The sequence below is a fragment of the Pseudomonas sp. B21-009 genome (genome assembly GCF_024749345.1).
Lineage (GTDB): Bacteria > Pseudomonadota > Gammaproteobacteria > Pseudomonadales > Pseudomonadaceae > Aquipseudomonas.
The window spans coordinates 238,289-352,360 of record NZ_CP087199.1 but is presented as its reverse complement, the minus strand read 5'-3'; the positions used below and the strand labels follow the sequence as shown (position 1 = coordinate 352,360).

Sequence of the window (114,072 nt, the reverse complement as noted above, 5' to 3'; positions counted from 1 at the left end):
TTGTTCCTTTAAACTCCGTTCTTCGCCTCTGCCTGTACGAATTTTCTGCCTATGTCCCTGCGCACGTTTTTAAGCGCAGCCCTGATCGGGCTGTGCCTGTCCTTCTCCCCGGTGTGGGCGGCGGAACCGCCGACCACGGCAGCGATCCAGAAAAGCCTGGACAAGATCGCCGAACGCAAGCTGCCCGAGGCTGAACAGAAAGCCCTGCAGCAGGTGCTCGAAAAGACCCTGGCCTTCCTCGGCAACAAAGAGGACAGCGAGAAGAAGCTCGCCGCGCTCAAGCACCAGCTCAACGACGCGCCGCGCCAGACCAGCGAAAACCAGCGCGAGCTGGCCAAGCTCAAGGACAGCAAGGTGATCCCGGTCACCCAGCGCTACGCTGCCTCCAGCGTGCCGCAACTGGAGCAATTGCTGGCCGAGCGCACCACCGAGCAGGGCGAGCTGCAAAAAGCGCTGTCCGAGGCCAACAGCCTGACCATCACCGCGCAGACCCGCCCCGAACGGGCCCAGGCAGAAATCAGCGCCAACCAGACCCGCACCCAGCAGATCAACACCAGCCTGAAGATCGGCAAGGACGGCGGCAAGCCGCTCAGCGCCGACCAGCGCAACCAGCTCAACGCCGAACTCGCCGCGCTCAACGCCCTGACCCTGCTGCGCCGCCAGGAACTGGCCGGCAACAGCCTGCTGCAAGACCTGGGCAACAGTCAGCATGACCTGTTGATCGAGCGCGCCGCGCGCCTGGAACAGGAGATCCAGGACCTGCAGACGCTGATCAACCAGAAGCGCCTGGCCCAGTCCCAGCAAACCGTCACCGAACAGTCGATCGAAGCCCAGAAAGCCGGCGGCAGCACCCTGCTGGCCACCGAAAGCGCCGCCAACCTCAAGCTCTCCGACTACCTGCTGCGCAGCACCGACAGCCTCAACGACCTGACCCAGCAGAACCTCAAGACCAAGCAGCAGCTGGACAGCCTGACCCAGAGCGACCAGGCCCTCGACGAGCAGATCAGCGTGCTCAAGGGCAGCCTGCTGCTGTCGAAGATCCTCTACAAGCAGAAGCAGGCGCTGCCGCACCTGAAGCTCGACCGCGACCTGGCCGACCAGATCGCCGACATCCGCCTGTATCAGTTCGAGATCAACCAGCAGCGCGAGCAGATCAGCAGCCCGAGCAGCTATGTCGACAAGCTGCTCACCGCGCAACCGCCCGAGACCGTCACCCCGCAACTGCGCAAGGCCTTGCTGGAAGTGGCGATCACTCGCAGCGACCTGCTCGAACGCCTGAACCGTGAACTGAGCGCGCTGCTCAACGAATCGATCACCTTGCAGTTGAACCAGAAACAACTGTTCAGCACCGCACAAAACCTGCGTGCAACCCTTGATGAGCAGATGTTCTGGATCCCCAGCAACAAGCCGCTGGACCTGGAATGGCTGCGCAGCGTGCCCGAGCGCCTGCAAAAACAGGTGGTCAGCCTGCCCTGGGGTTCAGGCCTGCGCGAGCTGACCGACGGCCTGGCCCAGCGCCCGTTGCTGTTCCTGCCCTTGCTGTTGCTGATTGGTGCCCTGCTGTGGCGGCGCAAATACCTGTATGCGCGCCTGACCAAGGTTCACCAGGATGTCGGTCACTTCAAGCGTGACAGCCAGTGGCACACGCCCCAGGCGATCCTGATCAACATCCTCCTGGCCATGCCCCTGAGCCTGGGCCTGGCCCTGTGCGGCTATGCCCTGCAGGTCGACGCCCGCGGGCAGAACGCCAACCTCGCCTCGGCGCTGTTCCAGGTGGCCCAGGCCTGGCTGGTGTTCTACACCGCCTACCGGATACTCGCCCCGGGCGGCGTGGCCGAGCTGCACTTTCGCTGGGAAAAGCCCCAGGTCGAATTCCTCCGTGGCTGGATCCGCCGCCTCGGCACCGTGGTCCTGGCCCTGGTCGGGGTGGTGGCGGTGGCCGAACATCAACCCTCGGCGCTGGCTGAAGACGTGCTCGGCATCGGCGTGGTGCTGACCTGCTATGCGCTGATGGCCTGGCTGCTCAGCCGCCTGCTGCTGAGCAGCCCCACCCACCGCAACACCTCGCTGTTTCGCAAGGCCGTGGGCGTGGCCTTTACCGCGTTGCCGGTGGCGCTGTTCATCGCCGTGTGCTTTGGCTATTACTACACCGCGCTCAAGCTCACCGACCGCCTGATCGATACCCTGTACCTGCTGATGTTCTGGCTGGTGATCGAAGCCGCCTTCGTCCGCGGCCTGGCCGTGGCTGCCCGGCGCCTGGCCTACCAGCGGGCGCTGAGCAAGCGCCAGGCGGCCAAGGAAGGCCTGGATGGCGAAGTGCTGGTCGAAGAGCCGACCCTGGACATCGAACAGGTCAACCAGCAGTCGCTGCGCCTGATTCGCCTGGCCCTGCTCGGCGGCTTCATCGCCGCCCTCTACTGGGTCTGGTCGGACCTGATCAGCGTGTTTGCCTACCTCGACAACATCACCCTGTACGAGTACACCAGCGGCACCGGCGCATCCATGAGCATGGTGCCGATCAGCCTGCGCGACCTGCTGGGTGCACTGGTGATCATCGGCATCACCATTGCCCTGGCTGGCAACCTGCCGGGCCTGCTCGAAGTACTGGTGCTGTCACGCCTGAACCTGGCCCAGGGCAGTGCCTACGCCACCACCACGTTGCTGTCCTACGTGATTGCCGGGGTCGGCTTTGTTTCCACCCTGTCAGCCCTGGGCGTCAGCTGGGACAAACTGCAATGGCTGGTGGCGGCACTGTCGGTGGGCCTGGGCTTCGGCATGCAGGAGATCTTCGCCAACTTCATCTCCGGGATCATGATCCTGTTCGAGCGCCCGGTGCGCATCGGCGACACCATCACCATCGGCAACCTCTCCGGCACGGTGAGCAAGATCCGCATCCGCGCCACCACCATCACCGACTTCGACCGCAAGGACATCATCGTCCCGAACAAGACCTTCATCACCGGGCAACTGATCAACTGGTCGCTGACCGACACCATCACCCGGGTAACCCTCAAGCTCGGCGTCGACTACGGCTCGGATCTGGACCTGGTGCGCACCCTGCTGCTCAAGGCCGCCAACGACAACCCGCGGGTACTCAAGGAGCCGGCGCCGATCGTCTACTTCCTCAACTTCGGCGAGAGCACCCTGGACCACGAACTGCGCATGCACGTGCGCGACCTGGGCGACCGCAACCCGGTGCTCGACGAGATCAACCGCTACATCAACAAAGAGTTCAAGAAACAGCACATCAACATCTCCTTCCGGCAGATGGAGATCTACCTGAAGAACATGCAGGGCCAGGAATACAAAATGGTCCCGGTGGAAAACCTCGACAAGACCGTGCTGCCGAACGCCAGCAATGGCGAGAAGCCCGGCGACGAGGCCAGCGGCAAACCGGCCTGACTGGACGCCAGCGGCCATACCCTTGCAGAATGCTCAGGTTTTCTCTAGGAGATGGCCGTTGAAAGCCCTCGACGAACTGACTTTCGATAACCGTTTCGCCCGCCTGGGCGATGCCTTCTCTACTTCGGTGCTGCCCGAGCCGATTGCCGAACCGCGCCTGGTGGTCGCCAGCGAGGCAGCCATGGCGCTGCTCGACCTTGAGCCCACCGAGGCCCATTCGCCGATATTTGCCGAACTGTTCAGCGGCCACAAGCTGTGGGCCGAGGCCGAACCGCGGGCGATGGTCTATTCCGGGCACCAGTTCGGCTCCTACAACCCGCGCCTGGGCGATGGCCGCGGGCTGTTGCTGGGCGAGGTGCGCAACGACGCCGGCCAGTCCTGGGACCTGCACCTCAAGGGCGCCGGGCAGACACCTTACTCGCGCATGGGCGATGGCCGCGCCGTGCTGCGCTCGTCGATCCGCGAGTTCCTTGCCAGCGAGGCCCTGCCGGCCCTGGGCATCGCCAGCAGCCGCGCGCTGTGCGTGATCGGCTCGAGCACGCCGGTATGGCGCGAAACCCAGGAGCGCGCCGCCATGCTGCTGCGCCTGGCGCCGAGCCATATCCGCTTCGGGCATTTCGAGTACTTCTACTACACCCGCCAGCCCGAGCAGCAGCGCATCCTCGCCGAGCACGTGCTCAACAGCCACTTTGCCGAGTGCAAGGACGAACCCGAGCCGTACCTGGCGATGTTCCGCACCATCGTCGAGCGCAATGCCGAGCTGATTGCCCGCTGGCAGGCCTATGGTTTTTGCCACGGCGTGATGAACACCGACAACATGTCGATCCTGGGCATCACCTTCGACTTCGGCCCCTACGCCTTCCTCGACGACTTCGACGCCAATTTCATCTGCAACCACTCCGATGACCAGGGCCGCTACAGCTACAGCAACCAGGTACCCATCGCCCACTGGAACCTCAGCGCCCTGGCCCAGGCCCTGACGCCGTTTATCAGCGTCGAAGCGCTTAAGGAAACCCTCGGGCTGTTCCTGCCGTTGTACGAGGCCCATTACCTGGACCTGATGCGCCGGCGCCTGGGCCTGACCCAGGCAGAAGACGACGACAAGCTGCTGATCGAGCGCCTGCTGCAACTGATGCAGCCCGGCGCGGTGGACTACACCCTGTTCTTCCGCCATCTCGGCGACCAGCCTGCCGAGCAGACCCTGCAGGTGGTGCGCGACGACTTCATCGATCTGGCCGGTTTTGACCTGTGGTCAGCCGATTACCTGGCGCGCCTGCAGCGCGAACCCGGCAACGCCGAGGGCCGGCGCGAGCGCATGCATGCGGTCAACCCGCTGTACATCCTGCGCAACTACCTGGCCCAGCGCGCCATCGAGGCGGCCGAGGGGGGTGACTACGAGGAAGTACGCCGCCTGCACCAAGTGCTGAGCAAACCGTTCGACGAGCAGCCGGGCATGCAGGCCTACGCCCAGCGGCCGCCGGAATGGGGCAAGCACCTGGAGATCAGTTGCTCGTCGTGAGGCTTACGCCTCAGCTGTCGAGCCACCAGTTGAGCAGGGTTTCATCCTCATCATCGTCCAGGTTGCGATAGATATTGGCGTAGTACCACTCGACACCGGTGCATTGGCGAAAGCGGTCGAACACTTCACGGATGGCTGCAAAACCGTTACACGAGGGGATGGCAAGAGTCAGGTTGCCCTTGTAGCGACCATCCAGAGTACCACCGAGCAGCGTCTGCACTTCGCCTTGCAGCGTGTCGACAGCCTCCTGGGGCAGGTCGTCGGCATAAATATGAATGCAGAAGTTGCCACCGCGCTGCAGCACTTCGGCACGCTGGTTCGGGTGGTTGATGCGGATGGTATCGCCACGAGCCAGGTCGAGTGCCAACCCTGGTGACGACAGCAGCTCAAAGGTATTGGCATCGATCTGACGGACCGGCACGCTCTCGAAAGCTGGTTCGCCATTGGATCGGAAATCGACAAAAATGCGGATATGCGCTGAATGCTGGCAATCCATCGGGCACTCCATGGCCGGTGTACAAGGCGCACATGCTAAACCATTGAACATAAAGGCGCGGGCTTGAACCGCGGACGACCGTAAACCGGTCGCAATTCCCGGAGCTGTCATGACTGACCCATTACTTATCCCCTGCCCCCACTGCAACGGCCTCAACCGCATCCCCGGCGAGCGCCTCGGCGACAGCCCTAAATGCGGCCGCTGCAAGAAACCGGTGCTGCTGAGCACGCCGTTCGATCTGCAACAGGGCGATTACGCCAGCCAGATCAAGGGCGACCTGCCGTTGCTGATCGATGTCTGGGCCGACTGGTGCGGGCCGTGCAAGTCGTTTGCGCCGATCTTTGCCCAGGCCGCCGCTCAGCTGAGCGGGCGCTGCCGCCTGGCCAAACTGGACAGCGAGGCCAACCAGCAACTGGCCGGGCAATTGGCGATTCGCTCGATCCCCAGCCTGATCCTGTTCAAAAACGGCCGGGAAGTGGCGCGCCAGAGCGGTGCATTCCCACTCCAGCAACTGCTGGAGTGGCTGCGCAGCCAGGGCGTCTAGGCGTTTTCTTCGAGCAGAGCGTGCAGCTCGACAAACTGCTGGGTCAGTTTATGCCGAGGCTCCAGGTGAATCAGCGGCAGGCTGGCCTGGTGTGATTCGCGCATCTTCACCGAGCTGTTGAGGTACACCGGCAGCACCGGCAGGCCCTCGGCGATCAACTCGTCGAGCATCTGCTGGGGCAGGCTGGCGCGGGCCTGGAACTGGTTGACGACGATGCCTTCGACCTGCAGCTCTTCGTTGTGATCGTCCTTTAGTTCTTCGATCTCGGCCAGCAGGCCATACAGGGCCTGGCGAGAGAAGCTGTCGCAATCGAAGGGGATCAGCACACGATCGGCAGCTATCAGCGCCGAAACCGCATAAAAATTCAGCGCTGGCGGAGTGTCCAGGTAGATCCGGTCATAGTCCTCGTCCAGCTCATCGAGCAGTTTGCGCAGCTTGTTGATCTTGTGCTTGGCCTCAAGCTTGGGCTGCAGGTCGGCAAGCTCGGCGGTGGCGGTCACCACATGCAGGTTGTCGAAGGGCGTTTCGTAGATATCGACCTTGTTCTTCTTGGCAAACGGCCCGGACGACAGGGTCTGCTTGAAGAAGTCGGCAATGCCCATGGGAATGTCCTCGCCGGTCAGCCCGGTGAGGTACTGGGTCGAATTGGCCTGGGCATCCAGGTCGATCAGCAGGGTCCGATAGCCTTCATTGGCACTCACCGCTGCCAGGTTGCAGGCAATGCTCGACTTGCCAACGCCACCTTTCTGATTGAATACCACGCGCCGCATGGAAAGACCTCCGTGTGTCTGGGGATGAGCGAGTATGTGCGGCCAATGACGGCTTGACCAGCCGCCAATGGCTCAAGTTTTCGGCGATCCGACCGAATAAACAACACCGCCATTGGTCGGGAAACCTCGGATCGGTCCGACGAATCTTCGGGACCGCTGTCTGTTGCAGACGACAATCCGTACAACCAATATTTGCTACACACCAACTCCACCGGGATAATGCGCGCCACTCGGCGATTGCGCCACACCCCTGTCAGGTCGTTGTTCCGAGTCACTCCCTCGGCAAGGAAGTCCCTCAGGGCGGGAAGTACAGCTAAGTGATCACATTCAATATCAGCCAGTGGCGCGCGTGGGCGCCAGGCCTGCAGACGGCTGCCGATTGGCAGGCCTGGAGCCAGGCACAGCACTGCCCGGCAGTGGCTGAACAGGCACCGGATGTGTCGTTTTTGCCGGCCATGCAGCGCCGGCGCCTGAGCCGACTGGCGCGCATGGCCTTTGCCGTGGGCTGGCCATTGGCCGAAGGAATGCAGGATTTGCCGCTGGTGTTCGTCTCCCGGCATGGCGAAACCCCACGCACCTTCGAGATACTCAGCGACCTGGCCAACGAGCAGCCGCTGTCGCCAACCCAGTTCAGCCTGTCGGTACACAACGCGGTGATCGGCCTGTGGTCGATCATGCGTGGCGAAACCAGCGAAATGACCGCCCTGGCCGCTGCCGGTGACGGTTTCGAACACGGCGTGATGGAAGCCGCCTGCCTGCTGCGCGAAGGCGCCCCGGCAGTGCTGCTGGTAATCACTGAAGAACAGCCGCCCGCGGCCTACGGCCCGTGGATCGATGACGTGCCATTTGCCTACGCCCTGGGCCTGCTGCTGACGCCTGGCGACGACTGGCAACTGACCCTGGGCGATAACAGCGCCGGCGCGGCTGCGAGCGAACCCCATGCCCTGAGCTGGTTGCGTTGCCTGCTCAAGGGCGAAAGCACCTGTACCCACACCTGGAAGAGTCGCACATGGAACTGGCAACGCAAGCCATAAGCAGACCACGCGACGCCTATTACTGGCGCCTGCTCGCCACCGCCGTCAGCTTCCTGCTGTTCGGTGTCGGCGGCCTGTGCCTGCGCCTGCTGGTGTTCCCGCTGCTGGCCTGCCTGCCCGGCGACGGCGCACGCCATCGCCAGCGCGCGCGGCACACCATCAGCTGGCTGTTCTGGCGTTTCATTCGTTTCATGGCCGCCAGCGGCGTGCTCACCTATGAGGTCAAGGGCGCGGAAAGACTCGGCCGCCCGGGGCAGATGATCATTGCCAACCACCCGTCGCTGATCGACGTGGTGTTCCTCATCGGCCTGGTACGCCAGGCCAACTGCGTGGTCAAGCAGAGCCTCTGGCACAACCCCTGCACCCGCGGCCCGGTGCGTTCGGCCGAATACATCAGCAACGACGGCAGCATGGACATGCTCGACAGCGCCGTCGGCGCCCTACAAGGCGGCCAGACCCTGATCATCTTCCCCGAAGGCACGCGCACCCAGCCGGGCCAACCGCCGGCCTTCCATCGCGGCGCAGCGGCCATCGCCCTGCGCGGTGCGCAGATCATTACCCCGGTAACCATCAAGGTCACCCCCAGCACCCTGACCAAGGCCGAACCCTGGTACCGCATACCCCAGCGCCGGGTGCATTTCAGCCTGCAGGTCGGTGCCGACATCGACCCGCAGGCCTTCGCCGCACAAGGCCCCGCCCCGCAGGCCTCGCGCAAACTCAACGACTATTTGCATCAGCACTTCACCAAGGAGCTCGCCGAAGATGAGCGATCCACAGAACACCCTTAACCACGACATCAAGCTGTTGATCATCGACGCCCTGGGCCTTGAAGACATCAGCGCCCAGGACATCGGCGACGAGCAGACCCTGTTCGGCGAAGGCCTGGGCCTGGATTCGGTGGACGCCCTCGAACTCGGCCTGGCGATCCAGAAGAAGTACGGCATCAAGATCGACGCCGACGCCAAGGACACCCGTAACCATTTCACCAGCGTGGCCAGCCTTGCGGCTTTCGTCACCGCCAAACAGGCAGCCTGAGACAGCACCATGCAAACCCGCGAAGACATCTTCAACACCCTGCGCGATGCCCTGGTCGAACTGTTCGAACTGGACCCGGCCAGCATCAGCCTGGAATCGAACCTGTATCAGGACCTGGAAATCGACAGCATCGACGCGGTCGACCTGATCGATCACATCAAGCGCCAGACCGGCAAAAAAATCGCCGCCGACGAGTTCAAGGCCGTACGTACGGTCAACGACGTGGTCGAGGCGGTCTACCGCCTGGTCAACAACGCGGCATGAAACGCCTGATCGGCCTCGGCCTGCTGCTGGCCGGTCTGCTGTACCCCTTTGCGGTGCATTTTGGCATGGCCCACTTTGCCCCCTGGCAGTTCGGCCTGTTGCTCGGCGGCCTGTGGCTGGCGCGCGCCTTGAGCGAACCGCGGCGCCCCGGCGGGCACTGGATGGCCGTGGCGGCGATTGCCTTCTGCGCGTTGCTGGCGCTGTTCAACAGCCCGCAGCTGCTGCGTTGGTACCCGGTGTTGATCAGCGCGTTCATGCTTGGCCTGTTCGGCCTGAGCCTGAAATTCGGCCCGCCGGTGGCCGAGCGCCTGGCGCGCCTGCGCGAGCCGCAACTGCCCGAGGTGGCGATCCACTACACACGCCAGGTGACCAAGGTCTGGAGCCTGTTCTTCCTGGCCAACGGCCTGGTCGCCGCCGCCCTGACCCTGTGGGCGCCGCTGAGCTGGTGGACCCTGTACAACGGCCTGATCGCCTACGGGCTGATGGGCCTGCTGTTTGCCATTGAATGGCTGATAAGACAACGCGTGCGAGGACGCTCATGAAATGGATTGCTCTTGAGCAACTGCTGCACCCGAGCGACGCGCCGCGCCCGGTAACCTTCGCCCCGGCGCTGGACCACGCGGGCCTGCGCCAGCAAGCCCTGCAACTGGCCGCTGGCCTTGAGCGCCGTGGTGTGAAGCGCATTGCCGTGCACCTGGAAGACGCCGCCGAGCTGGCCGTGGCCCTGCTCGGCGCCTGGCGCGCCGGCGTACAGGTGCTGCTGCCGGCCGACCTGCAAGTCCAGACCCGCCAGCGCTGGCAAGGCGAAGTCGAGCTGTGGCTGAGCGACCAGGCGCAAGACACTGCGCTGGATGCACTGCTGGAAACGCCCCTGGCCGCTGCCCAACTGGACCTGGACGCTTGCCTGCTGAGCCTGTGCACCTCCGGCTCCAGCGGCGAACCCAAGCGCATCGACAAGAGCCTGCGCCAGCTGGCCAATGAAGTGCAGGCCCTGGAACAGCTATGGGGCACAGAGCTGGGCGCTGCGTGCATCATCGGCAGCGTCGCCGCCCAGCACATCTACGGCCTGCTGTTTCGCGTGCTCTGGCCGCTGTGTGCCGGGCGCCCGTTCGTGCGTCGCCAGTTGCCCTTCCCCGAAGACCTGCAGCGCGCCAGCCGCGAGCACCCGGCCTTTGCCTGGGTGGCCAGCCCGGCGCTGCTCAAGCGCATGGGCGACAACCTCGACTGGCCCGCGTTAAGCGCGGTACGCCGGGTGTTTTCCTCCGGCGGCGAGCTGCCGGCCAGCGCCGCCCAGGCCTTGCACCAGCGCCTGCAACAATGGCCGAGCGAAATTCTCGGCAGCTCGGAAACCGGCGGCATTGCCTGGCGCCAGGGCGACAGCCTGTGGCAACCCTTTGCCGAGGTGCGCCTGAGCCAAAATGAACAGGGTGCGCTGCGTATCGAATCGACCTATTTGCCACCCGGCCATATCGAGCAAAGCGCCGATGCCGTCGAGTTCACCGCTGACGGGCGCTTCCGCCTGCTCGGGCGCCTGGACCGGATCGTCAAACTGGAAGAAAAACGCATCTCCCTACCAATGCTCGAACAGGCCCTGGTCGCCCACGATTGGGTCGAGGAAGCGCGCCTGGCGGTGATCCAGGAAAACCGCGCCAGCCTCGGCGCCCTGCTGGTGCTCAGCGCCGCAGGCCTGCACGCCCTGCGCAATCAGGGCCGACGCGCACTCACCGAAGGCCTGCGCCAGCACCTCAGCCAGCACTGCGAAGCCCTGGCCCTGCCCCGACGCTGGCGGCTGCTGCGGCAACTGCCCTTCAACGCCCAGGGCAAACTGCCCCAGGCCGAGCTCGAAGCCCTGCTGCTGGCACCACGGCCCAAAGGCCCGGAAGTGCTGAGCCAGGCCGAGGTCAATGGCGAACTGCAGTTGCAACTGGCGGTGTCGGCAGACCTTGCCTATTTCAACGGCCACTTCCCGCAGACGCCGGTACTGCCGGGGGTAGTCCAGGTCGACTGGGCGCTGGCCCTGGGGCAACAACTGCTCGACCGGCCACGCCAGTTCGCCGGCATGGAAGTGCTGAAGTTCCAGCAACTGGTGCGCCCCGGCGACCCGCTGCAACTGACCCTGCGCTTCGATGCCGAGCGCGGCAAGCTCTACTTTGCCTACAGCAATGCCGGGGCAGCCTGCTCCAGCGGCCGCATCGTGCTGGAGGCCATCGGTGAATAAACCCTGCGCGGTGATCCCGGTGTACAACCACGAACTGGCGGTGCCAGCGGTAGTTGCCGACCTGCTCGCAGCCGGCCTGCCTTGCGTACTGGTCGACGACGCCAGCAGCCCGGCCTGCGCCGCCGTGCTGCGCCAGATGGCCGAACAGCAGCAGGTTTATCTGGTGACATTGCAGGTCAACCAGGGCAAGGGCGGCGCGGTCATGACCGGCCTGCGCGAAGCGGCACGCCTGGGCTTCAGCCATGCCCTGCAGGTGGATGCCGACGGCCAGCACGACCTGGCCGATGTCAGCCGTTTTCTGCAGCAGTCGCAGGCTTATCCACAGGCGCTGATTTGCGGTTATCCACAGTACGACGCCAGTGTGCCCAAGGGCCGCCTGTACGCGCGCTACCTGACTCACGTGTGGGTGTGGATCAACAGCCTGTCGCTGCAGATTCCCGATTCGATGTGCGGCTTTCGCGTCTACCCGCTGCCGCCAACCCTGGCGCTGATCGACGCGGTCAAGCTCGGCAAACGCATGGACTTCGACCCGGAGATCCTCGTGCGCCTGGCCTGGCGCAACCAGCCGATGCGCTGGCTGCCGACCAAGGTGCATTATCCGGCCGATGGCCTCTCGCACTTTCGTCTGTTCCACGACAACGCCTTGATCTCGAAGATGCACACCAAGCTGTTCTTCGGCATGTTGCTGCGTGCCCCGGCGATCCTCTGGCGGCGGTGGCAGGCATGAGCAACGGCGAACAACACTGGGCCGACCACCAGGAGCGCGGCAGCTTCTGGCTGATGAAGCTGACCGCCTTCGGTATCAAACTGCTCGGCCGACGCCTGCTCAGCCCGGTGCTGTATGGCATCGTCCTGTACTTCTTCGTGTTTGGCCGCCGCGCCCGGCAGAGCATCTGGCAATACCAGCAGCGCCTGGCCGACTGGAGCGGGCAAGCCGGCCTGCGCCCCAGCCAGCGGCGGGTGTTCGGCCAGTTCATGGCCTTTGCCGAGGCCCTGCTGGACAAGCTCGACGTGTGGAACGGCAAGCTGCGCCTGGAGCAGATCGAAATCGTCGACCCGGCACAATTGCGCACTCAACTGCGCGCCGAGCGCGGGCAGATGCTGGTCGGCGCGCACCTGGGCAACCTTGAAGTCTGCCGCGCCCTGGCCGAGCTCGGCGAGCAAGTGACCATGAACGTGCTGGTGCACACCAAGCACGCCGAACGCTTCAATCGCCTGCTCGGTGAATCGGGGGCGAGCAACCTGCGCCTGATCCAGGTCAGCGAGCTGGACCCGGCGATCATGTTGCAACTGAGCCAGCGCCTGGACCGCGGTGAATGGCTGGCGATTGCCGGTGACCGCGTGCCACTGCATGGCGCACGCACGGTCGAGACGGATTTTCTCGGCCACCGCGCCGCCTTCCCGCAAGGCCCGTGGCTATTGGCCGGGCTGCTCAAGTGCCGACTCAACCTGTTCTTCTGCCTCAAGCAGCAAGGCCGCTACCAGGTGATTCTCGAACCCTTCGCCGAGGCCATCGAATGGCGCCGCAACCAGCGCGATCAGGTGATCGCCGACTGGGCCGGGCGCTATGCCGAGCGCCTGGGCCACTATTGCCTGCAAGCGCCGCAGCAATGGTTCAATTTCTACCCTTTCTGGAAGACCGATGACGATGCATCCGCATAAGCCCGTGACCTTCGGCGCGTTGCCGCTGGCAATCGAAGACGTCCTCGCCCTGGCCAATCGCCAGACCGAAACCCGCCTGCAGGATGACGCCGAGTACCGCGCGCGGATTGCCCGTGGCGCGCAGTTCCTCGACTCGCTGCTGGACAAGGAAGGGGTGATCTACGGCGTGACCACCGGCTACGGTGACTCGTGCGTGGTGGCGGTGCCGCTGGAGCATGTTGAAGCGCTGCCCAAGCACCTGTACACCTTCCACGGCTGTGGCCTCGGCCAATTGCTCGATGCACCGGCCACCCGCGCGGTGCTGGCCGCCCGCTTGCAGTCGCTGTGCCATGGCGTGTCCGGGGTGCGCGTCGAGCTGCTGGAGCGCCTGCAGGCGTTTCTTGCCCACGACATCCTGCCGCTGATTCCCCAGGAAGGCTCGGTGGGCGCCAGCGGCGACCTGACGCCGCTGTCCTACGTGGCCGCCACCCTGTCGGGCGAGCGCGAGGTCCTGTACCGGGGCGAGCGCCGCAGCGCCGCCGACGTCCATCGTGAACTGGGCTGGCAGCCGCTGGTGCTGCGGCCCAAGGAAGCCCTGGCGCTGATGAACGGCACCGCGGTGATGACCGGCCTGGCCTGCCTGGCCTTCGCCCGCGCCGATTACCTGCTCAAGCTGGCCACGCGCATCACCGCGCTGAACGTGGTCGCCCTGCAAGGCAACCCGGAGCACTTCGACGAGCGCCTGTTCGCCGCCAAGCCGCATCCGGGGCAAATGCAGGTGGCCGCCTGGTTGCGCCAGGATCTGGCCATCGACGCACCGACCGCGCCGCTGCACCGCCTGCAGGACCGCTACTCGCTGCGCTGCGCACCGCATGTGCTCGGTGTGCTGGCCGACAGCCTGGGCTGGCTGCGCGGTTTTATCGAGACCGAACTGAACAGCGCCAACGACAACCCGATCATCGACGCCGAAGCCGAACGCGTGCTGCACGGCGGGCATTTTTACGGCGGCCATATCGCCTTCGCCATGGACAGCCTGAAGAACCTGGTGGCCAATGTCGCCGACCTGCTCGACCGCCAGCTCGCGCTGCTGGTCGACAGCCGCTACAACCATGGCCTGCCGAGCAACCTGTCGGGCGCCAGCGCCGAGCGGGCGATGCTCAACCACGGCTTCAAGGCGGTGCAGATCGGCGCCAGTGCCTGGACCGCCGAAGCGTTGAAAAACACCATGCCGGCCAGCGTATTCTCGCGCTCCACCGAGTGCCACAACCAGGACAAAGTGAGCATGGGCACCATCGCCGCCCGCGATGCCTTGCGCACGCTCGAACTGACCGAGCAGGTTGCCGCCGCGACCTTGCTGGCGGCCAACCAGGGTGTCTGGCTGCGCGGCCGCGAAGCCGACGCCCGCGACCTGCCGCCAGCACTGGCCCAGATGCACGCCGCGCTGCTCGAAGACTTCGCCCCGGTCATCGAAGACCGTGCCCTGGAAGGCGACCTGCGCCTGTGCCTGAGCCGAATTGCCGAACAACACTGGAGGCTGCATGCGTAGTCAGGGAGTGTTGCACGTCGATAGCGAAGTGCTGGTGCCGTTCTTCGATGTCGACAGCATGCTGGTGGTCTGGCACGGCCACTACGTCAAATACCTCGAGGTGGCGCGCTGCGCGCTGCTCGACAGGCTCGAACACAACTACCTGCAGATGCAGGCCTCCGGCTTCGCCTGGCCGGTGATCGACCTGCAGCTGCGCTATGTGCGTGGCGCCACCTTCGGCCAGCGCCTGAACGTGCGCGCCAGCCTGGTGGAGTGGGAGAACCGCCTGAAGATCAACTACCTGATCAGCGATGCCGTCACTGGCGCACGCATGACCCGCGCCAGCTCGGTGCAGGTCGCGGTCGAGATCGCCAGCGGCGAGATGCAACTGGCCTCGCCGCAGGTGATGATCGACGCTGTGAACAAGGTGCTGCCATGAAGACGCTGTTGCGTGGCCTGCTGTGCCTTGGCCTGCTGGCCAGCTGCACCCTGGCCCACGCCTTTGGCCTCTATGACCTGAGCAAGCAACTGGGCGAACCTGCGGTCATCAAGGGCCCGTTCATCCAGGAAAAGCACCTGCGCGCCCTGCCACAGCCATTGGTCAGCAAAGGCCAGTTCGTGCTCGCCCGTGACCATGGCCTGCTGTGGCTGCTGCAAACGCCGCTCAAGCAGGACTACCGCCTCAACGCCCAGGGCATCGCCCGCCGCGACCCGTCCGGCTGGCAGATGCTGCCGGGCAAGAGCGCCGGCGCCGAGCAGAACCGCCTGTTCTTCGCCGTGCTGCAAGGCGACAGCAGCGGCCTGCAGCGTGACTTCGAGCTGAGCCTGCAAGGCGATGCCCAGCACTGGCAACTGCGCCTGACTCCGCGCTCGCTGCTGCTCAAGCAGGTGTTCAGCCAGATCGATATCGAGGGCGGGCGCTACGTCGAACGCATCCAGTTGCTGGAAACCCAGGGCGACAGCACGGTGCTACGCATGCCATCGAGCAGCAGCGCCAGCCTGACCGACACGGAGCGCCGCGATTTTGCCGAGTGAGCGCCTGTTGCCACGGCTGTTTTTGCTGTTGCTGATCGCTGTGCTGGCCCTCGCCGGCTGGCAATGGCACCGCGCCGCGCCGTTGTCTGCCGACCTGATGACGCTGGTGCCCGGCGCCACCCAGGACCCACTGGTGCAACGCGCCGAACAGCGCATGCAGGAGCCGCTGAACCGCGAGATGCTGGTGCTGGTCGGCCATCCCCAGCGTGACCAGGCCATCGCCCTGGCCCAGCGCCTGGCCGGGCAATGGCAGGCCAGCGGCCTGTTCGAGAAGGTCCAGTGGAGCCTGCAAACCGACCTGCAGGCACTGCGCGAGCAGTTGCTGCAAGGGCGCCTGGCGATGCTCTCGCGCGCCGACCGCAGCAGCCTGGTCGATAACCCGCAAGGCTTTATCGAGCAGCGCGTGCAGAGCCTCTACGATCCCTTTGCCGGCTTCAGCCTGGTGCCAAGCCAGGACGACTGGCTGGGCCTGACCGGGCGCATCCAGAACAGCCAGCCACGCCCTGCTGCGGTACAACTGGACACCGCCAGCGGCGCGCTGCTGGCCGAGGCCGACGGCCAGCACTGGGTGCTGCTGCGCGCGCGCACCCTGGGCAATGCGTTCGACCTGCAACTGCCGCTGCAGGTCGCCGACCTGCTCGCCGCCAGCCGGGTTGAAGCCGGGCAGCGCGGCGCCCGCCTGCTGGCCGCCAGCGGCTTGCTGTATGCCGCCAACGGCCAGCGCCAGGCCAGCCAGGAAATCACCTGGGTTGGCGGCGGCGCCACGGTCGGCATCCTCCTGCTGTTGCTGCTGGCGTTCCGGCGCCTGCGGGTGTTGCTGGCGTTCATGCCGGTGCTGGTCGGCATGCTGTTCGGTGCGGTGGCCTGCGTGGCGCTGTTCGGCCAGATGCACGTGATGACCCTGGTGCTCGGCTCAAGCCTGATCGGTGTCGCCGTCGACTACCCGCTGCACTACCTGTCCAAGAGCTGGAGCCTGCGCCCCTGGCGTGCCTGGCCGGCCTTGCGGCTGACCTTGCCGGGCCTGAGCCTGAGCCTGGCCACCAGTTGCATCGGCTACCTGGCCCTGGCCTTCACGCCGTTCCCGGCCCTGACCCAGATCGCCGTGTTTTCCGCCGCCGGCCTGGTCGGCGCCTACCTCAGCGCCGTGTGCCTGCTGCCGGCATTGCTCAAGGGTATCGAGCTGCAGCCGGCGCAATGGCCGCTGCGCATTGCCCAATGGTTGGTGGACCTGCGTCTGAAGCTACTGAACAAGGTGCCAAGCCCGGTGTTGCTCGGCCTGCTGATCCTGTTTTGCGCGGCGGGCCTGTGGCAGCTGGACAGCCGCAACGACATCCGCCAGTGGGTCGGCAGCCCGCCGCAACTGCTCGAAGAAGCCCAGGCCGTGGCACGCATCACCGGTTACCAGCCCACCAGCCAGTTCTACCTGGTTCGCGGCGCCGACCAGACGCAGTTGCTGGGTCGCCTGCAAGCGCTGAGCACGCGGCTCGATGAACTGGTCGAAACCGACAAGCTCAAGGGCTACATGGCCCTCAGCCAACTGGTCGCCAGCCCTGCCGAGCAGCAACAGGTACGCGATGCACTGGGCAGCCTGCCACTGCAGTCGCTGCTGGCCCTGGGCGTACCGCAAAGCGCGTTACAGGCGGAACTGGCAAAAGTGCAGGCCTTGCCTACCCTCGACATCGATCACGCCCTCAGCGGCCCGCTGGGCGAGCCCTGGCGCACCCTGTGGCTGGGCGCCGATGGCCAGGGCGTGGCCGCCATCGTCAGCCTCCAGGGCTTGAACGATCCGGCATTGCTGCGCCTGCAAGCCGACGACCTCGACGGCGTGCAACTGGTCGACCGCCTCGGCGACCTCAACCGGGTGTTTGCCGCCACCCAGGTCAGCGCCGCCGAGCTCAAGCTGTTGTCGTGCGCGCTGATCGTGGTGTTGCTGATCCTGCCGTTCGGCCTCGGCGGTGCCCTGCGCATCGTCGCCCTGCCGCTACTCGCCGCGTTGTGCAGCCTGGCCTGCCTGGGCTGGCTGGGCCAGCCGCTGACCCTGTTCAGCCTGTTCGGCCTGCTGCTGGTGACCGCCATCAGCGTCGACTACGCGATCCTCATGCATGAGCAGATCGGCGGCGCCGCCGTCAGCCTGCTCGGCACCCTGCTCGCGGCGACCACCACCTGGCTGTCGTTCGGCCTGCTGGCGGTGTCGAGCACCCCGGCGGTGAGCAACTTTGGCCTGGCGGTGAGCCTCGGCCTGGCCTTCAGTTTTGTCCTGGCGCCCTGGGCTGCCACCGGCCACAAGGAACAGGCGGCATGAGTATCGTGTTGTTCTGGGTCCTGGCCCTGGCACTGTTCTGGATCGCGAGCGAGCTGGGCCGGCGCCTGGGGCTGATCCCGATTGTCAGCCAGTTGTTGCTGGCGACCCTCGGCCTGCCGCTGCTGATGCTGTTCTGGGTCGAGCCGCACTGGCAGCTCAGTGGCGCTGCGCTGGTGGCGCCGTCCTGGCTGAAAACCCTGTATGGCCTGAGTTTCGCCCTGCTGCTGGGGCATATTCTGGCTGACGTGGTGGAACTGAAGTTCGACCGCCAGAGCCTGAAGATCGCCCTGCCGAGCTTCTTGGTGCCCTTTGCCTGTGGCCTGGCCTGCGGCGCCTTGCTGCTGCCGACGCAGCCCTGGCTGACCACCCTGGCGCTCGGGCTGGTGTTCGCCATCACCGCCATTCCGGTGCTCTACCTGTACCTGCGCAACATCGACTATCCGCCCGCAGCGACCCGCCGCCTGATGCAGTCGGCGATCCTCATCGACCTGACCTGCTGGCTGCTGTTTGGCCTGGGCAAGGGTAGCCTCGACCCCGTGAGCCTGCTGCTGCCCGTGCTGGGCGCCTGCCTGCCGCTGCCACTCTACGCCCTTGGCCTGCGCCGGCCGTGGGTCTACAGCCTGGGCTTTTTCGCCCTGCTGTTCGTTGCCGAGCACTACCGCCTCAATGCGTTAATCTTCGGTATCGGCTACCTGTGCTGCCTGGCCTGGCTCAAGCTGCCACTGCACATGCCGCTGTCGGCGCTGTGGATAAAACGCCTGCAGAACGGCATTGCGATCCCGCTGATCATGACCTTCGGCATCATCCAGATCGATATCCACAACGTGCTGCAGGGCTTCGATGCCATCCAGTTGAGTGCCTTGCTGCTGTTACCGATCGTCAGCAAGCTGCTCGGCAACTGGCTGGGCCTGTGCTGGGCGACGCCGTCGTTCGCCGGCGCGAGCAAATGGCGGGAAAGCCTGCTGCTCAATATTCGCGGCTTGAGCGAGATCGTCTTTCTCAACCTGCTGCTGCAACAACAGCTGATCAGCCCGGCGCTGTACTTCGCGCTGATGCTGATGAGCCTGGTCGCCACGCTGATGCCCGCGCTGGCCGGCCTGCACCGGATTCCATTGAAGACTGCCCAACCGGCAAGGAGGCCTTATGCCGAACACTGAACTGCAACAACGGCAGGTATTGATCATCGGCGCCGGTCCGTCCGGCGCCATCGCCGGGGCCTTGCTCAAGCGCAATGGCCACGACGTACTGATCATCGAGCGCCAGCGCTTCCCGCGCTTTTCCATCGGCGAGAGCCTGCTGTCGCACTGCATCGACTTCGTCGAGGAAGCCGGCATGCTCCCGGCCCTCGAAGCGGCAGGCTTCCAGCGCAAGAACGGCGCGGCCTTCGCCTGGGGCGAGGAATACAGCGCGTTTGATTTTGGCGACACCTTCAGCAACGGCAAGCCAAGCACCTTCCAGGTCCAGCGCGCCCAGTTCGACCAGTTGCTGGCCGACCAGGCCGCTGCCCAGGGCGTGGAAATCCGCTACGAAGAAGAGATCATCGCCGCCGACTTCGAGCGCGCCCGCCCGCAGCTGCGCGTGCGCCGCCTGGATGGCAGCGAGTACCGCGTCGAAGCTGAGTTTGTCCTCGATGCCAGCGGTTATGGCCGCGTCCTGCCGCGCCTGCTGGACCTCGAAGCGCCGTCGAGCTTTCCGGTGCGCCAGGCGGTGTTCACCCACATCGAAGACCGCATCGACCACCCGGCGTTCGACCGCGAAAAAATCCTCATCACCACCCATCCGCAGCACCGCGATATCTGGTTCTGGACCATTCCCTTCAGCAACGGCCGCTGCTCCCTGGGCGTGGTCGCCGCAGCCGAGCACTTTGCCGCCGCGCCGGCTGACCTGGATGCCTGCCTGAAAGACTTCGTCGCCCAGACCCCAAGCCTGGCCAAGGTGCTGGCCAACGCCGTGTGGGACACCCCGGCGCGGACCATCGGCGGCTACTCGGCCAACGTCAAGACCCTGCACGGCCCGGGCTTTGCCCTGCTCGGCAACGCCGCCGAATTCCTCGATCCGGTGTTTTCCTCCGGGGTAACCATCGCCATGCGCTCGGCGAGCATGGCCGCCGGCGTGCTGCACCGCCAGCTGCAAGGTGAAAACGTCGACTGGCAGAGCGAGTTCGCCGAGCCGCTCAAGCGCGGCGTCGATACCTTCCGCGCCTATGTCGAAGGCTGGTACAACGGCAGCTTCCAGGACGTCATCTACCACCCGGCCAGCTCGCCGGAAATCCGCGCGATGATCAGCTCGATCCTCGCCGGTTATGCCTGGGACCCGCGCAACCCGTTTGTGGCCGAGCCCAAGCGGCGCCTGCGCATGCTCGCCGAAGTCTGTGCAAGGACGGCAGCATGAGCCAACAACCCTTCCTCAGCGACAGCTACGTCGAGGAAACCCGCTTCGGCTTCTGGTTCCTGCGTAGCCATACCTGGCAGCATCACGTGCTGCGGGTGGCGATCAACGACCTGCGCCGGCTGTTCGACGCGCCGCTGCCGCAAGCACCGGTGCTGCTCGATGCCGGCTGCGGCCAGGGCAAGTCGTTCCAGTACCTGCAGCAGGTGTTCAGCCCCGGCCAGTTGCTGGGCACCGACGCCGACCCGCACAGCCTCGAACTGAGCCAGGCCGAAGCCCGGCGCCTGGGCCTGGAGGTCGAGCTGCGCGGCAGTGACTGCGCGGCCTTGCAGTTTGCCGACAACAGCGTCGACATGCTCTTTTGCCACCAGACCTTCCACCACCTGGTCGAGCAGGAAAAGGCCCTGGCCGAGTTCTACCGGGTGCTCAAGCCCGGCGGCTACCTGCTGTTCGCCGAGTCCACCGAAGCCTATATCGACACCTGGGTGATCCGCTGGCTGTTCCGTCACCCCATGCATGTACAGAAAAGCGCCGAACAGTACCTGCAGATGCTGCGCGATCAGGGCTTCGAATTCGGCGCGCAGAATGTCTCTTACCCGTACCTGTGGTGGAGCCGTTCCAGCGACTTCGGCCTGCTCGAACGCTTTGGCCTGCGCAAGCCGCCAGCGGTCGGCCAGCGCGAAGAAACCCTGGTCAACGTGGTTGCCCGTAAACCCTTGAAGCCAGCCGAGCCGAGTGCATGAAACGCCTGTTGCTGATCCTCGCCTTCGCCCTGCTGAGCGCCTGCGCCAGCCGGGCGCCGCTGCCCGCGCAAATGCCGGCGCTGACGCTGCCGATGCAGCTGCATATTCAGCGCCAACAGGCGGGGCAAAGCCAGGACTGGCTGCTGGTGATCCAGCGCGAAGACGCCAGCCTGCGCTGGTCATTGCTGGACTTGCTGGGCATTCCGCAGGCACGGCAGTTGCTCAACGACGGCCAGTGGCACGCCGATGGCCTGCTGCCACCCAACCCGGGTGCCCGTGAACTGTTCGCCGCCCTGCTGTTCGCCATGACCCCGGCCGAGCAGGTGCAAACGCTCTACCCCGGCGCCCGCCAGCAAGGCCAGCAACGCTGGCTGGGTGAGCGCTGGCATGTCGACTACCGACAAGCCGACGACTTCACCTTGAACCTGGGCCAGGGCCTGCGTTATCTAGTCAGCCCACTGCCCAGCGAGAACACGCCATGACCGCTTACCTCAATGCCCTGGGCCTGGTCTGCGCCCTCGGGCGCGGCCAGGCCGAAGTTGCCCGCAAACTGTTTGCCGGCGACTACTCGGGCATGCGCGTGGAGGAGGGCTGGGTAGCGCAGCGCAGCCTGCCGGTAGCAGCCGTGCACGGCGAACTGCCCGAGCTGCCTGCCGGCCTGCAGGCCCACCAAAGTCGCAACAACCAGTTGCTGCTGGAGGCCTGCCTGCAGATCAGCTCAGCGATCGAAGCGGCCATCGCCCGCTTTGGCCGCCAGCGCATCGGTATCGTCCTGGGCACCAGCACCTCGGGCATCAAGGAGGCCAGCGACGGCATCGCCCACTACCTGCGCGAGCAACAGTTTTCGCCCAGCTACGACTATGCCCAGCAGGAGCTCAGCGCCCCGGCCAATTTCCTTGCCGACTGGCTGCAATTGAGCGGCCCGGCCTATGTGATTTCCACCGCCTGCACTTCCAGCGCCCGGGCCTTGATGAGCGCCCGGCGCCTGCTCGACCTGGGGCTGTGCGATGCGGTGATCTGCGGCGGTGTCGACAGCCTGTGCAAGCTCACCCTCAACGGCTTCAGCGCCCTCGAGGCGGTGAGCGCCGAGCGCTGCAACCCGTTCTCGGTCAACCGCAATGGCATCAACATCGGCGAAGCGGCGGTACTGTTCCTGATGACTCGCGATGCCAACCACGAAGGCCCCGGCATTGCCCTGCTCGGTGCCGGTGCCAGCTCCGATGCGCACCATATCTCGGCGCCAGAGCCCGGCGGCAAGGGCGCCTTGCAGGCCATGCGCAAGGCGCTGGACAATGCCTGCCTGCAACCACAAGACATCGACTACCTGAACCTGCACGGCACCGCCACCCGGCACAACGACGCCATGGAAAGCCTGGCCGTGCATGAACTGTTTGGCAGCCAGCTGGCCTGCTCGTCGAGCAAGCCGATGACCGGCCACACCCTGGGCGCCGCCGGTGCACTGGAAGCGGCGTTCTGCTGGCTGAGCCTGGCCGCCGGCAATACCGAAGGGCGCCTGCCGCCGCATGTCTGGGATGGCGTCGATGACCCGCAGTTGCCAGCCCTGAACCTGGCCGATGCCAGCCAGCGCCTGCCGGCCAGCGGCCCGCGACGCCTGATGAGCAATTCGTTCGCCTTCGGTGGCAACAATGTCAGCCTGATTCTCGGAGACACCCCATGATCACCTGGCCACTGGCCGAACTGCTGCCGCACGCCGGCGACATGATCCTTATCGATCAGGTCGAGTCGTTCGATGAAGAGCAGATCCATACCCACCTGACCGTACGCCCCGGCGGCCTGTTCAACCGCGCCGACGGCAGCCTGCCGGCCTGGGTCGGCATCGAGCTGATGGCCCAGAGCGTGGCCGCCTATGCCGGTTGCCGCGCGCGCCAGCAAGGCCAGCCGGTGGAGCTGGGCTTTTTGCTCGGCACGCGTAAATTCGAATGCAATGTCGAACATTTCCCTGCCGGTGCCCACTTGCGCATCCATGCCCTGCGCTCGCTCGAAGACGACAACGGCATGGGCGTGTTCGAGTGTCACCTGCGCGGCCCGGGCATCCATGCCATGGCCCGTTTGAACGTTTTTCGCCCGCCGCAGGTGGCCAGCTACCTGGCCGAAGCGGGCCCTGAGGAGTCCCCCCATGACTGACACCATCCTGGTCACCGGTTCCAGCCGTGGCATTGGCCGGGCCATTGCCCTGCGCCTGGCGCACGCCGGTTTCGACCTGGTCCTGCATTGCCGAAACGGGCGCAGTGAAGCCGACGCCGTTGCCGCAGAAGTCCGGGGCCTGGGCCAGCAAGCCCGCGTGCTGCAGTTCGACGTCGCCGACCGCGCCGCCTGCGCGGCCATCCTCACTGATGACGTAGAAACCCACGGCGCCTACTACGGTGTGGTCTGCAACGCCGGCCTGACCCGCGACGGCGCCTTCCCGGCGCTGACCGAAGACGACTGGGACCAGGTGCTGCGCACCAACCTCGACGGTTTCTACAACGTCCTGCACCCACTGATGATGCCGATGATCCGCCGGCGCAAAGCCGGGCGTATCGTCTGCATCACCTCGGTGTCGGGCATGATCGGCAACCGTGGCCAGGTCAACTACAGCGCCTCCAAGGCCGGCGTCATCGGCGCCGCCAAGGCCCTGGCAATCGAGCTGGGCAAGCGCAAGATCACCGTCAACTGCGTTGCCCCGGGGTTGATCGATACCGCCATGCTCGACGAGCACGTACCGGTTGAAGAGCTGCTGAAGATGATCCCGGCACAACGCATGGGCACCCCGGAAGAAGTCGCCGGCGCGGTGAACTTCCTGATGTCGGCCGAAGCCGCCTACATCACCCGTCAGGTGCTGGCGGTCAACGGAGGCCTGTGCTGATGAAACGTGTGGTCGTCACCGGCATGGCCGGTATCACCTCGCTGGGCAGCGACTGGCAGACCATTGCCGGCAACTTCGCCAGCAACCGCAGCGGCATTCGCCGCATGGATGAATGGGACCGTTTCGAGGAGCTCAATACGCGCCTGGCCGGCCCCATCGACGATTTCAAGGTGCCGAGCGGCTGGACCCGCAAGCAGCTGCGCAGCATGGGTCGGGTCTCGCGCCTGGCCGTGGCGGCAGCGCAGAACGCCCTGCGCGACGCCGGCCTGCTCGACGACCCGTCGATCCGCGACGGGCGCATGGGCGTGGCCTGCGGCTCGTCCACCGGCAGTACCGACGAGATCAAGGCGTTCGGCAACATGCTGCTCAACTCGGTGGCCGAAGGCCTCAACGCCAACTCCTACGTGCGCATGATGCCGCACACCACCGCAGCCAATATCAGTATCTTCTTCGGCCTCACCGGGCGCCTGATCCCGACCTCCAGCGCCTGCACCAGCGGCAGCCAGGGCATCGGCTATGCCTATGAAGCGATCAAGTTCGGCCGCCTGCCGCTGATGCTCGCCGGCGGCGCCGAAGAGCTGTGCCCGACCGAGGCGATGGTCTTCGACGCGCTGTACGCCACCAGCCTCAAGAACGACACCCCGCACAAGAGCCCGAGCCCCTACGACAGCGGTCGCGATGGCCTGGTGATCGGCGAAGGCGGCGGCATGCTGGTGCTCGAAGAGCTCGAGCACGCCCTGGCCCGGGGCGCGCACATTTATGCCGAGATCGTCGGCTTTGGCAGCAACGCCGACGGCCAGCACACCACCCGCCCGGAGCAGGCGACCATGCGCCGGGCCATGGAGCTGGCGCTGGAAGACGCAAACCTCACGCCGGCTGCCATTGGCTACGTCAACGGCCACGGCACCGCCACCGAGCAGGGCGACATCGCCGAAACCCTGGCCACCAGCAGCCTGTTCGGCGCGCGCATGCCGATCAGCTCGCAAAAAAGCTTCCTCGGCCACACCCTCGGTGCTTGCGGCGCGCTGGAGTCCTGGTTCAGCATCGAGATGATGAACAGCGACCGCTATGTGCACACCCTCAACCTTGAGCACATCGACCCGCGCTGCGGCGAGCTGGACTACCTGTGCGGCGAGTTTCGCAGCATGAGTCACGATTACGTGATGAACAACAACTTCGCCTTTGGCGGGGTCAACACCTCGCTGATTTTCCGCCGCTGGACCTGACCTCAAACCTGCTGGAGAGAAAGGAATGTCTTCATTGATTCGCGCCGCTGTCCTCGGCCTGGCCCTGGCGGGCCTGGCTGGCTGTACCTCAAAGCCGGTACTGACCCCGCAAGAGCAACTTGTGGTCGGCCACAACTACAGCCACGAGCAAGTGCAGCAGGCCATCCTCAAGGCCGTCGCCGAGCGCGGCTGGACCGCACGCACGGTCAGCCCGAACCTGATCCAGGCCGACATCCTGGTGCGCAATACCTTCTATGCCGCCATCGACATCCGCTACAGCGTCAGCAACTTTCGCATCAACTACCGCGACAGCCGCGAGCTGGGTTACAAGAACGGCAAGATTCACCGTAATTACAACCGCTGGGTGAACAACCTCGACAAAAGCATCCTGCAAGAGCTGAACAGGATGGAAGCGCAAAACATGGTGCAACGCGCCATCAACGAACAACACTCGAACACTGTCAAATAATCAAGGAACGACACAATGCGTCTGAAAACCTGGACCGCCACCGCCACTTTGCTGCTCTGCGCCCTGCCCGGCCTGAGCCAGGCTCGCGACACCACTCACTACCTGCCGTTCGAGAAAGTCGTGGCGCAGATGACCGCCGAGAACAAGCTCGACGGTTCGGTGAAGTTCTACCTGGCCGGCGTGCAGCCAAAAGGCAAGGTCACCGTGGTCAGCCCGGCGGCGATCACCAACAAGAAGACCAACGCTTTCAACAAGTCTGATGAAGCGGCCTGCGAATGGGCCCTGCAATCGGCGCTGCTGACCATGCAGGACGCCGCGCGCAAGGTCGGCGCCAACGCCGTGACCAACATCAGCAGCTACTACAAGCGCAACGAGCGCAAGGACGCCACCACCTACGAATGCCACGCCGGCGCAGTCATGGCGGGCGTTGCACTGAAGGGCGACCTGGCCAAGGTCCAGTAACTCAGCTGCGTTACAGGGCTTGCCGGGTCAACAGCTCGGCAAACGCCCTGGCCATCGCCGACGGCGCAGCGCGGCGCTGCACCAGCCACACCGCCGTCACCGCGTCGTCGTCGAGCAAGGTCCGGTACACCACGCCATCGATACGCATGCGCTGGAACGAAGCCGGCAACACCGATACCCCCAACCCCGCAGCCACCAGGCCGATGATGGTCATCGCCTCCCCCGCCTCCTGGGCAAAATGCGGACTGAACCCGGCCTGACGCGCCAGGCTCAGCAGTTGCGCATGCAGGCCACTGCCGTAGCTACGCGGAAAAAACACAAAGGGTTCGTGGGCCAGCTCGGCCATGTGCACCCCGGCTTCGCTGCCCTCGGCCAACGGGTGAGCGGCATTGATCACCGCCACCAGCGGCTCGCGAAACAGCTCGACGGCATTCAGGCTCTCGGGCAACGCCAACGGCCGCATCAGGCCGACTTCGATCGACTCGTCGAGCAAGGCATCGGCCACGTCGCGGCTGCTCATTTCCTTGAGGTTCAGGTGCACGGCCGGGAAGCGCTGGCGAAAGGCGTGAATGGCCTTGGGGATGCTCGAATTGAACGGCGCCGACGAAGTGAAGCCGATCTTCATCTCGCCCAGCTCGCCCAATTGCGCGCGCCGGGCGACATCGGCGGCCTTGTCGACCTGCGCCAGTACCAGCCGTGCCTCTTCAAGGAATAGCCGCCCGGCCTCGCTGAGCTCGACCCGACGATTGGTACGCTCGAACAGGCGCGCCCCCAGCTCCTGCTCCAGGGCCTGGATTTGCTGGCTCAACGGTGGTTGGGAGATCCCCAGGTTCTGCGCCGCCCGGCCAAAATGCAGCTCTTCGGCGACGGCAATGAAGTAGCGCAGGTGACGCAGTTCCATGGCGGCTCCAATAGGTCGTAAAACCTCTTAAACAGGTCGAACAATATATTGGAAATGATCATTAGCCAGCTATATGCTTTTTTCACTGCCTGACAGGCCGTAGCGCCCCCGAGGTCACCCGTGAAAACTGCTGTTGCGCCACACGCCCACGAATTGCCGCCTGCTCCGCTCGACGAAATCGTCGCCACCCTTAACGAAAGCTGGATCGAAAAAGGCACCCCGGCCTTTTTACGCACCGTACTGGCGCTGTTCTGCGGCGGCTTTGCCACCTTTGCCCTGCTGTACTGCGTACAGCCAATGATGCCGCTGCTGTCACAAGAATTTTCCATCAGCGCCGCGCAGAGCAGCCTGATCCTCTCGGTGTCCACCGGTATGCTGGCCTTCGGGCTGCTGATCACCGGGCCGATTTCCGACCGCATCGGGCGCAAGCCAGTGATGGTCTTCGCCCTGTTCTGCGCCGCGCTGTGCACCATCGTCAGCGCCCTGATGCCCAGCTGGCACGGCGTGCTGCTGACCCGCGCGCTGCTCGGGTTGTCGCTCAGCGGCCTGGCGGCGGTAGCCATGACGTACCTGAGCGAAGAGATCCACCCCCAGCACATTGGCCTGGCCATGGGCCTGTACATCGGTGGCAATGCCATCGGCGGCATGAGCGGGCGGTTGATCACCGGGGTGCTGATCGACTTTGTCAGCTGGCACACGGCGATGTTGGTGATCGGTGGCCTGGCGCTGATTGCTGCGGCGGTGTTCTGGAAGATCCTCCCCGAATCGCGCAACTTCCGCCCGCGCTCGCTGCACCCACGCAGCCTGCTCGACGGCTTTACCCTGCACTTTCGCGATGCCGGCCTGCCGTGGCTGTTCCTTGAAGCCTTCCTGCTGATGGGCGCGTTCGTCACCCTGTTCAACTACATCGGCTATCGCCTGCTGGCCGAGCCCTATCACATGAGCCAGGCGCTGGTCGGGCTGCTGTCGGTGGTGTACCTGTCGGGCATCTACAGCTCGGCGCAGATCGGTGCCCTGGCCGACAAGCTAGGCCGGCGCAAGGTGTTCTGGGCAACCATTCTGCTGATGTTCAGCGGCTTGCTGATGACCCTGCTCAGCCCCTTGGCGCTGATTATCGTCGGCATGCTGGTGTTCACCTTCGGCTTTTTCGGCGCGCATTCGGTGGCCAGCAGCTGGATCGGCCGCCGGGCGACCAAGGCCAAGGGCCAGGCGTCGTCGTTGTACCTGTTCAGTTACTACGCGGGGTCGAGTGTGGCGGGTACAGCGGGCGGGGTGTTCTGGCATCAGGCGGGGTGGAACGGCATCGGCCTGTTCATTGGCAGCTTGCTGGTGGTGGCGTTGCTGGTGGCGGTGCACCTGAGCCGGTTGCCGGCCAAGGCTTGAGCTCAGGGCCGCTGCGCGGCCCATCGCCGGCAAGGCCGGCTCCCACAGGAGCTGGCCTGCCACTGGATCAGTTGATCACCTCAACCAGGTCGACATCCACTTCACGGCTCATCAGGTGCTTCTCGACTTCACCGGTCAGCTTGACCTTGGTCTTGTCGTTGAAGGCTACTGCCGGCAGGTCTTCGTCATCGATCTCGACGGTGATGGTGCCGGTGGTGTCCTTGAACTCGTACTTGTCATCGTTGTTCACTTTCTTGATGACGTAGCCTTGCAGCACAACCGGGGTGTCGTCAGCGGCGTCGTTAGCGGCGGCCACCGTGGTCACCGACTGGGCGCCAGGGCCGGTGTAGCCGGCGGCCAGGGCAGTGGTGCTGAACAACGGGGCAAGCAGCAGAGCGAGGTAACGGGTTTTCATGGTGAAGATCCTGTCTGGGTTTCGATGGAGCCAGATTACCCAGGCAGGCTGAATTGAACCTTAATGGCTGTGGGAGCGGGCTTGCCCCGCGATTGCGCTGGTTCAGTCAGGTCGCAATCGCGGGTCAAGCCCGCGCCTACTAGTGGTATTGCGCCGACAGCTCGTGCACAGCGTTGATGAACGCGCCGGCGTGCTCCGGATCAACCTCGGGGGTGATGCCGTGGCCAAGGTTGAACACATGACCGCTGCCCTTGCCGTAGCTGGCGAGGATGCGCCCGACTTCGGCACGAATGGCCTCTGGCTTGGCGTACAGCACGGTCGGGTCCATGTTGCCCTGCAGGGCAACCTTGCTGCCGACGCGCTGGCGCGCTTCGCCGATGTCGCAGGTCCAGTCCAGGCCCAGGGCATCAGCGCCGGCATCGGCGATGCTTTCCAGCCACAGGCCGCCGTTCTTGGTGAAGAGAATGACCGGCACCTTGCGCCCTTCGTGCTCGCGGATCAGGCCGCTGACGATCTTGCGCATGTAGGCCAGGGAGAACTCCTGGTAGGCCGCCGCCGACAGGTTGCCGCCCCAGGTGTCGAAGATCTGCACCGCTTGTGCGCCGGCGAGGATCTGCCCGTTGAGGTAGCTGATGACCGACTGCGCGAGTTTGTCGAGCAGCAGGTGCATGGCTTGCGGGTTGTCGTAGAGCATGGCCTTGGTCTTGCGGAAGTCTTTCGACGAGCCGCCTTCGACCATGTAGGTGGCCAGCGTCCAGGGGCTGCCGGAGAAGCCGATCAGCGGCACGCGGCCGTTGAGCTCGCGGCGGATGGTGCTGACCGCGTCCATGACGTAGCCCAGGTCCTTTTGCGGATCAGGGATCGGCAGCGCCTCGATATCGGCCAGGGTGCTGATGACCTTCTTGAAGCGCGGGCCTTCGCCGGTTTCGAAATACAGGCCCTGGCCCATGGCGTCGGGGATGGTGAGGATGTCCGAGAACAGGATCGCGGCGTCCAGCGGGTAGCGGTCCAGCGGCTGCAGGGTGACCTCGCAGGCAAACTGCGGGTTCATGCACAGGCTCATGAAGTCGCCGGCCTTGGCGCGGCTGGCGCGGTATTCCGGCAGGTAGCGGCCGGCCTGGCGCATCATCCACACCGGGGTGACGTCTACGGGTTGCTTGAGCAGGGCGCGCAGAAAACGATCGTTCTTCAAGGCAGTCATGTCGGCATCCGGAAAAAAAGTGGGGGCATTTTCTCAGAGCCCAACGTAAAAGGCACGGTATCAACCGTGCCTTTTGTCTATCGACTTGTGACAGGTCAATAGATTTTGTTGAATTCATCGCGGGTCAAGCCCGCTCCTACACAGGTTCTGTAGGAGCGGGCTTGTCCCGCGAAGCTGTTTCAGACGCCCAGGTAATCCAAGATCCCCTCGGCGGCATTGCGCCCCTCGAAGATCGCCGTCACCACCAGGTCGGAACCGCGGACCATGTCGCCACCGGCGAAGATCTTCGGGTTGCTGGTTTGATGCTTGTAGGTGTTCTTCTCCGGCGCCACCACGCGGCCCTGGCTGTCGGTCTGGATGCTGAACTGCTCGAACCACGGCGCCGGGCTCGGACGGAAACCGAAGGCGATGACCACGGCATCGGCCGGGATGATCTCTTCGGAACCCGGGATCGGCTCGGGGCTGCGGCGGCCACGGGCGTCCGGCTCGCCAAGACGGGTCTCGACCACCTTCACGCCTTCGACCTTGTCTTCACCGACAATCGCAATCGGCTGGCGGTTGTAGAGGAACTTCACCCCCTCTTCCTTGGCGTTCTTCACCTCTTTGCGCGAGCCGGGCATGTTCGCCTCGTCACGGCGGTAGGCACAGGTCACGGCCTTGGCGCCCTGGCGGATGGAGGTGCGGTTGCAGTCCATCGCCGTGTCGCCGCCACCGAGTACCACGACCTTCTTGCCCTTCATGTCGACGAAATCTTCCGGCGACTTTTCAAAGCCCAGGTTGCGGTTGACGTTGGCCACCAGAAAATCCAGGGCATCGTGCACGCCGGGCAGGTCTTCACCGGGGAAGCCGCCCTTCATGTAGGTGTAGGTGCCCATGCCCATGAACACCGCATCGTATTCCTCGAGCAGTTGCTCCATGCTGACATCCTTGCCCACCTCGGTGTTGAGGCGGAACTCGATGCCCATGCCGGTGAAGACTTCGCGGCGATTGCTCAGCACGGTCTTTTCCAGCTTGAACTCGGGGATGCCGAAGGTCAGCAAGCCGCCGATTTCCGGGTTGCGGTCGAACACCACCGGAGTCACCCCGCCGCGCACCAGCACGTCGGCGCAACCCAGGCCGGCCGGACCGGCGCCGATGATGGCGACGCGCTTGCCGGTCGGCTTGACCTTGGACATGTCCGGGCGCCAGCCCATGGCGAAGGCGGTGTCGGTGATGTACTTCTCCACCGAACCGATGGTCACCGCGCCGAAGCCGTCGTTAAGGGTGCAGGCACCCTCGCACAGGCGATCCTGCGGGCACACCCGGCCGCAGACTTCCGGCAAGGTGTTGGTCTGGTGCGACAGCTCCGCGGCGGCGAGGATGTTGCCTTCGGAAACCAGCTTCAACCAGTTGGGGATGAAGTTGTGCACCGGGCACTTCCACTCGCAGTACGGGTTGCCACAACCCAGGCAGCGGTGGGCCTGTTCGGCCGACTGCTGGGGTTTGAAGGGTTCGTAGATTTCCACGAACTCTTTCTTGCGTTGACGCAACAGTTTCTTCTTCGGATCCTTGCGCCCGACCTCGATGAACTGGAAGTCATTGCTGAGACGTTCAGCCATTTTCAATACCTCTTTACCGCAGTTGCTAGCTTCAAGCTGCAAGCTGCAAGACGATCACGTGGGCCGGCAAACCTCGTACTGCTTTGAACTTGCAGCTTGAGGCTTGCCGCTTGCCGCTACTGCGGGTTGGCACGGGTGCTGGACAGCAGGTTCTTCAGGTTGGCCGCCTTCGGCTTGACCAGCCAGAAGCGCCGCACGTAATCGTCCAGGTTTTCCCAGAGCTCACGACCCCATTCGCTGTTGGTTTCTTCGACGTATTCAGCCAGCACGCGCTGCAGGTGGCTGCGATAAGCCTCCATGGCCTCGCCGCTGATGCGCTGGATCTCGACCAGTTCGTGGTTGAGCTTGTCGACGAAGCTGTTGTCCATGTCCAGCACGTAGGCAAAACCACCGGTCATGCCCGAGCCGAAGTTGTAGCCGGTCTTGCCCAGAACGCAGACAAAGCCACCGGTCATGTACTCACAGCAGTGATCGCCCGTGCCCTCGACAATCGCGTGGGCACCGGAGTTGCGCACGGCAAAGCGCTCGCCCGCGGTACCGGCGGCGAACAGCTTGCCGCCCGTGGCACCATACAGGCAGGTGTTACCGATGATGGCGCTGTGCTGGGTGGCGAACGGGCTGCCCGCAGGCGGCACAATCACCAGCTTGCCACCGGTCATGCCTTTGCCGACGTAGTCGTTGGCATCGCCTTCGAGGTACATGTTCAGGCCACCGGCGTTCCACACCCCGAAGCTCTGCCCGGCAGTGCCCTTGAAGCGGAAAGTGATCGGTGCCTTGGCCATGCCCTGGTTGCCGTGCAGACGGGCGATTTCGCCGGAGATCCGCGCGCCGATGGAGCGGTCGCAGTTGCAGATGTCCAGCTCGAACTCGGCGCCCGACAGGTCGCGAATGGCCGGCAGGGCCATGTCGACCATCTTCTCGGCCAGCACGCCCTTGTCGAACGGCGGGTTGCGGTCGACTTCGCAGAACTGCGGCTTGTCGGCCGGCACGTGTGGGCTGCCCAGCAACGGGCTGAGGTCCAGGTGTTTCTGCTTCTCGGTTTCGCCGGGGAGCATTTCCAGCAGGTCGGTACGCCCGATCAGCTCGCCGAGGCTGCGCACGCCCAGCTTGGCCAGCCACTCGCGGGTTTCTTCGGCGACGTAGGTGAAGAAATTTACCACCATGTCGACGGTGCCGATGTAGTGATCCTTGCGCAGCTTGTCGTTCTGGGTGGCGACGCCGGTGGCGCAGTTGTTCAGGTGACAGATACGCAGGTATTTGCAGCCCAGGGCGATCATCGGCGCTGTACCGAAACCGAAGCTTTCGGCGCCGAGGATGGCCGCCTTGATCACGTCCAGGCCGGTTTTCAGGCCGCCGTCGGTCTGCACCCGGACCTTGCCGCGCAAGTCGTTGCCGCGCAGGGTCTGGTGGGTTTCGGCCAGGCCCAGTTCCCACGGCGCGCCGGCGTACTTGATCGAGGTCAGCGGCGAAGCGCCGGTGCCACCGTCATAGCCGGAGATGGTGATCAGATCGGCATAGGCCTTGGCCACGCCGGCGGCGATGGTGCCAACACCGGCTTCTGCCACCAGCTTGACCGAGACCAGCGCCTGCGGGTTGACCTGCTTGAGATCGAAGATCAGCTGCGAGAGGTCTTCGATCGAGTAGATGTCGTGGTGCGGCGGAGGCGAAATCAGGGTCACGCCAGGCACGGCGTAACGCAGCCGGGCGATCAGGCCGTTGACCTTGCCGCCTGGCAGTTGGCCGCCTTCACCCGGCTTGGCGCCCTGGGCAACCTTGATCTGCAACACTTCGGCGTTGACCAGGTACTCGGGAGTGACGCCAAAGCGGCCGGTGGCCACCTGCTTGATCTTCGAGCTCTTGATGGTGCCGTAGCGAGCCGGGTCTTCGCCGCCCTCACCGGAGTTGGAGCGCGCGCCCAGGCGGTTCATCGCCTCGGCCAAGGCTTCGTGAGCCTCCGGCGACAGCGCGCCGAGTGAGATACCGGCCGAGTCGAAGCGCTTGAGGATCGCTTCCAGCGGTTCGATCTCGCTCAGCTCCAGCGGCTGCTCCAGGGTTTTCACCTTGAGCAGGTCGCGGATCATCGACACCGGACGCTTGTCGACCAGTGCGGTGTATTCCTTGAACTTGGCGTAGTCGCCCTGCTGCACGGCGGCCTGCAGGGTGTTGACCACGTCCGGGTTGTAGGCGTGGTACTCGCCACCGTGGACGAACTTCAGCAGGCCACCCTGCTGGATCGGCTTGCGCGCGCTCCAGGCTTCGGCGGCGAGCAGCTTCTGCTCGTTCTCGATGTCGACGAAGCGTGCGCCCTTGAGGCGGCTGGCAACGCCACGGAAGCTCAGGTTGACCACTTCTTCCGAAAGGCCGACGGCTTCGAACAGCTGTGCACCCCGGTAGGAACCGACGGTGGAGATGCCCATCTTCGAGAGGATCTTCAACAGGCCCTTGGAGATGCCCTTGCGGTAGTACTTGAAGACTTCTTCAAGATCACCGAGCACTTCGCCGGTACGGATCAGGTCGGCCAGCACTTCGTAGGCCAGATACGGGTACACCGCCGAAGCGCCGAAGCCGATCAGCACGGCAAAGTGATGCGGGTCGCGGGCGGTGGCGGTTTCCACCAGGATGTTGCTGTCGCAGCGCAAGCCCAGTTCAGTCAGGCGGTGATGCACCGCACCGACGGCCAGCGAGGCATGCACCGGCAGTTTGCCCGGGGCGATATGGCGGTCGCTCAGCACCAGCTGGGTCTTGCCGCTGCGCACGGCTTCTTCGGCCTGATCGGCGATGTTGCGCACCGCCGCTTCCAGGCCCAGGCTCTCGACGTAGTTGAGGTCGATCAACTGACGCTCGAAGCCGGGGCGGTCGAGGTTCATCAGCGAGCGCCACTTGGCGGGCGAGATCACCGGCGAGCTGAGGATCACCCGCGAGGCATGCTCCGGGGATTCCTGGAAGATGTTGCGCTCGGCGCCCAGGCAGATCTCCAGCGACATGACGATCGCTTCACGCAGCGGATCGATCGGCGGGTTGGTGACCTGGGCGAATTGCTGGCGAAAGTAGTCGTAGGTCGAGCGCACGCGCTGCGAAAGAATCGCCATCGGCGTGTCGTCGCCCATCGAACCGACCGCTTCCTGGCCTTGTTCGCCGAGCGGACGCAGCACCTGGTCACGCTCTTCGAAGGTGACCTGGAACATCTTCATATACTGCTTGAGCTGGTCAGCATCGTAGCTGGCCACGCCCTGGTCATCGCTGAGGTCGGCCTGGATGCGCAGGGCATTCTGGCGCAGCCAGCGCTTGTACGGATGGCGCGACTTGAGGCGGTTGTCGATGGCGTCGGTGTCGAGGATCTGCCCGGTTTCGGTGTCCACGGCAAAGATCTGCCCCGGGCCGACCCGGCCCTTGGCGATCACGTCTTCAGGCTTGTAGTCCCACACGCCGATTTCCGACGCCAGGGTGATGTAGCCGTTCTTGGTGGTGACCCAGCGCGCCGGGCGCAGGCCGTTGCGGTCGAGCAGGCACACCGCATGGCGGCCTTCGGTCAGTACCACGCCGGCCGGGCCGTCCCATGCTTCCATGTGCATGGAGTTGTATTCGTAGAACGCGCGCAGGTCGGCGTCCATGGTCTCGACGTTCTGCCACGCCGGCGGAATGATCATGCGCACGCCGCGGAACAGGTCGATGCCGCCGGTGACCATCAGTTCGAGCATGTTGTCCATGCTCGAGGAGTCGGAACCGACGCGGTTGACCAGCGGGCCGAGTTCTTCGAGGTCCGGGATCAGGTCGTTGGCGAACTTGGTGCGCCGCGCCTGGGCCCAGTTGCGGTTACCGGTGATGGTGTTGATCTCACCGTTGTGGGCGAGGAAGCGGAACGGCTGCGCCAGCGGCCATTTCGGCAGGGTGTTGGTGGAGAAGCGCTGGTGGAACACGCAGATCGCGGTTTGCAGGCGCTCGTCGCTGAGGTCCGGATAGAAGGCGGCGAGGTCCGCCGGCATCATCAGGCCTTTGTAGATGATGGTTTTGTGCGAAAAGCTGCAGATGTAGTGGTCGGTGTCGGCGGCGTTGGCCACCGAAGAGCGACGACGGGAGCTGAACAGCTTGATCGCGAATTCCTGATCGCTCAGGCCTTCACCGCCAATGAACACCTGCTCGATCTGCGGCAGGCGCTCCAGGGCCAGGCGGCCGAGGACGCTGGTGTCGATCGGCACTTTGCGCCAGCCCACCAGTTGCAGGCCGGCCGCGAGGATCTCGCGGTTCATGTTGGCGCGCGCGGCTTCAGCCTTGGTGTTGTCCTGATTGAAGAACACCATGCCGACCGCATATTGCTTGGGCAGCTCAGTGGCGAACTGTTCGCGGGCCACGGCACGCAGGAACTGATCGGGCTTTTGCATGAGCAGACCGCAACCGTCGCCGGTCTTGCCGTCGGCGTTGATCCCACCGCGGTGGGTCATGCAGGTCAGGGCCTGGATGGCCGTTTGCAAAAGGTGGTGGCTGGGTTCGCCCGTCATATGGGCGATCAGGCCGAAACCACAGTTATCCTTGAATTCTTCGGGATGGTACAGACCTGTTTTCATAGACACTTTCTCACCAGGTTCGCCTCTCACCAAGGCAAATCTTTTTTTAGTACAACCACTTACCATCCACGCCGAACGAATGCCAGCTTTGCGGGGGCAATAGGGGAGCCATTGTTGCACAGCGACAGGGAAGCCCACAAATTTACGACGAATTGCCGTAAGTCCATGTCGCATTTTTGAATGTTTTTAAGCGTGCACCGTGGTAACGGCATGGCTTGAGTCTGAAGCGTTTCAGCCTGGACTGCAAGAACGGCTTGTGGCCGGCAGTCTGGGACAGAAAAGCCTGCCGCGCAGTACGCAGCAGGCTTGACCGATGTTCAGGAGTCGCTCAGCAGGTGGCGGGGGTAGTGCCACCAGGCTATATCAGCGGGTCGAGGCCAGTTCTTGTTGGACGCTGGCGACGGTACGAGGCCAAGGTTTACCAGCCTGGACCTTGGCTGGCAAGGCCTTGATTGCAGCCAGGGCGGCATCACGGCTGGCGAAGTTGCCGTAGGTGATGACGTACAGCGGCTTGCCCTGCAGGGTTTTCTTGAAGTAGCGATAGTCGCCACCCTGAGCCTTGACGTAGGCCTGGGCCGACGCTTCGGAGCTGGTGCCGAGGATTTGCACGACATAATTGCCCGGCTTCTGCCCGGCGTACCAGCTACCACCGGCTGCGGGCTTGGCGGCCGGCTTCTCGGCAGGCTTGGGCGCAGGCTTGGCGGTTGCAACCTGGGGTGGCGCAGGCTTGGCTGCAGGAGCAACCGGCTTGCTGGCAACAGGCGCTACCGGCTGCTGCACAGGTGCAACCGGTTGCGCCGGGGTTGGTGCGGGGCCAGCAGTGACACCTGCCGGTGGCGCGATAGTGGTGACGGTCGGCGGAGTAGACGGCTGCAGCGCGGTTTCGCCGGCTGGCGTCGACTCTTCGCCTTCACCCATGCCGGTAGACTCGGCCAGCGGGCCACGCATGACTGGTTGCGACTGACCTACCAGCGGCAGTGGCATCGGCTGCGAATTGCCGGCGAATTCGATCGCCGGGCCGCCGTTGTTCGATTGGGCATTGCCTGGCTGACCTTCGCCCAGCGGCAGTTGCGCCTGTTCGGCAGGGGCAGTTGGCGCCTGATCACCCTTCTTCGGCATCAGCACGGCGGCCGCGACGGCGACCACGACAACTGCAGACAGCGCCAGCACATGTTTCTTCGGCATATTGAACCCCATTGATGGTCGCTTCGCCGTGGTCCGGCTGGCGATCATGGCTTCGATCAAGGTATCGCGGGCAACCTGGTTGATAGTCCCGGGCCAGCCGTCAGAGTTTTGGTGAATATCAACGATCTGCTCACTGCTGAACACTTCGATGCCCCGCCCGGCACCTTCAAGGCGCTGCTCGAGGTATTCACGGGTTTCTTCTTCGCTGTAGGGCTCAAGCTCGATGACATGAAAGCGCTCCTGCTCGGCATTGAGCTCTTCCAGCCCGGCGATCAGTGACGGCTCGCCAAACAGGAAGACATGCGGACGCCCTTCCGGGGTACCCGCCGCCAACTCCAGCAAGGCTTGGAGTGCCGACTCGCCAAGTTGTTCCGCATCGTCCACCAGCAGATAGACTTCCTGCCCGGTCAGCGCCAGTTGTACCACCTGGGCAAGGATGTCCGGGACTTCAGCCTGGGCCACGCCCAATGACTGGGCCACCTGGCCGAGCAGGCTGGCGGCATCGCTGGCGCCACGGGCGGAAACCACCACGCTCTGCACCGATTGCTTGTTGGTGCTGGCCACCAGGGCCTGGCGCAGCAGGGTCTTGCCACTGCCTTGAGGGCCAGTGACCACCAGCAGCAACTGGCTGTAGCGGGCCAGGTGGTGCAATTGGCCGAGTACCGGCTTGCGCTGGGCTGGGAAGAATTTGAAACCCGGCACCCGTGCAGCGAAGGGGTCGTGGTTCAACTGGTAATGGCCGAGAAAGGCCTCGTCGGCATGCAAACTAGTCATCGGACGCTCATCAACCTCAAAGCTGGGCCACGATCGCGCGGTAATCCGCGGCCAGCGTGGCCTGAAGAATCTCTTTCGGATAGTCGTCGGTGATCACCGCTTCGCCCATGCGGCGCAGCAGGACCAGACGCAGACGACCGTCGAGTACCTTTTTATCTACTGCCATGTGTTCCATGAACTGCGCCGGGGTCATCTCGGCGGGCGGCACCACCGGCAAGCCTGCGTTCTGGAACAGACGGATACCACGGTCACGCTCCTGCTGGCTGATCCAGCCCAGGCGCATGGACATTTCCAGGGCCATTACAGTGCCCGCCGCGACGGCCTCACCGTGAAGCCACACACCATAGCCCATGTGGGTCTCGATGGCGTGACCGAAGGTGTGGCCCAGGTTCAGCGTGGCACGCACGCCCGACTCGCGCTCATCGGCGCCCACTACCGCAGCCTTGGCCGCGCAGGAACGACGAATGGCCTCGGTCAGCGCCACCTGGTCAAGGCCGCGCAAGGCCTGCATATGCTCTTCGAGCCAGCCAAGGAAGGGTTCGTCACAAATCAGGCCGTATTTGATCACTTCGGCCAGGCCTGCCGACAGCTCGCGCGGCGGCAGGCTATTGAGGCTGCGGGTGTCGATCAGCACCGCGTTGGGCTGATAGAAGGCACCGACCATGTTCTTGCCCAACGGGTGGTTGATGCCGGTCTTGCCGCCTACCGACGAATCGACCTGGGACAACAAGGTAGTCGGCACCTGGATGAAATCCACGCCGCGCTGGTAACAGGCGGCGGCAAAGCCGGCCATGTCGCCGATCACCCCGCCGCCAAGCGCTACCACGGTAGTGCGGCGGTCGTGGCGGGCGGTCAGCAGCGCATCGAAGATCAACTGCAGGGTTTCCCAGTTCTTGTAGGCCTCGCCGTCGGGCAACACCACCGGCAGTACCGAATAGGCACCCAGGGTCTTGCTCAGGCGTTCGAGATAGAGGGGTGCGACAGTCTCGTTGGACACGATGGCGACCTGCCGGCCAGCGATATGCGGCGCCAGCAGTTCAGGTTGATCCAGCAGGCCTTCGCCAATGTAGATCGGGTAGCTACGTTCGCCCAATTCGACCTTTAGTGTCTGCATGTGTCCCCACAATGAACTAGGCGCGGCATCGATGGCTCGAACCGCGCGATAACGGTGTGCCCTGTCACGGCATGACTGGTCGCCGAGGATAGTCCTGGCTTAACGGGGCGGCAACTTCTGCAAGCGCTCGAGAATATCCTGCACCACCATTCGCGGTGGCCGTTCGTCGGTTTCCACCACCAGATCGGCAATCTCGCGGTAAAGCGGGTCGCGAACCTCCAGCAGCGCGCGCAAGGTCGCCTCCGGGTTGGCCGTGCGCAGCAACGGCCGGTTGCGATCACGGGAGGTGCGCCCGACCTGCTGCTCAACCGAGGCATGCAGGTACACCACTCGCCCGCCGGCATGCAGGGCCTGACGGTTGGCATCGCGCATTACCGCGCCGCCACCGGTAGCCAGCACCACGCCATCGAACGCGCAGAGCTCGGCGATCATCGCCTGCTCGCGGTCACGAAAGCCCGGCTCGCCTTCCTTATCGAAGATCCACGGGATATTGGCGCCGGTGCGCAATTCAATTTCCTTGTCGGAATCCTTGAACGGCAGGCGCAGCTCTTTGGCCAGCAGGCGGCCGATGGTGCTTTTGCCAGCACCCATCGGCCCCACAAGTATCAAATTTCGCACAGAATCAACGACTCACAGCAATCGCCTGGTCACTCATGATACGCGGAGTCAGGAAGACCAGCAGCTCGGATTTTTTCTCTTGTAGAACATCGCGACGAAACAGCCGCCCAACATACGGCACATCGCCGAAAAATGGCACCTTGTCGACAACTTTACTTTGCACCGTCGAGTACACGCCGCCGATGACGATGGTCTCGCCATCATTGATACGCACCTTGGCGTTGACCTCGTTTTTACGGATCGCTGGCACGTGATCCAGGGCGTTGAGGTAGTCGGGCTCGTCCTTGGTCACCTTGACCGCCATGATTACCCGGTTGTCCGGGGTGATCTGCGGGGTTACCTCAAGGGACAGCGAGGCTTCGCGGAAGGTCACCGAGGTAGCGCCGCTGCCGCTGGTTTCCTGATACGGCACCTCGGTGCCCTTGAGGATCCGCGCGGTTTCCTTGTCGGCGGTGACCACCTTGGGCTGGGAGATGATTTCGCCGTTGCCGGTGCGCTCCATTGCGCTCAGTTCCAGGTCGAGCAGCGCACTGTTGCGCACCAGGCCAAAGCCGATACTCGACGATGCCCGGTCCGCGCCAAGGTCGACGAAGGTATCGCCACCGCCCAGGCTCAAGCCCTTGCCCAACTGCACCTCGCCACCCCAGCGCACACCCAGGCTCTTTTCAAAATCGACGTTGGCCTCGACGATCCGCGCCTCGATCATGACCTGGCGTACCGGCACATCGAGTTCGCCGATCAACCTGCGCAGCTCTTCCAGACGTTCCGGCGACTGGCTGGCGACCAGGGTGTTGGTGCGCTCATCGACACTCAGCGAACCATGGCTGGCGCCGCCGGCCTCATGGGCCATCAGGCTGTGGAAAAGCTCGGCGATATCGGTGGCCCTGGCGTGGTGGATCGGTATCAGCTCGCGCCGCGACGGCGCGGACCCGGCCAGTTCGGCAAGCGGTGCGACCAGCAATACATTGCCATCCTTGCGCTGCTCCAGGCCCTTGCTGCGCAGCACCAGCTCCAGCGCCTGGTCCCAGGGCACATCCTGCAAGCGCAAGGTCACCTTGCCCTGCACCGCATCACTGGCCACCAGGTTGACCCCGGAAAAATCAGCCAGCACCTGCAGTACCGTGCGCACTTCGACATCCTGAAAATTCAATGACAGCGGCTCACCGTCGTACAGTTGCTTGCCCGCAAACGCGCCGGCAGACAGGCAACAGCCTATCAGCACCGCAACCACAGCTCCCTTGCCCATCGATGACCTCCCTGGTCGGCACCTTCAGCGCAGGGCGAGAGTTCGCCGCCGCGCTTGCCAGCCTTGGCCGGCAACAAAAACCTGTTCGATGACCTCGACATGGCGCTCGCCAATCTCGGCCACCTGCCCCTGGTCACGCCCCAAGCGGTCACCGACCTGCAGCCGATGCACGCTGCCATCAGCCTGGATCAGCGCGTAGCGCACACCGCGACTGGCGAGGCTGCCGACCATTTCCAGCTGCTCCAGCGCCAGGCGCTGCAAGACATCGGCCTGCACCGCCAGCGCAGATGGAGCGAATGGATTGCGCAGCATCGCAACCGGCCGTCGCTGCGCCGCCTGTGGCTGCGCGCCAGGGGCCAACTGCGGCTGCGAGCGAGGCTGGTATGAGCGAACCTGCAATTCCATGTGCAGCAACTGCGCATCGGCCGGCTTCAGCGAAAGCCCTTGCACGGTAATCAGCCGCGGCTGCGCGGCCAGGTCCGCGAAAAATTCGCCAAGCGCCGAAAAGGCGCCACGCAAGCGCAGTTGCACGGGCAGTTCCAAGTAATGCTCAGCGGTCGACGCTTGGACTACCTGCAACTGTTCAATGGCCACTTCATGGGCCTCGGCCAGGCGGGAGAGCAACTCGAACACGGCAGGCTCGGCGCTCCCTGCCGACAATTGCCAGCGCGCTTGCTGCAAGCCGCTGTGCAATTCGGCCGTCGGCTCAACGCTGTCTGCGTTGGCGTGCGCCAAGGCATCGACCATCAGCGGCCGTAAATGCACGGCGTAAGCCAGGCCTGCCAGAAGCGCCAGCAAGCCCGTCAGTATCAACGCCTGTACTGGCCAGGCTCGACTTGCCAGCACACCGCAGAAGCTCAAGGTGCAACCTCAAGGGCTGCTACCAGCTCAAACGCATGCCCCTCCTCGACCGCACTTAGCTGCTGAAGCTCGGCCGGCTCCTGGCTCAGGGCGGTCAGGTACACGCCATCGGGCATGGCCCGCTCAACCTGCTCGAAGACATCCACGGCGAAATGCCGGCCAGCCTGCAAGCGTTGCAACTGCCTCAGTTCCTGCCGCAAAGCCTCGGGCTCCAGTTGCCCGCCGGGCGGGCTGAGCGACTGCTGCTGCATGACGCCACGAAAATGCTGGTCGATGAGACCACTGGCAACGGCAACCAGCAGCACAACACTTGCACAGCCTGCCTGAAACCCTCGAGTACGCAGACGCTGGCGGCGCTCGCGCCATGGCAACAAATTAAGTCGCACGCCGCCCATGGCCAGGGCGCAGGCCACGTCCAGGCTCGAGCCCGCGTGGTCCAGTTCGGCGTCGAGCGCTACTGCCGGAGCACGCTGCAGCGCCTGGCTATCGATCTCCAGCACCCGTGCATTGAGCCCGGCGACTTCAAAGGTGGCCTCAAGTGTTTCCAGCAAACCGCGATGACAGGCCGCGATCTGAACGCTCACCGCATTAGCGCCAGCCGGCGCCTGCAGCCGGTAATCCAGCGCGGTGTCTTCAAGGTCGAAGGGAATGAACTGCTCAGCGGCATCGTGCACCTGCGCAGCCACTTCAGCATCGGCCAGACCCGCCGGCAGGCTTATCGATTTGCTGATAGCCCGCGCCGCCGGCAAGGCCACGGCGGCTTGCCGACAGAGGCTGCCACTGCGCTGCAGCGCGCGTTTCAGGGCCAGGCCAACCACCTCGGGGTCGGCAATCCAGCCGTCGAGCATGGCCCCGACAGGCAGCGGTTCAAGCGCCCAGGCCCGCACGCGCCACGCGCCTTTGCGCCGGTGCAATTGCACCAGTCGGATAGACGGCGGGGCAATTTCTACCCCCAGGAGTGAACCGGCATCCATGCCGAAGCGTCCAAGCATTGGTTTTTTCCTTGCTGGCGACAGCCGCGTGCGTAACGCGGCGAGTTGAAAAATGCTTATAATGCCCAGCGTTTATCCTTTGTCCGCTGGCCCCGCGCGCAACCCATTCTTTTATCTGGACGCCCTAAAGCCTTGATACGCCTGCTGAAGTTCTTCTGGTGGTCTTTCGTCGCAGTCATCTGCGCGCTCGTGCTCGGTCTGAGCGGCGCATTTCTGTATCTTAGCCCCAGCTTGCCCTCGGTAGAGGCCCTCAGAAGCATCCAGTTGCAGATCCCTTTGCGGGTCTACAGCAGCGACGGCAAGCTGATCGCCGAGTTCGGCGAAATGCGCCGCTCGCCCATCCGTTTTGCCGACATTCCGCCGCATTTCATCCAGGCTTTGCTGTCGGCTGAAGACGACAATTTCGCCAATCACTACGGCGTTGACCCCAGCAGCCTGATGCGTGCTGCAACACAATTGCTCAAGTCCGGGCACATCCAGACCGGCGGCAGCACCATCACCATGCAGGTGGCGAAGAACTTCTTCCTCAGCAGCGAACGCAGCTTCTCGCGCAAGACCAACGAGATTCTCCTGGCCCTGCAGATCGAACGCGAACTGACCAAGGACGAGATCCTCGAGCTGTACGTCAACAAGATCTACCTGGGCAACCGCGCCTACGGCATCGAGGCCGCCGCGCAGGTGTACTACGGCAAGTCGATCCGCGATGTCAGCCTGGCGCAGATGGCGATGATCGCCGGCCTGCCGAAAGCGCCGTCGCGCTTCAACCCGTTGGCCAACCCGGTGCGCGCCAAAGAGCGCCGCGACTGGATCCTGGGGCGCATGTACAAGCTCGGCAAAATTGATGAAGCCAGCTACCAGACAGCATTGGCCGAACCGATCAACGCCAGCTACCACGTGCCGACCCCAGAAGTTAACGCACCCTACATCGCCGAGATGGCCCGCGCCGAAATGGTCGGCCGCTACGGCAGCGATGCCTACACCGAAGGCTTCCGCGTCACCACCACGGTGCCGAGCGACCTGCAGGAAATCGCCAACAAAGCCGTACTCAACGGCCTCACCGCCTACGACGAGCGTCATGGTTACCGTGGCCCCGAGTCGCGCTTCCCGGGCAAGACCCGTGACGCCTGGCTGCAGGAACTGAGCAAGCAACGCCCGTTGGGCGGCCTGGAGCCGGTGATCGTCACCGAAGTCAGCAAGACCGGCCTGCAGGTGCTGACTCGCGCCGGTAACCAGGAGTCGGTGGCCTGGGAGACCATGAAGTGGGCCCGCCCGTTCCTCAACACCAACAGCCAGGGCCGTGCACCACAGCAGCCTGCCGACGTTGCCCAGGTCGGCGACCTGATTCGCGTGCAGCGCCTGGACGACGGCAGCCTCAAATTCAGCCAGGTGCCGGGAGCGCAGAGCGCGCTGGTATCGCTGGACCCGAACAGTGGTGCGATCCGCGCCCTGGTCGGCGGTTTCTCGTTCGAGCAGAGCAACTACAACCGCGCCATGCAGGCCAAGCGTCAGCCGGGCTCGAGCTTCAAGCCGTTCGTGTACAGCGCTGCGCTGGACAACGGCTACACCGCCGCCAGCCTGGTCAACGACGCGCCGATCGTATTTGTCGACGAATACCTGGACAAGGTCTGGCGGCCGAAGAACGACACCAACACCTTCCTCGGCCCGATCCGCATGCGCGAGGCGCTGTACAAGTCGCGAAACCTGGTATCGATTCGCCTGCTGCAGGCCATGGGTGTAGGCCCGACCATCGACTACATCAGCAAGTTCGGCTTCAACAAGCAGGACCTGCCGCCCAACCTGTCGCTGGCCCTGGGCACCGCAACCCTGACGCCGATGGAAATCGCCACCGGCTGGAGCACCTTTGCCAACGGCGGCTACAAGATCAGCCAATACCTGATCGAACGCATCGAGAGCCGCAACGGCGAGACCCTGTTCACTGCCAACCCGCCACGGGTCCCGCAAAGCGAACAGGTCGAAGCCGGCATCGCCGCCCCCGAGCAGCCGATCAGCACCCAGCTGCCGGGCGAAGGCCTGAGCACCGTGGCCAGCGACCCGGCCGCCGCCGTCGCCCAGCCGCCGGCCGTGGCCGAGCGCATCATTGACGGGCGCACCAGCTATATCCTCACCAGTATGCTCCAGGACGTGATCAAGCGCGGTACCGGGCGCCGCGCCCTGGCCCTGGGCCGTACCGACCTGGCCGGCAAGACCGGTACCACCAACGAATCCAAGGACGCCTGGTTCTCCGGCTACAACGCCGACTACGTAACCACCGTCTGGACCGGCTTCGACCAACCGGAAACCCTCGGCCGCCGCGAGTATGGCGGCACCGTGGCGCTGCCGATCTGGATGAGCTACATGGGCGCTGCACTCAAAGACAAGCCCAACCATGCCCCGGCCGAGCCGGAAGGCATCCTCAGCCTGCGCGTCGACCCGGTCAGCGGCCGGGCGGCGACGCCAAGCACGCCGAACGCCTACTTCGAGCTGTTCAAGGCCGAAGACACACCGCCTTCGGTCAACGAGCTGGGTAACGGCAGCGCACCGGGCAGCCCGCTGCCAGCGGACGAGGCAGCGCCGATCGATCTGTTCTGATGACGGAGGCGCCCACAGATCCTTTGTGGGCGCTGGCCTTGCCAGCGATGAAGCCAACACCGATCCACAGCCGTCACCCACAAAAAAGCCCCGACTCTCGCGAGCCGGGGCTTTTTGTTATGACGCTACAACAGCTTAGCCGTTGAACACGTCATCCACGCTTTTCAGCGGGTAGTTCTTCGGATACGGCAGGGTCGCCACACCAGTCTCGATCGCGGCCTTGGCCACGGCATCGGAAACCACGGTGATCAGGCGAGCGTCCATTGGCTTCGGAATGATGTACTCACGGCCGAATTCCAGGGCGTCGACGCCGTAGGCTGCGCAGACTTCCTTAGGCACTGGCAGCTTGGCCAGGTCTTTCAGGGCGTTGGCGGCGGCGATTTTCATTTCTTCGTTGATGCGCTTGGCGCGAACGTCCAGGGCACCGCGGAAGATGAACGGGAAGCCCAGTACGTTGTTGACCTGGTTCGGGTAGTCGGAACGACCGGTAGCCATGATCACGTCGTTACGGGTGGCGTGGGCCAGCTCCGGGGAGATCTCTGGATCAGGGTTCGAGCAGGCGAACACGATCGGGTTCGGCGCCATCGACTTCAGGCCTTCAGGGCTCAGCAGGTTCGGGCCGGACAGGCCGACGAACACGTCAGCGCCTTGCAGGGCGTCAGCCAGGGTGCGCTTGTCGGTAGCGTGGGCGAACACCGCCTTGTACTGGTTCAGGTCGTCACGGCCAGCGTGGATCACGCCAGTACGGTCAACCATGAAGATGTTCTCGATCTGTGCGCCCATGCTCACCAGCAGTTTCATGCAGGAGATGGCGGCGGCACCGGCGCCCAGGCAGACGATCTTGGCGTCGGCCAGGGTTTTGCCAGCGATTTCCAGGGCGTTGATCATGCCGGCGGCGGTAACGATCGCGGTGCCGTGCTGGTCATCGTGGAATACCGGGATGTCGCACTGTTCGATCAGCGCGCGCTCGATTTCAAAGCACTCTGGCGCCTTGATGTCTTCCAGGTTGATGCCACCGAAGGTGATCGAGATGCGCTTGACGGTGTCGATGAAGGCTTGCGGGCTCTCGGAGTCGACTTCGATGTCGAACACGTCGATACCGGCGAAACGCTTGAACAGAACGCCCTTGCCTTCCATGACCGGTTTGGAGGCCAGTGGGCCGAGGTTACCCAGGCCGAGGATGGCGGTGCCGTCGGAAATGACTGCTACCAGATTGCCCTTGCCGGTGTACTTGTAGGCCAGTTCCGGATCGCGACCGATTTCGCGAACCGGCTCAGCCACGCCAGGGCTGTAGGCCAGCGCCAGGTCGCGAGCAGTCGCGGTAGGTTTGGTGAGCTCGACGCTCAGTTTCCCCGGACGAGGTTGAGCGTGGTATTCGAGAGCGGCAGTTTTCAAATCTGACATGGTGGGCATTCCGCTATTTACTGTTCTGACGGACCGCCGAGGATACGCAAAGAGCAAAGGGCCGACAAGACTGCCCGGTCACTTGTGTCAAGGCCTTTAACCTACGACTTTCCGCCAAGAGCCACGGCCTGCAAGGGTTTCGATGTGTACAATCGAAATTAAAAATGTAGACAATTTTTTATCTTTCGACCCGTTCCAGCATCGACGGATCGGTCAGGGGCAGCAACCAGCGTTGCTGTCCCGACTTCAGGCCACCTTTGCGGGAACGATCCAGCACCCAACCGCGGGCTTCGATCGATCGACCTTTCAGATCAGTGAAGAACGAAGAGGGGAAATTGCGCTGCAGGCGTGCCGGCACCTGAAGCACCAGAGAATCGTCGATTTCGATCCAGATACCCCCGCGATTGCGCTGGATATCCATCACCTTGCCACTTATCAGGGCAAAACCGGACTGACGCACGGCGCTTGCCGGGGTCAATGGCGATTGCCGCCACAGGCCTTTGCCGGCCTGACGAGCGGCGCGCTCGGCCTGCACCTGGCAGCCGGCCAACGCGACGTTGGGGGCCACCGCAACCCGGTAGCCAAGGCCTTCACTGAGCAGTTGTGCCTCGAAATTGTCGCCAGAGCGGCCGTAGACATGCGCCAGAGTACGGCCATATTTGTCCCGCGCCTCGACGCCAGGAACCAGCCCCACCTGCCCGCCGCTGGCCTTGACCAGGGCCTGCAAGCGCTGCCGTGCAGCCTCGGCGAAGGCTTCACTGCTGCGACCTTTGCGACCGATTTCCGGTGCATTGATACCAATCAGGCGAACACTGCGGCCATCATTCAGACGCAAGGTATCGCCATCGACCACCTGGCGCACGCTGACCACCTGCGCATCGACCGGTGCCGCGCAGAATGCCAGGGCCGGCAACTGCCAGATCGCGCCCATAAAAAAGGCGCCCACGAGGGACGCCTTTTTCAGCAGCAATGCCAAACCCATCGGGCCAGCGTCGCGCAATCTTACTTCTTGGCACCGAACATGCCGAAGCGATCGGCGAACTTCTGTACGCGGCCGCCGGTGTCCAGGACCTTCTGCTTACCGGTGTAGAACGGGTGGCAGAGGTTGCAAACGTCGATCGGCAGGGCCTTGGCCAGAGTCGAACGAGTTTCGAATTTGTTACCGCAGCTGCAGGTAACTTCTACAGCTTCGTATACCGGATGGATATCGGCTTTCATGGTGTTTCCTCAGTGCTGACGTGCCGCCACTCAACACCATTGTTGAATACCGCACGCAAAATAGGGTCGGAATAATACCAGAGCAAACAGCCAACGCAAGTTGTCGCTTAGACCGGCGGTCGTCTGCTAGGCTCGCCGGACCCTGGAATTCCCCCTGCAGAGAACCTTTCGCGTGTCCGACGTCATTCTACGCCTTGCCCTGCCCTCGCCCCTGCGGCGGCTGTTCGACTACAGGGCACCGGCAAGCATGGCGCGCCAGGCACTGACCCCGGGCATGCGTATCCGCGTGCCGTTTGGTCGACGCGAGATGATCGGCATCCTGATCGAGATCAGCGACACCAGCGAGGTGCCGGCCGACAAGCTCAAGCCCGCAATCGCCCTGCTCGATCCGGTGTCGCCGCTGCCGCCGGCACTGTTCAAGCTGTGCCTGTGGACTGCGCAGTATTATCAGCACAGCCTCGGCGATACCCTGAGCTGGGCCCTGCCGGTGCTACTGCGCCAGGGCGAACCGGCGCAAGCGCGCCAGGAGCGCTTCTGGCAAGTGGCGCCGGGCGCACGCCTGGACGACCCGCGCATCGCCCGCGCGCCGCGCCAGCGCGAAGCCCTGGCAACCCTGGCGCAGCACCCCCACGGCGTGGCCCATACCTTGCTGAGCAAGCTGACGCTGAGCAAGGACAGCCTCGACCTGCTGCTGGCCAAGGAGCTGGTGCAGGTCGAGGTGCGCCGCCACTTGCCCCAGGAGCGCCACGAACACTGGCTGGCGCAGCCGGAGCTGCCGCTCAACGACGAGCAGCGCACCGCCTTCAATGCGGTACGCTCAGGCTTCGACAGCTTTCATGCCTCCTTGTTGGCCGGGGTCACCGGCAGCGGCAAGACCGAGGTCTACCTGCAACTGATCCGCGAAACCCTGGAGGCCGGCAAGCAGGCGCTGATTCTGATCCCGGAGATCAACCTGGGGCCGCAAACCCTGGCGCGCTTCGAGCAGCGTTTTAACGCGCGCATCGCCCTGCTGCACTCGGCGGTCAATGACCGCGAGCGCCTGGATGCCTGGCTGGCCGCCCGTGACGGCGAGGCCGACATCATCATCGGCACCCGCTCAGCATTGTTCACACCGATGAAAAACCCCGGCTTGATCATCATCGACGAAGAACACGACGGCTCGTATAAACAGCAGGAAGGCCTGCGCTACCACGCCCGCGACCTGGCGCTGGTGCGCGCACGCCAGGAGAACATCCCGATCCTGCTGGGCTCGGCCACGCCGTCGCTGGAGAGCCTGCATAACGCCCACAGCGGCCGCTATGGCCTGCTGCGCCTCAACCAGCGCGCCGGCGGCGCCCAGCAGCCGCGCTTCCTGCGCCTGGATGTGAAGAGCCGGCCGTTGGACAGCGGCATCAGCGGGCCGATGCAGCAAGCCATCGGCCAGACCCTGGCGGCCGGCCAGCAGGTACTGGTGTTCCTCAACCGCCGCGGCTTTGCGCCGACGCTGCTGTGCCATGACTGCGGCTGGATGTCCGAATGCCCACGCTGCGATGCGCGCATGACCGTGCACCAGCGCTCCAATGAGCTGCGCTGCCACCACTGCGGCTACGACGAGCGCGTGCCGCGCCAGTGCCCGCAGTGCAACAAAGTCGACCTGCGCCCGGTGGGTGCCGGCACCGAGCGTGCCGAGGAGCGCCTGAGCATTCTTTTTCCGGATTACCCGGTGCTGCGCGTCGACCGCGACAGCACTTCGCGCAAAGATGCGATGAACCAGTTGTTCGCCACCATCCAGCGCGGCCAGCCGTGCATCCTGGTTGGCACCCAGATGCTCGCCAAGGGCCACCACTTTCCGCGGGTGACCCTGGTGTCGATCCTCGATGCCGACGGCGGCCTGTTCTCCGGCGATTTTCGCGCCAGCGAGCGCATGGCGCAGATGATCGTCCAGGTCGCCGGCCGCGCCGGGCGCGCCGAGGAGCCGGGCAAGGTGATCATCCAGACCCACCTGGCCGACCATCCTTTATTGGTGCAACTGACCGAGCAGGGTTACTTCGCCTTTGCCGAGCAGGCCCTGAGCGAGCGCCGCGCCGCCGGCCTGCCGCCTTTCGCGCACCTGGCGCTGTTGCGCGCCGAAGCGCATAAGCCGGGGCAGGCCGAGGGGTTTCTCGATGAAGCCTGCAGCGCCGCCGAGCAGTTGCTGGCCGAACAGAACCTGCACGGCATCGAGCTGCTGGGCCCGGTACCGGCGCCGATGGAACGCCGTGCCGGGCGGTTTCGTGCGCAATTGTTGCTCCAGGCCAATGCCAGGGCACCTTTGCATCGACTGATCAGCGCCTGGTTGCTAGTGTTGGAACAGATGCCGTCCGGGCGCCAGGTGCGTTGGTCGCTGGATGTCGATCCGGTGGATTTGTACTGACAGCATTGGCCCAAAGGTTGGCAACCTCGCCCCGGCAACGGATAATGTCCAGTTTTTCCACCTGCGCATCGAAGCGCCGCCGCGCTTGCGGTCGAAAGAGAAGCCCATGAAAGACACCATTCGCCAGCTGATCCAGCAAGCCCTCACCCAACTCGTCACCGACGGTGTGCTGCCTGAAGGGCTGACGCCGGCGATCCAGGTGGAGAACGCCCGGGACAAGACCCACGGCGACTTCGCCAGCAACATCGCGATGATGCTGGCCAAGCCTGCCGGCATGAAACCGCGCGACCTGGCCGAGAAGATCATCGCCGCCCTGCCTGCCGACGAGCAGGTGAGCAAAGTCGAGATCGCCGGCCCAGGCTTTCTCAACTTCTTCCAGAACACCCAGGCCCTGGCCTCGCGCCTGGATGCGGCCCTGGCCGACGCCAAGCTTGGCGTAAAAAAAGCCGGCCCGCAGCAGAAGGTGGTGGTCGACCTGTCGGCCCCTAACCTGGCCAAGGAGATGCACGTCGGCCACCTGCGTTCGACCATCATCGGTGATGCCGTATCCCGCGTGCTGGAGTTCCTCGGCGATGACGTAATCCGCCAGAACCACGTCGGCGACTGGGGCACCCAGTTCGGCATGCTGATGGCCTACCTGCAGGAAAACCCGATCACCAGCGACGAGCTGTCGGACCTGGAGAACTTCTACCGTGCAGCGAAAAAACGCTTCGACGAGTCCGAAGAGTTCGCCGACCGCGCCCGTGGCCTGGTGGTCAAGCTGCAAGCCGGCGACCCGGAATGCCTGAAGCTGTGGACTCGTTTCAAGGACATCTCGCTGTCGCACTGCCAGAAAACCTACGAACTGCTCAACGTCAAACTGACCATGGCCGACGTCATGGGCGAAAGCGCCTACAACGACGACCTGGCCAATGTCGTCAGCGACCTCAAGGCCAAGGGTCTGCTGGTCGAGAGCAAGGGCGCCCAGTGCGTATTCCTTGAAGAATTCAAAACCGCCGAAGGCGAGCCACTGCCGGTGATCGTGCAAAAAGCCGATGGCGGCTACCTGTACGCCACCACCGACCTCGCTGCCGTGCGCTACCGCAGCAACGTGCTCAAGGCCGACCGCGCCCTGTACTTCGTCGACCAGCGTCAGGCCCTGCACTTCAACCAGGTGTTCGAAGTGGCTCGCCGCGCCGGTTTCGTCGGCCACCCGATGCAAATGGAGCACATGGGCTTCGGCACCATGAACGGCGCCGACGGCCGTCCGTTCAAGACCCGCGACGGCGGCACGGTGAAGCTGATCGACCTGCTCACCGAAGCCAAGGAACGTGCCTACGCCCTGGTCAAGGAGAAGAACCCGGAGCTGGCCGAGGCCGACCTGCGCGCCATCGGCGAAGTGGTCGGCATTGGCGCGGTGAAATACGCCGACCTGTCCAAGCACCGCACCAGCGACTACAGCTTCAACTTCGAACTGATGCTCAACTTCGAAGGCAACACCGCGCCTTACCTGCTGTACGCCTACACCCGCGTCGCCGGTGTGTTCCGCAAGCTGGGCAAGAGCTTTGAAGAAGTCGACGGCCAGATCATCCTGCAAGCACCGCAGGAGCAAGACCTGGCTGCACGCCTGGCGCAGTTCGGCGAGATCCTCAACAACGTCGCCGAAAAAGGCACGCCGCACGTGCTGTGCGCCTACCTGTACGACGTTGCCGGCCTGTTCTCGAGCTTCTACGAGAACTGCCCGATCCTCGCCGCCGACACCCCTGAACAGCAGCAGAGCCGCCTGCGTCTGGCCGCCCTGACCGGTCGTACCCTCAAGCAAGGTCTGCAACTGCTCGGCCTGGAAACCCTGGAGCGCATGTAAGTTGGCTGCCAAGAAAAAACCCGCACCCAAGCGCGGCGCGAGTCGCTATCAGGCACCTGCCAAGCAGCCCATCCCGGGCTGGCTGTGGCTGGCAATCGGCTTGTCGGTGGGCGCCTTTGTCGTGTTCCTGATGAAGCTCGAGCCTGGCAATGGCGAGGTCAAGCGCACCAAGCCCGAGCAGCAGAAGGCCGATAAGGTCGCCGAAGCCAACAAGACCGCGCCAAGCCCGCAGCAGCCGGTGAAGCCCAAGTACGACTTCTATACCTTGCTGCCGGAATCGGAAGTGATCGTGCCACCTGAAGCGGTGCCGGAGAAAACCCCGCCGGTGCCGGCGCAACCTCCGGTCACTCCGGCGGAAGCAGCGAAGATCGACACCGCTCGTGCCCAGGCCGCGTTGATGGGGCAGACGCCTCCGCCAGCACCACCGGTGATCAAGCCGGCGGCGACCACCCAGTTCTTCCTGCAGGCCGGTTCATTCCGCAAGCAGGCCGACGCCGACAAGGTCCGCGCGCAGATTATCCTGCTCGGCCAGGCGGTCAAGGTGGAGTCCGGCACGGTGAAGGAAGAAACCTGGTACCGCGTGCTGGTTGGCCCGTTCAGCAACCGTGAGCAGCTGACCGTGGCGCAAAAGCAACTGGCTGGCAGCGGCTTCAGCAACCTGCTGTTGCAGCAGCGCCAGACCCGCCAGTAACCCCGCCGCAAAAGCCTTGTCGCATTCGCTGCGACAAGGCTTCAGGCCTTAACGCCGCTGGGCGTTGGCCAGTGACACCTGGGTATTGAGCGTCCAGAAGTCATACAGCACCCCCACCAGGAATAACCCGCCGGTGCACAGGTAGATCAGGCCGGTGATCCACTTGCCCTGGTACATGCGGTGCACGCCAAACACCCCGAGGAAGGTCAGCAGGATCCACGCCAGGCTGTAGTCCAGTGGGCCCGGCTGAAAGCGCAGGTCGGCTTCGCGGTCCATCGCCGGAATCAGAAACAGGTCGATCAACCAGCCGATGCCGAGCAGGCCCAGGGTAAAGAACCAGATCGTGCCGGTGACCGGCTTGCCATAGTAGAAGCGGTGCGAACCGGTGAAGCCGAAAATCCACAGCAGATAACCGATCACCTTGCTGTGGGTGTCGTGTAGCTGACCGCCCTGTTGATAACTGTTCATTCATAGCCCCTGTGGGTTATCGATAAATTTTCTAAAGAAAAATGTGACTTTTCTGTGGCAAGCCGACGTGTGGTCATTTGCCACCCTACCCGCCGCAAACCCCTATCCTGTCTGGCCCGCGCCTTTCGAATGCAGGCCAATCGCCGCTTCTGCCGGTTTTTGCCGCCCCCTGGAATCGACCAACGGATCAGAATTTGATCAAAAAGCTGTTATAAAGTTGCGCGCTAACCAACCAGAGCCCTGCCTATGCGTCCTTTTTTCAAGACATGGCTGACCATCTGCCTATTATTGCCACTGGCTGCCCACGCCACCAATCGTGAGCAACGGTTACCCAACGGTTTCTCCGGGTACACCTCCAATTCCACTGCTGCGCGTCCACACAAGAACGTCAGCAGCAACAAAGTCCAGCACAGCCCCAAGCGCAGCGCTCGCCCGGGCAAGCCGCTGCCGGTTGCCGCGGCCATGTCGCCGCAGCAGAGCAGCGATGTGCTCAGCCGCGCGGTCAACGTGCTCGGCACCCCGTATCGCTGGGGCGGCAGCAGCCCGAGCAAGGGCTTTGACTGCAGCGGCCTGGTCAAGTACGCCTTCAACGACATCGATGAAGTCGACCTGCCCCGCACCTCCAACGCCATGGCCAGCGGCCACGGCATAAAAGTCGATCGCAACGACCTCAAGCCCGGCGACCTGATCTTCTTCAATATCAAGAGCCGCCGGGTCAACCACGTCGCCATCTACCTGGGCAACGACCGCTTCATCCACGCGCCGCGCACTGGCAAACGGGTAAGCATCGACACCCTGAACAAGCCGTACTGGAACAGCCGTTACGTGGTTGCCAAACGTGTCTTGCCAAAAAGCCAGCAACTGGCCCTGGCCAAGCGCTAGAAACGCCCCGGCGCCCGCTCCCGGGCGCTTTCAGGGCTGACCAGCCCTTGACGCACCAGGCCCTGCAGACACGCGTCGAGGGTCTGCATCCCCTGTGCCCCGCCTGTCTGTATCGCCGAATAAATCTGCGCCACCTTGCCCTCGCGCACCAGGTTGCGCACCGCAGGCGTTGCCAGGAGTATCTCGTGGGCTGCCAGCCGGCCGCCGCCAACCTTCTCCACCAGAACCTGCGAGACCACTGCCTGCAGCGACTCGGCGAGCATGGCGCGTACCAGTTGCTTCTCTTCGGCGGCGAACACATCCACCAGGCGGTCAATGGTTTTCGCCGCCGAGCCGGTATGCACCGTGGCCAATACCAGGTGCCCGGTTTCCGCTGCAGTCAGGGCCAGGCGAATGCTCTGCGGATCGCGCAGTTCACCGAGCATGATCACATCCGGATCCTGGCGTAATGCTGCGCGCAAGGCCTGGGCAAAACCCCGGGTGTGCCGGCCGATCTCGCGCTGGCTGATGCGGCTGCGCTGCGAGCTGTGGATAAATTCGATGGGGTCCTCGAGGGTGACGATGTGCAGCGCCCGCTCACGGTTCAGGTGATCGACCAGAGCCGCCAGGGTGGTCGATTTGCCCGACCCTGTGGGCCCGGTAACCAGCACCAGCCCGCCCGACAGCTCGGCAATTTGCCGAAACACATCCCCCAGGTCGAGTTCTGCCAGGCTGCTGACCTGCGCCGGAATCACCCGCAGCACTGCAGCGGCGCCATGCAGTTGCTGGAAAGCATTGACCCGAAAGCGCGCCAATGCTGGCACGGCAAAGGCAAAGTCGATATCCAGATGTGTTTCAAAATCCTTTTGCTGCGCCGCGGACATCACCTGCCCGAACATTTCGTCCATGTCTTGCGGCGTCAGCGCCGGGAGCTCCAGCGGCCGCAAACGCCCTTCAAAACGCAGCGCCGGCACCTCGCCCGCCGCCAGGTGCAGGTCACTGGCACCGGCTTGCACAGCCAGCGCCAGCAGTTCAGTCACATCCATGAGACTCCCCAAAGGCCGCCAAGCAGGTAGAATGCCGCAGACCCAAAGAGCCGCTGGCATCGATCAATGTCCACCATAGCAGACAACCTTTCCACGCTCGCCGCACGCATCCGTGCCGCCGCGCTGGCCGCCGGGCGCGAGCCTGCGGCCGTGCAGTTGCTGGCCGTGAGCAAGACCAAACCCGCCGCTGCCGTGCGCGAAGCCTTCGCCGCCGGGGTGCGCGATGTCGGTGAGAACTACCTGCAGGAAGCCCTGAACAAACAGGGCGAATTGACCGACCTGCCCTTGACCTGGCACTTCATCGGCCCCATTCAGTCGAACAAGACTCGTGCGATTGCCGAGCACTTTGACTGGGTACATTCCGTGGACCGTCTGAAAATCGCCCAACGCCTGTCCGAGCAACGCCCTGGCAACCTCGCAGCGCTGAACATCTGCCTGCAGGTCAACGTCAGTGGCGAAGCCAGCAAGTCTGGCTGCACGCCCGAAGAGCTGCCGGCCCTGGCCAGCGCCATCGCCGCGCTGCCACGCCTGCGCCTGCGCGGGTTGATGGCGATTCCCGAGCCGACCGACGACGAGGCCGCCCAACAAGCGGCCTTCGCCCGGGTTCGCGAGTTGCAGGCGAGCCTTCAGTTACCCCTCGACACCCTGTCCATGGGCATGAGTCATGACCTGGAAGCCGCGATTGCCCAGGGCGCGACCTGGGTGCGCATCGGCACCGCGCTGTTCGGTGCCCGCGACTACGGCCAGCCCTGACCCATGCTTTTTCCCTCTTTCCCTATCAAGGACCTGACATGAGCAAGACTCGTATTGCCTTTATCGGCGCCGGCAACATGGCTGCCAGCCTGATCGGCGGCCTGCGCGCCCAGGGCCTGGAAGCTTCGCAGATCCGCGCCAGCGATCCGGGCGCCGAGCAGCGGGCGAAAATCCATGCCGAGCACGGCATCGAGATGTTCGCCGACAACGCCCAGGCCATCGAAGGCGCCGATGTGGTGGTATTGGCGGTCAAGCCACAGGCGATGAAAGCCGTGTGCGAAGCGCTCAAGCCCAAGCTCAAGCCCGAGCAACTGGTCGTCTCGATCGCCGCCGGGATCACCTGCGCGAGCATGAACAACTGGCTCGGCGCCCAGCCGATCGTGCGCTGCATGCCCAACACCCCGGCGCTGCTGCGCCAGGGCGTCAGCGGCCTGTTCGCCACCGCCGAGGTTTCGCCAGCCCAGCGCCAGCAGGCCGAGCAACTGCTGTCGGCCGTGGGCATCGCCCTGTGGCTGGACAGCGAACAACAGCTGGATGCGGTGACTGCGGTGTCCGGCAGTGGCCCGGCGTATTTTTTCCTGCTGATCGAGGCCATGACCGCGGCCGGCGAGAAACTCGGCCTGCCACGGGAAACCGCCGCCAAGCTGACCCTGCAAACCGCCCTGGGCGCTGCGCACATGGCGGTCAGCAGCGATGTTGACGCCGCCGAACTGCGCCGTCGGGTCACCTCACCGGCCGGCACCACGGAAGCGGCGATCAAGTCGTTCCAGGCCAATGGATTCGAAGCGCTGGTGGAACAGGCGCTGGGTGCCGCTGCGCACCGCTCGGCCGAAATGGCTGAACAACTGGGCAACTAAGGAGCCGAAGATGATCGGATTGAACACCGCTGCAATCTATGTGCTGCAGACCCTCGGCAGCCTGTACCTGCTGATCGTGGTGCTGCGCTTTGTCCTGCAACTGGTGCGCGCGGACTTCTACAACCCGCTCAGCCAGTTCGCCGTACGCGCCACCCAACCGCTGCTCAAGCCGATGCGCCGGGTGATTCCGAGCCTGTTCGGCCTGGACATGTCGTCGCTGCTGCTGGCGATCATCATCCAGCTGCTGGTGATGGGCCTGACCCTGCTGCTGGCCTACGGCACCACCGGCAACCCGCTGCAATTGCTGGTCTGGTCGATCATTGGCGTGACCGCGCTGTTTCTGAAGATTTTCTTCTTCGCCCTGATCATCAGCGTGATCCTCTCGTGGGTCGCGCCGGGCAGTCACAACCCGGGCGCCGAGCTGATCAACCAGATCTGCGACCCGTTCCTGGCACCGTTCCGCCGTATCCTGCCGAACCTCGGCGGCCTGGATATCTCGCCGATCCTGGCGTTCATGGCGCTGAAGCTGATCGACATGCTGGTGATCAACAACCTGGCGGCGATGAGCGGGATGCCGGAGATACTGCGCCTGCTGGTCTGATCTAAAGCAATCGCGGGTCAAGCCCGCTCCCACAGACCTTGTGGGAGCGGCGGTGCGACGCCTCGACTTGACCCGCGATGCTTTCCTTGCCGCACTTCGCAGTGGTCTTTAGACTTACGCCTCATTCAAGCGTGAGCAGGGTCGATGTCCACTGTCTTTCCCGAAGATTCGGTCGGTCTGGTAACACCGCAACTGGCACAGTTCAGCGAGCCGCTGGCGCTGGCCTGCGGTCGCTCGCTGGCCGCCTATGAACTGATCTACGAAACCTACGGCACGCTCAACAGCAGCGCCAGCAACGCCGTGCTGATCTGTCATGCGTTGTCCGGCCATCACCATGCCGCCGGCTACCACAGCCCCGACGATCGCAAGCCGGGCTGGTGGGACAGTTGCATCGGCCCCGGCAAGCCGATCGATACCAATCGTTTCTTCGTGGTCAGCCTCAACAACCTTGGCGGTTGCAACGGCAGCACCGGCCCCAGCAGCATCAACCCGCTCACCGGCAAGCCCTACGGCGCCGATTTCCCGGTACTGACCGTGGAAGACTGGGTGCACAGCCAGGCGCGCCTGGCCGATCGCCTGGGTATCCAGCAATGGGCCGCCGTCGTCGGTGGCAGCCTGGGCGGCATGCAGGCGCTGCAGTGGACCATCACCTACCCCGATCGCGTGCGTCATTGCCTGGACATCGCCTCGGCACCCAAGCTCTCGGCACAGAACATCGCCTTCAACGAGGTGGCACGCCAGGCCATCCTCACCGACCCGGAATTCCACGGCGGCTCGTTCCAGGATCAGGGCGTGATCCCCAAGCGCGGCCTGATGCTGGCGCGCATGGTCGGGCACATCACCTACCTGTCCGATGACTCCATGGGCGAGAAATTCGGCCGCGAGCTGAAAAGCGACAAGCTCAACTACGACTTCCACAGCGTCGAGTTCCAGGTTGAAAGCTACCTGCGCTATCAGGGCGAGGAGTTCTCCGGGCGTTTCGACGCCAACACCTACCTGCTGATGACCAAGGCACTGGATTACTTCGACCCGGCCGCCAGCCACGGCGGCGACCTGGCGGCAACCCTGGCGCATGTCACCGCGGATTACTGCGTGATGTCGTTCACCACCGACTGGCGCTTCTCGCCAGCGCGCTCGCGGGAGATCGTCGATGCGCTGATCGCCGCACGCAAGAACGTCTGCTACCTGGATATCGACTCGCCCTATGGCCACGATGCCTTCCTGATCCCGACCCCGCGCTACATCACGGGATTCACGAACTACATGAACCGCATCGTCTGCTGAGGAGCCTATGAGAGCCGACCTGGAAATCATCCAAGACTGGATCCCCGCCGGCAGCCGGGTACTCGACCTCGGTTGCGGTACCGGCGAACTGCTGGCGTCGCTGCGCGACCACAAGCAGGTGGCCGGCTACGGCCTGGAAATCGACCCCGACAACATCGCCCAGTGCGTGGCCAAGGGCGTCAATGTCATCGAGCAGGACCTCGACAAGGGCCTGGGCAATTTCGCCAGCAACAGTTTCGATGTGGTGGTCATGACCCAGGCCCTGCAGGCCGTGGAATACCCCGACCGCATTCTCGACGAAATGCTGCGCGTTGGCCGCCAGTGCATCATCACTTTTCCCAACTTCGGCCACTGGCGCTGCCGCTGGTACCTGGCGACCAAAGGTCGCATGCCGGTTTCCGACTTCATGCCGTATACCTGGTACAACACGCCGAACATCCACTTCTGTACCTTCGAAGACTTCGAGGCCTTGTGCAGCGAACGCCGCGCCCAGGTCCTCGACCGCCTGGCGGTCGACCATTTGCACCGCCACGGGTGGGCGAGCAAGCTATGGCCTAATCTTCTAGGTGAGATCGGCATTTACCGTGTCAGCAGCCCCGGCCTTACCGAACACAAGGTCGCGGTTTAACCCGCACACCGGAGGAGAACGATCATGGGCCGCTTGTTGAGTTTTTTACTGACTGCCTGCCTGAGTGTGACGGCGGTCGCCGCCGATGCCATCAAGGGCGAGCGCCAGGAAGTGTTCGGTGATACCACGGTGCACTACAGCACGTTCATTTCGACCTTCCTGCAACCAGATATCGCCAAGGCTGCGCAACTGGTGCGCAGCAAGAACCAGGGCGTGATCAACGTCTCGGTGATCAAGGCTGGCAAGCCACTGGTCACCCAGGTCAGCGGCACCGTCAAGGACCTGACCAGCAACTCGGTGCCGTTGAAGTTCAAGCAGATCACCGAACAGGGCGCCATCTACTACATCGCCCAGTTCCCTGTTGAACAACAGGAAACCCGGACCTTCACCATCGACGTTGGCATTGGTGGCAAGACCGAAACCATCAGCTTCAACCAAGAGCTTTTTCCAGGCGAATGATGACTTTTCAGCAAATCGTATTGGCCAGCCATAACGCCGGCAAACTCAAGGAACTGCAGGCCATGCTCGGTGACACCGTGCAACTGCGTTCCATTGGCGAATTCAGCAGCGTCGAGCCGGAAGAAACCGGCCTGTCGTTCGTCGAAAACGCCATCCTCAAGGCGCGCAATGCCGCGCGCATTTCCGGCATGCCGGCGCTGGCCGATGATTCGGGCCTGGCGGTGGACTTTCTCGGCGGCGCGCCGGGCATCTACTCCGCTCGTTATGCCGATGGCAAAGGCGATGCGGCCAACAACGCCAAGTTGCTCGATGTGCTCAAGGACGTCCCGCAGGAGCAGCGCGGCGCCCAGTTCGTCTGCGTCCTGGCCCTGGTCCGGCATGCCGACGATCCGCTGCCGATCCTCTGCGAAGGCCTGTGGCACGGGCGCATCCTGACCCAGGCCAGCGGCGAGCACGGCTTTGGCTATGACCCCCTGTTCTGGGTGCCGGAGCGCGATTGCTCGAGCGCCGAGCTGAGCCCTGCCGACAAGAACCAGATCAGCCACCGTGCCCGCGCCATGAGCCTGTTGCGTCAACGTCTGGGCCTGGCATGACCGAGCGTTCGCCGGCACAGCCACTGCACCTGGGCGAGGCTGGCTTTACTTCCCAAGTACCGCGGGCGGCCCTGCCACAGCTGCCGCCCCTGGCGCTGTACATCCATATCCCCTGGTGCGTGCGTAAATGCCCGTACTGCGACTTCAACTCCCACGCCGCCACCCCCGAACTGCCGGAAGAAGCCTACGTCGACGCCCTGCTCGCCGACCTCGACCAGGAGCTGGGCAACGTCCATGGCCGCCCGATCAGCTCGATCTTCTTTGGCGGCGGCACCCCGAGCCTGTTCAGCGCCCGCGCGCTGGGGCGCTTGCTGGTCGGTGTGGAGCAACGCATCCCGTTTGCCAGCGACATCGAGATCACCCTCGAAGCCAACCCTGGGACCTTCGAGCAAGAGAAGTTCAAGGCCTACCGGCAACTGGGCATCAATCGCCTGTCGATCGGCATCCAGAGCTTCCAGCAGGCCAAGCTCGAAGCCCTGGGTCGCATCCACAACGGTGACGAAGCGATTCGCGCCGCCGACATGGCGCGCAATGCCGGCTTCGACAACTTCAACCTCGACCTGATGCATGGCCTGCCCGACCAGTCGCTGGACGACGCCCTGGGCGACCTGCGCCAGGCGATTGCGCTGAACCCCACGCACCTGTCCTGGTACCAGTTGACCCTGGAACCGAACACAGTGTTCTGGAACCAGCCGCCACTGCTGCCCGAAGACGACATCCTCTGGGACATCCAGGAAGCCGGCCAGGCCCTGCTGGCCAGCCACGGCTACGCCCAGTACGAAGTCTCGGCCTACGCCCAGCCGGGTCGTGCCGCGCGGCACAACCTCAACTACTGGAGCTTTGGCGACTTCATCGGCATCGGCGCCGGCGCCCACGGCAAACTCAGCCACCCCGACGGGCGCATCCTGCGCACCTGGAAGACGCGGCTGCCCAAGGACTACCTGAACCCGGCCAAGCCCTTCAAGGCCGGCGAAAAGCTGCTGCCAGTGGACGAGCTGCCCTTCGAGTTCCTGATGAACGCCCTGCGCCTGACCCAGGGCGTAGACATCGAGCTGTTCAGCCAGCGTACCGGCCTGCCCCTGGAGCAACTGGCAGCGGCGCGGCGGGAAGCCGAACAAAAAGGGCTTTTGCAGGTCGAACCGACGCGACTGGTCGCTACCGCGCGTGGCCAGTTGTTCCTCAACGACCTGCTGCAGTATTTCTTGACCTAAGGATTGCGAATGGACCTGGTACTCGACCTGCTCTCGACCGTTTCCCGCTGGAGTCGCAGCAACCTGTCGGAGATTTCCCTGGCCTTGGTGGGCTGTTTGCTGGTGCTGTTTGGCACCGATATCAAAGGCTGGGTCGAACAACGCCTGGGCGGCCTTGCAGGCGCCTTGCGCGTACCGTTCATGGCCTTGCTGGTGATGATCGGCAGCGGTGCCGCGCTGATCTATGCCACCCCGTGGGTGGTGAAGGGGCTGGCGCAGTTCAACAACTATGCGTTGGCGCCGGTGTTGCTGATTGTGCTGGTGTTGATTGGCGTGGTTGCTGATCGGCGCTGACCGCCCGTCGGCACCTGATATTTTTGTCAGTATCGCCCCCCTCTCAAGCCGTGCTCAGATGATCTCGAGTTTCGTAGCGGCAACCGTGCCGCTGCGAACGTCCCCTGCGCCATGCCATTAAGCCGTTGCGTCGCGCCGGATCTCGACTTTCAGGCAAGCTTCTTGAGGGACCAGGGTATGTCACAACTACCTTATCTGGACTTTTCTCCGTTCGCAGACGAAGACTGGCAGGGCTGGGAAAAAGGCCCTAATGGCGCGCAACTCAAATTGTTCAACGAAGAGGGTAATTACTACCTGCGCTTTGAGAATCCGCAAGGCTTTATTACCGGCCAAATTTTGAACAAGACAGTCTCCGGCTTCATTCCCGGCAACCTGTACCGCTTCAGCGTCGACTTTCGCAGAAACATGGAGGAGGACTATTGGCGACCGGTTGTTAAATTGGCAGTTTTGGGGATTGGGCACGCGCCCGAGCAAGCTATTGTCGAACCGCATTGGGTGACCTTCTCGTTTGATTTCGTGGCCACCGACAACACTCACACACTGGAAATATCCACATTCGACCGCGCACCTAACCTGAATGCCTGCTCCCCCGAGACGGCAACGTCCAGTGTTCCGCCGGACGCGGTCTCCGCTGACTACAGCCTCGATCAAATTCGCGTTTTCGAACCCGGCCCTGTAACGGAAAACTTCGACAGTTATCCAGACACACACGTCTGGCCCGGCGAAGGCTTTTCAACGGAACACATGAGTATCAGCCTCGCCTCCGACCAGCCCGGCAGCATTGCCCTGCACCAGGCCAGGGAAGAGGATCCCGGTTATGCACAGCGTCAGGTACTTTGTCTGGGCCACAACACCGGCAATATCTACCCCCCGCAAACCACCCGGTTCGACCTGCCCAGGGTCTGCCAAACACTGACGTTCGATTGGGCAGATATCCGCCAGCCTGCCCAGGCCAATGCCTATGATGCCGATGGCAACCTGCTCGCCTCTGAGGACTTTGACCCAGGCAGCAATACCTTGAATGCCAAGGTTCAGCTGAATGCCCCGCGCGATTCACTAATCAGCCGATTCGAGCTCACTACGCGCAACCGTACATCGGTCGATCATTTTGACTTTGCTGCGGATTGATCAATAGCCAGGCAGGTCGCTCTGAGGAGATAACCATGGACATCAAGGCACTGGAATCCACACCTTTTAATACCGACAACTGGAACAACTGGGAAAAAACCGCGGCAGGTATCGACTTGGAGATACTTGAAGGCGTCTTCCCCGAAGCGCAATACATCGTGGGCCCGAGGCAGGGGGTACATCAGTATCCAAGCGGAACCCTGCTGCACAAAACGGTCAGCGGCTTCCAGGTAGGCTCGACCTATCGCTTCACAGTAGCGGCAAGGCGCCATGAACAAGCTACTGGCAGTACCAGCATCCAATTGGGTATCGACGGGGTACTGGCAGAAGCGCCAACACCTATCAGTAGCCCGACGTTTGAACATGTACATCGCTATTTTGTTGCTAAACAAGCAAAACATGTACTCAGCATCGGTACGCCATCATCTGTTGGAGCGAGGACTAACGCGTTCTATGTGGATAACACCGAAGTTGCTTTATCCAACACCATTATCGAGACGTTTAATTTGCTGCCGGCAAGCGCGATCATTACAGCTGGCGGCTCAATCAACACACCCTACATGCGCATTGAGCTACCCTCTGGGCAACCAGGTCAAGTGCAAATGCACGCTGTCAGTTTTGTTGAAGGCATGTGTGACGGAAATAGCATCTGCCTCTGCCACGGTAACTGGAACAGTGGGCAAGCCCAGACAGTGAAATTTGTGTTGAAGCAGAACTGCCAGAGTCTCAAGTTCGCTTTGACCAGCATGCCCGCAAACTCTAGGGCCCGGGTCTATGATCAGAACTATCAGTTGATCAATGATCGCGTAGTACCCAAGGGTGATCATTGGCTGACATTCAACGGTTTGTCAGGACGACCGATTCGCTACCTGGAGGTGACCAGCACCCAGCGCTGCGACCTGGACAACGTCACCATCATCAATTCCTGAAAGCACAGGGAGGCCGGCGAGCGGCCTCCCTTCTCAGGCCAGCTTTTCGAACTTCAAGTCCCACACCCCATGCCCAAGCCGCTCGCCGCGGCGTTCGAACTTGGTGATCGGGCGTTCGGCCGGGCGCTCTACGCACTTGCCGTCTTCGGCCAGGTTGCGATAACCCGGGGCGACGTTCATCACTTCCAGCATGTATTCGGCATAGGGCTCCCAGTCGGTGGCCATATGGAACACGCCGCCCACCTTGAGCTTGCTGCGCACCAGCTGCGCGAATTCCGGCTGGACGATGCGGCGCTTGTGGTGACGGCTCTTGTGCCAAGGGTCGGGGAAGAACAGCATCAGCCGGTCGAGGCTGTTGTCAGCCACGCACTTGTTCAGCACTTCGATGGCATCGCAGTCATACACCCGCAGGTTCTTCAGGCCCTGAGTCAGCACGCCATTGAGCAGCGCACCGACACCCGGACGGTGCACTTCGACACCGATGAAGTCCTGCTCCGGCGCGGCAGCAGCCATTTCCAGCAGGGAGTGGCCCATGCCGAAGCCGATCTCCAGGGTACGCGGCGCCGAGCGGCCGAAGACCTGGTCGTAGTCCACCGGGCTCTCGGCCAGGGGCAGGATGAACAGCGGCCCACCCTGGTCCAGGCCGCGCTGCTGGCCTTCGGTCATGCGCCCGGCGCGCATCACGAAACTCTTGATGCGGCGGTGTTGGCGCTCTTCGCCTTCGGTGGTGATCGGCGTTTCTTGCGATTCAGTCATCAGGGGCTCTTACTTGATCAGACCATCCAGCGGCGACGAGGCGCTGGCATAGAGTTTTTTCGGCATACGCCCGGCAAGGTAAGCCAGGCGGCCAGCGACAATGGCGTGTTTCATGGCTTCGGCCATCATGATCGGCTGCTGTGCGTGCGCGATCGCCGAGTTCATCAGCACCGCCTCACAGCCCATTTCCATGGCGATGGTGGCGTCGGACGCGGTACCGACACCGGCATCGACCAGCACCGGGACTTTCGATTCTTCGAGGATGATCTGCAGGTTGTACGGGTTGCAGATCCCCAGGCCCGTACCGATCAGCCCGGCCAGTGGCATTACCGCGATGCAACCGGCTTCGGCCAGCTGGCGGGCAATGATCGGGTCGTCACTGGTGTAGACCATCACGTCGAAACCGTCCTTGACCAGCACTTCGGCGGCCTTGAGGGTCTCGATCACGTTGGGGAACAGGGTCTTCTGGTCGGCCAGTACTTCGAGCTTGACCAGGTTGTGGCCATCGAGCAGCTCACGGGCCAGGCGGCAGGTGCGCACGGCTTCGACCGCGTCATAGCAGCCAGCGGTGTTCGGCAGGATGGTATAGCGATCGGGCGGCAGCACGTCGAGCAGGTTCGGTTCGCCCGGGTTCTGGCCGATGTTGGTGCGGCGCACGGCAACCGTGACGATCTCGGCGCCGGAGGCCTCGATGGCCAGGCGGGTTTCTTCCAGGTCACGGTACTTGCCGGTGCCAACCAGCAGGCGCGACTGGAAGGTACGACCGGCCAGGGTGAAGGGCTTGTCGCTACGAACGTTGCTCATCGGTAATCCTCTTGAAGGTTGAGGGACTTGCAGGTGAAGCGCGAAGGCCTAGCCGCCGCCAATGGCGTGCACCACTTCAACCTGGTCGCCGTCGTTCAGCGTGGTGACGTCGTGCTGGCTGCGCGGCACGATGTCCAGGTTGAGTTCGACCGCCACCCGGCGACCCGCCAGGTCAAGCCGGTTGAGCAGGGCCGCGACGCTTTCGCCATCGGGCAATTCGAAAGGTTCACCGTTCAGTTGAATGCGCATGCGCACGGCCGCCATTATTTTTAGGGGCCCGCATTCTAGCCCTGATCAGGGCGCAAACCCAAGGCCGGGCCGCGCCATTCGTCTCGATCCGGACTCGCGGGTCAGCTCAGGCGCCAGGCTGCAAGGCCCAGGCACAGCCATCCGCCGAGAAACGCCAGGCCGCCAAAGGGAGTGATGATACCGAGCTTGCCGATGCCGCTCAGGGTCAGCACATACAGGCTACCGGAAAACAGCAGGATCCCCAGGGTGAACAGACCACCGGCCCACCCGACCAGACGCCCGGGCAGGTGCACCGACAGCACTGCTACCGCGAGCAGGGCCAGGGCGTGTACCAGCTGGTAGGTGACGCCGGTATGAAAGATCGCCAGGTATTCGCTGCTCAGCCGGCCCTTGAGGCCATGGGCAGCAAAGGCGCCCAGGGCCACACCGGTAAAGCCGAAAAACGCCGAAAGCAGCAGAAAACTACGCAGCATTGGGAAGACTCCTAGTCAGCACAGGGTCTGTATAATGGCCCGCTCCATCGCTTCGGCCAAGCCATCGCCTATGCTGTCTTCCATTTTCCGTCGCCTCACCCGTGCCCTGCTGTGGTTTGCCGCAGGCAGCGCCCTGCTGGTGCTGGTGTTTCGCTGGGTGCCGCCGCCCGGCACCGCCCTGATGGTCGAGCGCAAGGTCGAGTCCTGGTTCGATGGCCAGACGATCGACTTGCAACGGGACTGGGAGCCGTGGGAGCGAATCTCCGATGAGCTGAAAGTGGCTGTGATAGCCGGCGAAGACCAGAAGTTCGCCAACCACTGGGGCTTTGACTTCAACGCCATCCAGGCGGCGCTGGCCCATAACGAACGCGGCGGCAGCATCCGCGGCGCCAGTACCTTGAGCCAGCAAGTGGCCAAGAACCAGTTCCTCTGGGCCGGCCGTAGCTGGTTGCGCAAGGGGCTCGAAGCCTGGTTCACCGCTTTGATCGAGCTGCTGTGGTCGAAAGAGCGGATTCTTGAGGTATATCTCAATAGCGCCGAGTGGGGCGAAGGCGTGTTTGGTGCACAGGCGGCCGCCCGGCACCACTTCGGCGTCGATGCCAGCCAGCTTTCGCGCCAGCAGGCCAGCCTGCTGGCTGCGGTGCTGCCCAGCCCGCTGAACTGGAGCGCCAGCCGGCCCAGCACTTATGTGGCGCGACGCGCAGGCTGGATTCGCCAGCAGATGCGCCAGCTCGGCGGTAACAGCTACCTGGCCCAGCTGGACAGCCCGCGTCGGGCACCTTGGAAGCAATAAAAAACCCGGCAAAGCGCACGCTTTGCCGGGTTTTTACTGCTTGCCCATTACTGGGTAAACGTTTTAGAACGCGCCCATGTAGTCACGCTTGCCCACTTCTACACCGTTGTGACGCAGGATTGCGTAGGTGGTGGTGACGTGGAAGAAGAATTGCGGCAGGCCGTAGGTCAGCAAATAGGCCTGGCCACTGAAGCGCTTCTCTTTCGGCGTGCCCGGACGGGTCACGATTTCAATGCCTTCCTTGCCGTCGATCTGCGCCGGCGCAATGCCGTCCAGGAAAGCCAGGACCTTGCTGATCAGCGCTTGCAGCTCGGCAAAGGTGGTTTCGCTGTCATCGTATTTCGGCAACTCGACCTCAGCCAGGCGCGCCGAAACGCCCTTGGCGAAATCAACAGCGATCTGCACCTGGCGAACCAGCGGAAACATATCCGGATACAGGCGAGCCTGGAGGAAAACGCTCGGATCAATGTTTTTCGCCGTGGCGTGAGCTTCGGCCTTGTTCAGTACATCACTCAGGGCGTTGAGCATCTGCTTGAAGACAGGAACAGAAGCGGCATACAAGGAAATGGTCATAACAGCCTCGACAGGGGTGGCGGAGAATCATGAAAAAGCCCCGACACGTCGGGGCTTTTTGGTTATTGCCGTTTTGCGAATCAGACCGCGATCAAGGCTTTGACCTTGTTCATCGCGTTCTTTTCCAGCTGGCGTATCCGCTCGGCGGATACGCTGTATTTCTCGGCCAGGTCATGCAGGGTGGCCTTTTCCTCGGCCAGCCAGCGCTGATAGAGAATATCGCGGCTGCGGTCATCCAGGCCTTGCAGGGCTTCGTGCAGGTTGCTGGTGGAGTTGTCACTCCAGTCGGCATCCTCCAGTTGACGCGCAGGGTCGTAACGGTGGTCTTCCAGGTAGTTGGCCGGCGACTGGAATGCACTGTCGTCGTCAGCTTCACTGGCCGGGTCGAAGGCCATGTCCTGACCGGTCAGGCGGCTCTCCATTTCACGCACTTCACGCGGTTCGACACCCAGGCTTTCGGCGACACGATGAACTTCATCGTTGTTCAGCCAGGCCAGGCGTTTTTTCTGGCTGCGCAGGTTGAAGAACAGCTTGCGCTGGGCCTTGGTGGTCGCCACCTTGACGATCCGCCAGTTGCGCAGGATGAACTCGTGAATCTCGGCCTTGATCCAGTGCACCGCAAAGGACACCAGGCGCACGCCCATTTCCGGGTTGAAGCGCTTGACCGCTTTCATCAGGCCAACGTTGCCTTCCTGAATCAGGTCGGCCTGGGCCAGCCCGTAGCCCGAATAGCTGCGAGCGATGTGTACAACAAAACGCAGGTGGGCGAGCACCATCTGCCGAGCCGCCCCAAGATCCTGCTCATAGTAGAGACTCTCGGCCAGTTCACGCTCCTGCTCGGGTGTCAGCAATGGAATGCTGTTGACCGTGTGCACATAGGCTTCCAGGTTTGCGCCGGGAACCAGGGCATAGGCAGGTTGCAACGAAGTGGTCATACGAAAAAACCTCCGACTCACTAAACTCGTGCCAAAGGCACTGCCAACATTGACCGGGAACCGCGAAACAAGTTCCCTAAAAATGAAAAGAGTCAATACCAGCAAAAAGACACTATCGCGGTGCAAGCTCGCTCAAGTGGCGGGCGACCGCAATCCAAGCACCGATATACCCTAACAACACCGCCCCAAGCAAGAGGGACAGACCATCGGCTGACGGAACCCCGGCCAAGGCAAAATCACTGCCGTACAGCCCGGAAAGCCCGATAACCGCGTCGTTCAGCCAGTTCAGGCCAAACGCCAGCACGCCCCAGGCCAATACCCCGGCACCCAGGCCATACAAGGCGCCCATGTACAGGAAAGGCCGGCGCACATAGCTGTCGGTGCCGCCAACCAGCTTGATCACCTCGATCTCGGTGCGGCGGTTCTCGATGTGCAGGCGAATTGTGTTACCAATTACCAAAAGCAGCGCCGAGACCAGCAAGACGGTCAGGCCGAAGACAAAGCGGTCGCCCAGTTTGAGAATCGCCGCCAGGCGCTCGACCCACACCAGGTCCAGTTGCGCGGCTTCGACCTTGGGCAGCTCGGCCAGGCGCTGACGCAGGGCTTCCAGCGCCGGCTTGTCGACCTCTGCGGGAGTCACCACCACGACCCCAGGCAACGGGTTCTCCGGCAGTTCGCGCAGGGCTTCGCCCAGGCCGGACTGCTGCTGGAACTCGTTGAGGGCTTGTTCGCGGCTGACGTATTCGGCCTCGGCAACCCCTGGCAAACCTTTGATCTGCTCGCGCAAGGCTTCGCCGTCGTGGCTGCTGGCATCGAGCTTCAAGTACAGGGAAATCTGCGCCGCGCGCTGCCACGATCCACCCAGGCGCTCGACGTTGCTCAGCAGCAACGACAGGCCCATGGGCAGGCTCAGGGCCACGGCCATCACCAGGCAGGTAAAGAAGCTGCCGATCGGCTGCTTGCCCAGGCGCCGCAGGCTGTCGAGCAGGCTTGAGCGGTGGCTTTCCAGCCAGGCGTGCAGCAGGGTACGGAAATCCGGGCCGTCATCGTCGTGGCCGCCGCCGGTTTTTTTCTTTTCCGGCGCGGGGTCAGCGGCTTTTGGCGCTACCCGCTCGGAAACCTTGGGACTGCGTGTCGCACTCATTGCCCGGCCTCCCCATCGCCGATCAAGCGGCCGCGCTGCAGGGTCAGCATGCGATGGCGCATGCGCGCGATCAGCGCCAGGTCGTGACTGGCGATCAGTACGCTGGTGCCCAGGCGGTTGATATCTTCGAAAACACCCATGATCTCCGCAGCCAGGCGCGGGTCGAGGTTACCGGTGGGTTCGTCCGCCAGCAGCAAGGCCGGGCGGTGAACGATGGCGCGGGCAATGCCGACGCGCTGCTGCTGGCCGGTAGACAGGTCACCCGGGTACAGCTCGGCCTTGTCCGACAAGGCCACGCGCTCGAGCGCCGAGTCGACCCGCTTGGCCACTTCTGCCTTGGACAGGCCAAGGATCTGCAGCGGCAGGGCGACGTTGTTGAATACGGTACGGTCGAACAGCAACTGGTGGTTCTGGAACACCACGCCGATCTGCCGGCGCAGGAACGGGATTTGCGCGTTGCTGATCTGCCCCAGGTCCTGCCCGGCCAGCAGCAGCTTGCCGCTGGTAGGGCGTTCCATGGCCAGCAGCAGGCGCAGCAGAGTGCTTTTGCCGGCACCGGAATGGCCGGTCACGAACAGGAATTCGCCCCGACGCACCCGAAAACTCAACTCATGCAGGCCAACGTGACCATTGGGGTAGCGCTTGGCGACCTGTTCGAATCGAATCATGGATGCTCCCGCTCGGCAAACAGTGCTTTCACGAAGGGTTCGGCTTCGAAGGTGCGCAGATCGTCAATCCCTTCGCCCACGCCAATATAGCGGATCGGCAGGCCGAACTGCTTGGCCAGGGCAAAGATCACCCCACCCTTGGCGGTACCGTCGAGCTTGGTCAGGGCCAGGCCGGTCAGTTCAACGCTCTGGTTGAAGTGCTTGGCCTGGTTGATGGCGTTCTGGCCGGTACCGGCGTCGAGCACCAGCAGCACCTCGTGCGGCGCGTCGGCATCGAGCTTGCCAATGACCCGGCGAACCTTCTTCAGCTCTTCCATCAGGTTGTCTTTGGTGTGCAGGCGGCCGGCGGTGTCGGCGATCAGCACATCGATGTTACGGGCCTTGGCGGCTTGCACGGCATCGAAGATAACCGAAGCCGAATCGGCACCGGTGTGCTGGGCGATGACCGGGATCTGGTTACGCTCGCCCCAGACCTGCAGTTGCTCGACCGCTGCGGCGCGGAAGGTGTCACCCGCGGCGAGCATGACCTTCTTGCCTTCAAGCTGCAGCTTCTTCGCCAGCTTGCCGATGGTGGTGGTCTTGCCGGCACCATTGACGCCGACCACCAGGATCACGAACGGCTTGCTCTGGGCTTGAATGTGCAGCGGTTGCTCGACCGGCTTGAGCAGGTCGGCCAGCTCGTCTTGCAGCGACTTGTACAGCGCGTCGCTGTCGGCCAGCTGCTTGCGCGCGACCTTCTGGGTCAGGCTCTGGACGATCACCGAGGTGGCTTCGACGCCAACATCGGCGGTCAGCAGGCGGGTTTCGATTTCATCAAGCAGGTCGTCATCGATGGCCTTCTTGCCGAGGAACAGGCTGGCCATGCCTTCGCCAATGCTGGCGCTGGTCTTCGACAGGCCCTGCTTGAGGCGGGCGAAGAAGCCGCCCTTGCTCTCTTCGCTGCGCACAGGTGCGGCAGGCTCGGCCGGGGCTGGCTCGACAACCGGAACTGGCGCTGCAACAGCAGCAACTACAGGTACAGGCTCGGGCTCGGGCACTACCACTGGTTCCGGCGCTACAACCGGTTCAGGTGCAACCACCACCGGCTCAGGCGCGATGAACACTGGCTCAACCACTGGCGCGGGAGCAGGCTCCTGACGCGGCGGAATCGGCGGCGGTGTGTGTGGCTCAAGGTCGGCGACCAGGGCAACCGGCTCTTCCGGCACGGGCAGCACCAGGCCGGCGGGCGCTGCGGGCTGGACCTCGACCGGCGCCGCAACGGGCGCAACGGCGAGGGGCTCTGGAACAGCAACCGGTGCAGGCGCAGCAACAGGTGCTGCAGCCACCTCGACCGGGGCAACGGCAGCCGGCGTTTCGACCGGCAACGCAGCCGGTTGCTCCGCGTCAGCCGGAATGGGGTTTTGCGGCTGTTCGGCTACGGGTTGCTGCGGTTTTTTGCGCAACCAGCCGAACAGGCCTTTCTTTTCACCAGCCGCGGCCGGCGTCTTTTTGTCGTCGTTGGAACCAAACATGGAAGACGGCTATCTCAGGGTAGCGATGCGCCACTGCGGCGCTTCTTAAATTCTTTTAACGCAGAACAGTCTACTTTTAATCCGGCTCGTTCTTGCGCAGCATTTTGTCATCAAGCCTTCGGGCTGGTTCCATGACAGGCATGGTCCTCAGGCAACCGGATCAGTATCCTAGCACCTCCAAGCCCGCCGACGCTAAGACCACGCGGGCAGTCCTACAGGTTAAACAACGTATGAATGCTCTAGCCCGCCGCGCCGCTGGCCTGTTGCTCAGCACAGTTTGTCTGCCGTTCGCGGCCTTCGCCGCCGATACGCAACCCACCCACGAATTCATTCTCGACAACGGCCTTAAAGTGGTCGTGCGCGAGGACCACCGGGCGCCGGTGGTGGTCTCGCAGATCTGGTACAAGGTCGGTTCGACCTACGAATCACCGGGCCAGACCGGCCTTTCCCATGCCCTGGAACACATGATGTTCAAAGGCAGCGAGAAGCTCGGCCCTGGCGAAGCCTCGCGCATCCTGCGCGACCTGGGCGCCGAAGAGAACGCCTTCACCAGCGACGACTACACCGCTTATTACCAGGTACTGGCCCGCGACCGCCTGCCGGTGGCCCTGGAGCTTGAAGCCGACCGCATGGCCAGCCTGCGCCTGCCGGCCGACGAATTCAGCCGCGAGATCGAGGTCATCAAGGAAGAGCGCCGCCTGCGCACCGACGACCAGCCCAACGCCAAGGCCTTCGAGCTGTTCAGCGCCATGGCTTTTCCGGCCAGCAGCTACCGCACCCCGACCATCGGCTGGATGGCAGACCTTGACCGCATGAAGGTCGAGGAACTGCGCCACTGGTACGAGTCCTGGTACGTGCCGAACAACGCCACCCTGGTGGTGGTTGGCGATGTCACCGTCGACGAGGTCAAGGGCCTGGCCCAGCGCTTCTTCGGCGCCATCCCGAAACGCGCGGTGCCACCGGCCAAGCTGCCACTCGAACTGGCCGAGCCGGGCCTGCGGGAAACCACCCTGCATGTGCAAACCCAGCTACCGAGCCTGATCTACGGTTTCAACACCCCGGGCCTGGCCACCGCCAAGGACCCGCGCAGCGTGCACGCCCTGCGGCTGATCTCGGCATTGCTCGACGGCGGCTACAGCGCGCGCCTGCCAAGCCGCCTGGAGCGCGGCCAGGAGCTGGTCACCGGGGCTTCGTCGAGCTACAACCCGTTCACCCGCGGCGACAGCCTGTTCGTGATCTCGGCCATGCCGAACCTGCAAAAGCACAAGACCCTGGCCGACGTCGAAGCCGGTATCTGGAAGCTGCTCGACGAGCTGAAAAAACACCCCGCCGTCGGCTGAAGAGCTTGAGCGCGTACGTGCCCAGGTCATCGCCGGGCTGGTCTACGACCGTGACTCGATCAGCAGCCAGGCCACCGCCATCGGCCAACTGGAAACCGTCGGCCTGTCGTGGAAACTGATCGACAGCGAGCTGGACGAGCTCAAAAGCGTGACCCCGGCCGACATCCAGAACGCCGCCCGTACTTATTTCACCCGTGAACGCCTGAGCGTTGCCCATGTACTGCCCGAGGAGAACGCTCATGAGTGAACGCAGCGCACCCCGCTACACCCTGATCGGCCTGGGCCTGTTGTTGCTGATTGGCCTGCTGGCGTTCTTCCTGGCCAAACCTGCGCAATCGGATAACGCCGCGCAACCGGCTGCGGTCACCGAAGCCAAGGCGGCCAACACCCTGCAATCGCTGGCCGAGCTGGATGGCAAGGCGCCAAGCCGCCGGCAACTGAACATCCAGACCTGGAACACCGCCGAAGGCGCCCGCGTGCTGTTCGTCGAAGCCCGCGAGTTGCCGATGTTCGACCTGCGCCTGACTTTCGCCGCCGGCAGTAGCCAGGACGGCGATGCCCCGGGGCTGGCGACCCTGACCAACGCCATGCTCAACGAAGGCGTGGCCGGCAAGGACGTCACCGCCATTGCCGAAGGCTTCGAAGGCTTGGGCGCCGACTTTGGCAACGGCGCCTACCGCGACATGGCCGTGGCCTCGCTGCGCAGCCTGAGCGCGACCGACAAGCGCGAACCTGCGCTCAAGCTGTTCGCCGAAGTGGTCGGCAAGCCGACCTTCCCGCAGGACGCCCTGGCGCGCATCAAGAACCAGATGCAGGCCGGCTTCGAATACCAGAAGCAGAACCCCGGCAAGCTGGCCAGCATCGAGCTGTTCGAGCGCCTGTACGGCACCCACCCCTATGCCCACCCGAGTGACGGCACCGCCAAGAGCATTGCGCCGATCACCCTGGAGCAACTGCGTGCCTTCCACGCCAAGGCCTATGCCGCTGGCAATACGGTGATCGCCCTGGTCGGCGACCTGAGCCGCAGCGAAGCCGAAGCTATTGCCGCACAGGTGTCCTCGGCCCTGCCAAAAGGCCCGGCCCTGGCCAAAGTGGCCCAGCCAAGCGAACCCAAGGCCGGCGCAACCCACATTGACTTCCCGTCCAAGCAGACCCACCTGATGCTCGCGCAACTGGGCATTGATCGTAACGATCCGGACTACCCGGCGTTGTCGCTGGGCAACCAGATCCTCGGGGGTGGCACCTTCGGCACCCGCCTGATGAGCGAAGTGCGCGAGAAACGCGGCCTGACCTACGGCGTATACTCGGTGTTCAGCCCGATGCAGGTGCGTGGCCCGTTCATGATCAACCTGCAGACCCGTGCCGAGCTCAGCGAAGGCACCCTCAAGCTGGTCCAGGACATCCTCGCCGACTACCTCAAGAGCGGCCCGAGCCAGGCTGAGCTGGACGACGCCAAGCGGGAACTGGCCGGCAGCTTCCCGCTGTCCAATGCCAGCAACGCCAGCATCGTTGGCCAACTGGGCGCCATCGGCTTCTACAACCTGCCACTGACCTGGCTGGAAGACTACATGCAGCAGTCCCAGCAACTGACCACTGAACAGGTCAAGGCAGCGCTGAACAAACACCTGGCCGCTGACAAGATGGTTATCGTCACCGCCGGGCCAAGCGTGCCGCAAAAACCCTTGCCGCCGCCCACTGACAAACCCGCCGAGCAACCGCTTGGCGTACCGGAGCATTAATGGCCAGTCCATCCGCAAAACCGGCCAAGCCGCACCACGGCCAGGGCCAGCTGCGCATCATTGCCGGCGAATGGCGCAGCCGGCGCCTGGGCTTCCCTGACGCGCCGGGCCTGCGCCCAACCCCGGACCGGGTCCGCGAGACCCTGTTCAACTGGCTTGCCCCGCACATCGAAGGAGCCAAGGTGCTCGACGCCTACACCGGCAGCGGCGCCCTGTACCTCGAAGCGCTGTCCCGTGGCGCGGGCGATTCCGTGGCCCTGGACAGCAACCCGGCGGCCATCGCCAGCCTGCGGCAGAACCTCGAGACCCTGCGCTGCCCTCGCGGCCAGGTGATCCAGACTGACGCCCAGCGCTACCTGCAAGGTGAGCCGAAGCTGGCCTTCGACCTGGTGTTCCTCGATCCGCCGTTCAACCAGGGCTTGCTGCCGACCACCTGCGCCCTGCTTGAAGAGCGTCAGTGGCTGGCCGAAAACGCCTGGATCTACACCGAGAGCGAAACCCCGCCATCGACCTTGCAGTTGCCTGGCAACTGGCGCCTGCACCGCGAGAAAAAGGCCGGCCAGGTCTACTACGCACTCTGGCAGCGCGGCTGAGCAATCAGCACGACCCGGCCGCCGCCGGGTCGTGCCCGCTAAATATCTAACGCCTTTCACCTTTACGCTTGCCTGATCGTGCGCCTTGTTTTCAACCACAAGGATCACTGTCATGGATCGACGCACCTCCCTCAGGAGCAGCCTGCTCGGCCTGTTTCTGCTATCAGGCCAGGCCCTGGCCGAACCCTCCATTCGCCATGAGTTCACCCTCGACAACGGCCTGCACGTAGTCATCAGCGAAGACCGCCGGGCGCCCGTGGTCACCACACATATGCTGGTCAAGGTCGGTTCGAGTCACGAATACCCCGGGCAGTCCGGTTTGTCCCACGCCCTCGAACACCTGCTCTACCGAGGCAGTGCCAAGACCGCCCCGGGTCAGCTCTCACAGATCATCGAACGCCTGGGCGGCGAGGACAACGCCTACACCCTCCGTGACTTCACCGTGCATCATCAGACGCTCCCCAGTGATCGGCTGGCTGTAGCGCTGGAGCTCAATGCCGATCTGCTCAAAGGCGCAGTGCTGAGCGAACACGAGTTCGTTCGCGAGATCGAAGCGGTCAAGGCTGAGCGGCGAGAGAATGTCGATAACGAACCATTGCTAAGGCTCTTTGAGCAACTGCAGGCCATTGCCTACCCGCAAAGCAGCTATCACACCCCGGTGATCGGCTGGATGAGCGATCTGCAGCGCATGCACAACGATGAACTGCGCGCCTGGTATCACACCTGGTACGCGCCCAACAATGCCACGCTGATCATCGTTGGCGATGTGCGGCGCGATGTGGTGAAACGCGAGGTTGAAAAGTATTTTGCCGGTTTCCCCCGCCAAGACCTGCCGTTCATTAAAAAGCCCCTTCAGACCGCTGCCCCCGGCCCCCGTCAGGTTACGGTCTACGAAGATGTCAGTACGCCAACCCTGGTCATGGCCTTCAACGTGCCGACCTATGCCAGCGCAGCGTCGGCAACCGACGTGCATGCCTTGCGCCTGCTTTCGGCCCTGCTGGGCAAAGGCTTAAGCGCCCGCCTCAGCACCCGGCTGGAGCGCCAGCAAACTCTGCTGACACGCCCTGAAGTCAGCTACGACCCGGTGGCCAGGGGCGATAACCTGTTCGAGATCCAGGCTTCAATCAATACCGTTCAGCCCAGGCCACTGGACGAACTGCAAGCGGCGATCTGGGCACAACTGCAGGCACTGAAAAAAAACCCTCCCGAACCTGACGAACTTGCCCGGGCGCGAACACTGCTGCTGGCAGAAAACACCTTCGCCCGCGACACCCTCGACTATCAGGCCGGCGACTTGGCTGCCCTGCTCGGCAGTGGCTTGCCAGCCGCTCAACTGGACAATGATGCCGACGACCTGGCGCGAATAACGCCTGAACAACTACAGCAGGCTGCCAACACCTTCTTCACCCGCGAACGGCTTACGGTCGCCTACCTGCAGGCCAAGGAGGTCGATGATGAATAAGTTCAGGAGAAACCTTTTACCGATCGTCCTGTTGATAGCATCTGTCACTGCATACGCCCAGAGCGCTGCGGCTGAGCTGCAATCCCTGAAATCCACCGCCCCCCTGACAAGCATCCCTCAATTGCCGATCGAATCGTGGCACACGCCTCAGGGCAGCCAGGTGTTGTTTGTGCAGAACAACCATTTGCCGATGTTTGACCTGCAGGTTGTATTCGCTGCCGGCAGCGCCCGCGATGATGGCGCAGCAGGCCTGGCACAACTCACCCTGGGCATGCTCGATGAGGGCGCAGGCCAGTACGATGCCCTGCAGATTGCCGAAGGCTTCGATGCGGTCGGCGCACAGTTTCACAAGCAGGCCGGGCGAGACAGCCTGGCCGTAACACTGCGCAGCCTCAGCAGCCAGGAGCACAGCAGCAAAGCCGTCGGCTTGCTGACAGATGTGCTCGGCAAACCGCAACTTGCCGATGACAAGCTGCAGGCGATCAAGGATCAGCTCACCAGCCAGCTCATACAACGCCAGGAGTTCCAGAACTACAGGGCCACCGACCTGCTTTACCAACATGCTTACGCCAATCACCCCTATGCGACGAACAGCACCGGCACCAGGCAGGCAATTGAATCGCTGACCATTGCCGATATCCGCGCATTTCACCAGCAAGCGTTCGCTGCGGGCAATGCACTGATCACCCTGGTCGGTGACCTTTCGCTTGAGCAGGCTCAAGCCATTGCGCTTCAAGTTTCGTCAGCACTGCCCGACGGGCCGGCACTCTCACCTTTACCCGTGCCCGCTGCTTTCGAGCCGGAGATCTATCACCTTGAGCATCCGGGCAGCCAGGCGCTGTTGTTGTTTGCCATACCCGGCATCAGCGTGCACCATGCCGATGCACCGGCGCTGACCCTGGCCAATCTGATACTGGGCGGCCCCGGCGCGACTTCGCGCCTGTTCGATGAACTGCGCAGCCAACGTGGTTTGACCTATGGCGCCAGATCAAAGCTGATCCAGCACCCTGCCAGCGGCCTCTGGACCTTCACCACTGCGGTCGAGGCCAGGTACCGTGATGCCAGCATGGCGTTGCTCGAGCAATTGCTTGCAGACTACGCAGCACAGGGCCCGACCGCGCAGGAGGTTGAAGGCGCGAAGCACAAGCTGCGCGGCAGCTACCTGTTGGGTTCAGTGAGCAACCAGCAGATCAGCGATATCCTGACCCACACCGGGGTCAACCAGTTGCCGCTGGACAACCGCCAGGCGTTTCTCGACAAGCTTCAGGCGCTGACCCTGGATCAGCTGAAAGTCGCGTTGAAAAAACACCTGAAGCTCGACAAGCTGGTGCAAATCAGTGTCGGCCCGACGGTCGAACAAGACGCCTTGCCGAACATCGAGCCTGCGACCGGCTGATCGGTGCGGGCAACTGCCAGTAACCGGACATACACTTGTCTGAAACAGATCTGCGAGTACGCCACGATGTTTGCCTCAACCCCCAGCCCCTTCAAACCCGCCCTGGGGCTGGGCAATCCGCACATGCAGACGCTCTGGGGGCCGCTGTGGCGCAAGTCAGCGGCCCTGAGCCGCCAGCGCGAACGTCTGTGGCTGGCTGATGGCGATTTCCTCGACCTCGACTGGCACGGCCCCCATGAAGCGACAACCCCGGTGGTGCTGGTGCTGCACGGGCTCACCGGCTCGTCCAGCTCGCCGTACGTCATCGGCATGCAGCAGGCCCTGGCCGACCGTGGCTGGGCCAGCGTGGCGCTGAACTGGCGCGGCTGCTCGGGCGAACCCAACCTGCTGCCACGCAGCTACCATTCCGGTGCCAGCGAAGACCTGGCCGAAGCCATTGATCACCTGCGCGCGCAGCGTCCGCAGGCACCGCTATACGCCGTGGGTTACTCGCTGGGCGGCAATGTGCTGCTCAAGCACCTGGGCGAAGCCGGCTCGGCCAGCCAGTTGCAGGCGGCAGTGGCGGTGTCGGTGCCGTTTCGCCTGGACCAGTGCGCCGATCGCATCGGCCTGGGCTTTTCCCGGGTGTACCAGGCGCATTTCATGCGCGCCATGCTCGCTTATGTGAAGGACAAGCAGCGCCACTTTCAGCATCACGGCCACCACGAAGGGCTGGCCGCGCTGGAGCGCCTGGGGCCGCTGGAGAACCTGCGCACCTTCTGGGATTTCGACGGCCGGGTGACCGCGCCGCTCAATGGCTTTAGCGATGCCAAGGACTACTACCGACGTGCTTCCAGCCGGTATTTTCTGGGCGAGAACCGCACGCCGACGCTGATCATCCATTCCAGCGATGATCCCTTCGTGTTCGCCCATAGCTTGCCAGCAGCCAATGAACTGGCGGCGCAGACCACCTTTGAGCTGCATGCGCGGGGCGGACATGTGGGGTTTGTCGATGGCAGCGTGCGCAACCCGGGGTATTACCTGGAGCGGCGGATTCCGCAGTGGCTGGCTGGAAACTGACCCGCGATGCTTTTCAGTCGCCAGTGGCCACCGCCCGCTTGGAGTCGGTAATCCACTCACTCCACGAGCCCGCATACAGCTTGCCCAGCGGATACCCCGCCAGCGCCAGGGCAAACAGGTTGTGGCAAGCCGTCACCCCCGACCCGCAGTAAGCGACCAGTTGCTCTGGCGAACGCTTGTCCAGCTTCTGGGCAAAGCGCTGCTTGAGCTGCTCGGCCGGCAGAAACCGCCCGTCGGCGCCGAGGTTGTCGGTAAAGGCTGCGCATTGTGCACCGGGAATATGCCCGGCCACCGGATCGATCGGCTCGACCTCGCCGCGAAAGCGCGGCAGGCCACGGGCATCGATCAACGTAAGCTCCGGCTTGCCCAGGCGCTCGCCCAACTGCGCAGCATCCAGCACCAGGCTGGCGTCCGGCTCACCACTGAAGTTGCCTTCGCGCTTGACCGGCGGATCAAGGCTCAGCGGCAGCCCGGCCGCGTGCCAGGCCTTGAGGCCGCCATCGAGGATGAATACACCACTGCGCTTGCCCAGCCAGGCCAGCAGCCACCAGGCCCGGGCCGCGAAGGCACCTGGGCCGTCGTCGTAGAGGACGATTTCGCTGTCGTTGTCGATGCCCCAGTCCCGCAGGCGCTCGACCAGACGCTCCGGGTCCGGCAACGGGTGGCGGCCGGTCACGCCCTTGATGATTGGCCCGCTGAGGTCGCGCTCAAGGTCGGCAAAGTGCGCCCCGGTAATATGCCCCTCGGCATAGCTGCGCTGACCATAATCGATGTCTTCCAGGGCAAAACGGCAATCGAGAATCACCAGCGCCGGCGCCTCCAGGCGTTCGGCCAATTGCTGGGCGGTGATCAGTTGCGCGAGGGGCATGACAGTCTCCTGAACGATTGAACGGATAAGGCCCGGGCGTTATTGCTCCAGCGCCTGGTTAAGCGAAACGTAGAATTCCTGGCACAACGCGTCGACGGCGGGGCGCGCCTTGGCGGTGACAAAGCCAAGCTCCAGCACCAATACCTGATAGACACCGCGCTTGAAGGCTTCTTCACTCAAGTGCGCGGAATTTTCGCGAGTGGTGCAGAGAAAACGCACCCAGGACGTAAGCACGATCCAGGCATTGAGGGTCAGCGACTCGATCTGCACGCTGTCCATCTCGACGATGCCGGCCTCGACAAAGCCGCGGTAGATCGCCTGGCCCTGCAGCAGGCAGCGCTGGGAGAAGCGCCGGTAACGGGCGGCCAGTTCCTTGTCGCTGTCGAGCAGGTGTTCCAGGTCGCGGTGCAGAAAGCGGTAGTTCCACATCGCCGCCAGCAACGCCTTGAGGTAGAAGCGCTTGTCTTCGACTGTTGCAACACGCCCCTGGGGCGGGCGCAAAAAGCTTTCCACCAGCTCTTCATACTGGGTGAAGAGCACGGCGATGATTTCCTGCTTGTTGGCGAAGTGGTAGTACAGGTTGCCGGGCGAAATCTCCATGTGCGCGGCAATGTGGTTAGTGCTGACACTGCGCTCGCCCTGCTGGTTGAACAGCTCCAGGCTGTTCTGCACGATGCGCTCGCGGGTCTTGATACGCGGGGCCATGATCAATTCCAGGCGTTGAGCTTGAATGAATAGGTCCATCTTACGGTGTATCCACACCGGTATGTACCCGCAGGCGCTGTGAAAAACAGTCGCACCGGGCACATATTAGAGTATATGCTCTAGAAAACCTGCCTTGCCGTGGAGTTTCGCATGCTCGCCGACGCTACCCGCTCCCTGCCGCCCACCGAATTCGCCGCCCTTGACGCGGTGTTCGCCACCCAGCGCCAGGCCTTTGCCGGCAACCCCCTGCCCTCTGCGCCACAGCGCCGGCAATGGCTGAAAAGCCTGCGCGAAGCCCTGCTGGAGCAACAGGACGCGTTGATCGCAGCGATCAACGAGGACTTCTCTGGCCGTAGCGCCAACGAAACCCTGCTGGCCGAATTGATGCCGAGCATTCAGGGCCTGCGCCATGGCGAAAAGCACCTCAAGCAGTGGATGAAAGCCTCCAGGCGCAAGGTCGGCCTGGCCTTCCAGCCGGCCAGCGCCGAGGTCCAGTACCAACCGCTGGGAGTGGTCGGCATCATCGTGCCGTGGAACTACCCGCTGTTTCTTGCCATCGGCCCGCTGACCTGCGCCCTGGCCGCCGGCAACCGGGTAATGCTCAAGCTCAGCGAAGCAACCCCGGCGACCGGCCTGTTGCTCCAGCAACTGCTCGACAAGATCTTCCCCGAAGACCTGGTCAGCGTGGTGCTGGGTGAGGCCGACGTTGCCCAGGCCTTCTCGCGCCTGCCGTTCGATCACCTGCTGTTTACCGGGGCCACCAGCGTCGGCCGCCAGGTGATGCTCGCCGCCGCGCACAACCTAACGCCAGTGACCCTGGAACTGGGCGGCAAATCGCCGGCCATTGTCTCGGCCAGCGTGCCGCTGGCCGACGCCGCCGAACGCATCGCCTTCGGCAAGACCCTCAACGCCGGCCAGACCTGCGTGGCTCCCGACTACGTGCTGGTGCCACGTGATCGCCTGGGGGACTTCGCCACGGCCTACCGCGACGTCGTGCGGCGCTTTTACCCGACCCTGGCCGACAACCCGGACTACAGCGCGATCATCAACCCGCGCCACCTGGCCCGCCTGGAGAGTTATCTCGAGGATGCCCGCAGCAAGGGCGCCGAGATTATCGACCTGTACCCACAGGAGCCACGCCAGGGCCGGCGCCTGCCGCCGCACCTGCTGCTCGGGGTCAGCGACGACATGCGTGTGATGCAGGACGAAATCTTCGGCCCGCTGCTGCCGTTGGTGCCCTACGACAGCCTCGACCAGGCGCTGGCCTACATCAATCAACGCCCGCGCCCACTGGCGCTGTATTACTTCGGCTACGAGCGCAGCGAGCAGCAACGGGTACTGGAACAGACCCACTCTGGCGGCGTATGCCTCAACGACACCCTGCTGCACGTCGCCCAGGACGACCTGCCGTTCGGCGGCATTGGCCCCTCGGGCATGGGCCATTACCACGGCCATGAAGGTTTCCTGACCTTCAGCAAGGCCAAGGCGGTGTTCGCCAAGCAGCGTTTCAACGCCGCGCGGCTAATCTACCCGCCTTACGGCAAGGGGCTGCTCAAGCTGGTGTACACACTGTTCATTCGCTGAAAAACCACCCTCGGGCCTGATAACAATGACCACAAGCCTGCCTGTAAACCCCGCGCTGAGCCGGCGTGGGCTGCTCAAGTTCACCCTCGGCGCCAGCGCCTTGCTCGCCACCGCCGGGTTGGGCGCCAGCCTCAGCGGCTGCTCGGCGCAAACACCGGCCAGCGGCTTCATTACCCTGCGCGAAAACGACTTGCCGATCCTCCACGCGCTGATTCCGGTAGTCCTGGCTGGCACCCAGGCGGCGGACAACCGCGAAGCCTTGCGGCGCGGGCTGGACAACAAGCTCGCCGCGCTGTCGCCGGCCATGCTCAAGTTGACCCGGCAACTGTTCGACGTGCTCGCCATGGCGCTCACCCGCGGGCCGTTGACCGGCATCTGGGGCAGTTGGGACAACGCCAGCAGCGTGCAGATCGAGGCCTTTTTGCAGCGCTGGCAGGACAGCTCGCTGAACCTGCTGCGCATGGGCCATGCCTCGCTGCTGCAACTGCTGCACATGGCCTGGTACGAACTGCCGCAATCCTGGGCCCATTGCGGCTACCCAGGGCCACCCAAGGTCTGATCCACCGATAACCACAAGAGGCTGAACATGCCCGTACCCGACCTGTTTCGCGACGGCCTTGGCCGTGGCTGGAAAACCCGTGACGCCTCGCGCCTGGACCAGGACCTGAGCCTTGAAACCGACATCGCCATTATCGGCAGCGGCGCCGGCGGCGCCACCAGTGCCGAGCTGCTCAGTGCTGCAGGCTTCAAGGTACTGCTGATCGAAGAAGGCCCGCTGAAAACCAGCAGCGACTTTCACATGCTCGAAGACCAGGCCTACGCCAGCCTCTACCAGGAAGGCATCGGGCGCATGAGCAAGGACGGCGCCATCACCATCCTGCAAGGCCGCGCAGTCGGCGGCACCACCCTGATCAACTGGACCTCGAGCTTTCGCACCCCCGCGCCAACCCTGGAGCACTGGGCCCGCGAACACGGGGTTAAAGGCCTGAGCAGCGCCGAGTTGGCGCCCTGGTTCGCACGCATGGAACAGCGCCTGGGTATCGAGCCATGGATCATGCCGCCCAACGCCAACAACGAAGCACTGCGCCGCGGCTGCGAAGCGCTGGGCTACAGCTGGAAAGTGATCCCGCGCAACGTGCGCGGCTGCTGGAACCTGGGCTATTGCGGCATGGGTTGCCCGGTCAACGCCAAGCAGTCGATGCTGGTCACCAGCATTCCGGCAACCCTTGAGCACGGCGGCGAGCTGCTGTACCTGGCCCGCGCCGAGCGCCTGGAACACAACGGCGAACAGATCAGCGGCCTGCAGTGCGTGGCCATGGACGCGCGCTGCGTCGAGCCCACTGGCCGGCAGATCCGGGTCAAGGCCCGGCATTACATCCTTGCCGGTGGCGGCATCAACAGCCCCGGCCTGCTGCTGCGCTCGGACGCTCCGGACCCCCATGAGCGCCTGGGCAAGCGCACCTTCCTGCACCTGGTCAACTTCAGCGCCGGGCTGTTCAAGGACAAGGTCAATCCGTTCTACGGCGCGCCGCAGTCGATCTACTCCGACCATTTCCAGTGGCGCGACGGCGTCAGCGGGCCGATGGGCTACAAGCTCGAGGTGCCGCCCCTGCACCCGGCGCTGGCCAGCACCTTGCTGGGCAGCTTCGGCAAGGACAACGCCCTGCGCATGGAGCAACTGCCGCACACCCACGTGATGCTCGCCCTGCTGCGCGATGGTTTTCACCCGGACAGCGTCGGCGGCGAGGTGCAGTTGCGCGGCGATGGCTCGCCGGTGCTCGACTACCCGCTGTCGGCCTATGCTTGGGACGGCGTGCGCCGGGCTTTCCAGAGCATGGCCGAGATCCAGTTCGCCGCTGGCGCCGACAGCGTGATGCCGGTGCACAGCGATGCCCGCCATGCAAAAAACCTGGCCGAAGCGCGGCAGATGATCGACGGCCTGAACCTTGAACTGTTTCGTACCCGCCTGGGCAGCGCCCATGTCATGGGCGGCTGCGCCATGGGCGAAGACCCGCGCCAGGCGGTGTGCGACAGCCTGGGCCGGCACCATCAGCTGGAAAACCTGTCGATTCACGACGGCTCGCTGTTCCCCACCAGCATCGGCGCCAACCCGCAATTGTCGGTGTACGGCCTCAGTGCCCGGCTCAGCGACGCCCTGGCCGCGCGCCTGGTGGCTGGCAGATGACAACAAATGGCCGCACTGTCTATAGTGCCTTCAGCGTGGTCGGGCGACTTGGCCGACCGCCACTGCTGCGATACCATCCGACTCCCCAACGCACTCCTGCCAGGACGACGCGATGAACCGAGTGTTGTACCCAGGTACTTTCGACCCTATTACCAAGGGCCATGGCGATCTGGTCGAGCGTGCCTCGCGGCTGTTCGACCAGGTGATCATTGCGGTCGCCGCCAGCCCGAAGAAAAACCCACTGTTCCCGCTGGAGCAACGGGTGGAACTGGCTCGCGAGGTCACCAAGCACCTGCCCAATGTCGAAGTCATCGGCTTCTCCACTTTGCTGGCGCATTTCGCCAAGGAACAGCAGGCCAATGTGTTCCTGCGCGGCCTGCGGGCGGTTTCAGACTTCGAGTACGAGTTCCAGCTGGCGAACATGAACCGCCAACTGGCGCCCGACGTCGAGAGCCTGTTCCTCACCCCTTCAGAGCGCTATTCGTTCATTTCCTCGACCCTGGTCCGGGAAATCGCGGCGCTGGGCGGTGACATCACTAAATTCGTCCACCCGGTGGTGGCCGAGGCCCTGACCGAACGCTTCAAGAAGTGACATCGGCGATTTGACCACGGCGCCCGCGTGCACTGCGGGCGCTAATGCGGCACAATTGTGCCCATTGGTTTTCAAATGCCCGGGTTCTGAGCCCTGGCCGGAGTCCCCATGTCCCTGATCATCACCGACGATTGCATCAACTGCGACGTCTGCGAACCCGAGTGCCCGAACGCTGCGATCTCTCAAGGCGAAGAGATCTACGTGATCGACCCCAACCTGTGCACCCAGTGCGTCGGCCACTACGACGAGCCGCAATGCCAGCAAGTCTGCCCGGTTGACTGCATCCCGCTGGATGAAGCGCATCCGGAGAGCGAAGAGCAGCTGATGGAAAAATACCGCCGAATTACCGGCAAGGCCTGATGCCGTTCGTCGCCCGGCTTGCCCCGCTGGTCCTTGGCGCCGTCCTGGCGCTGGGGATGGCCAGTGCCCAGGCACAAGGCCCGGGCCGCGCGGCGATTGCCACGCCGCATAGCGACGCGACTGCCGCCGCACGCGAAATTTTCGAGCAGGGCGGTAACGCCTTTGACGCCGCCATTGCCGTCAGCGCCGCGCTGGCGGTGGTCGAGCCTTATGGTTCAGGCCTGGGCGGCGGCGGCTTCTTCCTGCTGCGCGAGGGCGACACACCCGCCCGCTATGCCTTTATCGATGCCCGCGAGCGCGCACCTGGCAAGGCCAGCGAAGTCATGTACCTCAAGGACGGCAAGGTCCAGCCGGGCTTGTCGATCAATGGCCCGCTGGCGGCGGCGATTCCCGGCTTGCCGGCAACCCTCGCCGACCTTGCTGCCCATTACGGCAAGCTGCCGCTGAAAAGTACCCTGGCCCCGGCTATTCGCCTGGCCAATCAGGGCTTTGCCGTCGACCGCATCTATCGCGACCGCGCGCAGATGCGCTTGAGCGCACTGCGCGACGATCCAGAAAGCGCCCGTCTGTTCCTGAACAACGGTGAAGTGCCAGCCCTGGGCGCTAAAATCCGCCAACCGCAACTGGCCATAACCCTTGAACGTATCGCCAGCCAGGGCCGCGACGGTTTCTATGCCGGCCCGACCGCCCAGGCCATGGTGCAGGGGGTACAGGCCGCAGGCGGGATCTGGAGCCTGGATGACCTGGCCAACTACCGCACCGCCAAACGCGAGCCGCTGCGCTACCAGCTGGCCAATCAACGCGAACTGATCAGCGCCCCGCCGCCCTCGGCCGGTGGCGTGGCCCTGGCCCAGAGCCTGGCGATGCTGCAGCGCCTGCCCTGGCAGAGCGCCGAGCCTGTACAGCGCAGCCACTACGTACTGGAAGTATTGCGCCGGGCCTACCGTGACCGCGGCCTGCTCGGCGATCCGGACTACGTCAGCAATCCGATACCACAGCTGCTCGCGCGGAATTACCTGACGTCGCTGGCCGACAGCATCGACGTCCACCAGGCAACGCCCAGCAGCAGCCTGCCGCCCGCCCCGGCCTGGCGCGAGGGCGATCACACCACCCACTTTGCAGTGATCGACGCTGACGGCAATGCCGTGGCCGCGACGCTGTCGGTCAACCTGCCGTTCGGCGCCGCGTTTACTGCCCCGGGCACCGGCGTGGTGCTGAACAACGAAATGGACGACTTTGCCGCCGACCCGCATGGCAGCAACAGTTACGGCCTGGCCGGCAGCCAGGCCAATGCCGTGGCCGCCGGCAAACGGCCGCTGTCGAGCATGAGCCCGAGCTTTATCGAGAGCCCGACCCAGTTCGCCGCCTTCGGCACGCCGGGCGGCAGCCGTATTCCGAGCATGGTGCTGCTGTCGATGATGGGCTTTCTTGAGGGCCGGCCGGTGGCCGAATGGCCGGCGGTGCCGCGCTATCACCACCAGTACTTGCCCGATGTGGTCGAGCACGAACCGGGGGCTTTCAGCACTGGGCAGCAGCGCGAGCTGCAGGCGCGCGGCTACCCGCTCAAGGACCTGGGCCGCAGCTATGGCAATCAGCAAGTGCTGTACTGGGACAAGGCCGGGCAAACCCTCGAAGCCGCCAGCGACCCCCGCGGCGTGGGCGCCGCGCAAGTGCTCAGCCCGCGCTGAGCACCTTCACTTCTGGCAGCGCGGGCAGTAGACGCTGGCGCGCTGGCCAAGCTTGACCTCACGCAGGATGCTGCCGCAGACCTTGCACGGCTCTTCCCCGCGCCCGTAGACGAACAGTTCCTGCTGGAAGTAGCCCGGCTGGCCGTCGCCGCCGATAAAGTCGCGCAAGGTGGTGCCGCCGCGCTCGATGGCGCAGGCGAGGATGCGCTTGATCTCGATCGCAAGCTTCAGGTAGCGCGCCCGGGAAATGCCCCCGGCTTCGCGGCGCGGGTCGATACCGGCAGCGAACAGCGCCTCGGTTGCATAGATATTGCCAACCCCGACCACCACCGCGTTGTCCATGATGAACGGCTTGACCGCCATCGACTTGCCCCGCGACAGCTGGAACAACCGCTCGCCGTCGAACAGATCGGTTAACGGCTCCGGGCCGAGCTTGATCAGCAGCTCATGGTTGAGCGGATCGAGGCTCCAAAGCATCGCGCCGAAGCGCCGCGGGTCGGTGTAGCGCAAGGCCAGGCCCGACTCCAGTTCGATATCCACATGCTCGTGCTTGGCCGCCGGCAATCCAATCTCGACCAGGCGCAAATTACCGGACATGCCCAGGTGGCTGATCAGGGTGCCCACTTCGGCATTGAGCAGCAGGTACTTGGCGCGCCGCTCGACCTTGACGAAGCGCTGCCCGGAAAGGCGAATGTCGAGGTCCTCGGGGATCGGCCAGCGCAGGCGCCGGTCGCGCACGATTACCCGGCTGACCCGCTGGCCCTCCAGGTAAGGCGCAATACCGCGCCGGGTGGTTTCGACTTCTGGCAATTCCGGCATGGATCAGTGACCGCCCAGTTCGCGAATGGTCTGCTTGAGGTTCTCGAAGTCATACTCGGACAGGCCGACATAATCGAGCACCAGGTGCCCGACGGTATTCCATTCGTGGTCGATGCTCTGGTTGCCCAGCACCCGGTACGAAGCGCAGATGTGCTCGGCCATTTTCAGGATCGCCAGCAGGTTTTTCAGCTGGCTGTTGCGCGCCGAGTCATCGCTGAATACCGCCAGGGCGTTGTGATGGTTGGCGATGGCGTTGCTCAGGTGCTCGGGCAGGCGCCACGACTTGGCGGTGTAGTAACCGACCACCGCGTGGTTGGTGTTGAACACCTGGTTCTCGGTGTCGACCACCCGCTGCTCGGCACCGGCGCTGGCGTAGGCATCCTCGAGCACGCTCATGTACTCGGGGAAGCGTTTGAGCATCAACGGCACGCCGCAATCGTGGAACAGGCCCAGGGCATAGGCTTCGTCCACCGCCTGCGAGCCGATGCGCTTGGCCAGGGTCAGGCAGGTCATGGCTACGTCCTGGGCGGTGTCCCAGAAACGGTTGAGGGTGACGATGGTGTCGTCGCTCATCTCGCCCTTGATCGACTGGGCGTTGATCAGGTTGATGATCGAGCGGCTGCCGAGCAGGTTCACCGCGCGCTGGATCGAGGCGATCTTGTTGGTCAGGCCGTAGTACGGCGAGTTGACCAGCTTGAGCAGCGCGCCGGACAGGCCCGGGTCCTGGGAGATCAGCTTGGCGATCACCTCCAGGTCAGGGTCGGGCATGTATTGCTCGAACTGCAGGTCAACCATGATCTGCGGCTGCGGCGGTACGCTGATGCCTTGCAGGGCATGCTGAATCTGTTCGGCGGAGAGTTCCTGGGACATAAGTACACACTCGGGGCTGAGCGGCGATTCTAACCTGATCGTACTGGCCAGCGGTGAAGCTAAAGGCCATCGCTCTGTTGCAATTTGTCGCTATTCCCCATCGAGGCGTCAGGCATCGGGTTATAATCCCGCTCTTTTTTCCCGGAGCGACGTCATGTCCCTGCCCAGCCTTCGTCTCAAAGCCAATGCCGACCGCCGCCTGCGCGCCGGCCACCTGTGGGTCTACAGCAACGAAATCGACGTCGCCGCGACCCCGCTGCATGGCTTCAAGGCCGGTGACCAGGCGATCCTCGAGACCGCCGGCGGCAAGGCCCTGGGCGTCGTAGCCATGAGCCCGAACAACCTGATCTGCGCCCGCCTGCTGTCGCGTGACGCCAAGCTGGCCCTGGACAAGTCGCTGCTGGTGCACCGCATCAACGTAGCCCTGTCGCTGCGCGAGCGTCTGTTCGACAAGCCGTTCTACCGCCTGGTGTACGGCGATTCCGACCTGCTGCCGGGCCTGGTGGTCGATCGTTTCGGCGATATCCTGGTGGTCCAGCTCGCTTCGGCGACCATGGAACAGCACAAGGATGACGTGGTTGCCGCGCTGGTCCAGGTGCTCAAGCCCACCGGCATCCTGTTCAAGAACGACTCGGCCGCGCGCGACGCCGAAGGCCTGGGCCGTTACGTTGAAACCGTGTTCGGCCTGGTGCCGGAATGGGTGGCCCTGGAAGAGAACGGCGTGAAGTTCGAAGCGCCGGTCATGGAAGGCCAGAAGACCGGCTGGTTCTACGACCACCGCATGAACCGCGCGCGCCTGGCGCCGTACGTCAAGGGCAAGCGCGTGCTCGACCTGTTCAGCTACATCGGCGGCTGGGGCGTGCAGGCCGGTGCCTTTGGTGCCAGCGAAGTGTTCTGCGTCGATGCCTCGGGCTTTGCTCTGGACGGCGTCGAGCGTAACGCCGGGCTCAACGGCATTGCCGAGAAGCTGACCTGCATCGAAGGCGATGTGTTCGAAGCGCTGAAAGAGCTCAAGGCCTCCGAAGAGCGTTTCGACGTAATCGTGGCCGACCCGCCCGCCTTCATCAAGCGCAAGAAAGACCTGAAAAACGGCGAAGGCGCCTACCGCCGCCTGAACGAGCAAGCCATGCGCCTGCTGACCAAGGACGGCATTCTGGTCAGCGCATCGTGCTCGATGCACCTGCCTGAAGACGACCTGCAGAACATCCTGCTGACCAGCGCCCGTCACCTGGACCGCAACATCCAGCTGCTCGAGCGCGGCGGCCAGGGCCCGGATCACCCGGTGCACCCGGCGATCCCGGAAACCCGCTACATCAAGAGCATCACCTGCCGCCTGCTGCCCAACAGCTAAGGCGTGGCGCAATAAAAAATCCCGGCCTGGTGCCGGGATTTTTTTCGCCTGCAAGACGCTAGCGGTTGGGCTGCCAGGTCAGGTCGACACCATCAATGGTCAGCGTCTTGTAGCGCGGCATCACCGGTTTCATCTGGCCATGGCGGATCAGCTGAACCAGGCGCTCGGTGTTATCGCGAATACTGTGCAGGCTACCGACTTCGCGCCACTCACCCTTGCCCTCGCGGGCAAACAGAAAAACGCTGGATGCGTAGGTGTGCCGCGGGATCATCAACACTTCGTTGCGCCCGTCGCCGTCCATGTCCACGCCCCACAGAAAGCAGCCCCTGCCGGTGCATTGAGTCTCGGCCATGACCATCTTGGCGAACGCCTCGCTGCCAGGCTGCTCGGGGCCCAACCATTCCAGTTTCGGCCCACGAGTGTCTTCGCCATACCGCGCGTGGGATTCTTCCATGATCCACTGCAGCCTCTTGCGCCCTTCAGCGTCGAACAGCTCGTCAGTCTTGAGCCGCTCTTGCAGCGCCGTGAACGCCTCACGTCCCGGCTTGCCCAGGCCGTGATACAAGGTTCTGGCATCGAATTCCTGGATCGCGGTGCGCCCGCTAAGCAGACGCTCGACCTGGTTGTTGGCACTGAGCTGCAAAGGGTTCAGCAGCGGGGTATAGAACAGCACCACCAACACCGCGCTGAGCAGGGCAATCCACGGGTTACTGACCCGCAGGCTATTGAGCCAGCCCTTGCCCGAGGCGAACACCGCCCACAACGCAGCAAGGCTGTGCACCTGCATCACACCAATCAGCAACAGGGCGAGAATACGCTCAGGCGTCAGGCCGTACTGATTCACCCGCAACCAGCTTGAATAGCCCGCCAACGCCACCAGCACCGGCAAGCACAGCAAGCAGGCCTCGACCAGGCGCTTGAGCACACCCGGATAAGGATTGGCCTGATGGCCATCCTGGAACACGCCGTTGACCAAAAACAGGTTGATGGCCACCAGCAACAGCAGGATGGTGGTCGAGTAGCCGGTGTTCCAGATCGGCTGCAACCCGGTAAACGGCAGCATCAGGCTGAACAGCAAGGCGATCAGTGCGCTCAGTGGCAGCAACACACGGCACAGGGTCAGCAGCACACCGCGCAACAGGCCGATGACCTTTTCGTTCTCCAGGCCCATGCGCATCCCCAGGGAGAACACCACAGCCAGACCGATACGCACCACTGGCGCCGAGGTCAGCACATCTTCGACCTGGGGGATGCCGAGCATCAGGAACAAGCGCCCGCACAGCCACAGCAGCAGCCAGAACAACAGAGTGAACAGCAGCGCCAGGAGGACGATGAAGATGTTGTTCCAGGCATGCCGGAACAGGTCTTCATAACGCGGCCGCAGCCCTTCGCGGGTCGGCCAGCTGAGGATGAAGGCGGTGCCGATGTAGGTCACCACAACCGCGGCCAGCCATGAGCTCTGCCAGACCCAGCCCAGGGTGTCCTGGCTGAAGGTCCAGCTGCTGATAAAGCCGATCAGCAGCGTCAGGCCCAGGACCAGCCAGGCGGTACCGCGTTGCAACACCGCACTGCCGAGCAGTTGCAGGTTGACCCCGGCCACCAGCACGGCGGCGCACAGGCCAAATGGCAGCCCGGCGATATCAATCTGGATGTGCCTGGCGAAGAGGAACACCAGGCCTTGCAGCAGGCCAATGGCCAGGTAGAACAGTAAAGATCGACTTATCGCAGGCATTGCAAATCCTTTTGGCCAGTGGGGTGCGAAGCGCGCAAGTCTACCCAAAGCCTGGCAGCCGACGCCAAGGCCTTTACCTTGCGGCCTGCGCCAACGGCCAATTATCACAACGCCATTCCCTCAAGGCCGCAGCGGTGTAGAATCGGGCTATTCATCGCCAGTCATCCCCGGCGGGTTTATGAGCTCTGGCCGAGCGCACGGCGATCCCGCGGCGATCTCGGCTTCATCCGTACCAGCGGCCACCTGCCTTCGGTGCAAAGGACAAGAGAAGCTCACTCCCCTTTTTGTTACCTGATTAGCCGCCAGGAGTGCTTCATGCCTGATTACCGCTCGAAAACGTCCACCCACGGCCGCAATATGGCCGGCGCCCGCGCCCTCTGGCGTGCCACCGGGATGAAGGACGAAGACTTCAAGAAACCGATCATCGCCATCGCCAACTCGTTCACCCAGTTCGTCCCGGGCCACGTGCACCTGAAGGACCTCGGCCAGCTGGTGGCTCGCGAGATCGAACGCGCCGGTGGCGTGGCCAAGGAATTCAACACCATCGCGGTCGACGACGGCATCGCCATGGGCCATGACGGCATGCTCTATTCGCTGCCAAGCCGCGAGATCATCGCCGACTCGGTCGAGTACATGGTCAACGCCCACTGCGCCGACGCCATCGTCTGCATCTCCAACTGCGACAAGATCACCCCCGGCATGCTGATGGCCGCCCTGCGCCTGAACATCCCGGTGATCTTCGTTTCTGGCGGGCCGATGGAAGCCGGCAAGACCAAACTGGCCAGCCACGGTCTGGACCTGGTCGATGCCATGGTCATTGCCGCCGACTCCACTGCCAGCGATGAAAAAGTCGCCGAGTACGAGCGCAGCGCCTGCCCGACCTGCGGTTCGTGCTCCGGCATGTTCACCGCCAACTCGATGAACTGCCTGACCGAAGCCCTGGGCCTGGCCCTGCCGGGCAACGGTTCGACCCTGGCCACCCACAGCGACCGCGAGCAGCTGTTCCTGCAGGCCGGGCGCACCATCGTCGAGCTGTGCAAGCGCTACTACGGCGACAACGACCAGAGCGTCCTGCCGCGCAACATCGCCAACTTCAAGGCGTTCGAGAACGCCATGATGCTCGACATCGCCATGGGCGGTTCGACCAACACCATCCTGCACCTGCTGGCCGCCGCCCAGGAAGCCGAGATCGCTTTCGACCTGCGCGACATCGATCGCCTGTCGCGCAAAGTGCCGCAGCTGTGCAAAGTGGCGCCGAACATCCAGAAGTACCACATGGAAGACGTCCACCGCGCCGGCGGCATCTTCAGCATCCTCGGCTCGCTGGCCCGTGGCGGCCTGCTGCACACCGACCTGCCGACCGTGCACAGCCCGAGCATGGAAGAAGCCATCGCCAAGTGGGACATCACCCAGACCAGCGACGAAGCGGTGCACCACTTCTTCAAGGCGGGCCCGGCCGGTATTCCGACCCAGACCGCATTCAGCCAGTCGACCCGCTGGCCGAGCCTGGACGACGACCGTGAAAACGGCTGCATCCGCAGCGTCGAACACGCCTACTCGCAAGAAGGCGGCCTGGCGGTGCTGTACGGCAACATCGCCCTGGACGGCTGCGTGGTGAAAACCGCCGGCGTCGACGAGTCGATCCACGTCTTCGAAGGCAACGCCAAGATCTTCGAAAGCCAGGACAGCGCCGTGCGCGGCATCCTTGCTGACGAAGTGAAGGCCGGTGACATCGTCATCATCCGCTACGAAGGCCCGAAAGGCGGCCCGGGCATGCAAGAGATGCTCTACCCGACCTCGTACCTCAAGTCCAAGGGCCTGGGCAAAGCCTGCGCCCTGCTCACCGACGGCCGTTTCTCTGGCGGCACCTCGGGCCTGTCGATCGGCCACGCTTCGCCAGAAGCCGCAGCCGGTGGCGCCATTGGCCTGGTGCAGGACGGCGACAAGGTGTTGATCGACATCCCCAACCGCTCGATCAACCTGCTGGTCAGCGATGAAGAGCTGGCGGCGCGCCGTGTCGAGCAGGACAAGAAAGGCTGGAAGCCGGTCGAAGCGCGGCCACGCAAAGTGACCACGGCGCTCAAGGCCTACGCCCTGCTGGCGACCAGCGCCGACAAGGGCGCGGTACGCAACAAGGCGCTGCTGGACGGGCTGTAAGCAGAAAAGCATCGCGGGTCAAGCCCGCTCCTACAGGTGTGGGAGCGAGCTTGACCCGCGATGGCCTCACCTCAGTACTTGGCCCGTACAGTGAACGTCAGGTTGCGCGGCTCGCCATAAAAGTTCGACCCCCACGAACTGTCCACCCGCTCATAGTAGGTACGATCGAACAGGTTGTTGGCCGTCAGCGTTGCCGACAGGTTCTGGTTGATTTTGTACCCTACCTGGGCCGTGGCAATGCTGTAGCCGCCCTGGACGAAATCGACGTCACGCTTGTAGTAGGTGGCGCTCACCGCCCGTAGCCCGCCACCGACACTGAAGTCCTTCAACGGGCCATCGGCGAACTCGTAGCGCGTCCACAGGTTGAAGTTGTGCTTGGGGGTGATGGTGGTGCCCTGGTTGGTGTCTTCGCCGCTCAGCGACTTGAGCATGGTGAAGGCGTAGCCGGTGCTGATGCTCCAGTTGTCGGTGAGGTTGCCGCTCAGCTCGGTTTCCCAACCCTGGCTTCGGATCTTGCCTTGCGGCTCGTAGTACTGGTTGTTGGCGACCAGCTCGGCGCGGTTTTCGTCGTAGATGCGAAACAGCGCCACGCTGCCATTCAAGCGCCCCTCATAAAACTCGCGCTTGAGGCCGATTTCGTACTGCTTGCCTTTGCGCGGGGCGATGGTCTCGCCGCCGGCATTCACATCGGTCTGCGGCTTGAACACGCTGGTGTAGCTGGCATAGGCCGACAGTTCCGGGGTCAGTTTGGCCACCAGCGCGCCATAGGGGATGACCTTGCGGTTGATGCTCGACTCGGTGCTATTGAAGTTGTTGAAGAAGGCGTTGGCGTTGTGCGCTTCGCTTTCGAACCAGGTCACCCGGCTGCCGAGGATCACGTCCAGCCAGTCGGTGGCGCTGATCTTGGTGCGGGCGTAGAGGCCGTACTGGTGCGATTTCGACCAGTTGCCGTTGTCCATTTGGTACTTCTGCTTAGGGATATTGATGCTGCCCGGGTCGAACACATTGGTGTCGAAGTATTCTCCGCCGCCGTAGGTGAAGTCCTTGTCCAGGTGCTGGTATTCGGCGCCCACCGTCAGCTCGTGGGTACGGCCAAAGGCTTCCACCGGCAAGGTCACGAAGCTGTCCAGGCCCAGGGTCTTGATGTGCGTGTAGTAGGAATAGGCCACGGCCGAGCTGGCGCCGGTGGCCGGGTCGACCGCACCGTCGCTCCAGGTGAAGTTGCGGGTCGGGGTCTCGGCGTCGCGGTAGGTCAGCGAGGTCTTGAACTGGCCGCCGTTGTCCAGGGCATGATCGACTTCGAAGAAGCTTTCCCAGACGTGCTCGTCCAGTTCGTTCCATTTGGCATCGACAAAGGTCGAGCGCTTGACGTCCAGCAACTTGCCATTGGCGTACGCCGGCAGGCCGAACGCCGGGGTCGAATGGTTTTTCTGATAGGCGCCGCCCAGCGATAGGGTGGTGTCCGGGGTCACGTCGTATTCCAGCCGGCCGTAAACCATTGGCCGCTCGTTCTGGGCGTAGTCGACGAAGGACTTGTTGTCTTCGTAGGCGGTGACGAAGCGCCCGCGCAGGCTGCCGTCGCTGTTGAGCGGGCCGGTGATGTCGACGGTCGAGTGGTAATGATCGTAGGAGCCTGCCGACAGCTCGCCGCTCAGGGCGAACTGGCCGAGGGCGCGCTTGCGCACCAGGTTGATGGTGCCACCAGGTTCACCCGCGCCCTGGTACAGGCCGGAAGGCCCGCGCAGCACTTCGACGCGGTCGAACATCGCCAGGTCGAAGCTGGTCATCAGGTCGCCCTGGCCAGTCATTTGCGAAACACCATCGACCTGCACCTGATCGACCAGGAAGCCGCGCATGTACACGTCATTGAGGCTGGAGCCGGAGTTGTAGCTTTTGATCGTCGCCCCGGTCACCTGACGCATGGCGTCCTGCAGGCTGTTCATGTTCTGGTCGTCCAGGCGCTGGCGGGTGACCACCGACACCGACTGTGGAATGTCCTTGAGCTTCTGTTCGCCCTTGCCGATGGTCAACGCACCGGTGGTGTAGGACTGGCTGCCTTCGGTAGTAGCCCCAAGCACCTTGCCGCCGACCATGGTCGCGCCCAACTGCAGCGCCGCCTCTTCACCCTGGCGTTTTTCCAGGGTCACGCTGTCGCGATCGATGTAGCTGGCGCTCAGGCCGGTGCCAGCCAGCAGGCGGGCCAACGCCTGGTCCTGTGGATAACTGCCGCTGATGCCCGGGGAGCGCAAGCCCTGAGTGACCTCGGCGCCGACCAGCACCTGCACCCGGGTAACCGCACTGAAAGCCGCCAGCGCTGCATCCAGCGATTGCGCCGGAATCTCGAAGCGATACTCCTGCGCTTGCGCGGCAGGCGCGGCCAGGATCGGCGTTGCCAGTGTGCCGCAGCCCAGGGCAATGGCCAGGCTCAGCAGGGTGGGCACGCCGGGCAGGCGCCGGGTGGCGGTGGTATGTTCCATCAGTGAAGCTCCCCAGAATCGTCGAAGTCGTTGAATAGCGCCGCACTGTCTGAGAGTGCTTATTATTTGCGCCTACGAAATCAAGGACGTCAGCTACTGGGGAAACCCTGAAACTTTCGTAAGAAATTTTTCAGCCCTCACGCAACACCCGCAGATACGGGGTGTAATGCTCGGCGCGCAGGCCCAGGGTGTGGGTCAGGGCCTTGAGCACCGCCTCGGGCTTGTCGATCTCGAACACCCCCGAGACCTTGCGCTGGCGCAGGCCCTCGCCCAGCACCAGGGTCTGCCCTGGCCAGTAGCGGTTGAGGGCGTCGACCACTTCGACCAGCGGCTGCTCGCGGAATACCAGCTGGCGTTGGCGCCAGGCGAACTCGGCGGCCACATCGAAAGCATGTGCCGAACCCAGTTGTATGCCGCGATACTCGACGGCGCGACCAGGCTCCAGCAGCACCGACTGATGGCTGTCGGTACCGACCTGGACCTTGCCCTGGGCAACCCGCACTCGGGTCTGGTCACCTTCCCGGGCGACGCTGAAACGCGTGCCCACCACCTTCACCCAGCCATCGCCGGAGCGAATCACGAATGGCCGCGCCGGATCATGGCTGACCTCGAACCACGCCTCGCCACGCAGCAGCCGCACCCGCCGCTCGCCACCTGCCAGCTCGACCTGCACGGCCGTGTCGGTGTTGAGCTGCAGTTGCGAACCGTCCGCCAAGGCAATGCTGCGCGACTCGCCAGTGGCGGTGGCGTAGTCGGCACGCCAGCGGTCCGGCCAGGGGCTATTCACCAGTAAAGCGACCATCAGCAATACCGCCGCGGCACTCGCCCAGAGCTGCCGCCGCGGTCGGCGCCAACGCGCGCGCTGGGCCTGACGCAGTTGCCGTGCCGGCTCACGCAGGGCCCCGAGCAGGCCAAGCACCTCGTCCCAGGCCTGGGCCTGTTCCGGGCCCTGGCCCAGCCAGGCGCTGAAGGCCTCACGCTCTGCGGGCGTGACGTCGTCGGCCTGCAGGCGGTAGTACCAGCCACTGGCTTCGGCGAACAGGTCGTCGGCATCCGTGACGTGAGGGTCGGTCATCGGGCTATCCGTCACTGCAAATGGCCGGTTCATGGACGCGGCCCCGGCGTGCCACTGAGCAAGCGCGCCTTGATAAAGGCCCGGCAGTCGATCAGCGCACGGCGCAATTGGTATTCGACACTACGCGGGGAAATCTGCAGCCGCTCGCCAATTTCCCGGTAGGAACATTCGTCGACATGATAAAGCAGGAAGATATGCCGGGTCGCCTCGGGCAGGGCCTGAATGGCCTCGTACATCAGCGCTTGTTCCTGCAGCGCCGAGAGTTGCTCGTCGGCCCCGGGCGTTTCGCAGGCCAGCTCGTCGCTGGGCTCACCGCCGTCCAGGCGCTCGCGGCGGATGGCCTGGCGCTGGTGGTCACGGATCAGGTTGCTGGCAATGGTGAAAAGAAAGGCCGGCAGGTTGTCGATCTTCTTGTCGGCAGGCAGCCGCGCCAGGCGCAGGAAAGACTCCTGGGTCAGGTCGGCTGCCACCTGCGAATTGCCCGTGCGGCGCGCAACAAAGGCTTCCAGCGCTTTCTTGTGCTCGGCAAACAGGCGGGCAATCTGCGTATTCCACGAAGACACGGTACTTCCTGGCGATGGACCTCAAGGTGCGCGCACGCTAGCAGAAGATGAGATGAATTCGCAATTGATATCTATTTTGCTTACTGAATCTGCTCCGGTGTAACGATCACCCAGTTCTTGTCCGCCGTCACCGGCAAGCCCTCCTTGGCCTGCGCCGCGGCATGCTTGGCGATCATGCCGTTGAGCTGGTCCATGTACTTGGCCTTACGGTTTATCCACAGGTGGATGCCGCCCTTGGCCACGTCGACGCTATGAAACTGCATATAGCCGTCACTGGTCGGAGTATCGCCACCGACCAGCACCGGCTTCTTCCATTCGTCGATATAGGTGAGGATGGCCGCCTGCTTGCCGGCCATCCAGGTGGCTGGGGTCCACAGATACGGGGTCAGCTCAAGGCCCATGTTGGCCTGCGGGTCATAGCTGCCGGCGCTGATCTGCTTGCGCGCGGTGGTCAGGGCGCCGCTGTTGCGGTCCTTGAGCAGCAGACTGACGCCGATCACGTTCTGCGGTTTGACGTTGTAGCCGTACTTGGGGTCGGCAGCGACCATGCGCACCAGCTCTTCGGAGGCGGCGCTGATCACGTAGACCTCAATGCCGTTCTCCATCAGCTTGTTGAACAGCTCGGCCTGGCCGGCGAACACTTTCGGCGGTTGCACCTCAATGGGCTTGACCTGGTCACCCTCGTAATAGGTGCTCGGCACCGGCTTGCCCGAGGCCATCAGCTCGTCGACATAGCCCTTGAGCTCCTTGAGGGTGAAACCGGAAAACACCTGGGCGACCCAGGGGTAGCAGACCATGTCGTCGATTTCGCAGAGCCGATAGTAGTAGCTGAACAGGCTCTCCTTGTGCTCGGCGGTGTCTTTGAAGGGGATGAGCTTGAGCGACGGGTCGAGTTTGTCGCGGCTGAGCAGGCCCTTGTTCTCCATGAACGGCAGCAGCGATTCTTCGAGGTCGAAGCGGTAGCTGGTGTTGTCCATGTCGAAGACCGCATAGTTGCCCTTGTTGGCATTGGCCGCGATCATGCTGTCCAGTTGCTTGGCAGCCTCGGCCGGCCAGTGCTTGAGCTCGGTGGCCCAGCTGTGCCCGGTAAGCAACAGGGCGAGGCCGGCGGCGAGGATTTTCGGAGCAGACGTCATGTGCTTTTCTCCAGAAAAGTGGCCCGCCCACGCTAGCAAAGCCTGCAATGCGCACCGACCCGACAGCGACACCGACACGCCCCTGAGCGGCCACGAGCATTCTGTTTGCGACCTGGCGTTATTCCAAAAACGACTATCGAAATTCCATTTCGATATAAATTCGTTGGTTTTCATGCTGTTAGCATTTCTGTTCGCAATCGCACACAGAGGCGATGCCCCGCCTTTTTTCCTGGAGCTTCAATGAATCTGCCGTTGTCTCTCAATCTGCTGGCGTTCCTGGCCTTGCTGCTAGGCCTGGCGCAAACCCGTCATGGCAACTGGAGCCTGGCCAAGAAAGTGCTGGTCGGCCTGGTCCTCGGCGTGCTGTTTGGCGCTGCCCTGCATGCCATTTACGGCGCCGGCAACCCGGTCCTCAAGGCCACCATCAGTTGGCTCGACCTGGTCGGCAACGGCTACGTGCAGTTGCTGCAGATGATCGTCATGCCGCTGATCTTCGCCTCGATCCTCAGTGCCGTGGCGCGCCTGCACAATGCTTCGTCGCTGGGCAAGATCAGCTTCCTGACCATCGGCACGCTGCTGTTCACCACGGCCATCGCCGCGCTGATCGGTATCGTGCTGACCAACCTGTTTGGCCTGACCGCCGAAGGCCTGGTGGCCGGTACCGCCGAAACCGCGCGCATGGCGGCGATCCAGAGCGACTACGTGGGCAAGGTCACCGACCTGAACATCCCGCAATTGCTGCTCTCGTTCATCCCCAGCAACCCGGTAGGCGACCTGGCCCGGGCCAAGCCGACCTCGATCATCAGCGTGGTGATCTTTGCCGTGTTCCTCGGCATGGCCGCCCTGCAGTTGCTCAAGGATGACGCCGAGAAGGGCAACCGCGCCCTGGCCGCCATCGACACCCTGCAAGCCTGGGTGATGCGCCTGGTGCGGCTGGTGATGAAGCTCACCCCCTACGGCGTGCTGGCGTTGATGACCAAGGTAGTGGCCAGCTCGAACCTCGACGACATCCTCAAGCTCGGCAGCTTCGTGGTGGTCTCGTACATCGGCCTGGGCCTGATGTTCGTGGTACACGGCGTGCTGCTGGCCATGAGCGGCGTCAACCCGCTGCGCTTCTTGCGCAAGGTCTGGCCGGTACTGACCTTCGCCTTCACCAGCCGCTCCAGCGCCGCCAGCATCCCGCTGAGCATCGAGGCGCAAACCCTGCGCCTGGGTATTCCGCAGTCGATCGCAAGCTTTGCCGCGTCATTTGGCGCAACCATTGGCCAGAACGGCTGTGCCGGCCTGTACCCGGCAATGTTGGCGGTGATGGTGGCGCCAGCGGTGGGCATCGACCCGTTTGACCCGCTGTGGATTGCCACCCTGGTGGCGATCGTCACCCTGAGCTCGGCCGGTGTTGCCGGTGTCGGCGGCGGTGCGACGTTCGCGGCGCTGATCGTATTGCCGGCCATGGGCTTGCCGGTTGAGCTGGTGGCCTTGCTGATCTCGGTCGAGCCGCTGATCGACATGGGCCGCACGGCGCTGAACGTCAACGGCTCAATGACGGCCGGGGCGATTACCAGCCAGATGCTCAAACAGACCGACAAGTCGGTGCTGGATGCGCAGGAACATGCGCAGCTGACGCCCTCCTGACGACCTCATCGCGGGGCCTCGACTTACTTGCCCCGCGATGCATTTCAGGCCTTTTCCCAGACCTCGAAGTGATACGCCGGCTTGTCATCCTCAGCCGGATTGGCCTGAGTCGACGCCAGCTTCCACTGCGCCGCATCAAACTCAGGAAACCACGCATCCCCTTGCGGGCTGAGCTCAACCCGGGTCAGGTACAGGCGATCCGCCAGGCCGCGCTCGATGGCCTGGGTATACAGCTGCGCGCCGCCGATCAGCATCAGCTCGTCGACGCCCTGCGCCAGTGCCCACTGCTCGGCACGCTCAATGGCAGCCTCCAGCGAGGCGAACACTTCGGCACCTTCGAGTTGCAAGCCCGGCTGGCGGCTGACCACCAGGTTCAGGCGCCCCGGCAGTGGGCGACCCAGCGAATCCCAGGTCTTGCGCCCCATGATGATCGGCTTGCCCAGGGTGGTGGCCTTGAAATACTTGAAATCCCCCGGCAAGTGCCAGGGCATGCTGTTGTCGATGCCGATCACGCGGTTCTCGGCGAGGGCCGCGATCAGGCTGAGGGGGAGTGATGTTTTCATGCCGGCGAGGATAGCAAAGCCCGATCTTCGATGCCTGAGTTATGCTTTGGGCTGACTTGATCAATGGAAGACCGTGTGACTGCACTGACTGACCTGGACAAACGCTGGCTCACCGAAGCCGTGCGCCTGCGCGAAGAACATGCAGGCCCCTTGGAAGACCAGGAAGCCAACCGCCGCGCCCGCCAGGCAGGCGGCGACCTGCCGGCGCGCATCGAAAGCCGCGCCCTGTGGCTGGCCGAACGCGACGGCATGCGCAGCGCCCTGCAACACTGGAAACAAGGCGCTCGCCTGGCGCTGGCAGCCCTGGTGGTACTGGCCGTGCTCAGCGGCGCCGGCCTGGCCCTGGCCGCCCTCGGCGACAGCCTGCGCCCGGTCAACGTGTTCTGGGCCCTGGGCAGCCTGCTCGGGTTGAACCTGCTGCTGTTGCTGGGCTGGCTGCTGGGCTTTTTTCTGGCCGGTGAACAGGGCGCCAGCCTTGGTCGCCTGTGGCTGTGGCTGAGCGAAAAATTCGCCCGCGATGCCCAGGCCGCACACCTGGCCCCCGCCCTGCTGGTGATGCTGCAGCGACAAAAACTCAATCGCTGGCTGCTCGGCCTGTTGGTGCACAGCCTGTGGCTGCTGGCTTTGAGCACTGCGCTGTTGATGCTGCTGATGCTGCTGGCCACCCGACGTTACGGCTTCGTCTGGGAAACCACCATTCTCGGCGCCGACACCTTCGTCGCCCTGACCCAGGCCCTTGGCGCCCTGCCCGCATTACTCGGCTTCAGCGTGCCGGACGTGGCCATGATCCGCGCCAGTGGCGACACGCAACCGGCACTTGAGCTGGCCCGCCAGGCCTGGGCCGGCTGGCTGCTCGGCGTGCTGCTGGTATACGGCATCGTTCCGCGCCTGCTGCTTGCCGCCCTGTGCCTGTGGCGCTGGCGCAGTGGCCGGGCGCGCCTGCAACTGGACCTCAAGCTGCCCGGCTACAGCCATCTGCGCGATGTGCTGATGCCCAGCAGCGAACGCCTGGGCGTCAACGACGCCGCGCCTGATGCCTTGCCGCAGATCGTGCGTGGCGTTGGTGAAGAACACAGCGAAGGCGCCCTGCTGGTCGGCCTGGAGCTGGACGACAAACGCCCGTGGCCACCTACCCTGCCCGCAACGGTGAGCAACGCCGGTATCCTCGATAGCCGCGAGTCGCGCAACAAACTGCTGGAACAGCTCAGCCGTTTTCCGCCAGCGCGCCTGGCGATTGCCTGCGACCCGCGCCGCTCGCCCGACCGTGGCAGCCTGGCGCTGCTCGCCGAGCTTGCGCGCAATGCCGGGGCCACGCGCATCTGGCTGCTGCAGGCAATGCCCGGTCAGGCACTGGACGCTGAACGCCTGGGCGACTGGCATCAGGCCCTGGAACAGCTGGGTTTGAGCTACGCCGACAGCGCCCCGCTGAACTGGCTGGAGCATGGCCATGACTAAGCCGCTGAAACTGGCCGTGGTCGGCCACACCAACGTTGGCAAGACCTCGCTGCTGCGCACCCTGACCCGCGATGTCGGCTTCGGCGAGGTGTCGCATCGGCCGAGCACCACCCGTCATGTCGAGGGCGCACGCCTGTCGGTGGACGGCGAGCCGTTGCTCGAACTCTACGACACCCCGGGGCTGGAAGACGCCATCGCCCTGCTCGACTACCTTGAGCGCCTGGAACGGCCGGGCGAGCGCCTCGATGGCCCGGCGCGGCTGGAGCGTTTTCTGCAAGGCAGCGAAGCGCGCCAGCGTTTCGAGCAGGAGGCCAAGGTGCTGCGCCAGCTGCTGGCCAGCGATGCCGGCCTGTATGTGATCGATGCCCGCGAGCCGGTGCTGGCCAAGTACCGCGACGAACTGCAAGTGCTGGCCGGCTGCGGCAGGCCGTTGCTACCGGTGCTCAACTTCGTCGCCAGTAGCGACCATCGCGAAGCTGACTGGCGCGAAGCCTTGGCGCGCCTGGGGCTGCATGCGCTGGTGCGCTTCGACAGCGTCGCCCCGCCAGAAGACGGCGAGCGCCGCCTGTACGAAAGCCTGGCGTTGATGCTGGAGCACTCACGACCAGCGCTGCAACGCCTGATCGACGATCAGCAGGCCCAGCGCCAGGCCCGGCGTGAAAGCGCCAAGCGCCTGGTCGCCGACCTGCTGCTCGACTGCGCCGCTTGCCGGCGCAGTGTGGTCGCCGAGCCTGGCGCCGAAGCCGTGGCCATCGAAGCCCTGCGCCGCGATGTGCGCCAGCGCGAGCAACGCTGCGTCGAAGCGCTGCTCAAGCTCTATGCGTTTCGCAAGGAAGACGCCGCCAGCAGCGACCTGCCTTTGCTCGACGGGCGCTGGGGCGATGACCTGTTCAACCCGGAAACCCTCAAGCTGCTCGGTGTACGCCTGGGCAGTGGCGTGGCAGCCGGTGCGGCGGCCGGGGCCGGGGTCGATTTGCTGGTCGGCGGCCTGACCCTCGGTGCCGCGGCGCTGGCCGGGGCGATAGCCGGCGGCGCGCTACAGACTGCCCGCAGCTACGGCTCGCGCCTGCTCGGCAAACTCAAGGGCCAGCGCGAGTTGACGGTGGACGACAGTGTGTTGCGCCTGCTGGCGTTGCGTCAGCATCAGCTGATTCACGCCCTGGATGCCCGTGGCCATGCGGCGCTGGAGCGGATCAAGCTGGCGGCGCCACAAGAGCAGACCTGGCGCGAAGGCAAGCTGCCGCAAGCGCTGGGCAAGGCCCGGGCGCATCCGCAGTGGTCGTCGCTCAATCCCGGGGCGAAAGTGAATCAGGCCGAGCGCCAGGAGCAGATTGATGCGCTAGTGCAGGAGCTTTAGCGCCTTGCCCTTGAGCAGTTGCAGGTCAATCACCGGCACATTCATCTCCTTGGCCAGCTCATCCCACTGGCGCATGCGCAGGCTCACCGCACACAGTGGGTCTTGCTCGAAGGCATCGGCCTCGGCCTCGCTCATCACCCCGCCCTGGTACTCCAGGGTGCGCCGGCTGGCCTCACTCAGGCGCTGGTAATAACCCGGCTGGCGCAAGGTCAGGTAGCGCTTGGCCTCGACGTGGTACTCCACCAGCCTGGCCAAACGCTCGCTGAAGCCGCAGCGGCGCAGGTAGTTGGCGCCAACACGCTCATGGCTGACCACGCCATAGCCGCCCATGTCGCCTTCGGCGCTGCCACAGATATGGCCGATGTCATGGAAGAACGCCGCCAGTACCACCTCGTCGTCATAGCCCTCGGCCAACGCCAGCTGCGCCGCCTGGGACATATGCTCGAGCTGCGAAACCGGCTCGCCAATGTAGTCCTCATTGCCATGCTGCTGATACAAGGCGAAGACCTCGCTGACAATCTGTTCGGCACTAACCATGATCAGTCACTCTCCTCCAGCAAACGGGCGATATGTTGCTCGGCCAGGGCCGGGCCGACGCTCATGCCGACGCCGCTGTGCATCAGCGCAACGCTGATACCCGGCGCCACCTGCAGCAAGGAAAACGGCCCCGGCCCGCCAGAACCATAGACGCCCTGCCAGCGTTCGACCACCTCGATGCGCCCGCCCAGGGTCTGCTCGGCCAGCTCGATCATCCAGTTGTCGACCTGCTCGGCGTTGAACGGTGAAGCATCGCTGCCATAGGCATGGGAGTCGCCGATGATCAGCTCGCCATGGGGCGTCGGGCTGATCAGCAGGTGGATGCCATGCTCCAGCAGGTGCGGGCTGTTGGCCTGCAGTTGCGCTTTCAGCGCCTGGGCCTGCGGCAGGTCGGCGAAGGCGCCGTAGTGCACACAGCTCAGGCCGGTCAGCAAGGCGTGCTGCAGGTCGAGTTTGAAGCGCGGCCGGGCGCGCAGCATCTGCAGACGGCAAACCTGCGGTTGCAGGGCGGCGATGGGTTCGGCGAGCAGGGTCTGGTAGTCGTGGCCGGAGCAGACCACGATCTGTCTGGCGCTGAAGTCCCCCGCCGTGGTCGATACGCGACCAGGTTCGATAGCACGTACCAAGGTTGAAAAGTGAAACGCTACATCCAGTTCCTGCTGCAGGAAGCGGATCAGGCTCGGCAGCGCTTCGCGGGAATACAACTGCTGGTCTTGCAAGCCACGCAAGGCGGCGCGGTGGTGGCGAAACTGGCCGCCGTACAGGTCGTTCAAGGCGGCGCCGCTGAGCAGTTCCACCTGGTAATCATGTTGTGGCGCGCGCTCGGCACAGAAGGCTTCGAGCAGTTCCAGCTCCAGCGCAGTGCGAGCAAACAGCAGCGAGCCATTGGCCTTGAGCTCGAAGCCGGCCTGCTGCGCCCAGTGCTTCCAGATACCACTGCTGGCCTTGGCCAGTTCGAGCATCTGGCCGGGTGGCTGGCCGGTTACCAGGGCCTGGCCGAAGTTGCGCACCGAGGCGCCCAGGGGCGTCGCGCTGCGCTCGAAGACCCGCACTTTGAGCCCGCGCCGGGCAGCGGCGTAGGCATGGGACAGGCCGAGGATGCCGGCGCCGACGATGAGTAGATCGGTCATCTGAGGTTCCTTCAAAAATGCTATCGCGGGGCAAGCCCGCTCCTACAGTAGGAGCGGGCTTGCCCCGCGATGCGGTTACTGCTGCGCGACCTTCTCCGACTTGCCGTCATAGCGCTTGCGCCATTCGGCGAGGATGTTGTCGCGGTTCTTCGAAGCCCAGGCGAAGTCGTTCTTGATCAGGCGCTGTTCGTAGTCGGCCGGCAGTTCGGTCTGCGGCTTGGCGATGCCCGGCTGGGCCAGGACGGCGAAGTTTTCCTTGTACAGCTCCATGGCCGCCGGGCTCGCCGAGAAGTCGGCCAGGCGCTTGGCCGCGTCTTCATGCTGGCTGCCCTTGATCACCGCGGTGGCTTCGATCTCCCAGCCCAGGCCTTCCTTCGGCAGGACGATGTCCAGCGGCGCACCCTGGCGCTTGAGCTGCACGGCCGGGTATTCGAACGAGATGCCGATCGGGAATTCGCCAGCAGCAGCCAGCTTGCACGGCTTGGAGCCAGAGTGAACATACTGGCCGATGTTCTGGTGCAGGCCGTCCATATACGCCCAGCCCTGCTTCTCGCCGAAGGTCTGCAACCAGGCGCTGACATCGAGGAAACCGGTGCCGGAAGACGCCGGGTTAGGCATGACGACCTTGCCCTTGTACTCAGGCTTGGTCAGGTCCTGCCAGCTCAGCGGCTTGCTCAGGCCCTGCTTCTCGGCCTCGACGGTGTTGAAGCAGATGGTCGCGGCCCAGACGTCCATGCCCACCCAGGCCGGCGGATTGGCGGCATCGCGGTAGTTGGCGCCGATCTTGCCGAGGTCTTTCGGTGCATAGCTTTGCAGCATGCCCTGCTGGTCGAGGATTGCCAGGCTCGATGCCGCCAGGCCCCACACGGCATCGGCTTGCGGGCGGTCTTTTTCGGCCAGCAGCTTGGCAGTGATGATGCCGGTGGAATCACGCACCCACTTGATTTCGATGTCCGGGTTGGCCTTTTCGAAGGCCTGCTTGTAACTCTTGAGCTGTTCGGCTTCGAGCGCGGTGTACACCGTCAGTTGGGTATCGGCGGCAAAGGCCTGCACGCTGAATGCAGTGAGGACGGCAGCGGCAAGAGCAAGTGGCTTGAACATGATGCGGTTCCTTTGAACAGTACAGGTTGGGAGAGGCAATCAGTGACCCGGCGCGCGCTGGCGCCAGGCTTGGGAGCGTTGCAACAGGCCGCGCGAGGCCCAGGCCAGGAGCAGCGAAACGGTGGCGCTGGTAATCAGGATCAGGGTCGACATCGCTGCGGCGCCGCCGACGTTGCCGGCATCATCCATGTTCAGCACGGCGACCGCGGCAAGGATGGTGTCGGGGCTGTAGAGGAAGATCGCCGCCGACACCGTGGTCATCGCCGAGACGAACAGGTAGCGAATGATGTCGAGCAATGCCGGCAGGCAGATCGGCACGGTGACCCGCATGAAGTGCCGATACAGCGGTGCCTTGAGCGACAGCGCGGCAGCCTCGAACTCGCCATCGAGCTGGCGCAGGGCAGTGGTCGCGGTCATGTTGGCGGTGGTCAGGTAGTGAGCAATGGTGCACACCACCAGCAGCGCCATGCTGCCGTAGAACACATGCAGCGGGTTGCTGCTGAGGTTGAAGAAGAACACGTAGCCAAGGCCCAGCACCAGGCCCGGCACCGCCATCGGCACGAAGCTGAGCAGGCGCAGCAGCAGGTTCAAGCTGCGCTGGCCCTTGGTTTTTTCCATCAGGTAGGCGCCGGTGAAAATCACCGCGCTACCGATCAGCGCCGTGCCCAGGGCCATGGTCAGGCTGTTGCGGTAGGCCAGCCAGCCGCCACCGGCGGTTTCGTCGAACTGGTAGTGCTTGAGCGACAGCGACAGGTTGTAAGGCCAGAACTTGACCAGCGATGAGTACACCGCCATGCCCACCACCAGCAACAGCACCGCGCAAATCAGGATGACCACGGCCATGAAGCAGGCATCGCGACGCCGCGACGGCTGTGGCTGGAACACCTGCGCCCGGCCGCTCATCGAATCGCCCTGACGGCGGCGCAGCCAGGCATCGACGGCAAAGCTGAGCAGCGCCGGCACCAGCAGGACCATGCCGATCAAGGCGCCACGGCCGAACTGCTGCTGGCCGACCACGGCCTTGTAGGCTTCCAGCGCCAGCACCTGGTAATCGCCACCGACTACCACCGGCACACCGAAGTCGGTGATGGTCAGGGTGAACACCAGGCAGAAGGCGGCGAACACCGCCTGCCGGGTGGCTGGCCAGGTGATGCTGTGAAACGCCCGCCAAGGCCCGGCGCCCATGCTCGAGGCGGCGTCGAACAAGCGCGCATCGGCCAGCGACAGCGCCGACAACAGGATCATCAGCGCATGCGGAAAGGTGTAGATCGCCTCGCCGAGGACAATGCCCCAGAAGCCGTAGATATTGTCGCTGAGCAGCCCGCGCAGCAGCCCCTGGTTGCCGAACAGATAGACCAGGGCAATGGCCGGTAGCATCGACGGCGCCAGCAATGGCAGCAGCGAAATGCCGCGCCACAGGCCCTTGGCCGGAATCAGTGTACGCTGCAGAGCGTAGGCGAACAGGTAGGCCAGCGGCACCACAATGGCCGCAACGCTGAGCGAGACCTTCAGGCTATTGCCCAGCAGCCAGTGAAAGTTGGCGCTGGCAAACAGTTCGCGAGCAGCGACCAGGCCGCCGCCCTGGCCGGCATCGCTGCTGAAACCGCGCCAGAAGATCGCCAGCAGCGGCATCAATACCGCGACGGTAAGCAAGAGCAGCAGCAACCACTTGCCGCCGACCACGAACAGTCGATCACCCAGCGAAACGCCAGCGCGCTGGCTTACCTTCGCGTGCGCGATCGGCATGGCGATTGGCGCGGCCATCTCAGGCAAACACCTGCAGGCTGCGCGGCGGCAAGGCGACCCAGATGTCCTGGGAGCCCAGGCGCGGCATCGACTCGGGGGCGACTTCGGCAAGCAGGGCATGGCCTGGCAGTTCGTTGAATTCGAAACTCATGCGGCAGCGATTGCCGAGGAAGGTGATCTCGCGCACCCGCGCCGGGAACAGGTTCTCTTCATGCACCGGCGGGTTGACGCTGATCGCTTCCGGGCGGCAGAACAGCCGACCGCTGCGGGCCTGGCTGGCGCCATCGGCCAGGCGCATGTTCAGCGCACCGACCTGGGCATGGCTGTCGCTGTGGCGCTGGAACGGCAGCCAGTTACCCTGGCCAACGAACTCGGCAACGAACGGCGTGGCCGGCTTGTCGTAGATTTCCTGCGGGGTGGCGTACTGCTCGACCTGGCCGTTGTTCATCACCGCGATACGGTCGGCCATCAACATGGCTTCGTCCTGGTTGTGGGTGACCATCAGGGTGGTGATGCCGAGCTGGCGTTGCAGTTGGCGCAATTCGCTGCACAGGTGTTCGCGCACCCGGGCGTCGAGGGCCGACATCGGCTCGTCGAGCAGCAGCAACGACGGTGCCGGGGCCAGGGCTCGGGCCAGAGCCACGCGCTGTTGCTGGCCGCCGGAAAGCTGGCCGGGGTACTTCTTCTCGCTGCCGCTCAGGCCCACCAGCTCAAGCATCTGCGCCACCCGCTGGCGCACTTCGTCACGACCGCTGCCGGCCAGGCCGTAAGCGATATTGGCTTCGACGGTCAGGTTGGGGAACAGCGCATAGGACTGGAACAGAATGCCGTAGTCGCGGGCCTGGGGCGGTAGCTCGGAGATATCACGGTCGCCGATGTACAGGGTGCCGCGATCCTGGCGCTCGAGGCCGGCGATGCAGCGCAGCAGGGTGGTCTTGCCACAGCCGGAGGGGCCCAGCAGGCACACCAGCTCACCGGCGGCGACGTCGAGGGAAACATCGTGCAGGGCGGTAAAGGCGCCGAAGCGCTTGTGGATACCGCGCACTTTCATCTGTGCGCCAGGGTTTGCGACCGGAGTGTTCATGGCAGGACCTCATCGAACGAATGAGGGCCATGCTAGGCGGGCAATGCGAAGGTTCTGTGGCGCAGAGGCAAAAGTTGCCGATAGTGGTATAGGCAGATTTTGGTGTGATGCAAATCCCGCTCCTACACCTCGACCGCCGCCACTTCCTGAGCCAACCCCAGAAACGCCGCCGGCAACCGCGCCTGGCGCCGCTCCTTCAAGCAATACAGATACTCATGCATCAGCGGCGCGCCCTCCAGGCTCAGCACCCGCAGCTCGGGGTTATGCGGCACTTCATGGCGGGCAATGATGCTGATGCCGATATTGCGCAGCACCGCCTCGCGAATCGATTCGCGGCTGCCGATCTCCAGCAGCGAGCCGACCTTCACCCCCGCCGCTTCAAGCATCTGCTCGGTCAGCTTGCGCGTGGTCGAGCCCTGCTCACGTACCAGCAGGCAATGCCCGGCCAGCGCCGACAGCGGCAGCGATTCGCGGCTGGCCAGCACATGGTTGCGATGCACCGCCACCACCAGCGGATCGGTACCCAGCACCCGCCGCACCAGCCGTGCATCCTCGACCAGTTGCGATGAGGCGGCCAGATCGACCCGGTAGTCCTCAAGCAATTCCAGCACTTGCTGGGAGTTGCCGATCTCCACCGACACCTCCACCTGCGGCAAGCGCTCGCGGAAGATCTTCACCAGGTCGAGGATGTAGTACGGCGCCGTGGCAGCGATACGCAAACTGCCCTGGCCCTGGCCACTGTTGCGCAGGAAGAACTCGATATCGGCCTCCTGCTGCAGCAGGGCCTTGACCATCGGCAGCAGCCGCGTGCCGTCGTCACTGAGGGTCAGGCGGCGACCGCCACGGTAGAACAGCTCCACCGCGTACTGGCTTTCGAGGTTGCGGATCTGCGTGGTTACCGTCGGTTGGCTGAGCCCGAGTTTCTTCGCCGCCAGGGTAATGCTGCCCAGGCGGGCAACCATGTAGAAGGCTTTCAACTCGGAACTCAACATAGATCCTCTATTTACGCAGCAGGCGCAGGCCGTTGAAGACCACCAGCAAACTCACGCCCATGTCGGCAAACACCGCCATCCACATGGTTGCCATGCCGGCGAAGGTGACTGCCAGGAAGATCGCCTTGATCCCCAGCGCCAGAACAATGTTCTGAGTCAGGATCGCCGCACTCTGGCGCGAGAGCCTGACGAAGGCCGGGATTTTGCGCAAGTCATCATCCATCAATGCCACGTCGGCGGTCTCGATGGCGGTGTCGGTACCGGCCGCGGCCATGGCAAAGCCGATCTCGGCGCGGGCCAGTGCCGGCGCATCGTTGATACCGTCGCCGACCATGCCGACCCGATGACCCTGGGCGTACAGGTCCTCGATGGTCTTGAGCTTGTCGGCCGGCAGCAGGTTGCCATGGGCCTGGTCGATCCCGACCTGGGCGGCAATCGCCTGGGCCGTGTGCGGATTGTCGCCGGTCAGCATGACAGTCTTGATACCCAGCTCATGCAGCTCGGCAATTGCCTCGCGGCTGCTGTCCTTGACCGTGTCGGCGACGGCGAACAGCGCCAGCGGGCCGGACTTGTCGAGCAGCAGTACAACGGTCTTGCCCTGCCGCTCCAGGGTATCGAGCCGGGCTTCGAGCTGTGCCGAGCACAGGCCCAGCTCCTCGACCAGGCGATGGTTACCGAGGTGATACAGCTCACCGTCGATCTCGCCACGCACACCGCGACCGGCCAGGGCTTCGAAGGCCGTGACCTCGCTCAGGGGCAGTTGCTGCTGATTGGCAAACACCGCAATGGCACGGGATACCGGGTGGTCGGAACGATCGGCAAGGCTTGCCGCCAGCGCCTGGGCGCGGCCTTCGAACAGCGGTTCGAGCACTTCATGGTCGGTTTGCACCGGCTTACCGTGGGTGATGGTGCCGGTCTTGTCCAGGGCCAGGAAGTCGAGCTTGCGCCCGCCCTCCAGGTACACCCCGCCCTTGACCAGAATGCCTTTGCGCGCCGCCGCGGCCAGGCCGCTGACGATGGTCACCGGGGTGGAAATCACCAAGGCACAGGGGCAGGCCACCACCAGCAACACCAGCGCGCGATAGATCCAGTCGAACCAGGCGCCAGCCATGAACAGCGGCGGAATCACCGCCACCGCCAGGGCGAAGGCAAACACCGCCGGGGTGTAGATGCGCGAGAACTGGTCGACGAAGCGCTGGGTCGGCGCCCGCGCGCCCTGGGCTTCTTCCACGGCCTTGATGATCCGCGCCAGGGTCGATTGCCCGGCCGCCGCCGTCACCCGGTACTCCAACGCCCCGGCCTGGTTGATGGTGCCGGCGAACACCTTGTCACCGGGGCCCTTCTCTACCGGCAGGCTCTCGCCGGTGATCGGTGCCTGGTCGATACTCGACTGGCCGCTGACCACCTCGCCGTCCAGGCCGATGCGTTCGCCGGGACGCACGCGCACCAGGTCACCGAGGGCGACCTGCTTGACGTCCAGCTCACGCCACTGGCCATCGGCTTGCTGCACAGTGGCAAGGTCCGGGCTCAACTGCATCAGACCGCCGATGGCGTTGCGCGCGCGGTCCAGCGAGCGCGCTTCGATAAGCTCGGCGACGGTGAAGAGGAACATGACCATGGCCGCTTCCGGCCACTGGCCGATCAGCACCGCGCCGGTCACGGCGATGCTCATCAGTGCGTTGATATTGAGGTTGCCGTTCTTCAGGGCGATCCAACCCTTTTTGTAGGTGCCCAGACCGCAACTGAGGATCGACACCAGGGCGACCAGGGCCACGACCCAGGACGGCGCCAGCTCGGCAAAGTGGATTGCTTCGGCGCCCAGTGCCGCAACACCGGCCAACGCCAGCGGCCACCAGTGTTTTTTCACCGGCGCAGGCGCAGCGCCAGCTTCGTCGCTGGACTCGCTCAACGGGTCGGCCTGCATACCCAGCGAGGCGACCGCCTGCTCGATGGCGACAGTGTCGGCATGAGTGTGGCGCACGCCGAGGATGCGGTTGATCAGGTTGAATTCCAGCTGCTCGACCCCGGCCAGCTTGCCCAGTTTGTTCTGGATCAGGGTCTGTTCGGTCGGGCAATCCATGGCCTCGATGCGAAAGCGGCTCAGGCGCGCACCGGCGCTGCTCGCCTCGCTCAGTTGCACCAGCGCCGGTGCGGCGTCGTGGGAACAGCAGCTGTGGGCGTGCTCGGCATGTTCATGCCTGGCGTGATCATGGCTGTGGTCATGATCGTGAGGAGCTTTACCGGGGGTGTGGCTGACAGGCTGATTCATGGGTTCATCCTTAAATGTCCTGTTGCCAAGTGAACACCCTGTAGCCACTATAGGGTCAAGCCACTTGTCGAGGTATTTGCAGATGAAGATCGGAGAACTGGCCAAGGCCACCGATTGCGCGGTGGAAACCATCCGTTACTACGAGCGGGAAAACCTGCTGCCGGAGCCGGCGCGCAGCGAAGGCAACTACCGGATGTACACCCAGGCCCACGTCGAGCGCCTGACCTTCATCCGCAACTGCCGCACCCTCGACATGACCCTGGAAGAAATCCGCAGCCTGCTGCGCCTGCGCGACAGCCCGGATGACCAGTGCGAAAGCGTCAATGCGTTGATCGACGAGCACATCCAGCACGTCAAGGCGCGCATCGATGGGCTGCAGGCACTGCAGGCGCAACTGCTGGAACTGCGTCAGCACTGCCATCCCAAGGAGGTCCAGTGCTCGATCCTGCAGCATCTTGAGGTCAATGGCGCA

General features: G+C 63.8%; 105 protein-coding genes and 1 pseudogene (2 of these 106 only partly in view). 62 read left to right on the top strand and 44 right to left on the bottom strand.

Annotated elements, in window-relative coordinates:
- The 3 genes in view from LOY34_RS01580 to selO are tightly spaced (at most 58 nt apart) and all read left to right on the top strand, a layout consistent with a single transcriptional unit that may run on beyond the window.
- Positions 1-12: the final stretch of a potassium/proton antiporter gene (locus LOY34_RS01580; protein ID WP_045193919.1), read on the top strand. Its footprint begins 1,731 nt before the window's first position; the window shows 12 of its 1,743 coding nt (coding positions 1,732-1,743); the start codon falls outside the window, past its left edge; it ends in the stop codon at positions 10-12.
- A gap of 39 nt (positions 13-51) precedes the next feature.
- Positions 52-3,402, top strand: a complete 3,351-nt coding sequence (gene mscK / locus LOY34_RS01575) for a mechanosensitive channel MscK (RefSeq protein WP_195885486.1) — start codon at positions 52-54, stop codon at positions 3,400-3,402.
- A 58-nt stretch (positions 3,403-3,460) separates the two neighbouring features.
- Positions 3,461-4,921 carry a protein adenylyltransferase SelO gene (selO, locus tag LOY34_RS01570; protein ID WP_195885485.1) on the top strand — a complete coding sequence of 487 codons (1,461 nt, stop codon included), beginning with the start codon at positions 3,461-3,463 and terminating at the stop codon, positions 4,919-4,921.
- 10 nt (positions 4,922-4,931) lie between these two features.
- Here the strand turns inward: selO and LOY34_RS01565 are convergent, their stop codons facing one another.
- Positions 4,932-5,417 carry a DUF4265 domain-containing protein gene (locus LOY34_RS01565; RefSeq protein WP_045193922.1) on the bottom strand — a complete coding sequence of 162 codons (486 nt, stop codon included), beginning with the start codon at positions 5,415-5,417 and terminating at the stop codon, positions 4,932-4,934.
- Between the two features lie 109 nt (positions 5,418-5,526).
- Here LOY34_RS01565 and trxC point away from each other — a divergent pair, with 109 nt between their 5' ends.
- Positions 5,527-5,961 carry a thioredoxin TrxC gene (gene trxC / locus LOY34_RS01560; RefSeq protein WP_045193923.1) on the top strand — a complete coding sequence of 145 codons (435 nt, stop codon included), beginning with the start codon at positions 5,527-5,529 and terminating at the stop codon, positions 5,959-5,961.
- Here the strand turns inward: trxC and LOY34_RS01555 are convergent.
- On the bottom strand, positions 5,958-6,731 hold the full coding sequence (locus LOY34_RS01555) for a ParA family protein (protein ID WP_038997609.1): 774 nt from the start codon (positions 6,729-6,731) through the stop codon (positions 5,958-5,960). The two genes, trxC and LOY34_RS01555, sit on opposite strands and share 4 nt — an antisense overlap.
- Positions 6,732-7,048: 317 nt before the next feature.
- Here LOY34_RS01555 and LOY34_RS01550 point away from each other — a divergent pair, with 317 nt between their 5' ends.
- From LOY34_RS01550 to LOY34_RS01445, 22 genes are read left to right on the top strand one after another with little or no spacing between them, the layout of a single operon-like run.
- Complete coding sequence (locus LOY34_RS01550) at positions 7,049-7,765, top strand: beta-ketoacyl synthase chain length factor (protein WP_195885484.1); 717 nt, start codon at positions 7,049-7,051, stop codon at positions 7,763-7,765.
- Complete coding sequence (locus LOY34_RS01545; RefSeq protein WP_195885483.1) at positions 7,741-8,553, top strand: 1-acyl-sn-glycerol-3-phosphate acyltransferase; 813 nt, start codon at positions 7,741-7,743, stop codon at positions 8,551-8,553. The genes LOY34_RS01550 and LOY34_RS01545 overlap by 25 nt, the downstream gene beginning before the upstream one ends.
- Positions 8,528-8,800, top strand: coding sequence for a phosphopantetheine-binding protein (locus tag LOY34_RS01540; protein WP_010222262.1), 273 nt, complete (start codon positions 8,528-8,530; stop codon positions 8,798-8,800). The genes LOY34_RS01545 and LOY34_RS01540 overlap by 26 nt, the downstream gene beginning before the upstream one ends.
- Before the next feature lie 9 nt (positions 8,801-8,809).
- The gene (locus LOY34_RS01535) at positions 8,810-9,064 is read left to right on the top strand and encodes an acyl carrier protein (RefSeq protein WP_045193926.1); all 255 of its coding nucleotides are present in this window, start codon (positions 8,810-8,812) and stop codon (positions 9,062-9,064) included.
- The gene (locus LOY34_RS01530) at positions 9,061-9,606 is read left to right on the top strand and encodes a hypothetical protein (RefSeq protein WP_195885482.1); all 546 of its coding nucleotides are present in this window, start codon (positions 9,061-9,063) and stop codon (positions 9,604-9,606) included. The genes LOY34_RS01535 and LOY34_RS01530 overlap by 4 nt, the downstream gene beginning before the upstream one ends.
- Positions 9,603-11,282: an acyl-CoA synthetase family protein gene (locus LOY34_RS01525; protein ID WP_045193928.1), complete on the top strand. Its 1,680-nt coding sequence runs from the start codon at positions 9,603-9,605 to the stop codon at positions 11,280-11,282. The genes LOY34_RS01530 and LOY34_RS01525 overlap by 4 nt, the downstream gene beginning before the upstream one ends.
- A complete protein-coding gene (locus LOY34_RS01520; RefSeq protein WP_195885481.1) occupies positions 11,275-12,009 on the top strand; it encodes a glycosyltransferase family 2 protein in 735 nt (244 codons plus the stop codon). Before LOY34_RS01525 ends, LOY34_RS01520 begins: the two co-directional genes overlap by 8 nt.
- Positions 12,006-12,944, top strand: coding sequence for a glycosyl transferase (locus LOY34_RS01515; RefSeq protein WP_195885480.1), 939 nt, complete (start codon positions 12,006-12,008; stop codon positions 12,942-12,944). The genes LOY34_RS01520 and LOY34_RS01515 overlap by 4 nt, the downstream gene beginning before the upstream one ends.
- Positions 12,925-14,469: a histidine ammonia-lyase gene (gene hutH / locus LOY34_RS01510; protein WP_093377102.1), complete on the top strand. Its 1,545-nt coding sequence runs from the start codon at positions 12,925-12,927 to the stop codon at positions 14,467-14,469. The genes LOY34_RS01515 and hutH overlap by 20 nt, the downstream gene beginning before the upstream one ends.
- Positions 14,462-14,887 (top strand): thioesterase family protein, encoded by a 426-nt coding sequence (locus tag LOY34_RS01505; RefSeq protein ID WP_045193932.1) that lies wholly within the window; start codon positions 14,462-14,464, stop codon positions 14,885-14,887. Before hutH ends, LOY34_RS01505 begins: the two co-directional genes overlap by 8 nt.
- On the top strand, positions 14,884-15,483 hold the full coding sequence (locus LOY34_RS01500) for an outer membrane lipoprotein carrier protein LolA (RefSeq protein WP_195885479.1): 600 nt from the start codon (positions 14,884-14,886) through the stop codon (positions 15,481-15,483). The genes LOY34_RS01505 and LOY34_RS01500 overlap by 4 nt, the downstream gene beginning before the upstream one ends.
- Positions 15,473-17,785 (top strand): MMPL family transporter, encoded by a 2,313-nt coding sequence (locus tag LOY34_RS01495; protein ID WP_195885478.1) that lies wholly within the window; start codon positions 15,473-15,475, stop codon positions 17,783-17,785. The genes LOY34_RS01500 and LOY34_RS01495 overlap by 11 nt, the downstream gene beginning before the upstream one ends.
- Positions 17,782-18,942 carry a sodium:proton antiporter gene (locus LOY34_RS01490; protein WP_195885477.1) on the top strand — a complete coding sequence of 387 codons (1,161 nt, stop codon included), beginning with the start codon at positions 17,782-17,784 and terminating at the stop codon, positions 18,940-18,942. Before LOY34_RS01495 ends, LOY34_RS01490 begins: the two co-directional genes overlap by 4 nt.
- The gene (locus LOY34_RS01485; protein ID WP_045193936.1) at positions 18,929-20,176 is read left to right on the top strand and encodes an NAD(P)/FAD-dependent oxidoreductase; all 1,248 of its coding nucleotides are present in this window, start codon (positions 18,929-18,931) and stop codon (positions 20,174-20,176) included. Before LOY34_RS01490 ends, LOY34_RS01485 begins: the two co-directional genes overlap by 14 nt.
- Entirely contained in the window at positions 20,173-20,916 is a 744-nt protein-coding gene (locus tag LOY34_RS01480; protein WP_195885476.1) for a class I SAM-dependent methyltransferase, read from the top strand. Before LOY34_RS01485 ends, LOY34_RS01480 begins: the two co-directional genes overlap by 4 nt.
- Positions 20,913-21,398, top strand: a complete 486-nt coding sequence (locus LOY34_RS01475) for a hypothetical protein (protein ID WP_195885475.1) — start codon at positions 20,913-20,915, stop codon at positions 21,396-21,398. The genes LOY34_RS01480 and LOY34_RS01475 overlap by 4 nt, the downstream gene beginning before the upstream one ends.
- Entirely contained in the window at positions 21,395-22,594 is a 1,200-nt protein-coding gene (locus LOY34_RS01470) for a beta-ketoacyl-[acyl-carrier-protein] synthase family protein (RefSeq protein ID WP_195885474.1), read from the top strand. Before LOY34_RS01475 ends, LOY34_RS01470 begins: the two co-directional genes overlap by 4 nt.
- A complete protein-coding gene (locus tag LOY34_RS01465) occupies positions 22,591-23,061 on the top strand; it encodes a hotdog family protein (protein WP_093377133.1) in 471 nt (156 codons plus the stop codon). The genes LOY34_RS01470 and LOY34_RS01465 overlap by 4 nt, the downstream gene beginning before the upstream one ends.
- Positions 23,054-23,782, top strand: a complete 729-nt coding sequence (gene fabG, locus LOY34_RS01460; protein ID WP_045193941.1) for a 3-oxoacyl-ACP reductase FabG — start codon at positions 23,054-23,056, stop codon at positions 23,780-23,782. Before LOY34_RS01465 ends, fabG begins: the two co-directional genes overlap by 8 nt.
- Positions 23,782-25,008, top strand: a complete 1,227-nt coding sequence (locus LOY34_RS01455) for a beta-ketoacyl-ACP synthase (protein ID WP_258664204.1) — start codon at positions 23,782-23,784, stop codon at positions 25,006-25,008. Before fabG ends, LOY34_RS01455 begins: the two co-directional genes overlap by 1 nt.
- Positions 25,009-25,033: 25 nt before the next feature.
- Complete coding sequence (locus tag LOY34_RS01450; protein ID WP_045193943.1) at positions 25,034-25,477, top strand: hypothetical protein; 444 nt, start codon at positions 25,034-25,036, stop codon at positions 25,475-25,477.
- 15 nt (positions 25,478-25,492) lie between these two features.
- On the top strand, positions 25,493-25,939 hold the full coding sequence (locus tag LOY34_RS01445; RefSeq protein ID WP_045193944.1) for a hypothetical protein: 447 nt from the start codon (positions 25,493-25,495) through the stop codon (positions 25,937-25,939).
- A 10-nt stretch (positions 25,940-25,949) separates the two neighbouring features.
- Here the strand turns inward: LOY34_RS01445 and LOY34_RS01440 are convergent, their stop codons facing one another.
- Complete coding sequence (locus LOY34_RS01440) at positions 25,950-26,840, bottom strand: LysR family transcriptional regulator (RefSeq protein ID WP_045193945.1); 891 nt, start codon at positions 26,838-26,840, stop codon at positions 25,950-25,952.
- A 153-nt stretch (positions 26,841-26,993) separates the two neighbouring features.
- Between LOY34_RS01440 and LOY34_RS01435 the strand changes: the two genes are divergently transcribed.
- On the top strand, positions 26,994-28,223 hold the full coding sequence (locus LOY34_RS01435) for an MFS transporter (protein WP_371128663.1): 1,230 nt from the start codon (positions 26,994-26,996) through the stop codon (positions 28,221-28,223).
- A gap of 67 nt (positions 28,224-28,290) precedes the next feature.
- Here LOY34_RS01435 and LOY34_RS01430 read toward each other — a convergent pair whose 3' ends face one another.
- The 10 genes from LOY34_RS01430 to pilM form a co-directional block, all read right to left on the bottom strand.
- Positions 28,291-28,638: a YgiW/YdeI family stress tolerance OB fold protein gene (locus tag LOY34_RS01430; protein WP_195885473.1), complete on the bottom strand. Its 348-nt coding sequence runs from the start codon at positions 28,636-28,638 to the stop codon at positions 28,291-28,293.
- Positions 28,639-28,777: 139 nt separating this feature from the next.
- On the bottom strand, positions 28,778-29,839 hold the full coding sequence (hemE, locus tag LOY34_RS01425; RefSeq protein ID WP_195885472.1) for a uroporphyrinogen decarboxylase: 1,062 nt from the start codon (positions 29,837-29,839) through the stop codon (positions 28,778-28,780).
- Between the two features lie 179 nt (positions 29,840-30,018).
- On the bottom strand, positions 30,019-31,437 hold the full coding sequence (locus LOY34_RS01420) for an FAD-dependent oxidoreductase (RefSeq protein WP_045193948.1): 1,419 nt from the start codon (positions 31,435-31,437) through the stop codon (positions 30,019-30,021).
- Between the two features lie 116 nt (positions 31,438-31,553).
- On the bottom strand, positions 31,554-35,999 hold the full coding sequence (gene gltB / locus LOY34_RS01415) for a glutamate synthase large subunit (RefSeq protein ID WP_195885471.1): 4,446 nt from the start codon (positions 35,997-35,999) through the stop codon (positions 31,554-31,556).
- 363 nt (positions 36,000-36,362) lie between these two features.
- Entirely contained in the window at positions 36,363-37,958 is a 1,596-nt protein-coding gene (locus LOY34_RS01410) for an SPOR domain-containing protein (protein WP_258664203.1), read from the bottom strand.
- Between the two features lie 16 nt (positions 37,959-37,974).
- The gene (gene aroB, locus LOY34_RS01405; RefSeq protein ID WP_195885470.1) at positions 37,975-39,072 is read right to left on the bottom strand and encodes a 3-dehydroquinate synthase; all 1,098 of its coding nucleotides are present in this window, start codon (positions 39,070-39,072) and stop codon (positions 37,975-37,977) included.
- Between the two features lie 99 nt (positions 39,073-39,171).
- Positions 39,172-39,690, bottom strand: a complete 519-nt coding sequence (gene aroK, locus LOY34_RS01400) for a shikimate kinase AroK (protein WP_010222231.1) — start codon at positions 39,688-39,690, stop codon at positions 39,172-39,174.
- A 4-nt stretch (positions 39,691-39,694) separates the two neighbouring features.
- On the bottom strand, positions 39,695-40,936 hold the full coding sequence (locus LOY34_RS01395; RefSeq protein WP_195885469.1) for a type IV pilus secretin PilQ: 1,242 nt from the start codon (positions 40,934-40,936) through the stop codon (positions 39,695-39,697).
- A gap of 24 nt (positions 40,937-40,960) precedes the next feature.
- Positions 40,961-41,797 carry a pilus assembly protein PilP gene (locus tag LOY34_RS01390; protein WP_258664201.1) on the bottom strand — a complete coding sequence of 279 codons (837 nt, stop codon included), beginning with the start codon at positions 41,795-41,797 and terminating at the stop codon, positions 40,961-40,963.
- Positions 41,794-42,789, bottom strand: a complete 996-nt coding sequence (gene pilM, locus LOY34_RS01385; RefSeq protein WP_258664199.1) for a pilus assembly protein PilM — start codon at positions 42,787-42,789, stop codon at positions 41,794-41,796. Before pilM ends, LOY34_RS01390 begins: the two co-directional genes overlap by 4 nt.
- Before the next feature lie 135 nt (positions 42,790-42,924).
- On the opposite strand from pilM, the gene LOY34_RS01380 reads away from it, so the two are divergent.
- On the top strand, positions 42,925-45,378 hold the full coding sequence (locus LOY34_RS01380; protein WP_195885941.1) for a penicillin-binding protein 1A: 2,454 nt from the start codon (positions 42,925-42,927) through the stop codon (positions 45,376-45,378).
- 135 nt (positions 45,379-45,513) lie between these two features.
- On the opposite strand, the gene LOY34_RS01375 is transcribed toward LOY34_RS01380, so the two are convergent.
- From LOY34_RS01375 to rpmE, 3 genes are all read right to left on the bottom strand, one after another.
- Complete coding sequence (locus LOY34_RS01375) at positions 45,514-46,782, bottom strand: malic enzyme-like NAD(P)-binding protein (RefSeq protein WP_045193954.1); 1,269 nt, start codon at positions 46,780-46,782, stop codon at positions 45,514-45,516.
- A 178-nt stretch (positions 46,783-46,960) separates the two neighbouring features.
- Complete coding sequence (locus tag LOY34_RS01370) at positions 46,961-47,782, bottom strand: thermonuclease family protein (RefSeq protein WP_195885466.1); 822 nt, start codon at positions 47,780-47,782, stop codon at positions 46,961-46,963.
- A 2-nt stretch (positions 47,783-47,784) separates the two neighbouring features.
- Positions 47,785-48,000 carry a 50S ribosomal protein L31 gene (gene rpmE / locus LOY34_RS01365; RefSeq protein ID WP_010222223.1) on the bottom strand — a complete coding sequence of 72 codons (216 nt, stop codon included), beginning with the start codon at positions 47,998-48,000 and terminating at the stop codon, positions 47,785-47,787.
- A 172-nt stretch (positions 48,001-48,172) separates the two neighbouring features.
- Here rpmE and LOY34_RS01360 point away from each other — a divergent pair, with 172 nt between their 5' ends.
- From LOY34_RS01360 to LOY34_RS01350, 3 genes are all read left to right on the top strand, one after another.
- Positions 48,173-50,392 carry a primosomal protein N' gene (locus LOY34_RS01360; RefSeq protein WP_258664198.1) on the top strand — a complete coding sequence of 740 codons (2,220 nt, stop codon included), beginning with the start codon at positions 48,173-48,175 and terminating at the stop codon, positions 50,390-50,392.
- A 106-nt stretch (positions 50,393-50,498) separates the two neighbouring features.
- Positions 50,499-52,235, top strand: a complete 1,737-nt coding sequence (argS, locus tag LOY34_RS01355; RefSeq protein WP_045193990.1) for an arginine--tRNA ligase — start codon at positions 50,499-50,501, stop codon at positions 52,233-52,235.
- Between the two features lies 1 nt (position 52,236).
- Positions 52,237-52,926 (top strand): SPOR domain-containing protein, encoded by a 690-nt coding sequence (locus LOY34_RS01350; protein ID WP_195885465.1) that lies wholly within the window; start codon positions 52,237-52,239, stop codon positions 52,924-52,926.
- A gap of 48 nt (positions 52,927-52,974) precedes the next feature.
- On the opposite strand, the gene LOY34_RS01345 is transcribed toward LOY34_RS01350, so the two are convergent.
- Positions 52,975-53,394, bottom strand: coding sequence for a TM2 domain-containing protein (locus tag LOY34_RS01345; RefSeq protein ID WP_045193957.1), 420 nt, complete (start codon positions 53,392-53,394; stop codon positions 52,975-52,977).
- A gap of 246 nt (positions 53,395-53,640) precedes the next feature.
- Here LOY34_RS01345 and LOY34_RS01340 point away from each other — a divergent pair, with 246 nt between their 5' ends.
- On the top strand, positions 53,641-54,276 hold the full coding sequence (locus tag LOY34_RS01340) for a C40 family peptidase (protein WP_045193958.1): 636 nt from the start codon (positions 53,641-53,643) through the stop codon (positions 54,274-54,276).
- On the opposite strand, the gene LOY34_RS01335 is transcribed toward LOY34_RS01340, so the two are convergent.
- On the bottom strand, positions 54,273-55,301 hold the full coding sequence (locus LOY34_RS01335; protein ID WP_195885464.1) for a type IV pilus twitching motility protein PilT: 1,029 nt from the start codon (positions 55,299-55,301) through the stop codon (positions 54,273-54,275). The genes LOY34_RS01340 and LOY34_RS01335 overlap by 4 nt on opposite strands.
- 66 nt (positions 55,302-55,367) lie before the next feature.
- Here LOY34_RS01335 and LOY34_RS01330 point away from each other — a divergent pair, with 66 nt between their 5' ends.
- From LOY34_RS01330 to LOY34_RS01280, 11 genes are all read left to right on the top strand, one after another.
- The gene (locus LOY34_RS01330; RefSeq protein WP_195885463.1) at positions 55,368-56,054 is read left to right on the top strand and encodes a YggS family pyridoxal phosphate-dependent enzyme; all 687 of its coding nucleotides are present in this window, start codon (positions 55,368-55,370) and stop codon (positions 56,052-56,054) included.
- A gap of 38 nt (positions 56,055-56,092) precedes the next feature.
- Positions 56,093-56,911 (top strand): pyrroline-5-carboxylate reductase, encoded by an 819-nt coding sequence (gene proC / locus LOY34_RS01325; protein ID WP_195885462.1) that lies wholly within the window; start codon positions 56,093-56,095, stop codon positions 56,909-56,911.
- A 10-nt stretch (positions 56,912-56,921) separates the two neighbouring features.
- Complete coding sequence (locus LOY34_RS01320) at positions 56,922-57,512, top strand: YggT family protein (RefSeq protein ID WP_045193962.1); 591 nt, start codon at positions 56,922-56,924, stop codon at positions 57,510-57,512.
- Positions 57,513-57,656: 144 nt separating this feature from the next.
- Positions 57,657-58,796 carry a homoserine O-acetyltransferase gene (locus LOY34_RS01315; RefSeq protein ID WP_045193963.1) on the top strand — a complete coding sequence of 380 codons (1,140 nt, stop codon included), beginning with the start codon at positions 57,657-57,659 and terminating at the stop codon, positions 58,794-58,796.
- A gap of 7 nt (positions 58,797-58,803) precedes the next feature.
- Positions 58,804-59,424, top strand: coding sequence for a methionine biosynthesis protein MetW (gene metW / locus LOY34_RS01310; protein WP_038997652.1), 621 nt, complete (start codon positions 58,804-58,806; stop codon positions 59,422-59,424).
- A 24-nt stretch (positions 59,425-59,448) separates the two neighbouring features.
- Complete coding sequence (locus LOY34_RS01305; protein WP_195885461.1) at positions 59,449-59,883, top strand: DUF4426 domain-containing protein; 435 nt, start codon at positions 59,449-59,451, stop codon at positions 59,881-59,883.
- On the top strand, positions 59,880-60,476 hold the full coding sequence (rdgB, locus tag LOY34_RS01300; RefSeq protein WP_045193965.1) for an RdgB/HAM1 family non-canonical purine NTP pyrophosphatase: 597 nt from the start codon (positions 59,880-59,882) through the stop codon (positions 60,474-60,476). Before LOY34_RS01305 ends, rdgB begins: the two co-directional genes overlap by 4 nt.
- The gene (gene hemW, locus LOY34_RS01295; protein ID WP_045193966.1) at positions 60,473-61,687 is read left to right on the top strand and encodes a radical SAM family heme chaperone HemW; all 1,215 of its coding nucleotides are present in this window, start codon (positions 60,473-60,475) and stop codon (positions 61,685-61,687) included. The genes rdgB and hemW overlap by 4 nt, the downstream gene beginning before the upstream one ends.
- Before the next feature lie 9 nt (positions 61,688-61,696).
- Positions 61,697-62,020, top strand: coding sequence for a DUF3392 domain-containing protein (locus tag LOY34_RS01290; protein WP_010222202.1), 324 nt, complete (start codon positions 61,697-61,699; stop codon positions 62,018-62,020).
- Between the two features lie 177 nt (positions 62,021-62,197).
- Positions 62,198-63,148, top strand: a complete 951-nt coding sequence (locus tag LOY34_RS01285) for a hypothetical protein (RefSeq protein WP_195885460.1) — start codon at positions 62,198-62,200, stop codon at positions 63,146-63,148.
- A 35-nt stretch (positions 63,149-63,183) separates the two neighbouring features.
- A complete protein-coding gene (locus LOY34_RS01280; protein ID WP_195885459.1) occupies positions 63,184-64,077 on the top strand; it encodes a hypothetical protein in 894 nt (297 codons plus the stop codon).
- Positions 64,078-64,110: 33 nt separating this feature from the next.
- Here the strand turns inward: LOY34_RS01280 and trmB are convergent, their stop codons facing one another.
- From trmB to LOY34_RS01260, 4 genes are all read right to left on the bottom strand, one after another.
- Positions 64,111-64,833: a tRNA (guanosine(46)-N7)-methyltransferase TrmB gene (gene trmB, locus LOY34_RS01275; protein ID WP_195885458.1), complete on the bottom strand. Its 723-nt coding sequence runs from the start codon at positions 64,831-64,833 to the stop codon at positions 64,111-64,113.
- 9 nt (positions 64,834-64,842) lie between these two features.
- Positions 64,843-65,637: a thiazole synthase gene (locus LOY34_RS01270; protein ID WP_045193968.1), complete on the bottom strand. Its 795-nt coding sequence runs from the start codon at positions 65,635-65,637 to the stop codon at positions 64,843-64,845.
- 48 nt (positions 65,638-65,685) lie between these two features.
- Positions 65,686-65,886: a sulfur carrier protein ThiS gene (gene thiS, locus LOY34_RS01265; RefSeq protein ID WP_045193991.1), complete on the bottom strand. Its 201-nt coding sequence runs from the start codon at positions 65,884-65,886 to the stop codon at positions 65,686-65,688.
- Between the two features lie 101 nt (positions 65,887-65,987).
- Entirely contained in the window at positions 65,988-66,359 is a 372-nt protein-coding gene (locus LOY34_RS01260) for a DUF423 domain-containing protein (RefSeq protein WP_045193969.1), read from the bottom strand.
- A 34-nt stretch (positions 66,360-66,393) separates the two neighbouring features.
- Between LOY34_RS01260 and mtgA the strand changes: the two genes are divergently transcribed.
- Positions 66,394-67,152, top strand: coding sequence for a monofunctional biosynthetic peptidoglycan transglycosylase (mtgA, locus tag LOY34_RS01255; protein WP_408980900.1), 759 nt, complete (start codon positions 66,394-66,396; stop codon positions 67,150-67,152).
- Between the two features lie 63 nt (positions 67,153-67,215).
- On the opposite strand, the gene LOY34_RS01250 is transcribed toward mtgA, so the two are convergent.
- From LOY34_RS01250 to ftsY, 5 genes are all read right to left on the bottom strand, one after another.
- Positions 67,216-67,725: a DUF1993 family protein gene (locus tag LOY34_RS01250; protein WP_045193971.1), complete on the bottom strand. Its 510-nt coding sequence runs from the start codon at positions 67,723-67,725 to the stop codon at positions 67,216-67,218.
- 80 nt (positions 67,726-67,805) lie between these two features.
- On the bottom strand, positions 67,806-68,660 hold the full coding sequence (rpoH, locus tag LOY34_RS01245) for an RNA polymerase sigma factor RpoH (RefSeq protein WP_010222193.1): 855 nt from the start codon (positions 68,658-68,660) through the stop codon (positions 67,806-67,808).
- A 112-nt stretch (positions 68,661-68,772) separates the two neighbouring features.
- Positions 68,773-69,804 (bottom strand): permease-like cell division protein FtsX, encoded by a 1,032-nt coding sequence (ftsX, locus tag LOY34_RS01240; RefSeq protein WP_093377228.1) that lies wholly within the window; start codon positions 69,802-69,804, stop codon positions 68,773-68,775.
- Complete coding sequence (gene ftsE / locus LOY34_RS01235; RefSeq protein WP_010222191.1) at positions 69,801-70,472, bottom strand: cell division ATP-binding protein FtsE; 672 nt, start codon at positions 70,470-70,472, stop codon at positions 69,801-69,803. The genes ftsX and ftsE overlap by 4 nt, the downstream gene beginning before the upstream one ends.
- Positions 70,469-71,983 carry a signal recognition particle-docking protein FtsY gene (gene ftsY, locus LOY34_RS01230; protein ID WP_258664195.1) on the bottom strand — a complete coding sequence of 505 codons (1,515 nt, stop codon included), beginning with the start codon at positions 71,981-71,983 and terminating at the stop codon, positions 70,469-70,471. The genes ftsE and ftsY overlap by 4 nt, the downstream gene beginning before the upstream one ends.
- Before the next feature lie 230 nt (positions 71,984-72,213).
- Between ftsY and LOY34_RS01225 the strand changes: the two are divergent.
- From LOY34_RS01225 to LOY34_RS01200, 6 genes and pseudogenes are all read left to right on the top strand, one after another.
- Positions 72,214-73,570: pseudogene (locus tag LOY34_RS01225) on the top strand (M16 family metallopeptidase).
- A complete protein-coding gene (locus LOY34_RS01220) occupies positions 73,563-75,062 on the top strand; it encodes a pitrilysin family protein (protein ID WP_195885455.1) in 1,500 nt (499 codons plus the stop codon). Before LOY34_RS01225 ends, LOY34_RS01220 begins: the two are co-directional and overlap by 8 nt.
- Positions 75,062-75,655 carry a 16S rRNA (guanine(966)-N(2))-methyltransferase RsmD gene (rsmD, locus tag LOY34_RS01215; protein WP_045193976.1) on the top strand — a complete coding sequence of 198 codons (594 nt, stop codon included), beginning with the start codon at positions 75,062-75,064 and terminating at the stop codon, positions 75,653-75,655. Before LOY34_RS01220 ends, rsmD begins: the two co-directional genes overlap by 1 nt.
- A 112-nt stretch (positions 75,656-75,767) precedes the next feature.
- The gene (locus LOY34_RS01210) at positions 75,768-77,117 is read left to right on the top strand and encodes a pitrilysin family protein (protein ID WP_258664192.1); all 1,350 of its coding nucleotides are present in this window, start codon (positions 75,768-75,770) and stop codon (positions 77,115-77,117) included.
- Between the two features lie 121 nt (positions 77,118-77,238).
- A complete protein-coding gene (locus tag LOY34_RS01205) occupies positions 77,239-78,513 on the top strand; it encodes a pitrilysin family protein (protein WP_195885453.1) in 1,275 nt (424 codons plus the stop codon).
- Between the two features lie 66 nt (positions 78,514-78,579).
- Positions 78,580-79,572 carry a hydrolase gene (locus LOY34_RS01200; protein ID WP_093377251.1) on the top strand — a complete coding sequence of 331 codons (993 nt, stop codon included), beginning with the start codon at positions 78,580-78,582 and terminating at the stop codon, positions 79,570-79,572.
- A 13-nt stretch (positions 79,573-79,585) separates the two neighbouring features.
- On the opposite strand, the gene LOY34_RS01195 is transcribed toward LOY34_RS01200, so the two are convergent.
- Both LOY34_RS01195 and LOY34_RS01190 read right to left on the bottom strand, forming a co-directional pair.
- The gene (locus LOY34_RS01195; RefSeq protein WP_195885452.1) at positions 79,586-80,440 is read right to left on the bottom strand and encodes a sulfurtransferase; all 855 of its coding nucleotides are present in this window, start codon (positions 80,438-80,440) and stop codon (positions 79,586-79,588) included.
- Positions 80,441-80,479: 39 nt separating this feature from the next.
- On the bottom strand, positions 80,480-81,145 hold the full coding sequence (locus tag LOY34_RS01190) for a TetR/AcrR family transcriptional regulator (RefSeq protein WP_045201895.1): 666 nt from the start codon (positions 81,143-81,145) through the stop codon (positions 80,480-80,482).
- A gap of 150 nt (positions 81,146-81,295) precedes the next feature.
- Here LOY34_RS01190 and LOY34_RS01185 point away from each other — a divergent pair, with 150 nt between their 5' ends.
- From LOY34_RS01185 to ggt, 6 genes are all read left to right on the top strand, one after another.
- Positions 81,296-82,729, top strand: a complete 1,434-nt coding sequence (locus tag LOY34_RS01185; protein WP_258664189.1) for a coniferyl aldehyde dehydrogenase — start codon at positions 81,296-81,298, stop codon at positions 82,727-82,729.
- Between the two features lie 25 nt (positions 82,730-82,754).
- The gene (locus LOY34_RS01180) at positions 82,755-83,288 is read left to right on the top strand and encodes a twin-arginine translocation pathway signal protein (RefSeq protein WP_258664187.1); all 534 of its coding nucleotides are present in this window, start codon (positions 82,755-82,757) and stop codon (positions 83,286-83,288) included.
- A 27-nt stretch (positions 83,289-83,315) separates the two neighbouring features.
- Entirely contained in the window at positions 83,316-84,914 is a 1,599-nt protein-coding gene (locus tag LOY34_RS01175) for a GMC family oxidoreductase (protein ID WP_195885449.1), read from the top strand.
- A 112-nt stretch (positions 84,915-85,026) separates the two neighbouring features.
- Positions 85,027-85,506, top strand: coding sequence for a pantetheine-phosphate adenylyltransferase (gene coaD, locus LOY34_RS01170; RefSeq protein WP_038997673.1), 480 nt, complete (start codon positions 85,027-85,029; stop codon positions 85,504-85,506).
- 108 nt (positions 85,507-85,614) lie between these two features.
- Positions 85,615-85,866, top strand: a complete 252-nt coding sequence (locus LOY34_RS01165; RefSeq protein WP_093377271.1) for a YfhL family 4Fe-4S dicluster ferredoxin — start codon at positions 85,615-85,617, stop codon at positions 85,864-85,866.
- The gene (gene ggt, locus LOY34_RS01160) at positions 85,866-87,554 is read left to right on the top strand and encodes a gamma-glutamyltransferase (RefSeq protein ID WP_258664185.1); all 1,689 of its coding nucleotides are present in this window, start codon (positions 85,866-85,868) and stop codon (positions 87,552-87,554) included. The genes LOY34_RS01165 and ggt overlap by 1 nt, the downstream gene beginning before the upstream one ends.
- Before the next feature lie 6 nt (positions 87,555-87,560).
- On the opposite strand, the gene mutM is transcribed toward ggt, so the two are convergent.
- Both mutM and LOY34_RS01150 read right to left on the bottom strand, forming a co-directional pair.
- A complete protein-coding gene (mutM, locus tag LOY34_RS01155) occupies positions 87,561-88,373 on the bottom strand; it encodes a bifunctional DNA-formamidopyrimidine glycosylase/DNA-(apurinic or apyrimidinic site) lyase (RefSeq protein WP_045201873.1) in 813 nt (270 codons plus the stop codon).
- A 3-nt stretch (positions 88,374-88,376) separates the two neighbouring features.
- On the bottom strand, positions 88,377-89,243 hold the full coding sequence (locus tag LOY34_RS01150; protein ID WP_045201871.1) for an HDOD domain-containing protein: 867 nt from the start codon (positions 89,241-89,243) through the stop codon (positions 88,377-88,379).
- Positions 89,244-89,397: 154 nt separating this feature from the next.
- Between LOY34_RS01150 and LOY34_RS01145 the strand changes: the two genes are divergently transcribed.
- Positions 89,398-90,594: a class I SAM-dependent rRNA methyltransferase gene (locus tag LOY34_RS01145; RefSeq protein WP_010222172.1), complete on the top strand. Its 1,197-nt coding sequence runs from the start codon at positions 89,398-89,400 to the stop codon at positions 90,592-90,594.
- Positions 90,595-90,652: 58 nt separating this feature from the next.
- On the opposite strand, the gene LOY34_RS01140 is transcribed toward LOY34_RS01145, so the two are convergent.
- On the bottom strand, positions 90,653-92,326 hold the full coding sequence (locus LOY34_RS01140; RefSeq protein WP_045201869.1) for a DUF4153 domain-containing protein: 1,674 nt from the start codon (positions 92,324-92,326) through the stop codon (positions 90,653-90,655).
- A gap of 315 nt (positions 92,327-92,641) precedes the next feature.
- Between LOY34_RS01140 and ilvD the strand changes: the two genes are divergently transcribed.
- Positions 92,642-94,483, top strand: a complete 1,842-nt coding sequence (gene ilvD / locus LOY34_RS01135; protein ID WP_093377274.1) for a dihydroxy-acid dehydratase — start codon at positions 92,642-92,644, stop codon at positions 94,481-94,483.
- A 71-nt stretch (positions 94,484-94,554) separates the two neighbouring features.
- On the opposite strand, the gene LOY34_RS01130 is transcribed toward ilvD, so the two are convergent.
- The 4 genes from LOY34_RS01130 to LOY34_RS01115 form a co-directional block, all read right to left on the bottom strand.
- Complete coding sequence (locus LOY34_RS01130; protein ID WP_195885447.1) at positions 94,555-96,960, bottom strand: TonB-dependent receptor; 2,406 nt, start codon at positions 96,958-96,960, stop codon at positions 94,555-94,557.
- A gap of 130 nt (positions 96,961-97,090) precedes the next feature.
- Positions 97,091-98,035, bottom strand: coding sequence for a FecR family protein (locus tag LOY34_RS01125; protein ID WP_258664184.1), 945 nt, complete (start codon positions 98,033-98,035; stop codon positions 97,091-97,093).
- Positions 98,036-98,064: 29 nt separating this feature from the next.
- Entirely contained in the window at positions 98,065-98,598 is a 534-nt protein-coding gene (locus LOY34_RS01120) for an RNA polymerase sigma factor (RefSeq protein ID WP_195885445.1), read from the bottom strand.
- Positions 98,599-98,678: 80 nt separating this feature from the next.
- Positions 98,679-99,734: a phosphorylcholine phosphatase gene (locus tag LOY34_RS01115; protein ID WP_093377290.1), complete on the bottom strand. Its 1,056-nt coding sequence runs from the start codon at positions 99,732-99,734 to the stop codon at positions 98,679-98,681.
- Positions 99,735-99,974: 240 nt separating this feature from the next.
- Between LOY34_RS01115 and LOY34_RS01110 the strand changes: the two genes are divergently transcribed.
- Positions 99,975-101,366, top strand: coding sequence for an L-cystine transporter (locus tag LOY34_RS01110; protein ID WP_258664182.1), 1,392 nt, complete (start codon positions 99,975-99,977; stop codon positions 101,364-101,366).
- Positions 101,367-101,410: 44 nt separating this feature from the next.
- On the opposite strand, the gene LOY34_RS01105 is transcribed toward LOY34_RS01110, so the two are convergent.
- Positions 101,411-101,929, bottom strand: a complete 519-nt coding sequence (locus LOY34_RS01105) for a dihydrofolate reductase (RefSeq protein ID WP_195885443.1) — start codon at positions 101,927-101,929, stop codon at positions 101,411-101,413.
- Between the two features lie 63 nt (positions 101,930-101,992).
- Here LOY34_RS01105 and LOY34_RS01100 point away from each other — a divergent pair, with 63 nt between their 5' ends.
- Together LOY34_RS01100 and LOY34_RS01095 are read left to right on the top strand one after the other, a co-directional pair.
- Positions 101,993-103,384: a DUF2868 domain-containing protein gene (locus LOY34_RS01100; RefSeq protein ID WP_195885442.1), complete on the top strand. Its 1,392-nt coding sequence runs from the start codon at positions 101,993-101,995 to the stop codon at positions 103,382-103,384.
- Complete coding sequence (locus LOY34_RS01095; RefSeq protein ID WP_045201852.1) at positions 103,377-104,741, top strand: GTPase/DUF3482 domain-containing protein; 1,365 nt, start codon at positions 103,377-103,379, stop codon at positions 104,739-104,741. Before LOY34_RS01100 ends, LOY34_RS01095 begins: the two co-directional genes overlap by 8 nt.
- On the opposite strand, the gene LOY34_RS01090 is transcribed toward LOY34_RS01095, so the two are convergent.
- The 7 genes from LOY34_RS01090 to LOY34_RS01060 form a co-directional block, all read right to left on the bottom strand.
- A complete protein-coding gene (locus LOY34_RS01090; protein WP_195885441.1) occupies positions 104,724-105,278 on the bottom strand; it encodes a phosphonate degradation HD-domain oxygenase in 555 nt (184 codons plus the stop codon). The two genes, LOY34_RS01095 and LOY34_RS01090, sit on opposite strands and share 18 nt — an antisense overlap.
- 2 nt (positions 105,279-105,280) lie before the next feature.
- Positions 105,281-106,408, bottom strand: coding sequence for a TIGR03364 family FAD-dependent oxidoreductase (locus tag LOY34_RS01085; protein WP_195885440.1), 1,128 nt, complete (start codon positions 106,406-106,408; stop codon positions 105,281-105,283).
- A gap of 75 nt (positions 106,409-106,483) precedes the next feature.
- Complete coding sequence (locus tag LOY34_RS01080; protein ID WP_195885439.1) at positions 106,484-107,509, bottom strand: putative 2-aminoethylphosphonate ABC transporter substrate-binding protein; 1,026 nt, start codon at positions 107,507-107,509, stop codon at positions 106,484-106,486.
- A 39-nt stretch (positions 107,510-107,548) separates the two neighbouring features.
- Complete coding sequence (locus LOY34_RS01075; protein ID WP_195885438.1) at positions 107,549-109,273, bottom strand: putative 2-aminoethylphosphonate ABC transporter permease subunit; 1,725 nt, start codon at positions 109,271-109,273, stop codon at positions 107,549-107,551.
- 1 nt (position 109,274) lies between these two features.
- Positions 109,275-110,339, bottom strand: coding sequence for a putative 2-aminoethylphosphonate ABC transporter ATP-binding protein (locus LOY34_RS01070; protein WP_045201841.1), 1,065 nt, complete (start codon positions 110,337-110,339; stop codon positions 109,275-109,277).
- A 122-nt stretch (positions 110,340-110,461) separates the two neighbouring features.
- Positions 110,462-111,331, bottom strand: a complete 870-nt coding sequence (locus LOY34_RS01065; RefSeq protein WP_093377326.1) for a LysR family transcriptional regulator — start codon at positions 111,329-111,331, stop codon at positions 110,462-110,464.
- Positions 111,332-111,338: 7 nt separating this feature from the next.
- Entirely contained in the window at positions 111,339-113,600 is a 2,262-nt protein-coding gene (locus tag LOY34_RS01060; protein WP_195885437.1) for a heavy metal translocating P-type ATPase, read from the bottom strand.
- An 82-nt stretch (positions 113,601-113,682) separates the two neighbouring features.
- On the opposite strand from LOY34_RS01060, the gene cadR reads away from it, so the two are divergent.
- A protein-coding gene (cadR, locus tag LOY34_RS01055; RefSeq protein WP_038997693.1) for a Cd(II)/Pb(II)-responsive transcriptional regulator crosses the window boundary here: on the top strand, positions 113,683-114,072 show its 5' portion. It continues 54 nt past the right edge of the window; 390 of the gene's 444 nt are visible here — the first part of the coding sequence; its start codon is at positions 113,683-113,685; its stop codon lies beyond the right edge, outside the window.

Bases quoted from the DNA above. Each gene is read 5' to 3' on its own strand.
- mscK (WP_195885486.1), top strand. From the start codon at position 52: ATGTCCCTGCGCACGTTTTTAAGCGCAGCCCTGATCGGGCTGTGCCTG.
- LOY34_RS01565 (WP_045193922.1), bottom strand. From the start codon at position 5,417: ATGGATTGCCAGCATTCAGCGCATATCCGCATTTTTGTCGATTTCCGA.
- trxC (WP_045193923.1), top strand. From the start codon at position 5,527: ATGACTGACCCATTACTTATCCCCTGCCCCCACTGCAACGGCCTCAAC.
- LOY34_RS01555 (WP_038997609.1), bottom strand. From the start codon at position 6,731: ATGCGGCGCGTGGTATTCAATCAGAAAGGTGGCGTTGGCAAGTCGAGC.
- LOY34_RS01545 (WP_195885483.1), top strand. From the start codon at position 7,741: ATGGAACTGGCAACGCAAGCCATAAGCAGACCACGCGACGCCTATTAC.
- LOY34_RS01540 (WP_010222262.1), top strand. From the start codon at position 8,528: ATGAGCGATCCACAGAACACCCTTAACCACGACATCAAGCTGTTGATC.
- LOY34_RS01535 (WP_045193926.1), top strand. From the start codon at position 8,810: ATGCAAACCCGCGAAGACATCTTCAACACCCTGCGCGATGCCCTGGTC.
- LOY34_RS01530 (WP_195885482.1), top strand. From the start codon at position 9,061: ATGAAACGCCTGATCGGCCTCGGCCTGCTGCTGGCCGGTCTGCTGTAC.
- LOY34_RS01525 (WP_045193928.1), top strand. From the start codon at position 9,603: ATGAAATGGATTGCTCTTGAGCAACTGCTGCACCCGAGCGACGCGCCG.
- LOY34_RS01515 (WP_195885480.1), top strand. From the start codon at position 12,006: ATGAGCAACGGCGAACAACACTGGGCCGACCACCAGGAGCGCGGCAGC.
- hutH (WP_093377102.1), top strand. From the start codon at position 12,925: ATGACGATGCATCCGCATAAGCCCGTGACCTTCGGCGCGTTGCCGCTG.
- LOY34_RS01505 (WP_045193932.1), top strand. From the start codon at position 14,462: ATGCGTAGTCAGGGAGTGTTGCACGTCGATAGCGAAGTGCTGGTGCCG.
- LOY34_RS01500 (WP_195885479.1), top strand. From the start codon at position 14,884: ATGAAGACGCTGTTGCGTGGCCTGCTGTGCCTTGGCCTGCTGGCCAGC.
- LOY34_RS01490 (WP_195885477.1), top strand. From the start codon at position 17,782: ATGAGTATCGTGTTGTTCTGGGTCCTGGCCCTGGCACTGTTCTGGATC.
- LOY34_RS01485 (WP_045193936.1), top strand. From the start codon at position 18,929: ATGCCGAACACTGAACTGCAACAACGGCAGGTATTGATCATCGGCGCC.
- LOY34_RS01480 (WP_195885476.1), top strand. From the start codon at position 20,173: ATGAGCCAACAACCCTTCCTCAGCGACAGCTACGTCGAGGAAACCCGC.
- LOY34_RS01475 (WP_195885475.1), top strand. From the start codon at position 20,913: ATGAAACGCCTGTTGCTGATCCTCGCCTTCGCCCTGCTGAGCGCCTGC.
- LOY34_RS01470 (WP_195885474.1), top strand. From the start codon at position 21,395: ATGACCGCTTACCTCAATGCCCTGGGCCTGGTCTGCGCCCTCGGGCGC.
- LOY34_RS01465 (WP_093377133.1), top strand. From the start codon at position 22,591: ATGATCACCTGGCCACTGGCCGAACTGCTGCCGCACGCCGGCGACATG.
- fabG (WP_045193941.1), top strand. From the start codon at position 23,054: ATGACTGACACCATCCTGGTCACCGGTTCCAGCCGTGGCATTGGCCGG.
- LOY34_RS01455 (WP_258664204.1), top strand. From the start codon at position 23,782: ATGAAACGTGTGGTCGTCACCGGCATGGCCGGTATCACCTCGCTGGGC.
- LOY34_RS01450 (WP_045193943.1), top strand. From the start codon at position 25,034: ATGTCTTCATTGATTCGCGCCGCTGTCCTCGGCCTGGCCCTGGCGGGC.
- LOY34_RS01445 (WP_045193944.1), top strand. From the start codon at position 25,493: ATGCGTCTGAAAACCTGGACCGCCACCGCCACTTTGCTGCTCTGCGCC.
- LOY34_RS01440 (WP_045193945.1), bottom strand. From the start codon at position 26,840: ATGGAACTGCGTCACCTGCGCTACTTCATTGCCGTCGCCGAAGAGCTG.
- LOY34_RS01430 (WP_195885473.1), bottom strand. From the start codon at position 28,638: ATGAAAACCCGTTACCTCGCTCTGCTGCTTGCCCCGTTGTTCAGCACC.
- hemE (WP_195885472.1), bottom strand. From the start codon at position 29,839: ATGACTGCCTTGAAGAACGATCGTTTTCTGCGCGCCCTGCTCAAGCAA.
- LOY34_RS01420 (WP_045193948.1), bottom strand. From the start codon at position 31,437: ATGGCTGAACGTCTCAGCAATGACTTCCAGTTCATCGAGGTCGGGCGC.
- gltB (WP_195885471.1), bottom strand. From the start codon at position 35,999: ATGAAAACAGGTCTGTACCATCCCGAAGAATTCAAGGATAACTGTGGT.
- LOY34_RS01410 (WP_258664203.1), bottom strand. From the start codon at position 37,958: ATGACTAGTTTGCATGCCGACGAGGCCTTTCTCGGCCATTACCAGTTG.
- aroB (WP_195885470.1), bottom strand. From the start codon at position 39,072: ATGCAGACACTAAAGGTCGAATTGGGCGAACGTAGCTACCCGATCTAC.
- LOY34_RS01395 (WP_195885469.1), bottom strand. From the start codon at position 40,936: ATGGGCAAGGGAGCTGTGGTTGCGGTGCTGATAGGCTGTTGCCTGTCT.
- pilM (WP_258664199.1), bottom strand. From the start codon at position 42,789: ATGCTTGGACGCTTCGGCATGGATGCCGGTTCACTCCTGGGGGTAGAA.
- LOY34_RS01375 (WP_045193954.1), bottom strand. From the start codon at position 46,782: ATGTCAGATTTGAAAACTGCCGCTCTCGAATACCACGCTCAACCTCGT.
- rpmE (WP_010222223.1), bottom strand. From the start codon at position 48,000: ATGAAAGCCGATATCCATCCGGTATACGAAGCTGTAGAAGTTACCTGC.
- argS (WP_045193990.1), top strand. From the start codon at position 50,499: ATGAAAGACACCATTCGCCAGCTGATCCAGCAAGCCCTCACCCAACTC.
- LOY34_RS01345 (WP_045193957.1), bottom strand. From the start codon at position 53,394: ATGAACAGTTATCAACAGGGCGGTCAGCTACACGACACCCACAGCAAG.
- LOY34_RS01340 (WP_045193958.1), top strand. From the start codon at position 53,641: ATGCGTCCTTTTTTCAAGACATGGCTGACCATCTGCCTATTATTGCCA.
- LOY34_RS01335 (WP_195885464.1), bottom strand. From the start codon at position 55,301: ATGGATGTGACTGAACTGCTGGCGCTGGCTGTGCAAGCCGGTGCCAGT.
- LOY34_RS01330 (WP_195885463.1), top strand. From the start codon at position 55,368: ATGTCCACCATAGCAGACAACCTTTCCACGCTCGCCGCACGCATCCGT.
- proC (WP_195885462.1), top strand. From the start codon at position 56,093: ATGAGCAAGACTCGTATTGCCTTTATCGGCGCCGGCAACATGGCTGCC.
- LOY34_RS01320 (WP_045193962.1), top strand. From the start codon at position 56,922: ATGATCGGATTGAACACCGCTGCAATCTATGTGCTGCAGACCCTCGGC.
- LOY34_RS01315 (WP_045193963.1), top strand. From the start codon at position 57,657: ATGTCCACTGTCTTTCCCGAAGATTCGGTCGGTCTGGTAACACCGCAA.
- metW (WP_038997652.1), top strand. From the start codon at position 58,804: ATGAGAGCCGACCTGGAAATCATCCAAGACTGGATCCCCGCCGGCAGC.
- LOY34_RS01305 (WP_195885461.1), top strand. From the start codon at position 59,449: ATGGGCCGCTTGTTGAGTTTTTTACTGACTGCCTGCCTGAGTGTGACG.
- rdgB (WP_045193965.1), top strand. From the start codon at position 59,880: ATGATGACTTTTCAGCAAATCGTATTGGCCAGCCATAACGCCGGCAAA.
- hemW (WP_045193966.1), top strand. From the start codon at position 60,473: ATGACCGAGCGTTCGCCGGCACAGCCACTGCACCTGGGCGAGGCTGGC.
- LOY34_RS01290 (WP_010222202.1), top strand. From the start codon at position 61,697: ATGGACCTGGTACTCGACCTGCTCTCGACCGTTTCCCGCTGGAGTCGC.
- LOY34_RS01285 (WP_195885460.1), top strand. From the start codon at position 62,198: ATGTCACAACTACCTTATCTGGACTTTTCTCCGTTCGCAGACGAAGAC.
- LOY34_RS01280 (WP_195885459.1), top strand. From the start codon at position 63,184: ATGGACATCAAGGCACTGGAATCCACACCTTTTAATACCGACAACTGG.
- trmB (WP_195885458.1), bottom strand. From the start codon at position 64,833: ATGACTGAATCGCAAGAAACGCCGATCACCACCGAAGGCGAAGAGCGC.
- LOY34_RS01270 (WP_045193968.1), bottom strand. From the start codon at position 65,637: ATGAGCAACGTTCGTAGCGACAAGCCCTTCACCCTGGCCGGTCGTACC.
- thiS (WP_045193991.1), bottom strand. From the start codon at position 65,886: ATGCGCATTCAACTGAACGGTGAACCTTTCGAATTGCCCGATGGCGAA.
- LOY34_RS01260 (WP_045193969.1), bottom strand. From the start codon at position 66,359: ATGCTGCGTAGTTTTCTGCTGCTTTCGGCGTTTTTCGGCTTTACCGGT.
- mtgA (WP_408980900.1), top strand. From the start codon at position 66,394: ATGGCCCGCTCCATCGCTTCGGCCAAGCCATCGCCTATGCTGTCTTCC.
- LOY34_RS01250 (WP_045193971.1), bottom strand. From the start codon at position 67,725: ATGACCATTTCCTTGTATGCCGCTTCTGTTCCTGTCTTCAAGCAGATG.
- rpoH (WP_010222193.1), bottom strand. From the start codon at position 68,660: ATGACCACTTCGTTGCAACCTGCCTATGCCCTGGTTCCCGGCGCAAAC.
- ftsX (WP_093377228.1), bottom strand. From the start codon at position 69,804: ATGAGTGCGACACGCAGTCCCAAGGTTTCCGAGCGGGTAGCGCCAAAA.
- ftsE (WP_010222191.1), bottom strand. From the start codon at position 70,472: ATGATTCGATTCGAACAGGTCGCCAAGCGCTACCCCAATGGTCACGTT.
- ftsY (WP_258664195.1), bottom strand. From the start codon at position 71,983: ATGTTTGGTTCCAACGACGACAAAAAGACGCCGGCCGCGGCTGGTGAA.
- LOY34_RS01220 (WP_195885455.1), top strand. From the start codon at position 73,563: ATGAGTGAACGCAGCGCACCCCGCTACACCCTGATCGGCCTGGGCCTG.
- rsmD (WP_045193976.1), top strand. From the start codon at position 75,062: ATGGCCAGTCCATCCGCAAAACCGGCCAAGCCGCACCACGGCCAGGGC.
- LOY34_RS01210 (WP_258664192.1), top strand. From the start codon at position 75,768: ATGGATCGACGCACCTCCCTCAGGAGCAGCCTGCTCGGCCTGTTTCTG.
- LOY34_RS01200 (WP_093377251.1), top strand. From the start codon at position 78,580: ATGTTTGCCTCAACCCCCAGCCCCTTCAAACCCGCCCTGGGGCTGGGC.
- LOY34_RS01195 (WP_195885452.1), bottom strand. From the start codon at position 80,440: ATGCCCCTCGCGCAACTGATCACCGCCCAGCAATTGGCCGAACGCCTG.
- LOY34_RS01190 (WP_045201895.1), bottom strand. From the start codon at position 81,145: ATGGCCCCGCGTATCAAGACCCGCGAGCGCATCGTGCAGAACAGCCTG.
- LOY34_RS01185 (WP_258664189.1), top strand. From the start codon at position 81,296: ATGCTCGCCGACGCTACCCGCTCCCTGCCGCCCACCGAATTCGCCGCC.
- LOY34_RS01180 (WP_258664187.1), top strand. From the start codon at position 82,755: ATGACCACAAGCCTGCCTGTAAACCCCGCGCTGAGCCGGCGTGGGCTG.
- LOY34_RS01175 (WP_195885449.1), top strand. From the start codon at position 83,316: ATGCCCGTACCCGACCTGTTTCGCGACGGCCTTGGCCGTGGCTGGAAA.
- coaD (WP_038997673.1), top strand. From the start codon at position 85,027: ATGAACCGAGTGTTGTACCCAGGTACTTTCGACCCTATTACCAAGGGC.
- LOY34_RS01165 (WP_093377271.1), top strand. From the start codon at position 85,615: ATGTCCCTGATCATCACCGACGATTGCATCAACTGCGACGTCTGCGAA.
- ggt (WP_258664185.1), top strand. From the start codon at position 85,866: ATGCCGTTCGTCGCCCGGCTTGCCCCGCTGGTCCTTGGCGCCGTCCTG.
- mutM (WP_045201873.1), bottom strand. From the start codon at position 88,373: ATGCCGGAATTGCCAGAAGTCGAAACCACCCGGCGCGGTATTGCGCCT.
- LOY34_RS01150 (WP_045201871.1), bottom strand. From the start codon at position 89,243: ATGTCCCAGGAACTCTCCGCCGAACAGATTCAGCATGCCCTGCAAGGC.
- LOY34_RS01145 (WP_010222172.1), top strand. From the start codon at position 89,398: ATGTCCCTGCCCAGCCTTCGTCTCAAAGCCAATGCCGACCGCCGCCTG.
- LOY34_RS01140 (WP_045201869.1), bottom strand. From the start codon at position 92,326: ATGCCTGCGATAAGTCGATCTTTACTGTTCTACCTGGCCATTGGCCTG.
- ilvD (WP_093377274.1), top strand. From the start codon at position 92,642: ATGCCTGATTACCGCTCGAAAACGTCCACCCACGGCCGCAATATGGCC.
- LOY34_RS01130 (WP_195885447.1), bottom strand. From the start codon at position 96,960: ATGGAACATACCACCGCCACCCGGCGCCTGCCCGGCGTGCCCACCCTG.
- LOY34_RS01125 (WP_258664184.1), bottom strand. From the start codon at position 98,035: ATGACCGACCCTCACGTCACGGATGCCGACGACCTGTTCGCCGAAGCC.
- LOY34_RS01115 (WP_093377290.1), bottom strand. From the start codon at position 99,734: ATGACGTCTGCTCCGAAAATCCTCGCCGCCGGCCTCGCCCTGTTGCTT.
- LOY34_RS01110 (WP_258664182.1), top strand. From the start codon at position 99,975: ATGAATCTGCCGTTGTCTCTCAATCTGCTGGCGTTCCTGGCCTTGCTG.
- LOY34_RS01105 (WP_195885443.1), bottom strand. From the start codon at position 101,929: ATGAAAACATCACTCCCCCTCAGCCTGATCGCGGCCCTCGCCGAGAAC.
- LOY34_RS01100 (WP_195885442.1), top strand. From the start codon at position 101,993: ATGGAAGACCGTGTGACTGCACTGACTGACCTGGACAAACGCTGGCTC.
- LOY34_RS01095 (WP_045201852.1), top strand. From the start codon at position 103,377: ATGACTAAGCCGCTGAAACTGGCCGTGGTCGGCCACACCAACGTTGGC.
- LOY34_RS01090 (WP_195885441.1), bottom strand. From the start codon at position 105,278: ATGGTTAGTGCCGAACAGATTGTCAGCGAGGTCTTCGCCTTGTATCAG.
- LOY34_RS01085 (WP_195885440.1), bottom strand. From the start codon at position 106,408: ATGACCGATCTACTCATCGTCGGCGCCGGCATCCTCGGCCTGTCCCAT.
- LOY34_RS01080 (WP_195885439.1), bottom strand. From the start codon at position 107,509: ATGTTCAAGCCACTTGCTCTTGCCGCTGCCGTCCTCACTGCATTCAGC.
- LOY34_RS01075 (WP_195885438.1), bottom strand. From the start codon at position 109,273: ATGGCCGCGCCAATCGCCATGCCGATCGCGCACGCGAAGGTAAGCCAG.
- LOY34_RS01070 (WP_045201841.1), bottom strand. From the start codon at position 110,339: ATGAACACTCCGGTCGCAAACCCTGGCGCACAGATGAAAGTGCGCGGT.
- LOY34_RS01065 (WP_093377326.1), bottom strand. From the start codon at position 111,331: ATGTTGAGTTCCGAGTTGAAAGCCTTCTACATGGTTGCCCGCCTGGGC.
- LOY34_RS01060 (WP_195885437.1), bottom strand. From the start codon at position 113,600: ATGAATCAGCCTGTCAGCCACACCCCCGGTAAAGCTCCTCACGATCAT.